This window comes from Fimbriimonadaceae bacterium (genome assembly GCA_019454125.1).
Classification (GTDB): Bacteria; Armatimonadota; Fimbriimonadia; order Fimbriimonadales; family Fimbriimonadaceae; genus JALHNM01.
On record CP075365.1, the window covers coordinates 1140282 to 1254665 of the forward strand.

General features: G+C 62.3%; 110 protein-coding genes, 2 tRNA genes and 1 pseudogene (2 of these 113 running past the window's edge). 62 read left to right on the top strand and 51 right to left on the bottom strand.

All coding sequences use genetic code 11. From position 1 onward, the window contains the following. Positions 1-85, top strand: partial view of an undecaprenyl-diphosphatase UppP gene (uppP, locus tag KF733_05630; protein ID QYK56960.1) — the 3' end only. The gene continues 725 nt to the left of window position 1, outside the view; only the last 85 of its 810 coding nucleotides appear in the window; its start codon lies off the left edge, out of view; it ends in the stop codon at positions 83-85. 16 nt (positions 86-101) lie between these two features. Beyond that, entirely contained in the window at positions 102-659 is a 558-nt protein-coding gene (pth, locus tag KF733_05635) for an aminoacyl-tRNA hydrolase (protein QYK56961.1), read from the top strand. Here the strand turns inward: pth and KF733_05640 are convergent. From KF733_05640 to KF733_05660, 5 genes are all read right to left on the bottom strand, one after another. Then, the gene (locus tag KF733_05640; GenBank protein ID QYK56962.1) at positions 656-1027 is read right to left on the bottom strand and encodes a hypothetical protein; all 372 of its coding nucleotides are present in this window, start codon (positions 1025-1027) and stop codon (positions 656-658) included. The genes pth and KF733_05640 overlap by 4 nt on opposite strands. Positions 1028-1167: 140 nt before the next feature. After that, positions 1168-1632 (bottom strand): winged helix DNA-binding protein, encoded by a 465-nt coding sequence (locus KF733_05645; protein QYK56963.1) that lies wholly within the window; start codon positions 1630-1632, stop codon positions 1168-1170. Positions 1633-1925: 293 nt separating this feature from the next. Next, entirely contained in the window at positions 1926-2147 is a 222-nt protein-coding gene (locus KF733_05650; GenBank protein QYK56964.1) for a hypothetical protein, read from the bottom strand. Positions 2148-2281: 134 nt separating this feature from the next. After that, positions 2282-4711, bottom strand: coding sequence for a S9 family peptidase (locus KF733_05655; GenBank protein QYK56965.1), 2430 nt, complete (start codon positions 4709-4711; stop codon positions 2282-2284). Positions 4712-4739: 28 nt separating this feature from the next. Then, positions 4740-5282, bottom strand: coding sequence for a GNAT family N-acetyltransferase (locus KF733_05660; protein QYK56966.1), 543 nt, complete (start codon positions 5280-5282; stop codon positions 4740-4742). A 60-nt stretch (positions 5283-5342) separates the two neighbouring features. Between KF733_05660 and add the strand changes: the two genes are divergently transcribed. Next, positions 5343-6425: an adenosine deaminase gene (gene add, locus KF733_05665; GenBank protein QYK56967.1), complete on the top strand. Its 1083-nt coding sequence runs from the start codon at positions 5343-5345 to the stop codon at positions 6423-6425. On the opposite strand, the gene KF733_05670 is transcribed toward add, so the two are convergent. The 3 genes from KF733_05670 to KF733_05680 form a co-directional block, all read right to left on the bottom strand. After that, entirely contained in the window at positions 6405-7052 is a 648-nt protein-coding gene (locus KF733_05670; protein ID QYK56968.1) for a hypothetical protein, read from the bottom strand. The two genes, add and KF733_05670, sit on opposite strands and share 21 nt — an antisense overlap. 123 nt (positions 7053-7175) lie before the next feature. After that, the gene (locus KF733_05675; GenBank protein ID QYK56969.1) at positions 7176-8351 is read right to left on the bottom strand and encodes a RimK family alpha-L-glutamate ligase; all 1176 of its coding nucleotides are present in this window, start codon (positions 8349-8351) and stop codon (positions 7176-7178) included. A gap of 21 nt (positions 8352-8372) precedes the next feature. Further along, positions 8373-8801, bottom strand: coding sequence for a RimK/LysX family protein (locus KF733_05680; GenBank protein ID QYK56970.1), 429 nt, complete (start codon positions 8799-8801; stop codon positions 8373-8375). A gap of 296 nt (positions 8802-9097) precedes the next feature. On the opposite strand from KF733_05680, the gene KF733_05685 reads away from it, so the two are divergent. The 6 genes from KF733_05685 (at position 9098) to KF733_05710 (ending at position 13267) form a co-directional block, all read left to right on the top strand. Then, positions 9098-9964: a prepilin-type N-terminal cleavage/methylation domain-containing protein gene (locus KF733_05685; protein QYK56971.1), complete on the top strand. Its 867-nt coding sequence runs from the start codon at positions 9098-9100 to the stop codon at positions 9962-9964. Further along, complete coding sequence (locus KF733_05690) at positions 9961-10164, top strand: hypothetical protein (GenBank protein ID QYK56972.1); 204 nt, start codon at positions 9961-9963, stop codon at positions 10162-10164. Before KF733_05685 ends, KF733_05690 begins: the two co-directional genes overlap by 4 nt. A 199-nt stretch (positions 10165-10363) precedes the next feature. Continuing rightward, complete coding sequence (gene gatB, locus KF733_05695; protein QYK56973.1) at positions 10364-11845, top strand: Asp-tRNA(Asn)/Glu-tRNA(Gln) amidotransferase subunit GatB; 1482 nt, start codon at positions 10364-10366, stop codon at positions 11843-11845. Then, complete coding sequence (locus KF733_05700) at positions 11842-12447, top strand: tetratricopeptide repeat protein (GenBank protein QYK56974.1); 606 nt, start codon at positions 11842-11844, stop codon at positions 12445-12447. The genes gatB and KF733_05700 overlap by 4 nt, the downstream gene beginning before the upstream one ends. A gap of 69 nt (positions 12448-12516) precedes the next feature. Then, on the top strand, positions 12517-13008 hold the full coding sequence (locus tag KF733_05705) for a DivIVA domain-containing protein (GenBank protein ID QYK56975.1): 492 nt from the start codon (positions 12517-12519) through the stop codon (positions 13006-13008). Between the two features lie 13 nt (positions 13009-13021). Continuing rightward, positions 13022-13267 carry a DUF167 domain-containing protein gene (locus tag KF733_05710; protein QYK56976.1) on the top strand — a complete coding sequence of 82 codons (246 nt, stop codon included), beginning with the start codon at positions 13022-13024 and terminating at the stop codon, positions 13265-13267. Here KF733_05710 and KF733_05715 read toward each other — a convergent pair. Both KF733_05715 and KF733_05720 read right to left on the bottom strand, forming a co-directional pair. Beyond that, positions 13232-13444, bottom strand: a complete 213-nt coding sequence (locus tag KF733_05715) for a DUF1289 domain-containing protein (GenBank protein ID QYK56977.1) — start codon at positions 13442-13444, stop codon at positions 13232-13234. The two genes, KF733_05710 and KF733_05715, sit on opposite strands and share 36 nt — an antisense overlap. Before the next feature lie 50 nt (positions 13445-13494). After that, positions 13495-14157, bottom strand: coding sequence for a hypothetical protein (locus KF733_05720; GenBank protein QYK56978.1), 663 nt, complete (start codon positions 14155-14157; stop codon positions 13495-13497). A gap of 164 nt (positions 14158-14321) precedes the next feature. On the opposite strand from KF733_05720, the gene KF733_05725 reads away from it, so the two are divergent. From KF733_05725 to KF733_05735, 3 genes are all read left to right on the top strand, one after another. Beyond that, entirely contained in the window at positions 14322-14843 is a 522-nt protein-coding gene (locus KF733_05725) for a hypothetical protein (protein QYK56979.1), read from the top strand. 196 nt (positions 14844-15039) lie between these two features. Beyond that, entirely contained in the window at positions 15040-15258 is a 219-nt protein-coding gene (locus KF733_05730) for a heavy-metal-associated domain-containing protein (GenBank protein QYK56980.1), read from the top strand. Next, positions 15251-17443, top strand: a complete 2193-nt coding sequence (locus tag KF733_05735; GenBank protein ID QYK56981.1) for a copper-translocating P-type ATPase — start codon at positions 15251-15253, stop codon at positions 17441-17443. The genes KF733_05730 and KF733_05735 overlap by 8 nt, the downstream gene beginning before the upstream one ends. 47 nt (positions 17444-17490) lie before the next feature. Here KF733_05735 and KF733_05740 read toward each other — a convergent pair. Further along, positions 17491-17565: transfer RNA gene (locus KF733_05740), tRNA-Asn, on the bottom strand. A 130-nt stretch (positions 17566-17695) separates the two neighbouring features. Here KF733_05740 and KF733_05745 point away from each other — a divergent pair. After that, complete coding sequence (locus KF733_05745) at positions 17696-19813, top strand: S9 family peptidase (protein QYK56982.1); 2118 nt, start codon at positions 17696-17698, stop codon at positions 19811-19813. A gap of 44 nt (positions 19814-19857) precedes the next feature. Here KF733_05745 and KF733_05750 read toward each other — a convergent pair whose 3' ends face one another. The 6 genes from KF733_05750 to KF733_05775 form a co-directional block, all read right to left on the bottom strand. Then, entirely contained in the window at positions 19858-20202 is a 345-nt protein-coding gene (locus tag KF733_05750; protein ID QYK56983.1) for a TfoX/Sxy family protein, read from the bottom strand. Continuing rightward, positions 20189-20689, bottom strand: coding sequence for a DUF2752 domain-containing protein (locus tag KF733_05755; GenBank protein ID QYK56984.1), 501 nt, complete (start codon positions 20687-20689; stop codon positions 20189-20191). Before KF733_05755 ends, KF733_05750 begins: the two co-directional genes overlap by 14 nt. Beyond that, on the bottom strand, positions 20679-21551 hold the full coding sequence (gene truB, locus KF733_05760; protein QYK56985.1) for a tRNA pseudouridine(55) synthase TruB: 873 nt from the start codon (positions 21549-21551) through the stop codon (positions 20679-20681). Before truB ends, KF733_05755 begins: the two co-directional genes overlap by 11 nt. Beyond that, positions 21512-22516 (bottom strand): bifunctional oligoribonuclease/PAP phosphatase NrnA, encoded by a 1005-nt coding sequence (locus KF733_05765; GenBank protein ID QYK56986.1) that lies wholly within the window; start codon positions 22514-22516, stop codon positions 21512-21514. The genes truB and KF733_05765 overlap by 40 nt, the downstream gene beginning before the upstream one ends. Positions 22517-22543: 27 nt before the next feature. Further along, positions 22544-23362 carry a sulfurtransferase gene (locus KF733_05770; GenBank protein QYK56987.1) on the bottom strand — a complete coding sequence of 273 codons (819 nt, stop codon included), beginning with the start codon at positions 23360-23362 and terminating at the stop codon, positions 22544-22546. Between the two features lie 111 nt (positions 23363-23473). Beyond that, the gene (locus tag KF733_05775) at positions 23474-24763 is read right to left on the bottom strand and encodes a UDP-glucose/GDP-mannose dehydrogenase family protein (GenBank protein QYK56988.1); all 1290 of its coding nucleotides are present in this window, start codon (positions 24761-24763) and stop codon (positions 23474-23476) included. A 445-nt stretch (positions 24764-25208) separates the two neighbouring features. On the opposite strand from KF733_05775, the gene KF733_05780 reads away from it, so the two are divergent. Together KF733_05780 and KF733_05785 are read left to right on the top strand one after the other, a co-directional pair. Further along, entirely contained in the window at positions 25209-25772 is a 564-nt protein-coding gene (locus KF733_05780; protein ID QYK56989.1) for a hypothetical protein, read from the top strand. 95 nt (positions 25773-25867) lie between these two features. Then, positions 25868-26467, top strand: coding sequence for a PEP-CTERM sorting domain-containing protein (locus KF733_05785; GenBank protein QYK56990.1), 600 nt, complete (start codon positions 25868-25870; stop codon positions 26465-26467). A 539-nt stretch (positions 26468-27006) separates the two neighbouring features. Here the strand turns inward: KF733_05785 and KF733_05790 are convergent. Further along, positions 27007-29418 (bottom strand): beta-galactosidase, encoded by a 2412-nt coding sequence (locus KF733_05790; protein QYK56991.1) that lies wholly within the window; start codon positions 29416-29418, stop codon positions 27007-27009. 252 nt (positions 29419-29670) lie between these two features. Here KF733_05790 and rsgA point away from each other — a divergent pair, with 252 nt between their 5' ends. Beyond that, positions 29671-30741, top strand: a complete 1071-nt coding sequence (rsgA, locus tag KF733_05795; GenBank protein QYK56992.1) for a ribosome small subunit-dependent GTPase A — start codon at positions 29671-29673, stop codon at positions 30739-30741. Positions 30742-30923: 182 nt separating this feature from the next. Here rsgA and lpdA read toward each other — a convergent pair whose 3' ends face one another. The 3 genes from lpdA to KF733_05810 form a co-directional block, all read right to left on the bottom strand. Continuing rightward, positions 30924-32489: a dihydrolipoyl dehydrogenase gene (gene lpdA / locus KF733_05800; GenBank protein ID QYK56993.1), complete on the bottom strand. Its 1566-nt coding sequence runs from the start codon at positions 32487-32489 to the stop codon at positions 30924-30926. Positions 32490-32571: 82 nt separating this feature from the next. After that, positions 32572-34686 (bottom strand): hypothetical protein, encoded by a 2115-nt coding sequence (locus KF733_05805; protein ID QYK56994.1) that lies wholly within the window; start codon positions 34684-34686, stop codon positions 32572-32574. After that, positions 34683-35414: an SDR family oxidoreductase gene (locus KF733_05810; protein QYK56995.1), complete on the bottom strand. Its 732-nt coding sequence runs from the start codon at positions 35412-35414 to the stop codon at positions 34683-34685. The genes KF733_05805 and KF733_05810 overlap by 4 nt, the downstream gene beginning before the upstream one ends. Before the next feature lie 153 nt (positions 35415-35567). Between KF733_05810 and KF733_05815 the strand changes: the two genes are divergently transcribed. Then, positions 35568-36650: a class I fructose-bisphosphate aldolase gene (locus KF733_05815; protein QYK56996.1), complete on the top strand. Its 1083-nt coding sequence runs from the start codon at positions 35568-35570 to the stop codon at positions 36648-36650. 62 nt (positions 36651-36712) lie between these two features. Here KF733_05815 and KF733_05820 read toward each other — a convergent pair whose 3' ends face one another. Continuing rightward, the gene (locus KF733_05820) at positions 36713-37183 is read right to left on the bottom strand and encodes a hypothetical protein (GenBank protein QYK56997.1); all 471 of its coding nucleotides are present in this window, start codon (positions 37181-37183) and stop codon (positions 36713-36715) included. Between the two features lie 140 nt (positions 37184-37323). On the opposite strand from KF733_05820, the gene KF733_05825 reads away from it, so the two are divergent. From KF733_05825 to KF733_05865, 9 genes are all read left to right on the top strand, one after another. Continuing rightward, positions 37324-38619 carry a TolC family protein gene (locus KF733_05825; protein ID QYK56998.1) on the top strand — a complete coding sequence of 432 codons (1296 nt, stop codon included), beginning with the start codon at positions 37324-37326 and terminating at the stop codon, positions 38617-38619. After that, positions 38612-40390, top strand: a complete 1779-nt coding sequence (locus KF733_05830; protein QYK56999.1) for an HlyD family efflux transporter periplasmic adaptor subunit — start codon at positions 38612-38614, stop codon at positions 40388-40390. Before KF733_05825 ends, KF733_05830 begins: the two co-directional genes overlap by 8 nt. Continuing rightward, positions 40387-41604, top strand: a complete 1218-nt coding sequence (locus KF733_05835; protein QYK57000.1) for an ABC transporter permease — start codon at positions 40387-40389, stop codon at positions 41602-41604. Before KF733_05830 ends, KF733_05835 begins: the two co-directional genes overlap by 4 nt. After that, entirely contained in the window at positions 41597-42367 is a 771-nt protein-coding gene (locus tag KF733_05840; GenBank protein ID QYK57001.1) for an ABC transporter ATP-binding protein, read from the top strand. The genes KF733_05835 and KF733_05840 overlap by 8 nt, the downstream gene beginning before the upstream one ends. A 164-nt stretch (positions 42368-42531) precedes the next feature. Then, positions 42532-44058, top strand: a complete 1527-nt coding sequence (locus KF733_05845; GenBank protein QYK57002.1) for a globin-coupled sensor protein — start codon at positions 42532-42534, stop codon at positions 44056-44058. A gap of 165 nt (positions 44059-44223) precedes the next feature. Continuing rightward, entirely contained in the window at positions 44224-44895 is a 672-nt protein-coding gene (locus KF733_05850) for a sugar transferase (protein ID QYK57003.1), read from the top strand. A 64-nt stretch (positions 44896-44959) separates the two neighbouring features. Further along, positions 44960-46042, top strand: coding sequence for a hypothetical protein (locus KF733_05855; protein ID QYK57004.1), 1083 nt, complete (start codon positions 44960-44962; stop codon positions 46040-46042). 197 nt (positions 46043-46239) lie between these two features. Beyond that, on the top strand, positions 46240-47160 hold the full coding sequence (locus KF733_05860; GenBank protein QYK57005.1) for an exosortase/archaeosortase family protein: 921 nt from the start codon (positions 46240-46242) through the stop codon (positions 47158-47160). Between the two features lies 1 nt (position 47161). After that, positions 47162-47827 carry a hypothetical protein gene (locus tag KF733_05865; GenBank protein QYK57006.1) on the top strand — a complete coding sequence of 222 codons (666 nt, stop codon included), beginning with the start codon at positions 47162-47164 and terminating at the stop codon, positions 47825-47827. On the opposite strand, the gene KF733_05870 is transcribed toward KF733_05865, so the two are convergent. Beyond that, a complete protein-coding gene (locus KF733_05870; protein ID QYK57007.1) occupies positions 47824-48705 on the bottom strand; it encodes a decaprenyl-phosphate phosphoribosyltransferase in 882 nt (293 codons plus the stop codon). The genes KF733_05865 and KF733_05870 overlap by 4 nt on opposite strands. Before the next feature lie 77 nt (positions 48706-48782). Between KF733_05870 and KF733_05875 the strand changes: the two genes are divergently transcribed. The 7 genes from KF733_05875 (at position 48783) to KF733_05905 (ending at position 57705) form a co-directional block, all read left to right on the top strand. Continuing rightward, complete coding sequence (locus KF733_05875; GenBank protein ID QYK57008.1) at positions 48783-50171, top strand: hypothetical protein; 1389 nt, start codon at positions 48783-48785, stop codon at positions 50169-50171. 15 nt (positions 50172-50186) lie between these two features. Continuing rightward, on the top strand, positions 50187-51332 hold the full coding sequence (locus KF733_05880) for a glycosyltransferase family 4 protein (GenBank protein ID QYK57009.1): 1146 nt from the start codon (positions 50187-50189) through the stop codon (positions 51330-51332). A gap of 107 nt (positions 51333-51439) precedes the next feature. Then, positions 51440-52942, top strand: coding sequence for a hypothetical protein (locus KF733_05885; protein QYK57010.1), 1503 nt, complete (start codon positions 51440-51442; stop codon positions 52940-52942). After that, positions 52939-54060, top strand: a complete 1122-nt coding sequence (locus KF733_05890; protein ID QYK57011.1) for a glycosyltransferase family 4 protein — start codon at positions 52939-52941, stop codon at positions 54058-54060. Before KF733_05885 ends, KF733_05890 begins: the two co-directional genes overlap by 4 nt. Before the next feature lie 44 nt (positions 54061-54104). Then, positions 54105-55904 (top strand): asparagine synthase (glutamine-hydrolyzing), encoded by a 1800-nt coding sequence (gene asnB / locus KF733_05895; GenBank protein QYK57012.1) that lies wholly within the window; start codon positions 54105-54107, stop codon positions 55902-55904. 32 nt (positions 55905-55936) lie between these two features. After that, positions 55937-57088 (top strand): glycosyltransferase, encoded by a 1152-nt coding sequence (locus KF733_05900; GenBank protein ID QYK57013.1) that lies wholly within the window; start codon positions 55937-55939, stop codon positions 57086-57088. An 89-nt stretch (positions 57089-57177) separates the two neighbouring features. Further along, positions 57178-57705, top strand: coding sequence for a WcaF family extracellular polysaccharide biosynthesis acetyltransferase (locus KF733_05905; GenBank protein QYK57014.1), 528 nt, complete (start codon positions 57178-57180; stop codon positions 57703-57705). Here KF733_05905 and KF733_05910 read toward each other — a convergent pair whose 3' ends face one another. Next, on the bottom strand, positions 57706-59841 hold the full coding sequence (locus KF733_05910; protein QYK57015.1) for a right-handed parallel beta-helix repeat-containing protein: 2136 nt from the start codon (positions 59839-59841) through the stop codon (positions 57706-57708). It lies immediately after the preceding gene. Positions 59842-60051: 210 nt separating this feature from the next. On the opposite strand from KF733_05910, the gene KF733_05915 reads away from it, so the two are divergent. Together KF733_05915 and KF733_05920 are read left to right on the top strand one after the other, a co-directional pair. After that, on the top strand, positions 60052-62139 hold the full coding sequence (locus KF733_05915; GenBank protein QYK57016.1) for a polysaccharide biosynthesis tyrosine autokinase: 2088 nt from the start codon (positions 60052-60054) through the stop codon (positions 62137-62139). Between the two features lie 30 nt (positions 62140-62169). After that, the gene (locus tag KF733_05920; GenBank protein QYK57017.1) at positions 62170-63258 is read left to right on the top strand and encodes an HAD-IIIA family hydrolase; all 1089 of its coding nucleotides are present in this window, start codon (positions 62170-62172) and stop codon (positions 63256-63258) included. Here the strand turns inward: KF733_05920 and KF733_05925 are convergent. Next, positions 63233-64291, bottom strand: coding sequence for a mannose-1-phosphate guanylyltransferase (locus KF733_05925; GenBank protein QYK57018.1), 1059 nt, complete (start codon positions 64289-64291; stop codon positions 63233-63235). The genes KF733_05920 and KF733_05925 overlap by 26 nt on opposite strands. A gap of 60 nt (positions 64292-64351) precedes the next feature. Here KF733_05925 and KF733_05930 point away from each other — a divergent pair, with 60 nt between their 5' ends. The 13 genes from KF733_05930 to KF733_05990 all read left to right on the top strand — a co-directional run bounded on the left by KF733_05930 (position 64352) and on the right by KF733_05990 (position 79139). After that, complete coding sequence (locus KF733_05930; protein ID QYK57019.1) at positions 64352-65059, top strand: endonuclease III; 708 nt, start codon at positions 64352-64354, stop codon at positions 65057-65059. Then, complete coding sequence (locus KF733_05935; protein QYK57020.1) at positions 65056-66345, top strand: hypothetical protein; 1290 nt, start codon at positions 65056-65058, stop codon at positions 66343-66345. The genes KF733_05930 and KF733_05935 overlap by 4 nt, the downstream gene beginning before the upstream one ends. Next, complete coding sequence (plsY, locus tag KF733_05940; GenBank protein QYK57021.1) at positions 66345-67049, top strand: glycerol-3-phosphate 1-O-acyltransferase PlsY; 705 nt, start codon at positions 66345-66347, stop codon at positions 67047-67049. The genes KF733_05935 and plsY overlap by 1 nt, the downstream gene beginning before the upstream one ends. Continuing rightward, positions 67049-67858, top strand: coding sequence for a hypothetical protein (locus KF733_05945; protein ID QYK57022.1), 810 nt, complete (start codon positions 67049-67051; stop codon positions 67856-67858). Before plsY ends, KF733_05945 begins: the two co-directional genes overlap by 1 nt. A 20-nt stretch (positions 67859-67878) precedes the next feature. Next, positions 67879-68928, top strand: a complete 1050-nt coding sequence (locus KF733_05950; protein ID QYK57023.1) for an LptF/LptG family permease — start codon at positions 67879-67881, stop codon at positions 68926-68928. Then, entirely contained in the window at positions 68925-71186 is a 2262-nt protein-coding gene (locus KF733_05955; protein QYK57024.1) for an LPS-assembly protein LptD, read from the top strand. The genes KF733_05950 and KF733_05955 overlap by 4 nt, the downstream gene beginning before the upstream one ends. Positions 71187-71207: 21 nt before the next feature. After that, positions 71208-73166 (top strand): hypothetical protein, encoded by a 1959-nt coding sequence (locus KF733_05960; GenBank protein QYK57025.1) that lies wholly within the window; start codon positions 71208-71210, stop codon positions 73164-73166. Between the two features lie 9 nt (positions 73167-73175). Continuing rightward, positions 73176-74123 (top strand): aldo/keto reductase family protein, encoded by a 948-nt coding sequence (locus tag KF733_05965; protein QYK57026.1) that lies wholly within the window; start codon positions 73176-73178, stop codon positions 74121-74123. Beyond that, positions 74111-74638: a hypothetical protein gene (locus KF733_05970; GenBank protein ID QYK57027.1), complete on the top strand. Its 528-nt coding sequence runs from the start codon at positions 74111-74113 to the stop codon at positions 74636-74638. Before KF733_05965 ends, KF733_05970 begins: the two co-directional genes overlap by 13 nt. Beyond that, the gene (locus tag KF733_05975; protein QYK57028.1) at positions 74635-75984 is read left to right on the top strand and encodes an aspartate kinase; all 1350 of its coding nucleotides are present in this window, start codon (positions 74635-74637) and stop codon (positions 75982-75984) included. The genes KF733_05970 and KF733_05975 overlap by 4 nt, the downstream gene beginning before the upstream one ends. Beyond that, entirely contained in the window at positions 75984-76823 is an 840-nt protein-coding gene (gene folP, locus KF733_05980) for a dihydropteroate synthase (protein QYK57029.1), read from the top strand. Before KF733_05975 ends, folP begins: the two co-directional genes overlap by 1 nt. Before the next feature lie 65 nt (positions 76824-76888). Then, a complete protein-coding gene (locus KF733_05985; GenBank protein QYK57030.1) occupies positions 76889-77872 on the top strand; it encodes an NAD-dependent epimerase/dehydratase family protein in 984 nt (327 codons plus the stop codon). Between the two features lie 64 nt (positions 77873-77936). Further along, a complete protein-coding gene (locus KF733_05990; GenBank protein QYK57031.1) occupies positions 77937-79139 on the top strand; it encodes a glycosyltransferase family 4 protein in 1203 nt (400 codons plus the stop codon). Here KF733_05990 and KF733_05995 read toward each other — a convergent pair. Continuing rightward, positions 79105-80484, bottom strand: a complete 1380-nt coding sequence (locus KF733_05995; protein ID QYK57032.1) for an MATE family efflux transporter — start codon at positions 80482-80484, stop codon at positions 79105-79107. The two genes, KF733_05990 and KF733_05995, sit on opposite strands and share 35 nt — an antisense overlap. Positions 80485-80555: 71 nt before the next feature. Between KF733_05995 and thrS the strand changes: the two genes are divergently transcribed. After that, a complete protein-coding gene (thrS, locus tag KF733_06000) occupies positions 80556-82379 on the top strand; it encodes a threonine--tRNA ligase (protein ID QYK57033.1) in 1824 nt (607 codons plus the stop codon). 32 nt (positions 82380-82411) lie between these two features. On the opposite strand, the gene KF733_06005 is transcribed toward thrS, so the two are convergent. Further along, complete coding sequence (locus KF733_06005; GenBank protein ID QYK57034.1) at positions 82412-83833, bottom strand: hypothetical protein; 1422 nt, start codon at positions 83831-83833, stop codon at positions 82412-82414. A 213-nt stretch (positions 83834-84046) separates the two neighbouring features. On the opposite strand from KF733_06005, the gene KF733_06010 reads away from it, so the two are divergent. Beyond that, entirely contained in the window at positions 84047-84370 is a 324-nt protein-coding gene (locus tag KF733_06010; protein ID QYK57035.1) for a prepilin-type N-terminal cleavage/methylation domain-containing protein, read from the top strand. A 2-nt stretch (positions 84371-84372) separates the two neighbouring features. Here KF733_06010 and KF733_06015 read toward each other — a convergent pair whose 3' ends face one another. Both KF733_06015 and KF733_06020 read right to left on the bottom strand, forming a co-directional pair. Continuing rightward, complete coding sequence (locus KF733_06015) at positions 84373-85566, bottom strand: ABC transporter permease (protein ID QYK57036.1); 1194 nt, start codon at positions 85564-85566, stop codon at positions 84373-84375. A gap of 50 nt (positions 85567-85616) precedes the next feature. Continuing rightward, complete coding sequence (locus tag KF733_06020; GenBank protein QYK57037.1) at positions 85617-86966, bottom strand: AAA family ATPase; 1350 nt, start codon at positions 86964-86966, stop codon at positions 85617-85619. 178 nt (positions 86967-87144) lie between these two features. On the opposite strand from KF733_06020, the gene KF733_06025 reads away from it, so the two are divergent. After that, positions 87145-87771, top strand: coding sequence for a hypothetical protein (locus tag KF733_06025; protein QYK57038.1), 627 nt, complete (start codon positions 87145-87147; stop codon positions 87769-87771). 6 nt (positions 87772-87777) lie between these two features. Here the strand turns inward: KF733_06025 and KF733_06030 are convergent. The 21 genes from KF733_06030 to KF733_06130 form a co-directional block, all read right to left on the bottom strand. Further along, positions 87778-87853, bottom strand: a tRNA-Arg gene (locus KF733_06030). Between the two features lie 52 nt (positions 87854-87905). Continuing rightward, entirely contained in the window at positions 87906-89234 is a 1329-nt protein-coding gene (gene nuoF / locus KF733_06035) for an NADH-quinone oxidoreductase subunit NuoF (GenBank protein ID QYK57039.1), read from the bottom strand. Between the two features lie 111 nt (positions 89235-89345). After that, positions 89346-89525, bottom strand: coding sequence for a hypothetical protein (locus KF733_06040; protein QYK57040.1), 180 nt, complete (start codon positions 89523-89525; stop codon positions 89346-89348). A gap of 33 nt (positions 89526-89558) precedes the next feature. Continuing rightward, a complete protein-coding gene (locus KF733_06045; GenBank protein ID QYK57041.1) occupies positions 89559-90533 on the bottom strand; it encodes a prepilin-type N-terminal cleavage/methylation domain-containing protein in 975 nt (324 codons plus the stop codon). 228 nt (positions 90534-90761) lie between these two features. Next, the gene (locus KF733_06050; GenBank protein ID QYK57042.1) at positions 90762-91739 is read right to left on the bottom strand and encodes a prepilin-type N-terminal cleavage/methylation domain-containing protein; all 978 of its coding nucleotides are present in this window, start codon (positions 91737-91739) and stop codon (positions 90762-90764) included. 203 nt (positions 91740-91942) lie between these two features. Further along, on the bottom strand, positions 91943-92920 hold the full coding sequence (locus KF733_06055; protein QYK57043.1) for a prepilin-type N-terminal cleavage/methylation domain-containing protein: 978 nt from the start codon (positions 92918-92920) through the stop codon (positions 91943-91945). Positions 92921-93110: 190 nt separating this feature from the next. After that, positions 93111-94088 carry a prepilin-type N-terminal cleavage/methylation domain-containing protein gene (locus tag KF733_06060; protein ID QYK57044.1) on the bottom strand — a complete coding sequence of 326 codons (978 nt, stop codon included), beginning with the start codon at positions 94086-94088 and terminating at the stop codon, positions 93111-93113. A gap of 121 nt (positions 94089-94209) precedes the next feature. Beyond that, positions 94210-94851, bottom strand: coding sequence for an NAD(P)H-dependent oxidoreductase subunit E (locus KF733_06065; protein ID QYK57045.1), 642 nt, complete (start codon positions 94849-94851; stop codon positions 94210-94212). A 344-nt stretch (positions 94852-95195) separates the two neighbouring features. Continuing rightward, positions 95196-96158, bottom strand: a complete 963-nt coding sequence (locus tag KF733_06070; protein QYK57046.1) for a type II secretion system protein — start codon at positions 96156-96158, stop codon at positions 95196-95198. Positions 96159-96320: 162 nt separating this feature from the next. Continuing rightward, the gene (gene nuoD, locus KF733_06075) at positions 96321-97538 is read right to left on the bottom strand and encodes an NADH dehydrogenase (quinone) subunit D (protein QYK57047.1); all 1218 of its coding nucleotides are present in this window, start codon (positions 97536-97538) and stop codon (positions 96321-96323) included. Between the two features lie 61 nt (positions 97539-97599). Continuing rightward, complete coding sequence (locus KF733_06080) at positions 97600-98583, bottom strand: hypothetical protein (GenBank protein ID QYK57048.1); 984 nt, start codon at positions 98581-98583, stop codon at positions 97600-97602. Beyond that, a complete protein-coding gene (locus KF733_06085) occupies positions 98570-99517 on the bottom strand; it encodes a hypothetical protein (GenBank protein QYK57049.1) in 948 nt (315 codons plus the stop codon). The genes KF733_06080 and KF733_06085 overlap by 14 nt, the downstream gene beginning before the upstream one ends. A 115-nt stretch (positions 99518-99632) precedes the next feature. Beyond that, the gene (locus KF733_06090; protein QYK57050.1) at positions 99633-100178 is read right to left on the bottom strand and encodes a hypothetical protein; all 546 of its coding nucleotides are present in this window, start codon (positions 100176-100178) and stop codon (positions 99633-99635) included. A gap of 83 nt (positions 100179-100261) precedes the next feature. Continuing rightward, positions 100262-100441 (bottom strand): hypothetical protein, encoded by a 180-nt coding sequence (locus tag KF733_06095; protein ID QYK57051.1) that lies wholly within the window; start codon positions 100439-100441, stop codon positions 100262-100264. A gap of 9 nt (positions 100442-100450) precedes the next feature. Next, positions 100451-100891 carry a hypothetical protein gene (locus KF733_06100; protein QYK57052.1) on the bottom strand — a complete coding sequence of 147 codons (441 nt, stop codon included), beginning with the start codon at positions 100889-100891 and terminating at the stop codon, positions 100451-100453. Further along, positions 100881-101183, bottom strand: coding sequence for a hypothetical protein (locus KF733_06105; GenBank protein QYK57053.1), 303 nt, complete (start codon positions 101181-101183; stop codon positions 100881-100883). Before KF733_06105 ends, KF733_06100 begins: the two co-directional genes overlap by 11 nt. 103 nt (positions 101184-101286) lie before the next feature. Continuing rightward, positions 101287-101499 (bottom strand): hypothetical protein, encoded by a 213-nt coding sequence (locus tag KF733_06110; protein ID QYK57054.1) that lies wholly within the window; start codon positions 101497-101499, stop codon positions 101287-101289. Next, entirely contained in the window at positions 101496-102374 is an 879-nt protein-coding gene (locus tag KF733_06115; GenBank protein QYK57055.1) for a prepilin-type N-terminal cleavage/methylation domain-containing protein, read from the bottom strand. The genes KF733_06110 and KF733_06115 overlap by 4 nt, the downstream gene beginning before the upstream one ends. 70 nt (positions 102375-102444) lie before the next feature. Continuing rightward, positions 102445-102870, bottom strand: coding sequence for a hypothetical protein (locus tag KF733_06120; GenBank protein ID QYK57056.1), 426 nt, complete (start codon positions 102868-102870; stop codon positions 102445-102447). A 261-nt stretch (positions 102871-103131) separates the two neighbouring features. Further along, a complete protein-coding gene (locus KF733_06125) occupies positions 103132-103740 on the bottom strand; it encodes an NADH-quinone oxidoreductase subunit C (protein ID QYK57057.1) in 609 nt (202 codons plus the stop codon). Then, positions 103741-104208 carry an NADH-quinone oxidoreductase subunit A gene (locus tag KF733_06130; GenBank protein QYK57058.1) on the bottom strand — a complete coding sequence of 156 codons (468 nt, stop codon included), beginning with the start codon at positions 104206-104208 and terminating at the stop codon, positions 103741-103743. It lies immediately after the preceding gene. A gap of 69 nt (positions 104209-104277) precedes the next feature. Between KF733_06130 and trpD the strand changes: the two genes are divergently transcribed. The 7 genes and pseudogenes from trpD to KF733_06165 all read left to right on the top strand — a co-directional run bounded on the left by trpD (position 104278) and on the right by KF733_06165 (position 109232). Then, the gene (gene trpD, locus KF733_06135; protein QYK57059.1) at positions 104278-105285 is read left to right on the top strand and encodes an anthranilate phosphoribosyltransferase; all 1008 of its coding nucleotides are present in this window, start codon (positions 104278-104280) and stop codon (positions 105283-105285) included. After that, complete coding sequence (trpC, locus tag KF733_06140; GenBank protein ID QYK57060.1) at positions 105282-106064, top strand: indole-3-glycerol phosphate synthase TrpC; 783 nt, start codon at positions 105282-105284, stop codon at positions 106062-106064. The genes trpD and trpC overlap by 4 nt, the downstream gene beginning before the upstream one ends. Then, positions 106061-106663 (top strand): phosphoribosylanthranilate isomerase, encoded by a 603-nt coding sequence (locus tag KF733_06145; GenBank protein ID QYK57061.1) that lies wholly within the window; start codon positions 106061-106063, stop codon positions 106661-106663. The genes trpC and KF733_06145 overlap by 4 nt, the downstream gene beginning before the upstream one ends. Before the next feature lie 112 nt (positions 106664-106775). Beyond that, positions 106776-107418 (top strand): annotated as a pseudogene (locus KF733_06150) (NADH-quinone oxidoreductase subunit B). Further along, positions 107303-107773 carry an NADH-quinone oxidoreductase subunit NuoI gene (gene nuoI, locus KF733_06155; protein QYK57062.1) on the top strand — a complete coding sequence of 157 codons (471 nt, stop codon included), beginning with the start codon at positions 107303-107305 and terminating at the stop codon, positions 107771-107773. The pseudogene KF733_06150 and the gene nuoI overlap by 116 nt, the downstream one beginning before the upstream one ends. A 49-nt stretch (positions 107774-107822) precedes the next feature. Further along, a complete protein-coding gene (locus KF733_06160; protein QYK57063.1) occupies positions 107823-108374 on the top strand; it encodes a hypothetical protein in 552 nt (183 codons plus the stop codon). Positions 108375-108413: 39 nt separating this feature from the next. Further along, a complete protein-coding gene (locus KF733_06165; GenBank protein ID QYK57064.1) occupies positions 108414-109232 on the top strand; it encodes a 6-carboxytetrahydropterin synthase in 819 nt (272 codons plus the stop codon). Positions 109233-109484: 252 nt separating this feature from the next. Here KF733_06165 and KF733_06170 read toward each other — a convergent pair whose 3' ends face one another. After that, positions 109485-109946 carry an HNH endonuclease gene (locus tag KF733_06170; protein QYK57065.1) on the bottom strand — a complete coding sequence of 154 codons (462 nt, stop codon included), beginning with the start codon at positions 109944-109946 and terminating at the stop codon, positions 109485-109487. A 510-nt stretch (positions 109947-110456) separates the two neighbouring features. Between KF733_06170 and murA the strand changes: the two genes are divergently transcribed. The 4 genes in view from murA to KF733_06190 are tightly spaced (at most 41 nt apart) and all read left to right on the top strand, a layout consistent with a single transcriptional unit that may run on beyond the window. Then, the gene (gene murA / locus KF733_06175; GenBank protein QYK57066.1) at positions 110457-111755 is read left to right on the top strand and encodes a UDP-N-acetylglucosamine 1-carboxyvinyltransferase; all 1299 of its coding nucleotides are present in this window, start codon (positions 110457-110459) and stop codon (positions 111753-111755) included. After that, a complete protein-coding gene (locus tag KF733_06180; GenBank protein ID QYK57067.1) occupies positions 111752-112765 on the top strand; it encodes a rod shape-determining protein in 1014 nt (337 codons plus the stop codon). The genes murA and KF733_06180 overlap by 4 nt, the downstream gene beginning before the upstream one ends. Beyond that, complete coding sequence (locus KF733_06185) at positions 112762-113310, top strand: hypothetical protein (GenBank protein QYK57068.1); 549 nt, start codon at positions 112762-112764, stop codon at positions 113308-113310. Before KF733_06180 ends, KF733_06185 begins: the two co-directional genes overlap by 4 nt. Positions 113311-113351: 41 nt before the next feature. Further along, positions 113352-114384, top strand: the 5' portion of a protein-coding gene (locus tag KF733_06190) for a GAF domain-containing protein (GenBank protein QYK57069.1). It continues 446 nt past the right edge of the window; 1033 of the gene's 1479 nt are visible here — the first part of the coding sequence; the start codon lies at positions 113352-113354; its stop codon lies off the right edge, out of view.

Genomic DNA, 114384 nt, shown 5'->3' on the forward strand with positions numbered 1-114384 from the left:
TGTGATTTTCGCTCTCGCAAGCGGGGGCGTGATCGCGACCCATCCGCAGGCGGAAACTGGTGAAGTTCTTCAGCAAACGCACTGAGCCGACCCTGCCGCCGGTGGCACTTATCGTCGGGCTCGGGAACCCGGGTGCGCAGTATGCGGGGACGCGCCACAACATTGGCTTCGAAGTCGTCGAAGAACTGGCACGCCGCAACGGGCTAAAGTGGGGCGCGGCGAAGCACCAATCCCTCCTCGCGGTGGGCACCGTGGCGGGCGTTCCTGTGGCGCTGGCGAAACCCACGACCTTTATGAACCTCAGCGGGAGGGCGGTGACGGCATTAGTCCGCCATTACGGCCTTAAACCTGACCAGATCCTGGTTGTCGCCGACGACCTGGACTTGGAGACGGGCCGCGTCCGAATGAGGGCAAAGGGGAGTCCCGGGGGCCACAACGGCCACAAATCGATCGTGCAGGCCCTCGGCACCCAGGAATACGCCCGCATCAAGATTGGAATCGGCCGGGGGGACGACGAGACGATCGACCACGTCCTGAGCAAGTTTCGGCCCGATGAGCGTGAAACGGTTCGGTCCGCTGTCGAAAAGGCGGCGGACGGATGCGAAGACTTCCTTCGCGAAGGCATCGAACGGGCGATGAACCGGACGAACCCGGCCTAGACGCTTAGGAGCTCGGCGCTCCGCTCGACAAACGTGTGCTGTGGAGTCAGCACATGGAGCGCCCCCGGGTGGTTCGCCCAAACCGGGAGCGGGCAAGACATCGACGCTTGGTAAACCCTTTGGCCGTCGTTGGTCGTGCTCCAACCTGTCCGACAAGGAACGGTCCTCAAAAGGATGTACTGTCCAGGAAGGATGTCGACATCTTCTCCAAAGAAGTGGGCGGCTGGAGAGGACGTGCCGCCCTGTATGGTCGCATCTGCGATCACCGCGTGCGCCCTAAGGTTGACACGCATAGAGCCTTGGTTCTGAAGAAGGACAAACTCCCCCTTGACCTCGCTGCTTCTCTGAACGCCGACGATCCGGATCATGAATGAAACGACCCTGGGCCTAGCCCTTGCCCACCTATAGTGACGCAAGAAGCCTACGTTATGGCGCGCGTTTTACAGATTTTCCACACAAGGTTTCCACGCCCCTAACCGATCCGCGGCGTGGAAACCTTTCCTGGCGATCACTTTCGGCGGGTGCCTTCAAGGTTCGCGATAACGCGTTCCAGGAGACCGACCATCATTCCGATCTCGCTATCGGACAGGCCCTCGACCATAACTTGCTCCGATTCGGTGACAAGCTTGCGGATCTGGCGAACCAGCTTTTGCGACTGGTCGGTAAGGCGAAGAAGTTTGACGCGTCGGTCGCGTTCCGAGACGACTTGTTCAAGAAGGCCTTTTCTAACATGGCCGAACACCGTCTCGCTGAGGGTCGCGGGGGTCACGCCGAGTCGGCGGGCGACCTCGACTTGCGAGGCGTCTGACCCGGCCGCATCGATAGTCGTTAGGAGCTGGAACGTGTTCCAACCCACACCAATTTCGGCGAGGCGGGGCTCGAGCCACGAACTTTGTAGCTCGTAGACAGCTGCGATGCGCGTTCCGATCTGTTCGGAAGGCATTCGGTCAACGTACCTGAGAGGGGCGCTCATGTTCTAATGTCTAAGACGGTTCTTTCCCCGGCTTCCACCGTTTGAAGGACCTTATGGCTCGTACTATGAGCGGTCATCGCGACATTTAGACTCAGTTGGGCGAGCACGACTTCGTCCCGCTTTCCTTTGCCTAAAGCACCAAGGGCGATCTCCACACTCCGCTGTGCGTTTCGCATTCCGATGATGCTCAAGTACCTGATTGTGTCGTTTTGGATCATGGGTGCCTTCTGGCGCGCCATCGCGTACCCTGCACCACTGAACCCTTCTGTATGTCAAGAGGCTTGGCGTCTTCGTCAAGCCTTAATGTCTAGGAGGGAAGCCCGGAGGGCACCCTCGATCCTCGCCGCCGCCCGGGACGTCTCGTGTTGAATCCGAGCCGCCTCGCGAGCCGCGTTCGCCGCATTGATGTCTTGCGCCGGATATCCCGCCTTCAACGTGGCCTGTCGGAGTTGCTCCTCGACCCGCTTAAGACCGGACAGCGACGCCAGCATGGTTATCGTTGTCGATCCCATCATTTGACGCCACCTTCATTCTACAGGACGACTGTTCCGTTTTCGACGTCTAGTCAGATTCTGCGAAAGGACCAGAGTCCGGAAAACCCGTAGATATTAATAGTCTGCTTTGGGCGTGAGACTGCCGATCGCAGCTTCTACCGGTGGCCGACCTCTGGCTTTGCCCCAAAGTTCTGGATCAAGAAGCGCAAATAGAAGGCCAACGTGTCCCGGCGGTTGATGTCGCCGCCCAAGCCATGGTCTCCCGTCGGGTCGATGACCAGTTCGACCAAGGGGCCCCTTCCGTTCTGCAGCAAGGTCCGATAGACCGCGATCGTGTGCTGGAACAACACGTTCGAATCCTCCATCCCGTGAAGAAGCATCAGGCGGTCTTGGAGGTTCATCGCGACTTTTGTCAGCGAGAATTTGTCCAGAAACTCGACTTTTCCGGCCTCCTGGATCCCGATAACGTTCTCGACATAGCCCTGGTTGTAATTTTGCCATTCCGTGGGGCCAGCACCGGCAATACCCACCTGGTAGACGCCCGGTTGCGTGTACAAGACATGTTGGGTTTGCCAGCCGCCGAACGACCAACCGTTCAGGGCCATGCGATTGGGGTCGGCGCCATATTCAGCCTGGAGGTGGCGGGCCGCGTCCACCAGGTCCTCGGTCTGGGGCACGCCGATCTGTCCGCTACTGGCCCGACCAAAGAGGGCGCCGTAGCCGGAAGATCCACGGGGGTCGACGGTGGCGGTGACGTAGCCCATGCTGTACGTCAAGTACATGTTGAAGAGGTAGGCGGTGGAGTTGAAGCTGCCGTCCACCACGCTCGAACCCGTTCCAAGCGGGCCGCCGTAGGTGTAGACCATGCACGGGCGCAGGTCCGTCTTCTTCCAATCCTTCGGCAGGAAGACGAAGCCGCTGACCGTGTGACCATGGCGGTTTTTGAACGAGAACCGCTGCGGCTTTATGCGGTTCACGGCGGCGAATTCCTCCAGATGGTGGGACGTCGTGAGCTTCGTCTCTCGGCCGCCCTTTATCAGGTAGGTCTCCTTCGGAGTCGACCAATTGGCGAAAGCGGCCAGTGCAGCGCTGCAGTCGTTCGAGACCGTCGGGCTGTCATAGTTGCCCTCGCCCTTCGACCATTTGGTGAGGGAGCCGTCGGCAATGGACGCCGTGTAGATCTGAGCCCGGCCCACGTCACCGCCGTTCGAATAGCCCACGAGTTTTTTGCCGTCCCTGCTGATGCAGACGGGGTAGAAGTCGAATTCCCCTTGAACGATCGGCCGGCTTGTCTTCTGCACTGGGTCGATGAGCCAAGGCAAGCGCCAGCCGGTCGTCTCCAAAAGGGCCACGACTCTTTCACCGTCTGGTGTAAAGAACGGAGCCGCCTGGTCGTTGCCCAGCATTTCGCCCGGTTCCGTGACTTTGGCCACCGACTCGACTTTCTTCGTGCCGAGGTCGGCCACGAAGACCTCCCGCTCTCGGCTGGAGCGGTTCAGGGTTGCGAACGTAAACCGCTTACTGTCCGGAGACCAGGGAGTCGTCCTCGTTAAGACATCGCGGACAAAGTCCTCGTCCGCGCTCTTCCACTTCCAGACTTCCCAGGGTTTATTGTCGTCGAAGTCGGGTTTCGTTAAGTCGTAAAGGAAGAGGTATCGCTCTTCCTTAAGCTTCTCGTCGGGCGTGCCGTAATACTGGTTGCTCCGCCGAATCTCTGGGAAGCGTTTGCGATAGCTTATCCATGTGATCTGGTTGTACTCCCCTGTCGATTTGCCGCTAAAGATCATCATCTTCGAGCCGTCCGGCGAAAGCGAGTACCCCCAAAGCGGTAACCCATCGGGCAGTTTAGGGTCAAGTTGCGTCACTCCAGGGCCGTCGAAGCGCATACGGAATAGACCCTGGCCGCGGCGAAAATAGAATCCGGCGTCGTCCGGCATCCACCGAACGTCGGATTCGCCCTCGCGAGTATTGGTCAGTCTAGTGACCTGTCCACCGGGACCTTCGACCTTTATGGTCTCCGAACCCTTCCATCCGGGCCCCGATCGAACCGGATCCCACCGATCGGGCTGCACTTCCAGGAGGAAGAGGTCGCCGCGATAGACGAACAATAGCCGGTCTCCAGAATGCGACCATTCATAGTCGGAGACACCGGGGTACTCGGGCAGCGGCTCTTTGCGGTCCTCGTCCTCTTTCTTTTTCTTGTTCTGCCACTCACGATAGCCTTTTTCATCGAGTTTCAGGCTTTCGTCGCGTTCGCGGTCTTCCCTGGCGAACCGGTCGCCGGCCTTCACCGCTTCGTAATCGAAGGCTTTCAGGAGGTCGAGACTGGTCGCCCGGATGGCCTTGCCTTTCTGGGTGTCGTAAATCCACAGGTCGCTGCCGCGGTCGTCGTAGGCGTTCCAGAGGTAGGCGACGAACCGGTCGTCGTGGCTCCACTGCGCGGCCCTCGCGGTCTTCCCGAAGAAAGAGCGGCGGGGGAACAGGTCGTCGAATTTCAGGTCGGATTCGACAGTCGGGGTCCAGGGCTGGGCGGTGGCGACAAGGTTGAGGCTGATGAGAGCCAAGAGCGTAAGTCCGCTTCGCATGGCGTGTAGCCCTATTATGGGGCCAAGCTCATTCGAACTTGACGTTTCGCAGGTCGAACTCGACCACCGCGACGATCCCGTTCGTGAGCCAAGAAGCGGCCGGGGCGATCTTATCGATCAGGGCGAATACGGCGACGTTGTCGGCGAGCATGTCCGCGCAGAAGCGCTTGATGCCACGCTCGCGGGCGGCGCGCACGAGGTGCAGGGCAAGGCGCGTCCCGACGCCCATCCGCTGGACCGGGTCTCCCACAAGCACGGCGAACTCGGCGACCTGGCCGTCGCTATCCCGCCGGATGAAGCTGCCGGCGGCCAGCGCCTCCCAGCGGTCCCCAGTGCGGCGGAAGGCCACGATGCAAAGGTGGTTCCAGCCGTCCACCGACGTGAGGTAGCGGAGTTCTGCTTCCGTGAACCGGTCGCGGTGACTCATCAATCGGCGGTACATGGTGTCGCGGCTGAAATAGCGGAACCCGTCTTGGAACCAGGGCGCGTCTGTCGGCCGCACCAGGCGGAAGAGCGCCTCCGTCCCGTCCGGCAGCCTGAACCGTTCGCGCCAGTTCCGGCCGTAAACCATGGCGTCATTGTGCGCCGCCGGCGGTCGAGGGCCCGGAGCCGCGCCGCCCTCCGTGGGATCATGAGGAGGATCGTGGAGGAGCAGGCCGCCCCGCTTTCTACCGAGTTCGAGAGCTTTCTCCGCGCGATGCCGAAGGTGGAGCTCCACGTCCACCTGGAGGGCTCGATCCGTCCCGAGACCCTGCTTCAGCTGGCCGAGCGGAACAACATGCCCTTGCCCGCGACCACGGTCGAAGGGCTCCGCGAATGGTACCGGTTCACCGACTTCCCCCACTTCGCCAACATCTATTGGAGCTGTAGCCAATGCATGCAGCACCCCGAAGACCTGGAGTTCGTCGCGCGTGAGTTCCTGGCGGGCCAAGCGGAGCAGAACATCCTCCACACGGAGGCGACCTTCACCGCCCTCACCGTCTTCCGCCGGGGCGGCATTCCGTGGGAAAAGCAGGTCGAAGCCCTGAACCGGGCGCGCGCTTGGGGCGAGGCGGAGCTCGGCGTGACCTGCAACATCATCGTCGACCTCCCGCGTGAGGCGTGCTCAGACGAGGAGGCGATGATGGTCGCCGACTGGGTGGTCGATGCGCATGGAGAAGGGGTCCACGCCTTCGGCCTGGGAGGGTACGAGGTCGGGTTTCCGCCGTCCCTCTTCCGCAAGGCGTTCGACCGGGTGCGCGCGGCGGGTGTCCCGAGCATCCCCCATGCAGGCGAGACCGAGGGGCCGGCCAGCATCCGAGGGGCGATCGATGAACTCGGCGCCTTGCGCATCGGCCACGGCGTGCGGTGCATGGAAGACCCTGCGCTGGTCGAAGAGCTGGTGCAGAGCCAGATGCCGCTCGAGGTGTGCCCGACCAGCAACGTCTGCCTCGGAGTGGTGCCGAGCCTGGCCGAGCACCCGCTCCCAAGAATGATCGCGGCCGGGTTGAACGTCAGCGTCAACTCCGACGACCCGCCCATGTTCGGCACGACCCTCACGGACGAATGGATCGGTGTCGTCCGCGAGTTCGGCTTTGACGCGGGTGCGGTCAGGCGCCTGACGCTCGCCGCCGTCGAGGCCGCCTTGCTGGACGACGCGCGGAAGCAACATTTGCGCGAGTCGGTCGCCGCGTTTTTCGATGCCGAGACGCCGTTACTTCACCGTGAGGGCTAGGCTGAAGGTTTCTTCGGAAAGCTTGGCCGAGCCCGTTGCCCGCACGAGTGCCTTCGCCGCTGGGTCGTAGATCTGGGTGAAGTCGAAGCTCGCTGAGTCTCCGGCGCCGGGCGTCAGCACGGCGCGGACGCTCAAGCGCGGAAGTTTCTTGTCGCCCGCCTCCTCATAGCCCGAAAACTTCCCGGTGCCCTTGAAGGCCACACCGTCGATCGCCCAATCGATCTTGTACTCGTCCCCCTCCGCAAGCTCGGCGGCGGGCAGGTAGGACAGGAGGAGGGAGATGACGAAGAACATCTCTGGCCCGGACATGTTGACGGCGGTCGGCAGACCGTGGCTGTCGAGAATGAAACTTGGCTGTCCCGCTTCAGCGATCTGGCTCATCTCATTCCCGTTGATTTTCATCGACCAGACCGTAGGATTCAGGTTGGCCTGCACGCCCTTGTCAGACTTTGCCCCGTAGCTCAGGTCGAAGACCGACTTGGTGCTGAACTCGTTCTCGCCTTTGGCCTGGATGTCAAGGTCATAGACCAGCTTCTTCTTCGAAGATTGGTCATGGACGAAGTCCACCTTTTGGGCAAAGGCGGGCGCGACTGCGGCGAAAAGGGCGAAAGCGGCAAAGGTTCTCATGCGGTCCACGTTCCTGGGCGAGGCGAATCGCCCGTTGGTTAGGCGACACTCTATCACAGGCCCGAACAACGGGCGCGTTTCATCGGGGCCTGGAGCGGCTTTGCCGCTAGGCCCATTGGGCGGCTACCCCGCCGGGGAGTTCTGCTTTTTCACCCGCCGCTTCTTCCGACGAGGGACCATGTCCTTCATCGCATCTAACCGGCCGAAGCAGAGCAGCCGGTCCCCTGCGATCAGCGCATGGTTCCGCGAGGGGTTGGGGATCGTCGTCCCTTCGTGCTCCAAGGTCAGGACGACCACGTCCTGTTCTCGCAGACCGCTCTCATGGATCGTCTTGCCCTCGTACGTGGAATCTTTCGAGACCACGAGCTCGGCGACGCCGTACCCGCTGGTCACGGTGAGGCGCTCGCGCACATCCAGCTCGGGGAAGAGGACCTGCTGTTCGACGTAGTCGACGATGCAGCCGGCGACGTCGACCCCGGTGGTCCGTTCGATCCCTTGCAGGCCGGGCGAGGAGTTGACTTCGATCACCTGCGGCCCTTCGGCCGACTCCAGCATGTCCACGCCGGCGACACGTAGCCCGAGGATCTGGGCGGCACGGACGGCGGTCTCTCGAAAGGGTGCGTCGAGCTCTACCGGCTCGGCCATGCCCCCCCGGTGGATATTGGCGCGGAACTCCGTGCCTTGGGCGACGCGGCGCATCGCCGCGACCACTTGGTCGCCCACGACCAGGGCGCGCACGTCCTTGCCCTTGCTCTCCGCCACGAACTTCTGCACGATCACGTTCTGCTTGGCGCCCTGCATCGTCTCGATGATCGCCTCCGCCACTTTTTGAGTCTCGGCGAGGATGACGCCGACACCTTGGGTGCCCTCCAAGAGTTTGATGATCACGGGGGCGCCCCCGACCCGCTGGATCGCGGGCAAGATATCGTCCCGGCCGCGGACGAAGGAGGTCGGCGCGATGCCGATGTCGTACCGAGAGAGGATTTGAAGCGAGCGGAGCTTATCCCGGCTGTTCGTGACCGCGTTCGCCGTGTTCGCGACGAAGACGCCCATCTGCATGAACTGGCGGACGACGCTGACCCCGAACTGGGTGACGGACGCCCCGATGCGGGGAATGACGGCGTCCACCATGTGCATCCTCCGTCCCCGGTAGAAGAGGTCGGGCTCGCCCGTCTCCAGGAGGAGGGAGAACTTCAGTGTGTCCAAGACTTGGACTTGGTGCCCACGCCCCCGGGCAGCCTCGCGCAGACGGCGCGTGCTGTAAAGGCGCGGGGCGCGGGAGAGGATGACGACCTTCACAAGAGTCCAGGCTGGGCGTCCCTACGACTTTGGCCGATGAACCAGGTGAACCGAGTGGGCGTCCACCAAAAATTCATCTCCGAGCGCGGTGCGGCCCACGAGCATCCTCACCTTCATATTATCTCTGCTCACGAGGGAAATTTCGACCCTTTTTTCGACGGGGCCTAGGCGGAAAAGGGTCTCCACGAAGTACCGCTCGTGCTTTACGCCGTTGCTCGAGGTCACATGGCTCCTGCGCGAGATGGGCGCTTCGACCGTGACGCGTTTGTGCCGGTGGCGGAGGTCCAGCACGACCTGGAACCGGATGCGCCCCTCGCCGACTTCCTCGATCTGCTCGACGTGGACCGCGCTGCTCCTGGCACCGGTGTCGATCTTGGCGTGCAATCCCTCGATCCCCCATTCCGGAAGGTCGACGAACTCCCTCCACCCGATCACCAGTCGCTCAGCCATGTCCCATTATTCACGGAGCGAAGGATCTATTCGCCGTCACTTTTTCTGGGTTGGTGAACGATCCGGCGGCGAAAGCGTCCCTATCTATCTAAGGGGGACGAGAAAGGTCCGTTCGGGGGCCAAAGGAGATCTCCCTGTACTTAAGGCCACAGGTCTTAGGGTGAAGAGACATCGGCGACCCTCCGGGTCGCCGCCTTTTTTTATAACCCGCCCGGCAGTGGCAGGTGCCCCAGGATTTTTGCCGTCCAGTCCCGCTCTTAACTCGCCCTTAGCATTTGCGTAATAGGCTGGCCTCTATGAAGAGAGCGTTCACCCTGATCGAACTTCTCGTCGTAATTGCCATCATTGCCATCCTTGCAGCGATTCTCTTCCCGGTCTTCGCCCAGGCGAAGACGTCCGCAAAAAAGACGGCGACCACGAGCGGCCTTAAGCAGCAGATGCTGGGCCTCCTGATGTACGCCAACGACAACGAGGATCGAGTGCCGTGGCACTACGGCTATGTCCAGGGCTATCCCGCCCAGGTCTATTACAACGACACGACCTGGATCAATAACACCGAGCCTTACCGCAAGAGCCGGCCCTTGACGTTCGACGCCCTCTTGCCCGAGCCCAAGGAGGACGCGACCACTCCGGACGGCCGCCCGGCTTTCCGCGATAAGTTCTATCCGAGCTTCCGCTACCGCTGGGGCTGGGTCACGAACATGTCCATGAACGCGGACGGCTTCGGGAACAGCGGCCTCGGCACCTGCCAGGGCAGTTCGCGGACCAATTCGCTAAGCGCCAACTCGACCAGGACGCTGACCACGATCAACGATCCCGCCCGCCGCATGGCGCTGACGCCCACCCGCTATTCCGGCTTGAACTACAGCTGGATGTACTTCCAGAGCATCTGGGCGATGAGCCCCTATAAGAACTGGTACGCCAACGACGACTTCTATTGGGAGACCCTCGTCTGGGACGCCCGAAGAGAGTGGGGGAACCGGTTCGTGGCGGCTTACGCCGATGGCCACGTGGGCCACTATGGGCGGGAAAAGTTCCTCGGCACTTGCGTCAGCAAAGGCGCCCAGCCGTGCACTCCGGACTACACCGGCAACCAAGACTTCTGCAACAAGTACTTCGCCAGCGAAGACCTGAAAGAGTTTTGGGGAGTCTTCAACCAGTGAGGAGCCTGCTAGCCCTGCTCGCGCTCGCGACGGCCGTCGGGTGCGGGTCTGACGGTGGCGGCGAGACGAAGGACATGTACCTGGACGCTCCGAGCGGAGGCAATGTCGGCAAGGAGGAGCGGGAGAACGCCCTCGGCGCAGACATCAGCAACATGAACAAGACCGGCGCTGAAGAAACCGGGTCGACCACGACCCGCTGACCTTCGCTTCCCCTTCCCGTCGCCGACGGGAAGGGAGCGCGTCCCCCCAACGCTCGGCCCTTGTAGCGGGGTGTCCGGCGCTTTAGGCTTCGTTTCGAACATTTGGGCGCGGGTTCTGGCGCTCCTGGAACAGTACAAATGCTGTCTCTTCCCGAACGCTGCGTGGCCATCTGCCTCTCAGAGGATGTAAGCTGAAGCCGTGACGCGCTATGTGACCAGCGTCGGGATGGAGGTGCACGCGGAGCTGCTCACGGAGAGCAAGATGTTCTGCCGGTGCGCGGTGGCTTTCGGCGGGGAGCCGAACACCCGGGTCTGCCCGGTGTGCCTGGGCATGCCCGGCACCCTGCCTGTGCCGAACCGAACGGCGATCGAGATGGTGCTGCGAACGGCGCTCGCCTTCAACTGCAAGGTCGCCTACGACAGCGTCTTCCACCGGAAAAACTACTTCTATCCGGACTTGCCGAAGGGTTACCAGGTGAGCCAGTACGGCGAGACGAACCCGCTCGGCTACTGGGGCTACCTCGAGATCCCGGCCGCCGACGGCGGCGAGAAGAGGGTCAAGATCCGGCGCATCCACCTTGAGGAGGATACGGGCAAGCTGCTCCACCTGCCCGGCGGCGGCAGCGGGGTCGACTACAACCGCGCGGGGGTGCCGCTCATGGAGATCGTCACGGACTTCCCGCCGGACATCACCAGCCCGGACGAGGCGCGCGACTATCTCGTCCAGCTCCGCCTCACCCTGCTCTACCTTGGGGTCACCGACGGCCGCATGGAACAGGGGAGCCTGCGCTGTGAGCCGAACATCTCGATCCGACCCGAGGGGAGCGAAGATTACGGCACGAAGACCGAGCTGAAGAACCTCAACTCCTTCCGGAGCGTGCAGCTCGGCGTCGAATACGAGACCAAGCGCCAGGCACAGGTCTACGAGGATGGCGGCCGAGTGCTGCAGGAGACACGCGGCTGGAACGAGGGCACGCTCAGTAGCTACGCGATGCGCACGAAGGAGACGGAGGCGGACTACCGCTATTTCCCATGCCCCGACTTAATCCCGATGCACTTCGACGAGGAGTACATCGAAGGCTTGCGCGCAAGCCTGCCCGAGCTGCCGCTGGCTAAGCAACGGCGATACCAGCGGGAATACGCCCTGAGCGACTACGACGCCGGCGTGCTGGTGGCCGACCAGGCCTGGGCGAAGTTCTTTGAGGAAGCCGTGCGCCAGGGCGGCGAACCTAAAGCGGTCACGAACTGGATGAACGGTGACTTTATGCGGCTGCTCAAAGAGACGGGCCAGTCGGCCCGGTTCGACGGCTCGCTGGACCCGGAAGGGCGCGAGGTGAGCGTCATGACCCCGGCCCACATCGTCGACCTCGCCGACCTCACCGCCCGCGGTGTGGTGAACTCGAAGGTGGCAAAGACGCTGCTGGAGGACTCGTTCCAGAGCGGCGCGATGCCAAGCAAGCTCGTCGAGGAGCGGGGCTTGACCCAGATCAGCGACGACTCTTTCATCCGCGACGCGGTGGCGAAAGTGATCGCGGAGAATCCCGGGCCGGTCGAGAACTTCCGCGGCGGCAAGGAGGGCGTGATCGGCTTCCTTGTCGGCGCCGTGATGAAGGCCACGCAGGGCCGGGCCAACCCGGCCATGGTCCAGCAGGAACTCCGCGACCAGTTGGGGCGGTCGTGAGGCCGCACCTCAGCCCGCACGGGCTTTGGAAGCGGGCAGGCGCCTTGATGGTGCTGCCTTTCGTCGTAGCCTCCTTGGAGGCGGGGGCGCAAGAGCCGCCGCAGCCTGAGGACCGGTCCGAGGCGATCTACCAGCGCGCGGCGGGCCGGATGGAGGAGCTTAACGACGCCTGGTTCCGGGACGGCGAGTTCCCGCGGATCAACCAGTCGCTGCGGTTCTTGGTCGAAGCAGACCCGAGGGACGAGGAGCGTGCGAGCGACCTCATCTGGATGCTCGGCAACGTCGAAGAACGGACGGAAGCGTTCGCCTACGCAATCCGCTTCAAGAACGCGAACCCCGACTACGCCGACGCGGCCTACTATGAGGCGCAGCTTTGGTTCAATGCGAAGGCCTACACCCGAGTCGTGCCCCTTCTGGAGCCTGCGCTCAGGATGACCCCGCCGCCCCACGTGAACGCGCTGCGCTTCCTGGCCCATTCCTATAACCGGCTCGGCTATTACGAGGACGCGGTGCGCGTCTGGGACATGGTGGTCCATCGCAACCCGAACGACGGCGCGGCCAAGAAGAACCGGGCCGACATCCTCAAGAAGTGGCGCGGCTGAGCGACCGTTCGGGCCGCTGCGGCGTCTAACGGTTTAGGGGTCGCATGGACGCTGCCCCGAGGAAACACGATGGCGAAGGAACGCTTTACACCCCTCGACCTTGAGCGGGTGCAGATCCCCACGACTCTGCGTGGCTACCACCGCGAGACGGTCGACCGCTTGGTCGCCGGAGTCGCCGAGCAACTCGAGTCCTTGCTGGTCGAAGTGAAGGAACTGCGGCGGCTGAACGAACTCGCGAGCAAGGAACTCGAGCGGTTCCGCGCCCAAGAGGCCACATTGCGCGAGGCGCTGGTGCTGGCCCAAAAAGCGGCGGACGACACCCGCACGGCCGCAAGGCGCGAGGCCGATTCTGCGGTAGAAGCGGCGCGCCTGGAGGCTTCGGAAATCCGGCAGAAGGCGCTTGAGGCGACGGCCGCGGCCCACTGGGAGCTGCAGAAGCTGGACGACGAGAAGCGCGCGTTCGAGGCGCGGTTCCGGGCCCTGCTCCACGAGCACCTGGAACGGCTCGGCCCCGCAAAGCCTGTCCTTGAGGTCGCCGCCGCCGACGCCTTTGCGAGCTGAGCTCCGAGTCCGGGTGACCCCAAAGGCGAGCCGCACCAGGGTCGAGTGGGACGATCCTGTCCGGGTTTATGTCACCTCGCCGCCATCCGACGGCGAGGCCAACGAGGCGGTAGTTGCGGCCCTCGCGAAGGCCCTCCACGTCCCGAAAACCTCGTTGCAGATCATCCGCGGGCAAACGGGGCGGGATAAGACGCTCGCGGTGGAAGGGATATCGGCGGAGGATCTAGCCGAGCGGGTTCGCGGCCTGCGCGGGGGCTGAGCTTGCCATCCCTGCGAGCCTGCCCCGGGCGAGCTCCACCGCCGCCTTGCGTTCTTCTGGTGTCATCGTTGTCCACGCGCAGATCTCCGCGATCGTCCGTCCACAGCCCTGGCACACTTGCTCGGGATCCAAACGGCAAACCCCCGTACACGGCGAGGGGATGAAGACTTCGCCCATCCTCTTCGCTATGTACGGGGCGGGAGCCCGAAATGCGTCAGCACCTGCGACTACGGCGAGATCGCGGTGGCGAGGGTAAAGAAGATGCGCTTGCTGCGCACGCCGATCTGCGCCCGGACCGTGTCGTTCGGCAAGTAGCGCAGGGCAAAGTTTCCATCGGTCCCATCGTATTCGCCGATCACGCTCAGCCGTGGGGTCAAGAGGAGTTCCGCGCCGCCGATCAGTTTCTCTCTAAAGAGCCCCGAGCCATAGCCGGCGTGGACGCGCACCCCTTGGAACTGGTCTTCAACCGAGGGCGGGGTGATGATCTGGGCAGAGGCGACGGCATAGAAGGTGGCGTCAAGACGGTCGGCCACGTCGATCACGCCGACCCCGATCTCCACGTTTCGGAAGTTCGCAGGGACGATGTTGACCTTGCCGTTGGCAAGGACCTCGCCCTCAGTCTTTCCGGTGAGTTCGTAATAGGCGCCACCGACCTCGATGCCCGGGATCAGGCCATAGTTGGCCACTGCCGAGCGGTCTTGGCCGAGAGTGACGCCGACCATCAGCCTTCCTTGAGGCGTGACATATGCGCTCGGCACGTTGATCAGGCCGCTCGGGCCGTAAACGGTAGTGAACCGGCTCCGCAAGGCGGCCTCGCCTGTCGGAGGCACCGGTTGGGCAAGTCCCGCCGACACCAAGCAGGCGGTGAAAACCTGAGCGAGCAGTTTCATCTTCATCGAAGTAGGAAACGACAAAAGCGGCGAAGTCCGAACAGTTAGACTGGGCCCTGGGATTTACAACTTGCGCACTTGTAGGTCTTCCTATACAATTTTTATGCGTTTTGACTAACCATTAGCTCGGGAACTCACGCGGAGACCCGTATATCGGCATCGACATGAAACGTTTCGCTTTGCTATCCGTGGCGGCGATGAGCTTGTCCGGTTTCTCGCTAGCGCAACAATCGGAAGGAGCAGGCGCTTATACGCCAAAACTCCGAGGGATGCCCGTGCTCGTCATAAGACGGGTCGAGCAGATGGACAACCTAGACCAAGGTGATGCGCTGGGCGCAAACCGCGCTGACTTCTTCGCCGAAGTGACCGTTAACGGCGTGAAGACCAAGACTGAAGTTTTGGCCAAGGACGATGGGTGGCCCAATTGGGAAATCCCCCTTGATTACAAGACCCGCTATTCGCGGATCACGATACGTCTCTTAGACGATGACGGCGGTCTGGAACGTCAAGACGACCACGCCGACATTAACCCTAAGCGGGATAAAAAGGACCTGACCTTTACCTATGACCGGTACACAGGTCGGATCAGCGGCGAAGCCTCTGGGCGACTCAACCAGCCCATCGTCGTCAAAGGTGAAGGCGACGATGACAAAGCCCGCATCACCTTCATGGTCATGAAGGCTTGACGCCGACTTTTCCCCTGCAAGAACGAGCGGCGGCGCCAAACCTCGGTGCCGCCGTTCTTCGTTCAAACCCCTGAGGGGTATCGTTGCGCCCAAGTTCCCTCAGCTTGATTCCGAAGCCGGGATATGATCAGACGGGTAGTGGCGGGAGCGAGGGGAACACGGCCTCAACATCCTGCCTTATACCTTCCAAGGGTATATGCAACGGTTCATTTTGCAGATCAAAGGCATGACCTGCGCGCATTGTGCGAAGGCGGTCGAGAGCGCGCTCATTCGGGCGCGAGGTGTTGACAGTGCCAAAGTCGACTGGGAGTCGCACTTCGCGGAGATTACGGGCGAGGACATCGACCTGACGAGTCTCGCGGGCCTGATCGAGCAAGAGGGCTATACGCTCGCCGGCATCGATTCCTGTGTCTAGCTCCCCCACCCACACGCAAGAGAGAGCCGTCCACTCGACCGAACTGGAGATCGAGGGCATGAGCTGTGCCTCGTGCGTCGCCCGGGTCGAGCGTGCCTTGGCCCGCGTCGAAGGGGTCACCGAGGCGAACGTGAACTTCGCCAGCCACACCGGCACGGTCCACCATTCCCAGCGGGTGGCGCTGGAGAGCTTGGTCGAGGCGGTCGAGGGCGCGGGCTACTCCGCGCGGCCGAGGCGTCCGGAAGGAGACCACGACCATTTGGCCGATGACGGTTCCCGGCGTGCCCTGGCAGATTTGGCTTTTGGGGCTGCCCTGGCCGTCCCCATCGTGCTGGTCTCGATGCTCTGGCACCCGCGTCCCGTTTCGGTGAACTGGATCCTGTTCGCGCTCACGACCCCCGTGGTCTTCTATGCCGGACGGCAGTTCTTCGCGAACGCGGCGAGTGCGCTCCGCCACTTTTCGACCACTATGGACACGCTCATCGCGATCGGCGCGACGGCGGCGTGGCTCTACAGCCTCTTCGGTTTGCTCGCCTATCCCCAGGACGCCCACGCGCAGAGCGAGCACGTGTACTTGGAGGTGGGGGCCGGGATCGTGACCCTCGTGCTCTTGGGTCGGTACCTGGAGGCGCGGTCCAAATCGCGAATGTCAGGAGCGATCCGGAAGCTGATGGAGCTTGCCCCCCGGTCGGCCGTCCGCATTGGGGCTGCCGGCGAAGAAACGTCGGTGCCGATCCGCGAGGTTGCGGTGGGCGACCTTCTCCGGCTCCGCCCGGGCGAGAAAGTCGCCGTGGACGGGACGGTCGAGTCGGGCGAGACCAGCGTCGACGAATCCATGTTGACGGGGGAGCCGATCCCAGTCGCCAAGCATCCGGGCGAGCCGCTCAGCGCGGGCACCGTCAACCAGAATGGCACCGTCACCTACCGTGCAAAGCGCGTCGGTTCAGAGACCACGCTCGCCCAGATCATCCGCATGGTCGAGCGCGCCCAGGGGTCGAAGGCGCCGCTACAGCGCTTGGTCGACCGCGTCTCCGCGGTCTTCGTCCCGATCGTGATCGTCATCGCGCTCGCCGTCTCTGCCGCGACCTTCGCGCTCGGCGGCAGCCCCGACCAGGCGATCCTGCGCGGCGTGGCCGTCCTCGTGATCGCGTGCCCCTGCGCGCTGGGCTTAGCCACGCCGACGGCCCTGATCGTGGGAACAGGTCGCGGGGCCGAGCTCGGGATCCTCGTGAAGGACGCGGAGGCGCTGGAACGCGCCGGGACGTTGCGCACCGTGCTCTTCGACAAGACAGGCACCGTCACCCGTGGGCGGCCCGACCTGACCGACATCCTCACCCTGCATGAATTGAGCGAGGACGAGGCCCTTCGGATCGCCGCGTCGCTCGAGGCGGGATCGGAACACCCGATCGCCGGCGCCGTGATTCGCGCAGCCCGGGCGCGGGGGGTCGCGCCGAGACCGGTCGTCGGCTTCGAGGCCCTTCGGGGCCGGGGCATCCGCGGCAAGGTCGATGGCGAGGAGTGGGCGCTCGTGAGCCCCCAGCAAGCCAGGGACGGCCTTGGGGTCGAGGCCGAAGAAGCCCTGCGCCGCTTGCAGGAGGAAGGGAAGACGGTCTTCGTGCTGCAGGACGCGGCTCGCGTTCGCGCGCTGATCGCGGTGGCGGACGTCATCGACGAGCACAGCCGCGAGGCCATTGCCCAACTTTCGCGGTTGGGTCTGGCGACCAAGATGGTCACCGGGGACAGTGAGGCCACCGCCCGCGCGGTCGCCCGCCAGGCGGGGATCGCCGAAGTCGTCGCCCAGGTCCGGCCAGAAGGAAAGGTGGCGGTGGTGGAAGGTTCGGCGCGCCCAGTCGCCATGGTCGGGGACGGGATCAACGACGCGCCCGCTTTGGCTGCCGCCGACCTCGGCATCGCCATGGGCCACGGCACCGACGTCGCCATGGAGACGGCCGGGATGGTGATCTTGCGGACGGACCTGCGGGCCGTGCCGACCGCGATCCGCCTGTCCCAGGCCACGCTCCGCACGATCCGGTGGAACCTCTTCTGGGCCTTCTCTTACAACGTCGTGATGATCCCGTTGGCCGCGATGGGCTACCTCAGCCCCATGTTCGCCGCGGCCGCGATGGCGGTCTCCAGCGTCTCGGTCGTGCTCAACTCGCTCCGCCTCCGCCGCTTCTCCGGATGATTGGGCGTGCACAGGCACCAAAGGCGGCCCCGAGGGGCTAGGGGGAGTGGCTGCCGCTGTAGGATTCGAACCTACGACCCGCTGATTAACAGTCAGCTGCTCTACCACTGAGCTAAGCGGCAGTGGAATCGGGATAGTACCAGAGCCGGGCCGTGGGCCGGGCCTGTGGACATAGGAAGGGGCAAGAATCGTGCCGATCCCACTATCAGATGGGTCCGGAGCTCAAACCGGCCTTGCGATAGACTTCCCAGAATGAACCCGGTCGTGCTCTTCGGCCTTCTCTTTTTCGCCATGCCAGACCAGATCGAATACCCTCAGACCAAGAAGGGGGACGTTGTCGACACCTACCACGGCGTGAAGGTGCCGGATCCCTACCGATGGCTCGAGCAACCGAACACAGAGCCGGACGTCGCGGCTTGGATCGCGGCCCAGAACGCGGTCTCCTTCGGCTTCCTGGACAAGATCGAGGGGCGGGACAGGCTTTACAACGAGCTGCGTCGCAGGCTCAACTTTGAACGCTTCAGCGTGCCGACCCTGATGGGTGGCAAGGTCTTCTACACCCGGAACGACGGGCTGCAGAACCAAGACGTGCTCTACGTGGCGGACTCGGTCGACGCCCCGGGACGTGTGCTGCTCGACCCCAACACCTTTAGCGAGGACGGCACCGTCGCCCTCAGCGGCCTTGGCCTGAGCGAGGACGGAAAGACCCTCGTTTATGGCAAGTCGTCGGCAGGTTCGGACTGGACGACTTTTTACACGATGGACGTCGCCACCGGCGACGAGAAGAGCGCGCCCGTGCCCTGGACGAAGTTTTCCGAACCGCAGGTCGATAGGGAGGGCAAGGGGTTCTACTACCTGCGTTGGCCGAAGCCGACCGAGAGCGACCAGTTCGTCAGCGCGAACAAGTCGCCGGAGATCCGCTACCACGCCTTCGGCGTGGACCCGGACGAGGACAGGCTGGTCTATTCGCTGCCGGACAAGCCGGACTGGTTCATCGGCCCGTACATGGACGGGACTAGGACGACACTTTGGATCATCATCCACGAGCCGGGGTCGATCAACAACACGGTCAGCTACATCGACTTGACGCAGCCGGACGCCAAGGCCCAGCCGCTCTTCTCGGTGGCAGACGCCGACTACACGCCGATTTACCGCGAAGGCGATTCGGTCTGGGTCATGACGACCAAGGACGCGCCGACCGGCAAGATCGTCAAGGTCTCGCTGAAGGAGCCTTCGGCCGAAGACTGGAAGACGGTCGTTCCGGCAGGAAAGGACACGATCCAAGCGGCGAGCGTGGTGCACCACCGGCTCCTCGTGACGAGGATGCACGACGTCAAGACCGCGGCCGACGTCTTCACGGTGGAGGGCGAGCGCCTGACTGAGATCGAGATGCCTGGCCCGGGCACGGCCAGCGGTTTCAGCGGCCAGCCTGACGACAAAGTCACGTTCTTTAGCTATACCGACTTGAAGACCCCGGCGACGATCTACAAGTACGACGTGGCCGAAGGCAAGGCCGAGGTCTACCGAAAGCCGGACGTGCCGATCGACACGGACCGCTATGAGACCAAGCAGGTCTTCGTGACGGGCAAGGACGGCGCGCGCGTGCCGATGTTCTTGGTCCATCGCAAAGGGATCAAGCTCGACGGGACCAACCCGACCCTGCTCTATGGCTATGGCGGCTTCAACGTTTCGCTACAGCCCTGGTTCAGCAGCGCGCGCACGGTGTGGATGGACATGGGCGGAGTCTGGGCGATGGCGAACATCCGCGGCGGTGGAGAGTACGGCAAGGAGTGGCACGAGGCCGCGATCAAGACCAATCGGCAGCGCGCCTATGACGACTTCATCGCGTGTGCGGAGTGGCTCATCAGCGAGAAGTACACGAAGCCGGCGCGGCTCGCCGTGCAAGGCGGCTCCAACGGGGGCCTCCTCGTCGGCGCGGTCATGACCCAGCGGCCGGAGCTCTTCGGGGTGGCGGTCCCCGAAGTCGGAGTGATGGACATGCTCCGCTTCAACCAGTTCACGATCGGGAAGGCGTGGGAGTCGGACTACGGCTCGCCGGAGAACGAGGAGGAGTTCAAGGCGCTTCTTCGCATCTCGCCCTACCACAACTTGAAGCCGGGCGTGAGATACCCGGCGACGCTGGTGACGACGGCCGATACGGACGACCGCGTCGTCCCGGCCCACTCGTTCAAGTTCGCGGCGCGCCTGCAAGAAGTCCAGGCGAAGGACGGGCCGCCGGTCCTGATCAGGATCGAGACGAGCGCAGGGCACGGCGGAGGCAAGCCCACCACCAAGGTTCTGGAGGAAGTGCGCGACGTCTTCGCCTTTATCCTGCACGAGATGGGGATCAAGATCCCGGCGTCCTTCTAAGGCGACAAGACACCGTGCCTTGGTGCCCTCCGCCAGGCACGGTGTCAAGCCTTCTTCTTCGGCTTCTTCTTGCTTTTGGCGAGGGCGACGGCCGCGTCGATGTATTGGCCCAGCTTCTCCGGGTCGGCCAAGACTTCTGCCGGGACTTCGCGGTAGGGCATAGGCGCGGGCTTCTCTCCCACGATCACCCATTGCGGGGAGTCGTACGCGTCATATAGCGGGGCCGTGTCATCGTTGGACTTGAAATAGAGGTGGTCGTCATCGACCACGGCGAAGAACGTGCCTTGGCAATAGACCCCGACCCCGCCGAACATCTTTCGCGAGGTGATCTCGCGGATCGCCTCCAAGGGTTCGAGCAGGCGGCGGACTTCTTTCTCAGTTACGGCCATGGGGAGAGTTTTCCTGGGCGGCAAGGGGGCTCTTGCCAAATACCTCGTAAATGCTGACCGGCTTCGCGAGGGCGAAGCGGACCGCGCCAAAAAGCACCGTCGCCAGCGTCAGCCCGATGAGCAAGCCATTCGGGAGGGGGGCCTCCTGTCGAAAGCGCCGGCCCGTGAGATAGCCGTTTAGGCTGGCGAAGGCGGAGGCGGTGAACCCCAAATACAGCAAGGGGCCGACGAGGTGCGCCCGAAAGGCGCCCACGACGTCGCCGTGCAAGAGAGCGGTGAAGCTCGTGGTCAGCCCGCACCCGAAGCAAGGGCGGTGGAAGAAGATCATCGAGGGGCAGGGGAGCAAGCCCAGCTGCATGTGCGTGCCGTACCCGTCGGGGTCTGCGTGCAGGACGACCGCCCCGAGAAGGGTCACGACGGTCCACGAAAGAAACCAGGCCAGTTGGCCCGTCAGCTTCTTCTTCGGCCAGCCGGTCTCAAAGAACACCGTTCAACGCCTCTGCAGGAAGGACGCACTCGGGGTGGAGAAGGTTGCCCTCCACCCGGGCGACGCTCACGACGCGGCCCATGGGGTCTGTGAGTGCGGCGAGATCCTCTGGGGGTGCATGGGCGAGCCTGACGAACTGGCCCGTGCGGACTCGCTCGAGCTGGCCCCGGTTGAGTTCGACCAGCGGCATCGGGGGCAGGGCATCGGCGAGCGCGACGAGTCGGTCCGGCGCGATATCTTCAAGCGTCGCCGCCTGCTCGATGCTGAACTTGCCCACCTGCGCGCGCTCGAGCTCCACGACGTGCGCCCCGCAACCCACGGCTTGGCCTAGGTCGAAGGCAAGGGAGCGCACGTAAGTGCCTCCCGAACACACGATGCGGAACTGCACGTCGGCCCCCTTGCTCTCCAGGATCTCGAAGATCTCGACGAAAACGTTGCGCGGCTCTCGTTCGACCTCCTCGCCCTTGCGCGCATAGGCGTAGAGCGGACGCCCCTCCTTCTTCACCGCGCTATAGATCGGCGGCAGTTGCTCGATCGGCCCTCGAAAGCCGGGCAGGTTTTCTTCGATCCGGGCGAGCAAGTCGGCGGGCACGGGCACTTCGCGGGTCACCTCGCCCTCGCTGTCGTAGGTGTTGGTCTCCTGGCCGAAGCGGAACGTGCCTTCGTAGACCTTCGGTTCTAGCGGGAGGTATTGGAGGAACCGCGTCGCCGGGCCGACGGCGAGCACGAGCAGGCCGGTCGCGATCGGGTCGAGGGTTCCGGCATGGCCCACCCGGCGCGTCCCCAGACGACGTCGTACGGTCTGGACGACGTCGTGCGAGGTTATGCCTTCGGGCTTGTCGACGAGGAGGACGCCAAGCATTGCTTCAGCGCGTCAATGATGTCCCGTTCGGCGTCTTCAAGACTGCCGTCATAGGTCAAACCGGCGGCGTTTTTGTGCCCACCCCCGCCGATCTGCCTGGCAACGGCGGCCACGTCGAGGGACCCTTTGCTGCGCAGGCTCCCCTTGACCCGGCCGTGCTTGCCGGGGCGGAGCACCGCTGCGACCTGCACCGTGCGCACGCTCAGCAGCTCGTTCACGATGCCTTCTGTGTGCTCGTCCCTGGCGCCCAGGCTCTGGTAGAGCTCGGCGGGCAGGGCCGCCCAGGCCAGTCGCCCGCCGCAGTCCATCTTCATGCGTTGGATCGCGGCACCCATCAGCCGGACGGCCTGTTCGTCGCGTTGCAGGAAGCATTCGGCCATGACCTGGGGAAGGTCGCCGCCCCGTTCGATCAACCAAGCGGCCTGGGCCAGGGAGTGGGCGCTGGTGTTCGGGAAGCGAAAGCCGCCCGTGTCCGTCACGAGCCCGGTGAGGAGGCACTGGGCGATGCGCCGGTCCACAATCTCAGGCTCGGCGCTGAAGAGGTCTGCGAGGATCGCGGCGGTCGCGGGAGCGGTCGTGTCGACGATGCGGACGTTCCCGGGCGCCTCGTGCGGAATGTGGTGGTCGACCAGGATGAGGCGGGGCAGCGCCTCGAAGGTCGCCCGTAGAGACCCGAGCCGCTCCAGGCTGTCCAGGTCCAGGGCGATTCCCAGGTCGAACCCCGCGTCGGAACTTTCCCGGCCGACCCGCTCGATCCCGGGCAGGAAGCCCAGATAGTTCGGTGGGGCGTCGTGGGTGACGACATCGTTCGCGATTCCCAGACCGTCCAGGACGTGGGAGGTTGCGAGAGCCGAACCGATCGCGTCACCGTCCGGGTTGAGGTGCGTCCCGATCAGCACCCGCTTCGCCGCGAGCACCTCGTACTTGAACTCGGCCCAGCGGGAGGCGGCGTTCTCGGATACCACGGCCCTTAGGGTACCGCTTGCGGCGGGTCAGGCCGCTTCGCCCTTCGACCTGCAGCCGGCGAGTTGAGCCCATTCGGCCAGGCTGCCTTCATAGTTCAAGGCAGTACGGACCCGGAGAAGCCGGTGGAGGACAAACCAGCTGAGGCTCGCCCGTTCGCCATATGTGCAATAGGTGATCACGCAGCTGTGCCGGTCTATGCCCTCGCCGGCATAGATCCCATAGAGTTCTGGCCAGCTCTTAAACGTCCGGTCCTCATTTAGGTTCACGTGCCAGGGGATGTTGACCGCGCCCGGGAGGTGGCCCTGTGCCGAACAGACGGGTAGGGTGCCGAAGGCCGAACCGTCTTCCCCCTGGAACTCCCCGGGGGACCGCGCGTCGAGCAGCACGACCCTTTCGCGGAACCTCAACGCATGGAGCACGTCGCCGACCTGACCGCGATAGAACTGGTCGAAGTCTTGGTCCGGATAGGCCTCCGGCTTTGGAACCGCGGGTTCTGAGGTGGTAGGGCGCCCCTCGGCGATCCACTTCTGCGTTCCCCCGTCCAGCAGGTGGACGTTTTGGTGCCCGACGGAGTAAAGCATCCAGTAGGCCCAGGAGGCGAACCAGAGGTTATGGGCGTCCGAGAGGACGATACGGGTCTCGGGCCCAATGCCGGACTTTGACAGCAGCGCCAAGAAGCGGTGCGAATCCACGATCAGGCCCGACTCCTCCCGCAGGTCGTCGCGCCATTGCCACAGGACCGAGCCCGGGATCAGGGAGGCGTCTCCGAAACCCGGTTCGATTCCGACGTGCACAAACCACACGTCCCCGCCGTCAACCAGCCCTGCCGCAGCTTCGGTGGTCACGAGTGATTCTGGAAAGTGGGGGTGCAAGTCCATAGGGCGCCACTCCCATTATTGGAACCCTAGCAACGGAAGGCTAATACCGATTCCAGGGTAACTGAAGGGTGAAGGCGGCTACTGGCCGACCACGTAGTACTCGAACCCCGCTTTCTCAGCGATTTGGAACGAATAGACCCGGCGGCCGTCGAAGAGGATCCGGCTCTTCATCGCCTGGCCGAGCCGTTCCAGGTCGACCTGGCGGAACTCGTTCCATTCGGTGACGAGCACGAGGGCGTCGGCGTCCTTGGCCACGTCGTAGACGTGGTCGACGTACTCCACCTGGGGCCAGAGTGCCCGCACGTTATCGGTGGCGACGGGGTCAAAGGCCTTCACCCTGGCCCCTTTCGCCAGGAACATCTCGATCATCTCCAGCGACTTAGCGTCCCGGATGTCGTCCGTGTTCGGCTTGAAGGCCAGGCCCAGCAGGGCGATTTGCTTGCCCTCGAAGCCGCCGAGCCGCTTCTCCAGGCGGCGCAGGAAGTGCTGCGTCTGGTCGCGGTTGATCTCCTCGGCCGCCTTCAAGAGCGTGAAATCGTAGCCCAGGTCGGCGCTGATCTTGATGAGGCCGGCGACGTCCTTGGGGAAGCACGAGCCGCCCCAACCGAGCCCCGCTCCCAGGAACTGCGCCCCGATCCGCTGGTCGGCGCCCATGCCTTTGGCGACGTCCGAAACGTTCGCGCCGCACGCCTCGCAGAGCCGGCTGATCGCATTGATGAAGCTGATCTTCGTCGCCAGGAAGCTGTTGCTGGCATACTTGATGAGCTCGGCGCTATTGAGGTCCGTGATGATCGTCGGCTTCTCCAGGGGGGCATAGAGCTCTAACAGACGGGTGGCCGCTTCGCGCTTCTTCGCCCCGATGACGACGCGGTCGGGGTTGCGGGTGTCCCAGACGGCGTTGCCCTCACGCAGGAACTCGGGGTTGCTGACAACGTCGAACAACGCGGGGTCGGCGCCCTGCTCCTTGATGATGTTTTCCACCATGTCGCCGCTGCCGACCGGCACGGTGGACTTGTTCACGACGACCGTGTACTTTTCGATCGCCTTGCCGATCTCCTTTGCCACGGCCTTGACGGCGGTGGTGTCCGGTGTGCCGTCCGGCCCGGGCGGGGTGCCGACCGCGATGAAGACCACGTCGCCGTGCCGCGTGCCCTCCGCGACGCTGTCGGTCATTCGGAAGAAACCGTCCGCCATCGTCCGCTTTAGGATCTCTTCGACCCCAGGCTCATAGATCGGCGGGATGCCTTGGTTCAGCATCTCCAGCTTCCGCGGGTCGTTGTCCACGCAGAGCACGTCGTTGCCCATGTCCGCGAGCACCACGCCCGTCACCAACCCCACGTACCCCGTCCCGACCACCGCGACCTTCATGCCGAGGGGATTCTAGCCGACGCGCTTCACCGGAAACGCCACAAAAAGGGCCTCGGCTCAAGCAGTCCCACGGCTCTTCGAAAAAAACACTCGGGAAGCCGCTCGTGCACACAGGTGGGCTGTTGTCATCTTCTGAATGAAATTCCAGGAGGAAGATCATTCTTGAAAGCATCGGTCTTTACTCGGTGCCGCTTGCCCTGTTCGCCTTGCGTCGATTGCAGGAATCCTTAGCATGTTCGTTCGTGGGGAGACTGAGCGATTGAAAAGATGGTAATAGCGTGAAACCATTGAACTTATCGCGAAATCTTTCGAGATGATCGCGACGACTTGATACCTTGAGGCGTGATTTCCCCCTAGGAAGCCACATTTAGCCCTTAGCCGGAGAAACCTCATCGCGGGGACTGCGCTCGTAACGATTTGGGCCTCGGTAGGAGCCTGGTGGTGGATGCACCGTGAAGAACCCCTTGATAAGGCGGCGGAGAAGATTCTGGGGGCGATTCTTTCCGGAGAGGCTGAAACAGTCCAACAGTATCTCATCGAAGAAGAGCGGTCGACACTTAGTGTTCAAAACGTAGACCGGATCCTCAAAGAAGTCATCCTTCCAAGAGTGCTCGAAGCTGGAGACCGAGAGCCTGTGCAAGTCCGGCAGAACGCGGGCCAAGGGGTCGCCGAGGTCATATTTAGGAGCCCCGCCAGGATCCGCACCCGCCTTTCGGTCGAAACGTTCCGAATTGACGGCAAGCCGCGCTTCTCTTTGACCCAGAGGGTGCGACAAGTCTGGTGGAATGACTACGTCAGAAGAACGGGCGAGCCTTACAGCCAGTACTCGATGGCGACGGGGTATTTGGAGGGCCTTCGCCGGGACGCGTCCACGCTGAGCGCGGTCGGGCTCACGACCTTTTACCGCTTCGAACCCAGGGAGGGCGAGATAGCCGTGGATCCCGTATCAAGCTTGAAGGATCGCGCGACGCAGATTGTGGCCCGTGGCAAGCCGACTTTGACGCGGTAAGCCCGGCAGACCCGCGCGGTTTGGTGGAATCACGTAGAATTGCCTGTCACCAAAGCAGTCTAACAGAAGCCTGATCTGTTACCATATTAGACGTCATGCGAAATTCGCTTGTTATTCTTGCCCTTGCAGGTTTGGGGGGCACCGTTTTTGCGCAGCAAATCAACGACCCGAACCAGATTACGCTTCGCCACGACTTCGAATCCCGCCCGCCGAGCGCGCCGCCGACCGGCCCGTTTGTGCTCGACGAAGTGACCTACTCTGAAGCAAGCACCGGTAGCGGTGGCCCGGGTTGGCGCCTCATCAGCGTGTTTCCCGCCCAGTTCGGTCGCCAGCTGACCGACAATGCCGGGATCTCGAACATCACGCTGAGCTTCAGCACGGCGATGGCCAAGGTCGGCCTGAACGTCGGCATCGGCCCTGATTCCGGCACCTCGACGTATGAGGTCCGCTTCTTCAACGGCAATACGCAAGTCGGCATGGTCAGCGGCAGCGTGAACGGCGTTGGCGGCAACTTCTTCGCGGGCTGGGAGAACGGCGCCGGCATCACTCGCGTGAACATTCTCGAGTCCTCTGGCGAGAACGGCCGCGTCGGTGGTATCGACAACGTCCGCTACGACGTCGTCCCCGAGCCGGCCACGATGGTCGCTCTTGGCGCGGGCCTCGCTGCCCTCGCCGCTCGCCGTCGCAAGGCCTGATCTCCGATCGGGCACTGAGCAGGAGGCGCCTGTCCCTTCGCGGGACGGGCGCCTTCTTTTTGCGGGGCGCTCGGATCGACTAGCTAACCACCAGTTCGTCGTCCAGGCGCGTGCTTCTCGGAGAGCAACGGCCCCGGATCTCCACCTCCAACCCCCTCCTCATTTCCACGGCACGAACCATCCGCAGAAACGAGGAGGGGGCTCCGGAGCGCGGCAGCTTGGGCGACTACGCCTAGCGAACCACCAGGTCGTCGTCCAGGCGCGTGCTTCTCGGAGAGCAACGCCCCCGGATCTCCACCCCCAACCCCCTCCTCATTTCCGCGGCACGAACCATCCGCAGAAACGAGGAGGGGGCTCCGGAGCGCGGTAGCTTGGGCGACTACGCCTAGCGAACCACCAGGTCGTCGTCCAGGCGCGTGCTTCTCGGAGAGCAACGGCCCCGGATCTCCACCCCCAACCCCCTCCTCATTTCCACGGCACAAACCATCCGCAGAAACGAGGAGGGGGCTCCGGAGCGCGGCAGCTTGCGGGCCAGGCGACTACGCCCAGCGCACGACCAGGTTGTCGTTCAGGCAAGCGGGCTTCTTCGACACCACCCGCACGGATGAGCCCGGCCCCGGCTCCACTGAATAGTCCGTCGACTCCGCGATTCCCGGTGCGGCAGCGAAGACGATGACGTCTTCGGGCTGCGTCAGCCGGAACCGGAGCCCGTCGGGCAGCATCTCCATGACCTCGCAGGTGGCCCAGGCGATCTCTGCCTGTCCGGCCTTCACCATGAGCGGCACCATCACCGCTTCTTTCCCGCGGAGGTGCAGCTGGCGCCCCTCAAAGAGCGGCTGGCCGTCTTCGAAGAACCGCACGGGTTTGTCGACGTTGTCCAGGTTCATGATGTGGAGAAAGCGCTCATTGGTGCCTGGCAAGCGGCTGGTCGTTGCGAAGATGCCGTAGTCCCAGTAGTCGTTGGTGAGGCCGGCGCTGAGGCCGAGGCGGTCGAACACCTTCTGCCAGAATGCCACCTCGGTCCGGTACGAACCGGCGAAGAGCACGACCTTGCCTGCACCAAGCGGAATCTCGGCCGCGCACGGGCGTTCGCCGTCCACGATGGTCATCAGCACCTCGCCTCGTTCTAGGACGAGCGGCTGGGCGAAGTGGGGCGGATACTCGGGGTGGCCCGACAGCGGCCCCACCGGTTGTACGGCGAGGTAGTAGTGCGGCCTCCAGCCCTTCATCACCTTTCCTGGTTTCACTCCGAGGGCGTCCGCGAGAGTGGTGCAGGGACGGGCCTCCAAGTCGAACTCTGGCACCTCGCCAAAGAGGAGGAGACGCCCGCCATCGCGTGCGAAGTCGACCAGCTTCTGTTGGAGCGCACCGTCCATATAGGCGGCCGTGCCGACAACCAGCGCCTTTTTCGGGTCCGGCGCGTGCTTCTGCAAGTCGCGAGCGGTGAAGCGGAAGCCGTTGAAAAGCAGGGCCTTCACCACCGTGTCCCAGTGGGTGGCACTTCGATATTCCTCCAAGTTCTTCACTACCGCCTTCATCTTTTCGCTCTTCGGGTAGTGGTTTTCGGTCATGAAGTAATCGGGGATGAATCCGTATTCGACGTCGTCGTGCTCCTCCTCGGTGGCCCCGAGCTTGTCCGCGAACGCCATCATCGCGCCGATGCCTCTTGACATGCGGTCGAAGCCGATCCAAGGGCGCCCCTCCGGGTCGATCGGGGCAGCCGTGCCGTGGCGCTCCCCGGTGATGCCGATGCGGTCGTTGCCGTCGTTCTCCGGGCTGTTTAGCTTCCAATTCCAGCTTCCACAGAAGAGGTAGAAGTTGACGAGCCTCGTGTTCTGGGCAACCGACATCCGCAAGTGGAAGTCCACCGACGAGGGGTCGATCCGCACGTGGTAGGAACCGCCGAAGTCGCCCGAGCCCGCAGAGAACTCAAGGGCGGTGAGCGGCTGGTCCGGGCCGTTCACACAGTCGGTAAGCATATTGATGAGGTAGAGGTCCTGGACGTTTCCGACTCCAAGCTCGCTCAAGTAGTGGTCGGATCCGGCGAAGAAGCGGTCCCATCCCGGATAGCTCTCATAGAGCTGGCTGATGCCGATGGGGTAGGGGAGGGCGCGGCCCGCAGAGGTTCCATGGATGTTGACCGCGAAGAGGGTGTCGCCCATGCCGAACTCCTCGGCGTACGCTTGGAGGTGGCGAAAATACCGGCCGGAGCGGTCGCGCATGAAGCGTCCAAGGTCGACCCGGAATTCTGCGGCAAAAGCTTCGCTTGGCGAGCGCAAGGCAGCCCGCGCGGTGGCAGTGCCGAGGTCGAGCGGATAGCGGGTCCTCAACGCCGCTTCGGAATAGCGCAGGCGGAGCCATTTGACGAAGTCTTCTAACACAAAGTCGGTCAGTTCCGGATGGTTGCCGACCCAGGCGAGCATTCCCACCTCGTTATCGAGCTGCACGCCGATCACGGGGCCGCCCTGGCTCTGGCGCCGTTTCGCCAGGACGGGGATGATCGCGGAATACCAATGGCGCGATTCCGACAGGAAAGCGGGCGCGAGGTAGTCGATCTGGCCACCGAGCGCGGGGTTGCCGTCCCAACCGAGGGGGACGATCTCGGGATGCACCCTCGCCACCCAGTGCGGGATCCCCTCGTTTTTCATCTCCGCCATCACGAAGGGGCCCGGCCTCGCAAGAAAGTACATGTCGTTCTTCGCGACGAGATCGATAAATCCTTCGACGTCGTACTCCGGACGCGCCTGGCCGCTCAGGTCGAAGTGTCCCTGCTGCTGTTCATGCACCAGCCACGGGATGTACGAAGCAACCATGTTTGCGCCGGTCGACTTGAGCTTATCGATGCGGTCTTGCCAGTCGGAACGGTGGAGGCGGTAGTAATGGATCTCGCCTCCGATGAGGAGCTTTGGCTTGCCGTCGATGAGGATCTGCCGGCGCTTGATTTCGACCATGCCGTCCTATGTTACATCGGGGTGCCCGAACCAATGTGTCTGGCAGCCACGCCCCGAACCGCGCCCGTAAGGCTATAATGTCAGGCAACGCCGGGGTGACCTGGCGACCACCAGGAGGTATGCAAATGAAGCGATCTGTCACCACCAACGCATATGGCTCCTCTACCTGCGCCTGAAGCAATTTAGGTCGCCAGTTCTGGAGCCGATCAAGTCCTCGGCACGCTCGTGCCTCGACCCCGGAACTACCAGAACTTGAGAAAGGACATATCCCAGCAGTTGGCGGCAAGGCTCGCCCATCTTGAATCCGACCAAATCGACCTTCTCGTCGCCCGTGCTCGTCAGCTTCGAGCTCGGTCCAAGGGCAAGGGGCCTGATACGCCCGTGTCCATCGACACCTGGGTCGAGCGCGTCCTGCGCAAAGACCAACGCGAGTTTGCCGCCTCGGAGGCCCTTCTCAGTGGCACCGTCGTGGCCGTGACCACCAATACGTGCGCCGTCGAGACCGAGCCTGGCACCACGGCCTTCACCGCCCGGCTCTTGAGTCAATCCGCTGTGGTCGGCGACCGCGTCACGGTAGGCCAGGGCCCGACCGGCGATTGGGGCGTCGTCGAGGTCGCCCCTCGCCGCACCAAGCTGTCCCGCCCCGATGTGCAAGAAGCCGGGCGCGAGCGGGCCATCGTGGCCAACGTCGATATCATCGTCATCGTGGTCTCGGTCGTCTCGCCACCTTTACACCCGCGACTGATCGACCGGTACTTGATCGCCATCCAACAAGGCGGGGCCGAGCCGCTTGTTTGCGTCAACAAGATCGACCTGCTCGAAGACCCCGACGAGTTGCTTGCACTGGAACCCTATATCCGGCTCGGGATTCGGGTAGTGCAATGCTCTGCCCGTGAGGGAGTTGGGTCGAGCGATCTTCGCACGGCTCTTCGAGGCAAGGCGTGCGCGTTCGTCGGCCATAGCGGCGTTGGCAAGTCCTCGCTCGTGAACGCGCTCAAGCCCGAAGCGGCGCTGGCGACCGGCGCGGTGAGCGAGGGCTACGGACGAGGCACGCATACTACGACCGCCTCGTCGCTCCACCACCTGGCCGACGGTACGGTGCTGATCGACACCCCCGGCGTGCGCAGCTTCGGCCTGAGCGATCTTAGCAAGGCCGAGGTGGCGGGCTACTTCCCCGAGTTCGCTGGGCTGAAGTGCCGATTTCGCAACTGCCGTCACCTGAGCGAGCCCGACTGCGCCGTCCTGGCCGCAGTGGAGTCCGGCCAATTCGACCCCGCCCGCTTCGCCTCCTACCGCCGGCTTATGGAGGAGGCGTCCGACTGAGCCCTGCCCGCCGGCTTAGGTTCCCAGGTGTACCGGGAGGTACCTCTTCTCCAAGCCGGTGGGGCGAGATCACGACCGTCCTTCGGTCTTCCTCTCTGATTCAGACTTGGTGACTACCTTTTGTTCTAACCCGTCCTTCTTGAGGCGAGCAATCACATCCCGGTAGGTCAAGGCCTACCAACCTACATCTTATGGATCGCGACCCCGTGCGTGTCTTCGTAGGCTTCCAGGAACGCTTCGGTCATGGTGGGGTGGGCGTGGATGGTGTCGACCATCGCGTCCACGGTCGCTTCGAGCTTGATCGCGGTGACCGCTTGGGCGATGAGGTCGGTCGCGTGGGCGCCGATCACGTGCACGCCGAGCACTTCGCCGTACTTGTGCTCGGCGACGACTTTGACGAACCCTTCTTGCTCGCCGGCGGCCATCGCCTTGCCGAGGGGGCGGAAAGCGAACTTGCCGACCATCACGTCGTAGCCCTGCTCCTTCGCCTCGCCTTCGGTGAGCCCGACGCTCGCCACCTCGGGATTGGTGTAGATGCAGTTCGGGATGGCGCGGCGGTCGGCCCTCCGGCTGGGCCCGCGCACACAGTTCTCGGCTGCCACCTGGCCCTCGTAGCTCGCCGTATGGGCGAGCTGGACCCGTCCGGTGACGTCACCGATCGCGTAGATGTTCGGCACGCTGGTCTGCATGAAGTCGTTCACCTCGATGCCGCCGCGGTGTAGCTTGACGCCGGCCTGTTCGAGTCCCATCTCGTCTGTGAAGGCGCGGCGGCCGACCGCGACCAGCACGACGTCGACCTCGACCTGTTGCTGTTCGCCGGCGGACGTTTTGACGTGGACCTTCCAGCCTTCGCCGGCACGCTCGAGTCTCTCGACGGCGGTGCTCGTCATGAGCTTGATGCCCTGGCGACTAAGCTGCTTGCCGAGCTCGGTGCCGAGATCCTCGTCCATCATCGGCAGCACGCGCGGCATCATTTCGACCACGGTCACCTCGCTTCCCAGGCCATTGAACACAAAACCGAACTCGACGCCGATGACGCCGCCGCCGATGATCAGGATGCGTTTGGGCAAGAACGGCGCGGTGACGGCGTCGTCGCTGGTCCAGATGTTCTGGTCGCGGCCGCCTTCAAGGCCGGGGATGGGCGGGACGATGATCTTGGAGCCCATCGCCAGAATGATGTTCTTCGCCTTGATCGATTGGCTCTTGCCGTCCTTTTCGACCGTCACCGTGTTCGGGCCGGTGAGGCGGGCATAGCCTTCCATCGATTCGACGCCCTTCTTTTTGAACAGCATGCCCACGCCGCCGCGCAGGGTCTTGACGATCTTATCGCGACGGTCCGACATCTTTTTGAAGTCAAAGCCGATGTCGCCCTTGATCTCGACGCCGAAATCGGCAGCGTGCTTGACCGCGTGCAACCTCTCGACGCTCGCGATCATTGCCTTGCTCGGAATACAGCCCCAGTTGAGGCAGGTGCCGCCGTGGAACTCCTTCTCCACGCAGACCACCTTCGCTCCGAGGAGGGCGGCACGGATGGCGGCCACGTAGCCGCCCGGGCCAGCTCCGATCACAACGAGGTCGGTATCAAACTGCTCTTGGGCCATGGGTTCCGTCTGTTCCTTCGTGCCGGGGATGTCGGCGATCTGCCGGATGAGGCTCTCGACGCCGGACTTTGGCAACACGGTGGGGCTTCCGGCAATCGCCTCGGTCATGTTCCCCCGCGCCCCGGCCGTCCCTGCGTCTTGCGGCACTTCGAAAGTGTACCGAGCGCGTTGGGCTGGGAGTAGTTCGGGACGGGAACAAAGCCTGGGGCTCCGGGTCTTGACCCATCGCTTAACCGATAATGATCTCGATGTTTCCGGGTACCTCGAGAGTCTCACCCTTGGAGAGCTCTTTGCCGTTGACAACTATCGAGGACCTTCGCTTCTTCGGGACGTACTTCACTTTGAACGTGCTCTTCTCGCTGCCGAGGGCTTGGAAACTTAGACGCCCTTTGCTAGATTCCCTGCGAGCAAGCGGATACTCCGAAAAGAGCCATCCAAGGTCGTCCAGAAGAGGATGATACGCGAGTTTACAGAATAGGAAGGGCATGCCCGCTCCATAGACTTCTTGTCCGACAGACCCCGCCGGGCGGCCATCGGCATAAAGGTCTTCCAATGGGATCGAAAGATACCGCATGATTTTTCCGTTACGGATCTCCGTCGCGAGCGCTTCCTTCTGAAGTTCATCGGGGAAGAACGAACGTCCGCGCGTCAGGCCATACTTGAAGAACTCGGCTGCTAGGTGGCGTGTGCTATCGCTCAAGGCTTCTGCCGATTCTTGGAGCATTTCTGCGAGCGCCTCGGTTGTTTCCGCGCACTCGTACGCGGCCATGTACGTGGCGTCTGAGAGGCAATGGACTCCCAAGAATGTTTCGTAAGACTTTGCCGCTTTGAGATCGGAGCTCCAAATAACGGTGTTATGGAGGATGTTCGCGAAGAACCCATCCAAGACCTTAAGGAAATGCTGATCTTTGGTGTGGCGCCAGAGTTTCGCGCAAGCTACACAGCCTAAACTGGATAGGTTGGCCTGGTAGAGCAACTGGAATCGATACTGAAGAACCTTGTCTAAAGCCTTCCTGGCCTCCTCCAAATACCGGTCTTCACTGGTGAGTTCGTACGCTTGCACCATGACATAGGCATAGATGCCGCCTACGTCCGTCTGGCCAGGTTCGCCTTCCTTGCGGTTGTGATCGGTAACCTCGAGCGTCTTGAGGTTGTACTTCACGGGCCACTCGTACTTGAATTTGTGGGCCGCAGTTATCCCGAACTCGAGTCCTTGAAGGAACAAGGTTTTAGCCCATTCAACTCCGTCCAGCGCCATCCTTCCAAGGGACGAAAGGGGATGGTAAAGGTACCAAGCATCGACTTCGTCGCGGTCTTTGTCCTTGCCGACGTTCGGCAAGTATCGTCTAACCGTTCTCAGTTCATTATCGAAGAAGAGTCCGACGCCTTCTTGCAGAGCTTCATTGAGCTTGACAGGCTCGCCTCGCCAGCGACCGTAGTCATGAAGGGACCGGATTATGGCCAGCTGACTCATGCTGTCCGGATACTCGCTATCTACGTACGGTCTTAGGAAGAGCTTGCCAAAATCGCGGCGCTTGACCTCTTCTGTATCTTCCAATGCCTTAAGAGTGTTCTGAGCCCTCTTCGGCCACTCCCCCGGGTTGGTCTCGGGCCGGTCTAGACGAGAGTAGACCTGCTCAGATAAAGCTAAGAAGCATCGGAAGACGTCAGCGGGACGATTCGAGGTCTTCTGGCCGAGCTGGACGTGCGTCGAGTACACAGCGTATTGCTTGCTGGGTTGCAACGTTTTGCTTTCGCTAGCAGGCGGGCGATAGCCAAGCTCCGGCCATTCGCCACCAACAGTATCGTCAGGGGAGGAATCTAAACGTTCGAAATACGGCTGTAAGGTCGTGTAGTCCTGAAAGTAGTAGAGGCAGAAGCCATTGGCGTCTAGGAACAGGGCACCCGCGCTAAGCCCCTTTTGGGAAGCGTGTACGACGCCTTTCGAAGATGCGGGCGAACCGTCCGGGCCGATGAGGAAGAGATCGCGGGGCCAATAGGGTAAAGCGATTTCGACTTTAGGGGTGAGCACAGTGTCGACAGTCAGCCCAAGATGCTCGGCCTGATGGATACGAAGTGTCACCTTTTGTTCACCCAGATCAGACTGGATCGTGTAACAAAGAACCTGATCTTGCCAAGATTCGGTCGAGAGGGTATAGTCAACACCCCAAAGGAAAGAGGTGCGGAGAGCAAATCCGCCCTCATTTGAGGGTTGGTAGAGAAGCCAGACACTCTCTTTTCCACACTTGAGAACGAGCGGGGCTGCCAACCCTTCGAATGGCTTTAACCTTTGCGCATCGCGTATATCTTCTCCAAAGGCCAGTAAGTTTGCGGAGAGAGTCATTCTTTCGCTTTACTCGGTTGGCATTGGATACGGATGACGCTACTGCGGCGCGGTTGGGAAAGAGCGAAGATGACGCACGCGGCGATGTCTTCGGTCTTGAGCATCTCATGCTTAGCCTGGAGTTCGGGAAACTCATCTTTCGAGAGAGAGTCCGTTGGCATTTCTGTTCCGACGAGGCCAGGCTCGATAAGCGTGACGCGAATATTGTCCTCCATAAGTTCACGCCGCAAAGAATCGGCGAAGCCATCTATCCCAGATTTGGTCGCAGTATAGATGTCTGTGCCTTTTTCCCGGCCATGGGCGCTCATGGACCCAATGTGGACTATGTCGCCGTAGTCCTTCTGCTTGATGCGCTTTACCGCTTCGCGGGTGCATTGCAGATACCCCAAAAGATTCGACCTCACGACGTAGTCGGCATCCTCATAGTCGGAATCGATGACGGAACCCGCGCCAATAGCGGCGTTGTTTACAAGAATATCAAGCGTTCCTAATTTTTCGTCGACTTCTCGAAAAATGGTTTCTATCCCTTCTTTCTCGGCTTGGTCCGCGACAAAACCTTGGACACCCTCGCCGATCTCTTCCAACGCTTCTTTAAGCTCCTTTTCGTGACGGCCGTAGAGTAGGACTTTGCACCCTGCCTCAGCGAGCATTTTAGCGGTCGTTCTCCCGATGCCTGTCGTCCCGCCAGAGACGAGCGCAGCCTTACCGTTTAAGCTTTCAGTTTCCATGCGACTAACACCCAGAGGATATAACGACAAACGCGCGTTCGCCCGTGGTCCGGTGGCACCGTCCGATTTTCAGCGTGGAGCTGCCGGAGTTCGGCGAAGTCGACCCGCTTCTGCACTCCCACCTGGTCGAAATTCTGGGACCATAATAGAGCCATGCCAGCCACGCTCTCGCGAAGCCTCGACAAGATCGTCGAGATTCTCGGTGGAGACAGCCTCTTAGAGCACCAGTGCCGCACCATCGATAAGTCTCTGTTGCACCTGCCGGGGCCGAACTACGTCGACCGAGTCTGGATGCAGACCGATCGCAACCCCCAGGTCATGCGCAGCCTGCAGCAGTTGTTCGACACCGGTCGTCTGCGTGGAACGGGTTACCTGAGCATCCTCCCGGTCGACCAAGGCATCGAGCACAGCGCCGGCGCGAGCTTTGCAAAGAACCCGGCGTACTTCGATCCGGAGAACATCGTCCGGTTGGCGCTCGAGGGCGGGTGCAACGCGGTCGCCTCGACCCTTGGCGTGCTGGGGGCGTGCAGCCGCAAGTTCGCGCACCGGATCCCGTTCATCGTCAAGCTCAACCATAACGAGCTCTTGACCTACCCGAACAAGTTCGACCAAATCCTCTTCGGCCAGGTCGAACAAGCCTGGGAGATGGGTGCGGTCGCGGTCGGCGCGACGATCTACTTCGGAAGCGAGGAGAGCGGCCGGCAGATTGTGGAGGTTAGCGAGGCGTTCGCACGGGCCCATGAACTCGGAATGGCGACCGTCCTCTGGTGCTACCTGCGGAACAATGCGTTTAAGAAAGACGGCACAGACTTCCACACTGCTGCCGACTTGACGGGGCAGGCCAACCACTTGGGCGTCTCAATCCAGGCTGACATCATCAAGCAGAAGATGCCTGAAACGAACGGCGGCTATAAAGCACTGAATTCGGGCAACTCCAGCTATGGAAAGTTGGACGAACGGATCTATACGGAGCTGACGAGCGACAACCCGATCGATCTGTGCCGGTACCAGGTGGCGAATTGCTACATGGGTCGTTCCGGGCTCATCAATTCGGGCGGGGCCAGTGGCGCGAACGACTTGCGGGACGCCGTCACGACCGCGGTGGTGAACAAGCGGGCGGGCGGCATCGGCCTCATCTCTGGACGAAAAGCCTTCCAGCGTCCGATGCACGAAGGCATCGAAATTTTGAACGCGATCCAAGACGTCTATCTATGCGAAGACGTCACAGTCGCCTGAACGCGAAAAGCAGGCGGGCCTGCGGTTGCTAACCGGCCCGCCTGCCTTCTAATAGCGGCGCTTTACTTGCGGGTGAAGGTGACCGTGCCCTGGCCCGAATCCCCGACGAACTTATCGTTGCCTTCCCACTTGATCGTGCTGGTCTTGTTCGTCTGGGCCTGGGCGAGGAACTGGTCCTCCGTCTGCTTCTTCACCATCGACCAGTTCTGCTTGGCGAACCCGGTCAATCCGCTCTCTGTGGCTTCTGCCGTAGAGACGTCGATGGTGAGCTTGTCGCCTTCCAATTTGTACTTCCCGTCGATCTTCAGGTTGATGGTCGCCCCTTTGCCTATGCCCAGGGCCGATTGCTGGCCGTCACCGGTGACGACCACGTTCATCGTCACTCGGTCCGGTTGGGCAAAGGTCGCGGTGGCCGTTGCGCCCTGCTGCTGCATCTGCGGGGCCGACATGTCCCAAGTCCCAGCGATGGAGGGGCCGGTCTGACAGCCGAGGACGGCGAAAATCGGGAACAAGATAAGGACGCCGGAGCGCATCTTGACATTCTAACCCGTTCCGCCGAGCCGGTCACGCCGCGGCATATGCCCGTATTTGCCGCTCCCCCGAAACTTCAAAGGGGTCTGAAGGGTACTTACTAAAGTGCCGACGTCTGGCGTCGGCTAAGGCTTTATAGTTGATGCGACCCAGAACCTGTGCCGCCCTCGCGCTCGCTTGCCTCGCCCCGCTCGCGGCTGCGCAAGAGGGCCGGTTGGATCTTTCCCAAGCCCTGCGGCTCGCGCGAATCGGAAACGGGAACGTCCGTTCGGCCCGCCTGAGCGTCGAAGCGGCCCGTGCCAACGCCCGCGCCGCGAACGCCGATTACTTTCCGACCGTCACGCCGACGCTGCGGCAGCAGTACGGCCGGCTTGAACAGCGGACCGGCCGCTTCGCTGGAGGCTCGGACCTCCAGTCCCGCGACGCGAGCCTCACCGCTTCCTGGCTGCTGTTGGACAATGGCACCCGGCGGCTGAACGTGCGGCGGAGCGAGACCAGCCGCGACGCCACCTTTTACACGGCGCTGGAGACGTACCGCGGCGTCCTCTTCGATGTCCACACCACCTTCTACAACGCGCTTCGGACGCAGGAGCTCTTGCGAATCCAGCAAGCGGGCGTGGACCGGGCGAAGAAGCTGGTCGAGCGGGCCGAGCTCCGAGAGGAAGTGGGTGCCGGCCCGAGGAAGGACATTTTGCAGGCGCAGGCCGACCTGGCCAATGCCCAAGTCAACGAACTATCCGCGGCAAGCAACGTCACCACGAGTGAGGCGAACTTGAAGGCTGTGATCGGATGGCCGGAAGACGATCTACCTCCGCTGGAAAAGCCGGCGACCAGTGACTTGACCATGCAGGACGTGGCCTTGGGAGCCTTAGAAAGCGAGGCGCTCGCGAACCGCCCTGCCCTCATCGCGTCGCGCAAACGGCTAGAGAACGCTCGGTACAACGTTGACGCGGCCCGGCTGAACGCTGGCGTCACGTTCAGTGCGCGCGCGACGTACGACCGGTCCTTTGCCGAGGACGTGGCCGACCAGTCCCTGCTCGTCCTCCAAGCCAGCCTGCCGCTCTTCGACGCTTCCCGCTCCCGCGAGGAAGTGCGGAGCGCCCGGTTCACGGCCGAAGCCCAGGCCGCCGACCTGCAGCAGCAAGAGCGCGACGTGCTTGCCGACGTGGAGTCCGCCTTCCAGGACTACCGCCTCAACGTGCCTCGCTACGAGGCCGCCCAACTCGCACTTCGGGCCGCCCAACTGAACTATGAAGCCGCATCAGGCGCCTTCGACGAGGGGGCTGCCGACCTGATCGAGGTGCTGACGGCACAGGTCAGTTTGACTACGGCGGAGACAAACGCGATCCAAACGTTGTATGACTTATTAGTCTCCGAGGTTCGGTTGCGACTCGTGACGGGCCGCCCACTGCCCGGAGAACTCGATTCGGATGAATAAACTTCTTGTCGGTGGAGGCGTGGTCCTGCTTGGTGGCATCGCGTGGTATGCCATGGCTAGCGGCACCCGCGGCGGCGCCGATGTCGAATACCGCTATGGCGCGGTGGAACGCGGCGAACTAGTTCGTTCGCGATCGTCGACGGGCGTCCTTGTCCCCCTCACCCAGGTCGACGTCAAGTCGAAAGCGGGCGGTCGAGTGATCGAACTGCGGGTCGAGGAAGGCAGCGTCGTGAAGAACGGCGACGTCATCGCCGTGATCGATCCGGAAGACACCCGCTCCGCCTATGAGCAGGCCGCGGCCGACCTGACCTCGGCCCAGACCCGCGTCTCGCAAGCCCGAGTGACGGCCGAGATGGAGGGGAAGAACGCCTCGATCCGGGTCCGCGACGCCCAGATCGCCCTCGACCTGGCCCGCATCAACCTTGCCAAAGCAGAAGAGCGGAACCGGGCTCAGCCCACCCTGACCGAAGCGGAGGTCAAGACCGCGGAAGCGGCCCTCGCCTCGGCCCAAGAGAACCATCGCCTCATCCGGGAGGTCACCAACCCGCAGGGGAGACGCCAGGCGGAGACGGACTTGGCCCGCGCCCGCGCCGCCCTCGCCACAGCGGAATCCGAGATGGAGCGGCAGCAGCGGCTCCTTGAGCGCGGGTTCGTCGCGCAAAGCGCCGTCGAACAGCAACGGGCGACGCTCGAAGCGGCGCGTAGTTCCGAGAGGGTCGCGCAGCAGCGGATGGACACGCTCCAAGCGGAGCTTGACGCCCAGCTCCGAGCGTCCCAAGCCAGGGTAAACCAAGCTGAAGAAGCCTTGCGCCAGGCACGCGCCAATACCAACCAGGTGACGCTCACCAGCCGCGACCTCGACCAAGCCCGCAAAGCGGTCGAACAGGCGCGGATCGACCTCGAGAAGGCGAGGTCGGACCAGGCGAACGTCCAACTCCGGCGCAGCGACGTCGTGAGCGCCCAGGCGAGCGCGGTTCGAAGCAGGGTGGCGGCCCAGAACGCCCGCGTCCAGCTCGAGAGCACCACTGTCGTCGCCCCCCGCGAGGGCGTCGTCACCCTGAAGTACCTGGAAGAGGGCACGATCATCCCGCCGGGAACCTCGACCTTCGCCCAGGGGACCAGCCTTGTCCAACTCAGCGACGTGACCCAGATGTTCGTGGAGTGCGCCGTCGACGAGTCGGACATTTCCAGCGTCAAGCTTGGCCAGCGCACCCGTGTCATCGTGGAAGCCTATCCTGGGAAGCCGCTGGACGGTCTGGTCCGGAAGATTTACCCCGCGGCGGAGACGACCCAGTCCTTGACCACGGTCAAAGTCCGGGTGGAGATCTTGCCCCAAGCGCTGCGCAGGGCGGAAGCCGAGAACCGCCCGCTTCGGCCGGGCATGAACGCCACCTGCGAATTCTTGGAACTCGACAAGAAGGACGTTCTCATCCTTCCGCAACAGGCGATCCAGCGTGAAGACGGCAAGACTTTTGTCAAGGTCAAGGGTGCCGACCCAATGGCTCCCATACGCCGTGAAGTCCAACTCGGCGAAAGCGGCAACGAAGGCGTCGAAGTGCTCTCCGGACTCAACGAGGGCGATGAAGTCGTTGTCGCCGAGCTGGACCTGAAGGCCATGCGCGAGCGCCAAGAGCGCATGACGCAGGCCGAGCAAGGCGGCGGTCTGGGCTCCCAAGGGAGAGGCGGCCCCTCCCAGTCGCGGTCTACTGCCGGTGGCGGCGGCCGTGGCGGTGGGGCCGGTGGTGCGGGAGGAGGCGCGCGGGGCCGATGACGCTCAGCGACTCGTTCGAAAGCGCTCTGCGGGCGATTTCCGCGAACAAGCTGCGGTCGGCGCTGACGATGCTGGGCGTCGTGATCGGCGTCGGCTCCGTGATCGCGATGATCGGGATCGGCGAGGGGACGAAGCAAAAGTCGCTCGCCGAGCTCGAGATCACGGGCGCCAATCGGATCTCGGTAATGCCGAACCGTGGTCGTGCGAGAGACGTCGGTTCAGCGAGCACCTTGCGCACAGAAGACGTTACAAGGCTGCAGAAAAGTGTGCCTCTGATCAAGTACATAACCGGCGTGGTTTCCAGTCGGTTTAGCGGTCAGACGGTCGTAAAGTTTGGGAGTAGCAACGCGCGGACGAGCGTGACGGGCGCCGAGCCGCAAATCCGTTTCATCGAGAACGCCAATAAGATGCACTCGGGGCAGTGGTACGATGAGATGGATGAGGCCATGGCGAACCGAAAGGCCGTGCTCGGATATACGGTCTACGACAACCTCTTCGCTGGCGATAACGCGATAGGCGCGACCATAAAGGTTAACAACCAGAACTTTGAGGTCGTCGGCGTTGTCGACTATAAGGGAGGCAGTGGTTGGAACAATCCGGACGACCAAGTCTACATCCCCCTGCACACGGCGCAGACGAGGTTGCTGGACTCTAAAGACCGGGTGAACTACATCACCATGCAAATTTCGAGGAGCGACCTTTTGCCGCTCGCCCAGGGCCAGGTGGAAGACACTCTTTACGCCACAAGGCGTAGCGCGACTGGGGAAGAGTTGTTCCGCGTCTTTAACCAGGCTGAGGCTTTGCAGACGATCGAGACCCAGTCAACTTTGCTTTCGCTTTTGCTCGCCGGCATTGCGAGCGTTTCGCTGCTTGTCGGCGGTATTGGAATCATGAACATTATGTTGGTCTCAGTTACTGAAAGGACAAAAGAGATTGGACTGAGAAAAGCCATAGGCGCCCAGAAGAACACGATCCTCACGCAGTTCCTTCTGGAAAGTGTCGTCATGTGCGTGCTCGGCGGCACAATAGGCATAATCCTAGGCGCCGTTGCAGTGCAGTTCGTGGCAAAAGCCCTCCAAGTGCCGCAAGTCATTAACTTAACGGCTGTGGGAATGGCGTTCGCCTTCTCGAGCATCGTCGGCGTGTTCTTTGGGCTTTATCCGGCCATCCGGGCGAGCAACCTTCAACCGATCGAGGCCCTGCGCCATGAGTAACCAGGTCGTTGAGGAGCGCGTTCCTGTGCCGTCGGACGTTGCCGTCATCTCCGTGAGCGGTCTTTCAAAGGACTACGTCATGGGCGAAAACGTGGTGCACGCCCTTCGCTCGGTGGATATCGAGATCAAGGCGGGCGAGTTCGTCGCCATCATGGGCCCTTCCGGCTCGGGCAAGTCCACGTTCATGAACCTCGTCGGTTGCCTGGACAGGCCCACGAGCGGAACTTACTACTTAAACGGCGACGAGGTGAGCAGGATGGGTGATAACCAACTCGCCGAGATTCGAAACCGCTACATCGGCTTCGTCTTCCAAACCTTTAATCTTCTGCCCCGCACAAGCGCCCTGAAAAACGTCGAACTTCCCCTCATGTACGCCGGTGTGAAGAACCGGGTCGAGAGGGCAAAGGAGGCGCTGGCCAAGGTCGGGCTGGGCCAGCGGGCCCACCATAAGCCCAACGAGCTTTCAGGGGGCCAGCAGCAGCGCGTCGCCATCGCGCGGGCCATCGTTAACGACCCCGTCTTGATCCTCGGGGACGAGCCCACCGGGAACCTGGACACCCGAACCGGCGAGGAGATCATGGCGCTCTTCCAGGAGCTCAACCGAGCCGGTAAGACGGTGGTGGTCGTCACGCACGAGGACGACATCGCCCACCACTGCAAGCGTGTCATCCGGTTCCGCGACGGGCGGGTCGAGCGCGACGAGATCATCGAGAAGCCCACCGACGCCCGCGAGGTCCTCGCTACGCTCGGAACGGCTGAATAGCGTAGAAAATTGCCGAAAAACAGGGAGTCCGGCTTTTCATAAAGCCCTGTGTCTCTTGCTTGCGCTTTCCGAAAAGGAAGTGAGGCGTAATGCCAAGAGGGAATGAGAGCGTGCTTTGCCGACATTTTGGAACCGACGACCGGGAGCGATCCGCCCGGCTCATCATGAATCGGATCGATGCTTCCGACCGCCAAGCGATCCGAGACCTTAAGCCAGTTTTTGACCGAATCATCGACTCTGTGGTGGATGAGTTTTACAGCCACCTGCAGCAGTTTCCCGATGCCATTGCCGTGGTTCTTGGCGCCGGGAGCAGCATCGAAAAGCTTAAGAAAACGAACCCGCGCTACTTTGCGGACATGCTCCGTGCAGAGTTCGACGAGTCCTACTTCGAAAGCCGCTACTTTATCGGCAAAGTCCATGCACAGATCGGGCTTGAGCCGAAGTGGTTCTTCGCTGCGATGAGCACCTACTACGACACCATTTTCCCCGCGATCGTTAACGCGTACAAGTTTAATCCGGGCAAGCTGGGCAAGGCTCTCGCGGCGTTGCAGAAGGTCTTCAACGTCGACCAGGCGCTCATCATGGAGGCGTACGTCGAGTTCGGCTTCGTCGCCGAGCTTCGCGACGTCGTCGACAAGAGCCTTGCCGTGAGCGAGCACCTTTCGACGACCAGCCAGCAGCTCCGCTACGCGAGCGAGGAGTCGGGCCGGGCCACCACCGAGCTGGCCCACGTCAGCGAGCAACTCGCCCAGACCGCGACCTCGCAGGCCGAGGCCGGGCAGAACGCGGCCGGCAGCGCCAGTGAGCTCAGCGGATCCAGCCAGAAGATCGCGGACGGCGCCAACCGCCAGGCGGCGGCAATCGAGAAGGCCGCGGCCGCCATCGAAGACGTCCAGGAAAGCATCACGACGATCAACCAGCAGGCCGCGACTTGGGAACAGATCCGCGAGCGGATCGCGGCGATGGAGCGGGTCCGCCAGACCGTCCTGGAAACGGCAGACCGCGTCGGCGAAATGAACAAGTCTTCGGACGAGATCGGACGGATCGTCCAGACGATCGAGGACATCGCCGCCCAGACCAACCTCCTCGCCTTGAACGCCGCCATCGAGGCTGCGCGCGCCGGTGAGGCGGGGCGGGGCTTTGCGGTCGTCGCGGACGAAGTCCGCAAGCTCGCCGAGCACTCCTCGACCGCCACAAAGGAGATCACGAACCTGATCTCTGCCGTGCAGTCCGGCAGCCACCAGGCTTCCGAGTCGATGAAGCGCACGATCGAGGACGTCGAGGGCGCCGCCTCGGTGACCCTAGAGGCGGCGGGTTGCTTGGAGCAGATCCACCAGGTCGCCAACTCGACCTCGAAGCAGAACAGGGTGTTGACGGAGTCGATGTCCGTCGTGGACGACGTCACCCGCTCGAACCTGGAACTCCTGAAGGTGATGCGGAACGAGATCGAGAGCCTCAACGGGGTCATCGAGAGCGTCGCCGCGATCGCCCAGGAGAACTCGGCTTCGACCGAGGAGATGAGCGCCAGCACCCAAGAGATGAGCGCCCAGGTCGAAGAGCTGGTCGCCTCGGTTCAGGAGGTCGACCATCAGGTCAGCGAACTCCGCGACATCGTCGGCCAGGCGCAGAAGGTCATCGCCAAGGCGCGACGGAACCAGGCAAACCTAGAGGTCCCGCGGCTCGCCGCCTAATGGCCGTGCAATTGGAGGCTGGCGATTTCGCTAGGTCGCAAACCGCCAGCCTTAAATTGCCTCAGATCGGCACCGACTATGCTATCATGAATCGTGTCGGGCGCGGCATCGCGGCCGCGAGATTTGCCCCCTTTGCGGGGTTGCCCCAAGGATAGGAAGGACACGATGGCGAACGGCGTAACGGAGACCGTGCCTTTGGCCAATCAGCGGTTGGTCGAGGTTGAACCTCGCGTCATCACCTATCGAAAGCGAAAGCGGATCTTGGACATCTTTGGCTCCGGCACACTCCTCGTCCTGCTCTTTCCTCTCATGCTGGTCGTGGCGATCTTGGTCTACCTGCAGGATCGCGGGCCGGTCTTTTACGTCTCCAAGCGCGTCGGGCGAGGGGGCCGGGTCTTCCCGTTCTACAAGTTTCGGTCCATGTACGTCGACGCGGACAAGCGGCTGGCCGATCTGAAGGCTAAGAACGAGAAGGAAGGGCCCATCTTTAAGATGAAAAAGGACCCCCGGATCACTCCGGTCGGCCGGTTCATCCGGAAGTACAGCTTGGACGAGCTGCCCCAGCTCTTAAACGTGTTCAAGGGCGACATGAGCCTTGTCGGCCCGCGCCCGCCGATCCCCGCAGAGGTCGTCCAGTACAACGACTTTCAGAAGGAACGGCTGTCGGTCCGCCCGGGGCTCACCTGCTATTGGCAGATCATGGGCCGCAGCGATCTTAGCTTCGACGAGTGGATGGAGCTGGACCACCGGTACTTGCGTGAGATGAGCGTTTGGACGGACCTGAAGATCCTCATCAAGACCCCCATCGCGATCCTGAAAGGCGACGGGGCCTACTAGGCTCGCCGGAGTCCCCAGCCTCCGACCTCGGAGCCCGGCACGGGCGTCAGAACTCTACTAGCCGATGCCCGAGCTTCCGCGAAACCCCAGGGGCGAGGTGCGACTCCAACCCGACGCCGTTTACTCTTGGGACAGGGCCGAGCCCTGGACCTTGGGGGAGGACGTCCGGGTCGTCGGCAACGGGGCAAGGATCATCGACGAGCGTGTGGACCGGCCGACGATGGTCTTGGTCGGCGAAGGCAACCGATTGGAAGATTTCATCCTTATCGGCAGCCCGCCCGGCCCCCATCTGACGCCGCTTTCCTCCGGCCTGGGCAAGGTGTTCGATGGGACGGCGAGGCCGCGGCTCCTGGCCAGCGCCTCGCACCACGACGTGAGCCAAGCGAGGATCGTGATCGTCGGGGTCGAGACGGCCTTGAAGGGCCTGACTGTGAGGAGCGCGACGGGCGTCGTCTTCCTGGCCCGGCCCAGTGGCCTCAGCGCACGGGGCAACTCCGTCACGGATTGCCGCTTCGAGGACTACCGCTTCGCGGTGCTCGCCAGCGCCCAGGAGCGGATCGCCTTCTCCCGCGTCCGGGGGCGGGCAAAGGTCTCCACGACCTTTCCGCCCGGGCACCTCATCTATTTTAACGAGAGCCGACTGGGCACCGAGTACCTCCGGTCGCGGGAGATCGAGATTCGCGATTGCCGCGACGACACGGACGATCTCGGCGGGCTCGACCATTGCACGTTCAAGTTCAAGGGGGTTGATGCGTTGCGCCTGACGGATTGCGTGACGCACAACCCGTGCGGGGCGCTGGACGCCTGGGACTCCAGCGGCACCATCCTGCGGCTCTCGATGGACTCGGACGGGGAGGGCCAGCCCAACCCGGTCTTCGGCGCCTTCCGGATCGGGTCCGATATGCCGAGGTACGGAGTCCCCACCGACACGCTCCTGCTGGAGAACTGCTCCTTCGACGTCGGCCGGACGACCGCGCCGGTCTATCGGGTGGAGACCCCCAACGTCCGGTTCAAGGACGTGATGGTGCGCGGCGGGGCCGATGCGGTGGTGTGGGAAGGTTGCTCCGATGCCGGGGTCCGGCGGGCGGAGGAGATTTTTGGCCTCGCGAGCAGGCTGCCGTACCCGAACGCCTCCCAGGGTTCCTGAAGGTCGCTACAGTAAAAGAACCGGTTTCGCCACGCTTAGGCGGGACAAATCCGGGATCGGACGGGCCAAACATGGCACTGTTGCGCTGAAAACCCGGGTGGTTCGGCACGAAAATCGCATAATAGGCGGAAGGAACCCCCTTCGGTACCAGATCGGAACGATCTGCGAAGGGCGCACGTTTCCGAAAAGGAGTACTCATGTCGTTGCCGGAATCGACCGCTCCCGCGTTCGAGGCCCCAATTGCCGACGTAAAGGCCCCCCAGGCTTCTGAGCGTCGGGCTTTCAATTGGCAGGCCCTCCTCACGAACAAGGTCTTTTTGGCCTCGATCCTTGTTCTCGCTGCCGTTGTCTTCTGCTTCGCGCCCTTGATCCCCGAGATCAAGAAGCGGTGGCTGGACATGGACGGCTACTACGCCCACGGCTTGCTGATCCCGCTCTGTGCGGCCTACTTGATTTGGGACAAGTGGGACCGGATCAAGGAGATCCCGGTCAAGGGCGTCCTCTGGATGCTCGTGCCGATGGGGGTCGTCCTCTACATCTCGATGGCCGCAGCCCGCGCCATCATGCCCTCGGCCCTGTCGGTGCTCCTCGTGATCGCCCTCGGGCTCAGCGTGGTCTTCCTGGCCGGCTGGCGATGGCTCTGGGCCACCCTGCCGTCGCTGCTCTTCCTCCTCCTCGGTTTCCCCGTGTTCGACCGGGTGATCGACTCGTCCACGATGCCGCTTCAGATCAAGTCGACCTCGGTCGCCTATTACATCTTGAAGGCCGTGGGATTGAACCCCTTGCGGCTTGACCCCACCGTCATCCACCTGGACAACTTCGACTTGAACGTGGCCGCCGCGTGTAGCGGCCTCAAAACGACGATCGCGGTCTCGGCCGCAGTCATCTTCTTCATGCTGATCGCGAAGCTTCGGTGGTGGGCCAACTTGCTCCTGGCCGCGATCGCCATCCCCTTGAGCCTCATCATCAACGGGGTCCGCATCTCGATGATCGGCATGGTCGGGAACTCGTACGGGCATGACGCCGGCATGCAGTTCCACGACTACAGCGGCTACATCGCCCTTGCCATGTGCTTCCTCATCCTTGGCTGGATCACGAAGAAACTAGGATACAAATAAGATGGTCGATAAGAACTTTTACATCCGGGTAGGCGTCCTCGTGGCGCTCTTCGGCACCTTCGGGGTCGTGAACAACGTCAACGCGTTCAGCACCGCCGGCCGCCCGCCGGAGTCTTGGCTCGAGAACATGGCGCCCGCCACCTTCGGCGACTATGAGCTCGTGCCCGAAGTCCCCGGCAGCAAGGTCTCATACAAGATGGACAAGCTCACCTATGATGAGCTGAACCCCATCGGCATCTGCGCCCAGAAGTGGAAGAAAGGGATCGAATCTTACGACGTAGTCATCATCGCGGGCGACCAGATGGAATCGTTCCACGATCAGCGCTGGTGCTTCGTCGCCCAGGGCTGGACCCTAGACCAGGAGAAGGTCATCAAGTTCCCGACCAAATCGCACGGCGACATCCCGGGCTACTTAGTTCAGATCGAGCGTCCCGGCATCCCTAAAACGTGGGCCCTCTTCACGTTCCAGGGGCCGAACGGCTTCCGCGCGACCACGCCGGAAGCCTCGAAGGACTACTTCATGCACGAGATCACGACCGGAAAGCGCTTCACCGGTTTCTCCTACCGCTTCATCCCGCAGTGGACAGGCGCCACCGCGGAGCAGGTCTTGAAGTTCGCAGGCGACTTTATCGACCGGGCGAACGAGACGAGCAAAGGAATCCTCTAATTCTCGAGGAACGGGAGCCGCGCCCCGCTGAGGGCGGTGAGCGCGGCTGCCACAAAGAGGACGATGCTCCCCCAGATGTGGGGGTCGCCAAACAGGATGTCCGCCGGCTCGCCGCCCTCGTCCTGCTTCAGGACTATCCACAAGTAGCGCGTGACCGCATAAAAGACGAACGGCGCCGTCAGGAGCAGTGCAGGATAGCGGTGGGCAGTCCGGCTCTCGATCGTATAGATGCCGTAGCACAGTGCGGCTGCTGCCGCGAAGAACGTGACAAGCCCGTCCAGGGCCTTCAGCGAGTAATCGGCCAGGCTGGCACGGCTCGCGGCCCGTTGGTCGCCCATCGCGATGAACTCGTTCCGCCGCTTGGCGAAGCCCAGCATAAGCGCCAAGGCCCCCGTGCAGAAGAGCAGCCACGACGAGATCGTAACGGGGATGGCGGCTGCCCCGAGCACGGCCCGGAGCACAAAGCCGGTCGAGATGAAAAAGACGTCGAGCACGGCCACCGACTTGCCCCGCAAGTTGTAGATCAGTTGGATGACGAGGTAGGCCACGATCAGCGCCAGGCTCGTCTTGTTGAGATAGAAGCCCAAGGCGGCGGCGCCGAGGACCAGGACGACCGCGAGGACCGCCGCGACCGAGACCGGAACCTTGCCGGAAGCGATGGGCCGGAGCCGCTTTTTCGGGTGGACACGGTCGCTCTCGACGTCCAGGATGTCGTTCCAAACGTAGACGCCGGAGCTCGCCAGGCACATCGCCACGAAGGCGATCAGCGCCCGGATCAAAGAATCGGGGTCTCCGGCCTTACCTGAGAAGATAAGAGCCCCGAAGATTAGGAGGTTCTTGGACCACTGTTTCGGTCGCAAGAGCTGAAGGTAAGGCATGTGTCCTAAGCCGACCTGTCGGAGCGGAGCGAGTCTACCAGGGAGTGCCGGTATCCTCTGCCAGCAGCCGGGCGCGAATGGGTGACACGCAAGGAAATCCTGGGATCCTGACGCGCTTCGCGTCCGGTGTGGCCGCGAACGCCTATTCGCAGGGCCTCACCCTGATCATCCAGCTTGTGATGATCCCTTTGTTGCTGGGCAACTGGGGCGCCGAGCTCACCGGCGAGTGGTTCATCCTCAGCGCGATCCCCGTCTACCTGGCCATGTCCGACCTGAGCTTCGGGACAACGGCCGGCAGCCAGATGACGATGCTGGCGGCCCGAGGGGACTATATCGGGGCGCTGAAGGTGGTCCAAAGCGCATGGGTCTTGGTCACGGCCGTTTCCGCGGCGTTGTTCTTGGTGTTCCTGGGCCTCACCGCCGCTTTGCCGCTGGCCTCCATCCTGAACCTGCACCTGATGTCAGACCCGGAGGCGAAGGCCATCATGGTCGTCCTCCTCTGCCAGGTCTTCGTCGCCCAGCAGGGCGGCATCATTGAATCGGCTTATAAAGCCTCTGGCCACTACGCCCGCGGCACTTTTTTCCTGAGCACGCTTCGACTGGTGGAGTTCCTCATCGGTGTCGGGTTGCTGCTGATGGGCGCGGATCCCTGGCTCTTCGCCATGGCCGGCTTGGCGGCCCGCGGCGTGATCTACTACCTTCTTTGGATGGACATCCGCCGACTCTGCGACTGGCTCTATCCCGGCTTCACCCACTGCCACCTCGACCTGATGAAGCCGCTCTGGGGGCCGGCCATCAGCTTCAACGCCTTTCCCCTTGGCTACGCTTTGAGCATCCAGGGCTTTGTCATCCTGGTCGGGGTTTCGCTGGGCCCGGCCGCGGCCGCGCTCTTCAACCCGATGCGGACCATGTCCCGGGCGGTGAACCAACTGGCCAACGCGATCGGCCTTACGGCCTGGGTGGAACTCTCCCGCGCCCTTGGCCGGGACGACTACGAGTTCGCCCGTCACCTTCACCGGCGTGTGACCCAGATCGCGATCTGGGTCGTGGGCGGGACCATCCTGCTCCTCGCCTTGTTCGGTGGGGCCATCTTCCAGTTTTGGACCCACGGCCGTCTCGTCTTTGAACCTGACACCTTTGCCTTGCTCCTGGTCGCGTCCCTGATCGGAAGCCTCTGGGGCGTAAGCTATGTCGTTGCGCTTGCCATCAACAGACACCAGAAACTCGCCGTGCTGTTCATCATTTCGGCCGGTCTGGGCTTGGGGGTGGGCGCAGCGCTGATCGGTACGTTAGGACTCAAGGGGGTCGTCTTTGGCATCATAGTGACCGAAACATTGATGCTCGTGGCTACATTTAACACCTCGATGCACATCCTGCAAGACGACTTCAAAGACTTTCTACCGGCGGTCGTGAAGCCGCCGACCGACCTTCTCGCCAAGCTATGGAGAAGGATCCACGCTTCTTAGACAAGACCTCGACTTATGCCGCCAAATCCGATCCGCGCCGTCCTCTCTTCGCCGTCGAAGTTCCACTTCTTCGACTTGGCGAGGGAATTGCTGCGCCGGGGCAGCTTGAGCGCGGTCATAACGGGTTATCCGATCACCAAGCTTCGCGGGGAAGAGATTCCGCTCAACCTCATTAAAAGCTATCCCTACTTCCACCTCATTTACCGAGGAATGATGGCTTTGGGGATCGACTTGGAGTATTACGACAAGGCGGTCTTCGACCAGTTCTCGGCGCGTGCCTTGCCGCAATGCGACGTCTTTATGGCCATGGCCGGATCCGCCTACAGGACCGGGTTAACGGCTAAGAAAAGAGGGATCCGTTTCGTTTTGGACCGGCCCTGCAGCCACATTGAGACCCAGAACGCCCTGCTCCGCGAGGAGGGGGAACGGGAAGGCATCCCATTCAAGGGAATTGACGCGGGTGTGATCCGCCGTGAGCTCAAAGAGTACGACGAAGCGGACCTGATCACGGTGCCGTCCACGTTCGCGCTCAATTCGTTCTTGGAGCGTGGCTTTGACAGAAACCGGCTCAGGTTGATCCCGTACGGCATCGACCTGAGCAAGTTTTTCCCGACCGAACCCCCTGACCCCGAACGGTTCGACGTCATCTTTGTGGGCGGCGTGATGCTGCGCAAAGGCGTGCCGCACCTTCTTAGGGCTTTCGAGAGGGTTAGGCACGACCGAAAGAGCTTGACTCTAATCGGCAATATCAACAAAGAGATGCAGCCTTTGTTGAACGAATATGCCTCAAAGATGTCCGTCGTCGCGACGGGGCACATCAAGCAGTCGGAACTGAAGGACCATATGAGCAAAAGCCATGTCCTCGTGCTTCCGAGCATCGAAGACGGCTACGGCGTCGTCATGAGCCAAGCAATGGCTTGTGGAACTCCCGTCATCGCGACCGACCACACGGGGGCCGCGATGCTCTTCGAGGATGGTAAGGAGGGCTTCATTGTTCCGGTTCGCGACGATGAGGCCTTGACATATCGGTTGCAGACGCTGGCCTCCGACCACGGCCTCCAGCGCCAAATGGCCCAGGCTGCGCAGACTCGAGTCGCCCAGATTGGGGGTTGGACCAAATACGGGGACGACATTGAAGCGATGTTTAGGGAGATAATCTAACCGGGTCGCGCAAGCGGCCCGAGTAAACTAAGGAGCGAATGGCACAGGTAGCCGCAGAGGCTATTCCAACTGTTCACAGAGGAATAGGGCGCGTAACCCCATGGGCTATGGGTGTTTTCGGCTTCTCCTTAGTCCTTTGTGCCTTTCAGATTATCACGGGCACCGACATCCTTTTCGCGCTTATGGTCATGCTCTTCGTATGGCTATCTGGCGCGACCATAGGCGTTCTGGGCGGTGTCTTTAACCTTCTAGGGCTCAGCGTCTTTATTCTCGCAGCCCAGCAGGTGGTCGTGTCCCAGATCGCCAAAGCCTGGTTCTTACAACCAGCCGACGTTCCTCTGAAATGGCCGATCGAAACCATGGGCATGTACTGCCTGGGGATGTTGGGCATTCTGCTGGGAGCCCTAACCTTTAAGGCCTTACGGATCGACCGGGCGCGGCCGCTGTTCCCTCCTATAACAGATGGGCGTACGCTTATCGTCTTGGCCTGGATACTGACGCTGATCGCCTTCGCTCGATTCTTCATCCTTGCCCGGTTCGGCGTCTATGAAGGGGCTTCGGGCGGTGTTTACGTCGGCGGCTTCGTCGGCCCGCTGAGGACCCTTACTTTCCTACCGACCCTCGCCGTGGCCTGCGGGACGGCGGCGGTCATCGTCAGGTCTGAAGGAAAGCGGTGCGTCGGATGGGTCAATGCTATCGCGATCCTTGTACCGATCTTGGCCGGGATCATCACTGCGATTCGCGCGGACACAGCCAGCGCGCTTGTCACATTTGGCTTGACCCTCTTAGCGTTCAGGTTTAAGTTAAAAGTCAAACACTACGTGATCGCCCTCTTGGCCGCATACGCCTTCCAGTTCATCATCTTCCCGTATTCCCTTTATGCTCGCGGCGAGGGTAAGGTCCGCATCGGCACGCTGGACCAGCGCATTGCCAAAGCTTTCTCGACGCTGTTCGACGTTGCCGTCGACCCTATCAAGTACCAATCGGAAACGACCAAGCCAAATCCTAGCGAACCTTGGAGTATTACAAGGTTGCGGTACTACGGTCAACCTCTACCAACTTTGGAAAGGTACAGCCAGATCATCTTTAACGACGAGATCGTCGACGCTACGATCCGCGGCCGGACGACCGGTTGGGAGACCACGGAAGCAGGGTTCGTCATGATCTTGCCGCGTATCCTTAACCCGCGCAAAGAAGCTTTCGGCACTTCGAACTCCATTGCCCATCGGGGAGAGGGCATCGTCGGCAAGACTGACTACTACACCCAGATCACCCTGAGCTTCATGGTCGATGCTTTTGGCAGTTTCCGGTTCCCAGGCGTCTTCTTCTTCTCGTACTTTATCGCGCTTGCTTATTTCACCGTGTATTCGTTGATGTTCAACACCAACCTTTGGAGGAACATTTACGTCGCATCGCTTGCCTTTACGACGACTTGGATTTTCTCTGAAGGTACGATTCAAGCGCAAATCCTTAACGTCGTTCAGAACCCGATCTACTTCATTCTCGTCACGTTACCCTTGGTGTTGATCGCCCGGACGCTTACCAAGCGGCTGCGTGAGGCCCCGTTCGTCTACGAGAAACCCAACCTGGCTCTTAGCAAGGAACAGTGAAGTCCAAGGCGGAGCTGAAGGTGATGCTTGTCGGCAACTATGTGCCGGACAAGCAGTACAGTATGTTGGGCTTTTACGACTGCCTCATTCAGAACCTACCTGGGTTTAATGTGTGCGTCGTTGCGAGCCAGCCCAAGCCGCGCTTTGGCCTTAACCCCGGAAAGACCGCGAAGTGGCGCGGATATGTCGATAAGTTTATTCTCTATCCGCGCGAACAAAGGTCGTTGGCCAAGCGTGTAGATGTCGTGCACATCTGCGACCAAGGGAATGCGATGTACCTCGCCCATGCGGGCGGAAAACCTTCGGTTCTGACTTGCCACGACGTCTTGCCCATCCGTGCGGCAATGGGACAGATAGAAGGGTGGGTCGTCGGCCCGACTGGGCAGAAACTGCAAGCATGGATAAAAAAGTCAATACCATTGGCCACACATATCGCATGTGCCTCAGAGGCCACCCTTGAAGACCTCCTCGGATTGAACATCGTAAGGGACGACCAAGTGTCTGTACTTTTGAACGGTTTTTACCGGCCACTTTTCGACATGACGAGGGAAGCGGCCAAAGCCGATCTTGCCAGGCTTAAGATCCCGGCCGACAAACCCTATATCTTGCATGTCGGCGGGAACTCGCCCTATAAGAACAGGGTCGGCTTTGTCTCGATCGCTCGTGAACTTTCGCGAAGGCCGGGATTCGAAAGCATGCGGTTCCTCATGGCTGGCCATGCGTTCGATGAAGAGCTCCAAGGCCATGTCCACAAGCTGGGCATGGAGACGTGCCTGTTCGAGGTGGTACGGCCGACGGACGAGACCGTCGCGGCCCTTTACGTTTGTGCAGACGCTCTGGTCTTTCCGTCGTTGCAGGAGGGCTTTGGCCTTCCGATCATCGAGGCCCAAGCGTATGGCTGCCCTGTCTTCACCTCGAACAAAGCACCAATGACCGAGGTCGGTGGCGACGCCTGTGTGTACTTCGATCCCCTAGATCCGGTAAGGGCCGCTGAATATATTACGGGCAATTGGTCCGAAAGAGAGACTTTGCGTGAGAAAGGTAGCCAAAATGCAAAGCGGTTCGCTACCGAACGCATGGTTGGGGACTATGTGACTCTGTATGGGTCCCTGGCCTGACTCACTGACTCTAATTCAGGTTACAATCGAGGGCTAAAGATTGCATGTGCGGGATCGCTGGTTATTTTGTCTTTAGGGCTTCCGGTGAGAAACTCGGAACAGAACCCTTGCAGGCAATGTGCAAATGCATGGCCGTGAGAGGTCCGGACGGTGAGGGCATCTGGACGTCGCCTTCTGGTTCCACCGGCTTCGGTCACCGCCGCCTCGCGATCATCGACCTGTCCCAGAATGGCAGCCAGCCGATGTCTTGGCCGGAAGAAGGCTTGACGATCACCTATAACGGCGAGATCTACAACTATCGAGAACTGCGCTCAGACCTTGAATCGCGCGGACATGTGTTCGTTTCAGATAGCGACACCGAGGTTCTGCTCCATCTCTATTCGGTCTACGGCCGGGAGATGTGCGACAAGTTAAGGGGCATGTTTGCCCTGGCTATTTGGGATGAGAAACGCCAGGGATTATTTATCGCCCGGGACCATTTCGGCATAAAGCCTCTGTACATTGCGAGGTTGCAGGACAAGATCGTTTTTTCTTCCCAAGTCAAAGCGCTTCTTGCATCGAACCTCGTGCCGACCGACCCGGAACCCGCAGGCCACGTCGGCTTCTTCCTGTGGGGAAATGTTCGCGGGCCCTTCACGCTTTACAAGCACATAAGGGAACTGCAACCGGGAAAGTCTCTATGGGTCGACCAGTATGGGCCGCGCGAAGAAGTCACCTTTTTCTCATTGCCGTTAGAGATGGGAAGGGCAGAGGGCACGGCTCGCGAGAAAGATCCTGATGCGATGCGCGAATGCCTCCGCGTCGCGCTCCTGGATTCCGTCCGCCACCACTTTGTTTCGGACGTCCCGGTGAGCGTCTTTCTCTCGGCTGGCAGGGACTCTGCGACCCTTCTGGGACTCTCGACGGAGGTCAATCGTCAGCCTCCTACAGCACTGACGCTAGCTTTCCAGGAGTATTCGGGCAAGCCCGAAGACGAGGCGCCGCTCGCTTCGAAAATCGCCGAGCACTATGGGGCGCCGCACATCTTGCGCGAGGTCGTCGGGCGAGACTTTCGGGATGACTTGAGCAACATCTTTGAGGTGATGGACCAGCCGTCCGTGGATGGTGCAAACACCTACTTTGTGAGCAAGGTCTCGAAAGAAAGTGGGATCAAAGTCGCCCTAAGCGGATTGGGCGCCGACGAGCTGTTCGGTGGCTACCCTTCTTTTGAGCAAGTCCCTTACATTGTAAGCAAACTAAGGCGTTGGAAATCCATTCCTGTCCTAGGGGTCTGGTTCAGAATTGTCTCGGGACGTATTATCCCGCACTTCACTTCGCCAAAATATGCGGGTTTGCTGGAGTATGGGACAAGTTTCCCCGGGGCTTATCTCTTAAGACGAGGGCTCTACATGCCCTGGGAGTTGCCGTCACTCCTTGACCCCGATATGGTCCGCATCGGATGGTCTGAGCTCCAGTCTCTAGCCCGGCTAGAGGAAACAATCTCACCTGCCTCTAGCGCTCGGACGCGCATGACGTTGTTAGAGACGACGTGGTACATGAAGAATCGACTTCTGCGGGATAGCGATTGGGCGGGAATGGCGCACTCTATTGAAATTCGAGTTCCGTTCGTTGACGTCAAGCTGTTCCGATCCATGGCCCCGTACTTTGGGACGCCGGCGGTTCCGACCAAGGACGATATGGCCCGGACACCCTGCAATTCGTTGCCGGACGAGGTGCTTAACAGGCCGAAGTCCGGGTTCATGATCCCGGTTCGGGAATGGCTGCAGGGGCAGCAACAAGGCGGAGGAGAGCGGTCGCTCCGTGGCTGGGCCCGTCTGATCTATAACGAGTTCGTCAAACCTTGACAGCGGCGGTCAGCGTGCCAGAATCTGGGTAGATGCGGATTCTTCACGTCATCTGGTCGGTTAACCCAGCGGGCGGCGGGCCCGTTGAGGGAGTGAAACAACGTGAAGCCGTGCTGCGACCCATGGGCCATGTCATCGAGATCGCTTCGCTAGACGGTCCGGATGACGAGTGGGTCAAAGACTGCCCGGTTAAAGTCTATGCGCTCGGGCCCGGTAAGGGAACTTACAGCTATGCGCCTGGCGTGGTCGAGTGGATCCGTGACCACGCGGCCGAATACGACGTCGTTATCGTAAACGGCATTTGGCAGTACCATAGCTTCGCCGCTTGGAAGGCTCTAAGGGGCAAAAGCACTCCATACTATGTGTTCACCCACGGGATGCTCGATCCTTGGTTCAATGCCACTTATCCACTAAAAAAATTGAAGAAGGCACTCTACTGGCCTTGGGCCGAGTACCGAGTCTTACGCGACGCACGGGCGGTCTTCTTCACCTGTGAAGAGGAGAAAGTGTTGGCGCGCGGATCCTTTAAGCCGTACAAAGTGAACGAGATTGTCGTCAACTATGGCACGGCGGGTCCAGACGTCGACCTGAGCGACGCGCGCACGAAGTTCTTAGAGAAATTCCCGGAGCTGGAAGGGAAAAGGATTCTCCTCTACCTTTCTCGGATCCATGAGAAGAAGGGCATCGACCTCTTAATCGAGGCTTTCACAAAGGTCTCGGATAGCGATCCGTTGCTTCAACTTGTCGTTGCCGGGCCAGATAAGACGAACCTTATGCCGAAGCTCAAGGAGCAGGCCAAGCGCTTGGGCGTCGACAATCGTGTCTTCTATCCCGGCATGTTGACCGGCGAGCTGAAATGGGGCGCCTATGCGGCCTGCGAGGCATTTGTCCTGCCTTCGCACCAAGAGAATTTTGGCATCGTGGTGGCGGAAGCTTTGGCTTGTGGCCGTCCGGTGCTGATCTCGGACAAGGTGAACATTTGGCGGGAGATCGAGGCCGACGGGGCGGGACTGGTCGAACCGGACGACGGCCCCGGAACGACCAGGCTCTTGCAGAGATGGCTGGCAATGAGTCCGGCAGAAAAGGAACGGATGGCGGACAACGCGATAGAGTGTTTCCGCGATAAATTTGAGATTACGAAAGCAGCGGAAAGTTTGCTTGAAAAGCTGGAGGCAACTCGTTGAAGGTCGGGAAATTCGACGTTATTGAGGGTGCAGACTTCTACACGGGGCCAAGCTTTAGCCTTGAGAACCGAAAACGAAGACTTGTCTGGATGATCGCCTACCGTCTCTTGTTCCGATGGACCCCAAGGCAGCTCAAAGGGTGGCGCATCACGGTCCTCAGATGGTTCGGCGCCAAGATCGGGGAAGGTTGCAACGTTCGATCCCGTTGCCAAATCTGGGCCCCATGGAACCTTGAACTAGGCGATTACGTGGTGGTCGCCGACGACGTCAACCTCTATTCCATGGCGACAATCAAGCTCGGTAACCGCGCCATTGTCAGCCAAGGTTCACACCTTTGCGCAGGGACGCACGACTATACGACACCGAACTTTCAGTTGGTCGCGAAGCCGATCACAGTCGGCGAGCGGGCTTGGCTGGCGGCGGAGTGCTTTGTTGGGCCGGGGGTCACCATCGGCGATGGCGCCGTCATTGGTGCCCGGTCGGTGGTGGGGAAGGATATGCCCGCTTGGACCGTGTGTGCGGGAAACCCGTGCCGACCGCTAAAGGAGCGCGTCATCACGGGAGAAGGAAACGAGCCCGGAGCCGAAGCTCCGGGCTCAGTCGCGCCGCCGAGCTGATCAGGGGCGACGGGTTCTGCGGTAACCGTGGTCTTCGGACCGCATGAACGTGTCGTTTTGCACGCCGACCCAACTCTGCAGGATCGTTCGATAGCCTCGGCGCGGGAGGTCGTTCCCGGCGACGGCGGTCAGGTCGCCCATGGGTTCGTTGCGGAAGGGGCTGACCATCGTGCCCATATTGTCGGCGACGGTGCAGTTCTTTGGATCTTGGTTGACGCCCCAGATCTCGAGGATGCCCCAAAGCCTCTTCGAGACGTCCGTTCGGCAGCGCAGGAAGACGTTCGCCTTGATTTGGTTGCCCGTCGGGGTCCGATAGTCGGCCGCGGTCAGGATCTTGAAGACGTTGGGGTAGCGGCGCTTCCAGGGCGAGCCCTGCCAGGGAACCCTATTAGCCAGCGTTCGGGGCCAATCGAACCATTCGGCCGGCATCTGGAGGCCGCGGTCGTCGATCCGGATACCACCGACGCAATCGATCATCACGTTGAAGCGGACAATGTTGTAGTGGCCCGCGCCGACTTGGATCGGCTGCTCCATGTCCCGGAAGATGTTCCGCTCCACGATGGTGTTGCTGAGCATGTCGTCCAGGTAGATGCCGTGGTTGATGTGGTAACCCGTGATGCGCTTGCTGATGTTGTAGAGCAGGTTCTCGCGGATCACGTTGCCGCCGTAGGTGAAGTCGCGGGTGCCATAGATGGCGGCCGAGTCCAAGGCGTCGCGGACGCTATCGTAAATCTCGTTCCGCTCGATCCGGTGGTCGTTGCCCTCGAAGTAGATGGCCTGGTGGTCCATGCCATGGATCGTGTTGTTCTTCACCCGGCAGCCCATGCCAAGGATCTCGACCCCAGGGCGATAGAACGGGTTGTTCCGCCCCGTTTCCCAGATGTGGCAGTTGAGGACCTGGTTGCCGCTGCTCTTTAGGAGGGCCCTGTCCCCGCCCGAGAGGGAGACACCGGTCTCACCGACGCCGGTGACCCGGCAGGAGCGGACCGTGACCGCCCGGCCCTGCGTGACCCGGATCCCGTACCCGCCACAGTTCCGGACGGTCAGGCCGTACACCTGGGAGCCCATGGAGTTGCTCAGGCGCACGCCATCCTGACGGCCGTTCTGGATCGTGAACCCTTGGATGGTGACGTAGTCCGCGGACGTCACGCCGAAGACCGGTTGGGTCGCCATCGTGAGCACGGCATCGGTCGGCGCCTCTTGCTGGAGCGGATAGTAGTAAAGGAAGTTGCGGTTGCGGTCGATGTAGTACTCGCCAGGCGTATCGAGCTCGAAGAGCGAGTTGACCAGGACCCAGCGCCCGGGACTTTCCGGGTCCCAGAGAGCCCGGCGGGCAGGGTCGTTCATGTCGCCGCCTTGGAGGACGGCTTGGAGCGTCCGGGTCGAGCCGCTGATCTTGGCCACCCGTTCCTGCCAGATGGAGAAGAGCCGGTGGTTCGGTGCCCACCGCACCCAATAGTCTTGGTCGAAGTCCTGTTCTCCGTTGCCGACATAGGCCGGGGTCCGCGCTTGGTCGATCTCCGTGACGATCGCGGGCTTGCTGTTAGTGCTATCGGGCGCAACCGCCTCTTGGCGGGCCCAACGGCCATTCGGATAGCGGGCCAAGGTCATGGCCTGATCGTTCACCACCAGTTCCGCGGCCGTCGGGGTGGCATCCCAGTTCGAGGCGAAGTGGGACATGAATCCGGTCTCCGTAATTCCGCTCTTGGAGAGGTCTGCGACCCAGACGTTAGCCCGGAGGTCTTCCCGGACTTTGTTCAACTGGGGGCCCACCCCCCGGACCCAGTTGGAGACGGGGAGCCCGCCGTCCAAGATCGCCTTGCCTGGGACTTCGGACCTCCACACCATGCGGCCTTTGTTCGTGCCGCCGTCGAGCGAGGTGAGGCTGAGCCCTGCCGGCATGACGTATCGGCCAGGCGCCACCGTGACGCAGACTCCCTTTGGCGAGAGCTTCCCGACGCCCCTCAGTTGGCGGATGGTTGTCCGGGCCCCGATCAAGGTCGCTTTCGGGCCTACCGTGCCGCCCTTATAGGTCTTGGAAGTTCCGTCCCAGCTGTCGTTCCCGTCAGGGGACACAAAGAGGCGGTCTTGCGAGTAGGCGTGGGTGAATGCTCCGAGCGCCAGGGCGAGAAGCAAGGTAGCGCGAAATTGATGGTTCCGTGCCTTCATGTCCGTGTGGTTCCACTTCCCCCTTTTTGCCGTCTATAGCAGTGGTGCTGGCAACGGCCGAACCCCAAGAACCATGCGGGTGCGGGACGGGTCGTAAGGCTCGGGTATAAAATCGAGGGAGCCCTATAGGGCTTGCTGGGGCCAGGGATTTAGGCCGATACAGTACTAGAGGTAGGAATGAATAAAGAGCAGATGCAGTCGGCGACCTTGACCGACCTATCGATCAAGGAGCTCCTTGCTCTCTTCCGGCGTCGCCGAGGTTTGGTCATCGGCATGGTGGTTCTCGGGCTTGCCGTGGCCGGCCTGGTCTCGCTTCTTATGCCTCCGGCCTATCAGCACATTTCCTTGGTGCTCGTCGACGGCCCGACCCAGGCGAACCCGAACCGGCCCGACGACATTGTTGGAGCGATCGCACAGTCGAACTTTAGGTACGACGTCCTCACCCAGATCGCCATCATGGAGAGCTTTGACCTTCGCTACAAAGCCCTCACCCGGATCAACTACCCCTTGCCCAAAGTTTTGACCCAGGAGGAGTTCGACCGGCTCCCGCAGGTCACCGTCACCCAGGTGCAGACTACGAACAACGTCCTCATCGCGGTCGAGGCCGAGGACAAGGATGTGGCCCGCGCCCTCGGCGAGGCCCTGCCGGTCGTTTACGCGGAGTACGTCGAGGAACAGCAGAAAGACCAGGTGAGCAGAACCGTGACGTTCATCGACGGCCGTCTCGAAGAAGAGCACCTGCGACAGCGAGAAGCCGAGCAGCAGTTCGCCGACTTCCGGTCCCAGAACCAGATCGGCGACAGCAAGACCGAATCGGACGTCCGTGTCGGTCAGTTGGCCGAGGCGCAACGCAAGCTCTCGGAAGCCCAAGCCGGCTACGATGGCGCACAGGCCGCCCTGATTCAGGCCCGAGAGGCGTACAACTCCACTTCGCCCACCGTCGCCAATCCGACAACTTTGACGCGGGTCGAGGCGATCGAAAGGGCGGAGGACACCCTCACCCAGCTTAACAATGCCCGGGACGCCCTCCTCGTCAACAACTATGAGGACAGCGAGCGGATCAAGCGCTTGGACGCTCAGATCTCCGCTCAGCAAGCGAGGCTGAAGGAAGTTCGCGAAAACCGCAAAGTCTCGGCCGACACGAACACCCGGAACCCCCTTCGCGACGAGTTCGAGAGGTCTATGCGGACTTCGCAAGCCGTCGTCGACGCTTCCCGCGCCCAGGTCGAAAGATGGGAGCAAGTCGTCGCCCAACGTGAGGATGCCGTTCGAAACCTCGGCCCGCTGCTCGCCAAGCTTCGTAGCCTGGAAACGAGGATCGGTGAAAGCCAGTTGGTCGTCCAGAGGCTGCTTGAGACTCAGAACGCGATCCGTTTGCGCAGCAACGACCTTCCGAAACCCATCACAAACCTGACCGGTAAAGCCCCGGCGCGATTGATCCGACCGAACATCGTCCTTAACATGGTTCTCGGCCTCCTCGGTGGCATCGTCCTCGGCGTCGCCGCAGCCTTGATCCGCGACACCCAGCTCGATAAGGTCAACACCACGGAGGAAGCGGTCGCGATCGCTGAGAAGGATATTCTCGGCCGCGTGCCGATCCGCTCGTCCTCTCGGGACCCGCTCATTTCGGACCCGCAGAAGGCAAGGGCGTTTGAGGCGTACCGGGTCCTCAGGAACAGCATTGTCCTGATGGGCGGAGACGCCCCAGGCGGCAAAGCCTACGTCGTGACAAGCTCCGTGCCCCGGGAAGGTAAGACGACCGTGGCCGGCAACCTTGCCGTCGCGATGGCGCTGGAAGGAAAGCGGACCGTGCTCATTGACGGCAACGTCCGCAATCCGGGAATCCACAAGCTCTTCAAGACCGCCCGTGAGAAGGGTCTGACCGAGGTCCTCGAAGGCAAGATCACGGCCGACGAGGCGCTGAAGACGACTGAGATCGCCAATCTGGCCGTCATCACGGCGGGCGCGGACGCGGCCAATCCGACAGAGCTCATCGCTTCCGAACAGATGAAACAGCTGGTCGAAAAGCTGAAGGGCCAGGTGGACTACGTGCTGATCGACGCGCCCTCCTCCTTCGGTCTCGCCGACGCCCAGTCCCTGGTCCACGCGGCCAAGGACGTGGTCTTCATCACCCAGCTCGAAGGGCCGTCCAAGACGCAGATGCGCGAATCGGTCGGCATGATCGACTTCGCCGGCGGCAATATCGTGGGTGTCGTGATCAACAAAGACAGGTTGGCCACCTCCCGAGCCCGGGCCGCGATCTAGTCGGTGACGGCCGTGGACCGGGCCGAAACTGTGCTGTCTCGAGCGCTTCGCCTCCACCGCGAAGCGCTCGATGCTTTGCCCCCGGAAGAGGCAGTGGCCCTCGTCGGGGACCGCATCCGGTTGGCCGTGCAGTCCGGTGCCAAAGTCCTCTTCTGCGGGAATGGCGGCTCTGCGGCCGATGCCCAACACCTCGCCGCGGAGTTCGTAGGGCGCCTTCGACAAGACCGTCCCGCCTTGTCTGCCGTCGCCCTCACGGTCGACACGTCGGTGCTCACGGCCGTCAGCAACGACTATGGGTTTGAACACGTTTTCGCACGTCAAGTCGAAGCTATCGGGAATCCGTGCGACGTGCTCGTGTGCCTCAGCACAAGCGGGTCGAGCCCGAACGTCCTCGCGGCCTGCGAAGCGGCGAAGGCAAAGGGGCTTACAACGGTCGCGATGACGGGGGCAGCGCCGAACCCGCTCGCCGAGCAGGCCGACCTGTGCCTTGCGGCCCCGGGCGCCAGTTCCGCTCAAGTCCAAGAAATGCACATTTTTCTTGGCCATATCCTTTGCGAGATCGCCGAAACCCCGTTGCCCAGTTCGCCTTTTCTGGGCAGGCCAGGCTGCCCGGCGGAACCCCTGAAAACGGCCCCTCAGCTAAACCGCAAAGCTCTGTTCCTGGATCGCGATGGCATCATTAATGTGGATAAAGGTTACGTATTCAAACTTGAGCATTTCGAGTTCATGCCTGGCATTCACGAGACCGTCGCAAAGGCAAAGGCTTCGGGTTATGCGGTTGTGGTCGTCACCAATCAGTCCGGCGTGGCGCGGGGGCTCTATCGCGACCAAGATGTACGCGCGCTGAGCCAATGGATGGCCGAACACTTGGATCTTGACGCGGTCTATTACTGCCCCCACTTGGACCATCACCAGTGCCCGGCGCGTAAGCCGGGGGCCGAAATGATAAACACCGCAGTTCAGGAACTTGGACTTATCAAAGAAGGATCTTTCCTCATTGGCGACCGCCAAAGGGATATTGACGCCGCGCATGCCGCGGGGATCGACGGTTACCTATATGAGGGCGGTTCGATCTTAGAGCTCTTCGAAACGATCAACCTGGGTTTGAAAACTTCCTGACCTCTTGTGCCCTGTCCTTCGGACAGACCATGACGATCCCGTTTGTCACGACCACGGCGAGCCCCTCGACGCCCAACAGGCAGACTTCGTGTGTCTCGGACTCGTTGTAGACGACGGAGTCTTTCACCTCGATCAGCCGCTGGCTCCCGAGGCCGACGTTGCCCTGCTCGTCGGCGTCGTAGCTGCGAGAAAGCGAGTCCCAAGCGCCGAGGTCGTCCCAGTCGAAGTCGGCCGCCACGACCCAGACCCGCTCCGCCTTCTCCATGAGGGCGTAGTCGATGGAGATGCTCGGCAGGGACTCAAAGGCCGCGACCGCCGCATCATTCTCACCCTTGCTCAGGTGCCCCGCAATTTTGCGGATTACCGCGGCGATCTCGGGTTGGGCGCGCTCCATTTCCGCCATGAAGGCGGGGACGGTCCAGAAAAACATGCCCGAATTCCACAGGAACCGCTCGCTCGAAACGAACACGATCGCGGTCTTAGCGTCCGGCTTTTCGCGGAAGCTCTCGACCTGGAAGGCGTCGCCGTCGGGTTCGCCCACCTCGATATAGCCATACCCCGTTTCCGCGCGGGTGGGGCGGATGCCAATCGTCACGAGGCCCCCCGTCCGCTCCGCCGTCTCAAGGGCGGTCGTGACTGTCTTGTGGAAGGCGGCCGGGGGCGAGATGCGATGGTCGGCCGTGAGCACCGCCATGGAAATGTCCGCGCCCGCTTCGGGCGATTGGGCGATCAGGTTCGCCACGACCCAGACCAAGCAACCCGTGGTGTTGCGCTTGGCGGGTTCGGCCAGCACGTTGGTGTCGGCAAGAGACGCGCACTCGGCCCGCGAGGCCTCCGCGAGGTGCAGCCCGGTCGCGATGATGGTGTTCTCCACCCCGAAGAGCTCGCTCGCCCGGTCGGCCGCCTCTGCGAGCAGGGACTTCTCCGGCGACGTCAGCCGCAGAAACTGCTTTGGACGGCTTTTGGTCGAGACGGGCCAAAAGCGCTCGCCCGAGCCACCCGCCATGATCACGCCTATACGCTTGAAACTCATCACGCCTACCCTATCTTTACGCCGACCACGCTTACGGGCCGGGAGTGTATCCTTGGAGCGATGCCGAAGACGGCGAACCGGCGTCCAAAGGCCCCTTACCGGGGAAGTGTGATCCCGACCCAAGAACTCTTGGAGACGCTGGAGTCCCTTTACGGGCGCTCGCGCTTCGTGCCCCGCTTCGACCCGCTTGAAGAACTGGTGAGCTGTATCTTGAGCCAGCACACGGCGGACGCGAACAGTTTTCCGACTTTCACCCGCCTCCGGGCCGCCTATCCGGACTGGGCGGAGGTCGAGGCGTTGGGACCGGAAAAGCTGGCCGGGGTCATACGCCAGGCTGGGCTCACGAACCAGAAGGCAAAGAGCATCTGCGGGTGCCTGCGCACGATCCGCGAGCGGTTCGGCGGTTACACCCTGGAGCCGCTAGAGTCCATGTCCGACCTGGCCGCTCGGGACTGGCTGCTGAGCCTGCCCGGCGTCGGGCTCAAGACCGCCTCCATCGTGCTCTGTTTTAGCTTTGGGCGGCACCTGATCCCGGTCGACACCCACGTCCACCGGGTCTCGACGCGGCTCGGCCTCCTGCGTCCCGGGAGGACGGCCGACCAAGCCCACGACGATCTGCTCGCGATCGTGCCGCAGGGGGTCTCCTTTCGGTTCCATATCGCGCTCATCCAGCACGGCCGCATCCTTTGCCAGGCGAAGGCGCCGCTCTGCGGAAAGTGCCCTCTCCAAGACCGGTGTCCTTGGTTCGCGGAGGTGACTCTGGCATGAGCCATTTCCGCGACGAAGAGGCCGCGTCCGCGGTCTTCGCCCGATTCGCCCGACTGGCACCCCGAGATTGGGGCCGCCTCTTCGCACAATGGACGGACTGCGCCCCCGACCCGGACGCTTCCTTGGCAAACTTGGAACGCTATCTCCGGATGGTCGCCGAACCTGTTCGGGTGGTCGACCAATTGTGCGCGTCGAGCGACCTTGGTCGGTTCGCAGGCACCTTGGCAGCCGCGAACGCCGCAATGGCCGCTCGCTTTGCCGCCCGCCCGCAGGACCTGGGCGAGTGTCTCGAGGCGGCCCTCCCGGGGATGCGGTGCCAAGTTGCGGGGGAAGGGGCGCCCGGCCTCGCCACCGTCGTCGGGCATGCCCCCGTGTTGACGGGCGGGCTCGCCACCCGGCCCGATCTCGTCGCGGCCCTGGCGGAGGAGCGTCCCGTCCTGGCGACGGACTGGTTCACGGCCACGGTCAAGTGGATCGTGCGGCCCGAAGGGGAACTTGGCCCTCTCATCGCACCCTGGCTGGACCAGCCGTTAAAGTCGCTCGGTCTGCCGGGCCTGTTTGCCATCGCGAGTTTAGCGGCGAGGGAAGCGGTGCCGAACCGGGGATTGGAGGCTGCGTTCGCGGGGACAAACGCGCCGAGCGAGGAGCTGCGCGAGGCGGTGCTGGAGTGCCTGGGGCCCCTCTTTCCGCTGGCACGGACCGAGGTCGGGCTCGCGGGCGGGGTGGCGCGAGCGTTCCTGGAGACCCCCTTGCCGATGCCCGGGCTCGAATCGCAAGAGGCTGCCCTCTTGGCCGTCACCCGGTCGCGAGCGATCGGTGACGCGCCTGTCGCGCAGTTGCGGTTGCCCGGCTTCCAGGCCACGACGACCGATTGGATGCACCTGAAGCGGCACCACGAATCTGCCGTGCCCGCGCAGCACCGGCACCGCCATGTGAACCTGACCGACATCGACTGGTGCGTGACCCTGCCCTTCCTGCGCTCGCCCCTGCCGGAAGTCGGACCGGCGACGATCGAGCGCCTCAACGTCCTGCTGGAGCACGACCTCCTTTCTCCGCTCGAACACGAGGCGATCGTGGACGCGCGCGCCTTCCTCATCGAGACACGGACCCGGCTCGCCCTATTGGGGCACGAACTCGATATCGTGCCCGAGAACCCGGATAAACTTCGCCGGCTAGCGGCATCCTTTGGGATGAGCGACGGCAATTCGTTCCTGGCCGCATTCGAGGGCCACAACGAACTGGCGCGCGCGGTCTCAGAGTCCGTCTTGGCACGCCTCGGAAGTTGATGGTCTTGATCCTCGCCTATATCGGTGCCTACCTTATCGGCGCCGTGCCTTTCGGATACCTTGTCGCGAGAGCGCGCGGGGTCGACATCACTGCGACGGGCAGCGGAAACATCGGGGCCACCAATGTCGCCCGCGTCCTTGGCCGCGAGCTCGGGATCCTCGTCTTCTTGCTCGACGTGCTGAAGGGCGCACTGCCCCCGATGCTCGCCCCGATTGTGCTGGCGGGGCAGCCGCTGGGCGTTCTTGGGCTGCGGGACCACGCCCTCTTGCTCGGCGCGACCGCGATCGTCGGCCATTCGCTCTCCCCCTTCATCGGGTTCAAGGGGGGCAAGGGAGTGGCGACGGGCTTTGGCTCACTGCTTGGTCTCGCGCCTTTGGTCGGCCTCGGCGGGTTCGGCATGTTCCTGCTGAGCTTCGCCTTCACGCGGATCGTGAGCCTTTCGAGCCTCGTCGGTTCGGGGAGCGTCCTGGTCCTCGCCGTCCTGACCCGCCAGACCCCGCTCTTCCTCGCCGTCTACACCGTCCTCGTCGCCTACGTCTGGTGGAAGCACAAGGCGAACATCGGCCGCTTGCTCAGGGGCGAAGAGCCGAAGCTGGACATGAAGAACGCGGGCAAGTCGGAGTCGTCCGCCGAAACGAACGGAAAGCCGGCGGAAGCCCCGGCCATCGAAGAAACGGAAGGGCTGCCGGTCGAGAAGGGCTGATGTTCGTCGAGAGGCTTTCGTCGGATCCGTTGGCGGCGCTTCTCGCCTGCATCGTTTGGATCCCGATCGCGATCTGGATCGTCTCGCTGGTGGGCTGGCTGGTTCAGGGCGATATCGACGGGTTCAGCGGGATTGTGGGGATCGGCATGGGGCTTGGACTCGGCGTCTTGACGGTCGTGCCGCCCGCCCCTTGGCTCCCCCCTCTGATCTTCTGCGGGGTGGTGGTCACGATCGTCTTCTTCCCGTTCGTCCGAGTCTTTACCCACCGGCACGCCATGGCGTCCATCGCGCTGGAGCAGGTCGACAAGTACATGGAAGCGATCGACAAGCACCCGGACAACGTCTATGCGCGATTTCGTCTCGCAGAGCTACTGGTCGAGCGGGGTATGACGGGGCATGGCATCCGCATCGTCGAAGCCGTCCTCCCCAGCATGCCCCTGAGCCTCTTTCGGCGCGAGCACTCCCTGCTGAACGCGTGGAGGTCCGGCGCGAGCGATCCACGCCTGTTCCGCGCGGAGGGCTGTCCCTCCTGCGGCACAATGAATCCCGCAGGCGAGCTTTATTGCAAAGGGTGCCGCCGGCCCTTCGCGGCGGCTTTGGCCAGGGGCCGGTGGTTGCCGCACGGCAGTGGTCGCAGGCTGATCGCGGTGTGGCTCACGGCCCTCATCGTGATCGTCGGGCTTCCGACGGCGGTGGCCCTCAGCCAAATCTCGCCCCCGCTTTCGGCTTCGCTCGTGCTCGTCCAAGTCGGGCTTGGCGCGTTCATGCTCATCAGGTCGTTCGTAGGGACGGTGGGGAGGGAAGCCTGAAGACGCTCGACCGGTACGTCGTGCGCGAGTTGTCCGTGCCGCTCTTCATCGGGACGATCGTCATCGCGCTGCTTTTCGTGGCGAACGACATGATCGCCCTTTTCAAGACGTTCAATCTGGAGAGCATCCCCCCGCTCGCGATCATACAGCTCTTGCTGTTCAAGCTCCCCCAATGGCTTTCGATGACGCTGCCGGTGGGGGCCGCGCTCGGCGCGTCGCTGGCGATCAGCCGGCTCGCGCGAGAGAGTGAGATCACGGCGATGCGCGCGGCCGGCGTCCGAGTGCTCCGCGTTTTCCTTCCCGTGCTCGTTTGCGGGGCGGTCGTCGCCGCCTGCAATTTCCTGGTGGTGGACAGGCTCGTCCCTCCGGCCGCGAAGGCTTACACGCGCTTGATCAATGAAGTCGGGCTCTTGGGCGCGGCGCCCCAGTTCCGGTCCAACGTGGTGCTTGAGATCGACCGGTTCACTGCCAGCTTTGGGACCGTCTCCCGGAGCGATCAGGGCACGATCCTCCTCACGGAGATCCTCCTTATCGAGCGCCCACGGCAGGGCGAGACCATCCTCTACTGGGCAAAATCCGGCGAGTACAAGGACGGTGTTTGGCGCATTCTCGCCCCGACCATTTACCACCTTAGGGGCACGACCCTGACCGCGGCGGAGACGAAGAAGGAAGTCCCCATTAACGAACCGATCCGCATCGCCGACCTCTTCGCGCCTCCCACTCCGGACCAGGAGACGGTCGCCTCGCTACAGGAGGCGATCCGATCCCGGCGGGCCGCGTTGCAATCCACGACCGCGCTCGAAATCGCGCTCCAACAGAAGTTCGCGGTGCCGTTCTCGTGCCTCGTCTTCAGCCTCACGGGGGCCGTCTTCGCCATGCTCTTTGCGCGTGCGGGACCGTTCATGGGCGTGCTGGTGAGCCTCGGCCTCGTCTGGCTGTACTTCAATTTGTACGTCATCTCCGGGGAGATCTTTGGACGCAACCACTGGGTGAGCCCTATGGTCGCGGCCTGGCTGCCGAACCTGCTGTACCTGTTCGTCGGTCTGATCCTCGTGAGGAGGCTTGAGTGAGGCTTTGGAGGGCGGCGGCCGCCTGCCTTCTCCTGCTCGCGACGGCACCCAGCTTTGGGCAAACGAACATCTTTCCCGGCCTCAGCCGGGCGCTGCGCAGCCTGCCGACGCGCGACGCCAGAGAGCTTCCAGAGCCAAAGCCTCGCGGCGAAGAGACGTTCAAAGTCCGCGGAGCCCGCACGGCGCGGACACGCGGCGACGTTACCGTGCTCGAAGGCGACGTCTGGGCGAGCTACAAAGGCTATGAGCTCCGAGGCGACCGCGTCACCTTTGACCGGGTCTCGGAGATCGGCACGCTCGAGGGCAACGCCAAGCTCGACGGAGACTCTGAAACGGTCACGGGTGAGAGCATCACCGTCGATTTCAAGCAACGCACGTTCGCCTTTACCAATTCAAGGGCGCGGCTGGAGCCGGACGCAGTCCAGAAGCGCACGACCGGGGAGATCTATCTCCGGGGCGACGGCGGCGGCGGACGCCAGCGGGATTTCACCGTCAGGGACGGCAGTTTCACGACCTGCGACTTGGAGCACCCCCACTATGCGCTGGACGCCGAGGGCATCCGCATCCTGCCCGGGCGCAGGGCGGAGCTCCGCGACGTGCGCCTCTCCGTGCTCGGCAAGACCGTCATAGGCATCCCGTACTTGGTGGTGCCGCTGGAGCAGCGCAGCGAACGGTACTTGCCGGAAGTGGGGCAGAGCCCCGACGAAGGCTATTACGTGAAGACGCGGTTCGGCTCCCCCTTGCCGGGAGAGAGCTACCTGGACTACCGTGTCGACCTCATGTCCAAGCTTGGCGCGGGTCTGGGCGTGGACTACAACTACAAGGCTGCCGGGCTGGACGGCGTCCTGACCGCGTACCAGCTCACCGGTTCGCGGAAGAGCACGGTGGTCACGAGCCGCCACTCGCAGAAGATCTGGGACGGCCAGCTTAGCGTGAACGGGGCGTTCCAACGCGAGAACTACCTCACCTCGCCCAATTCTACCTTGTGGAACGTGCTTGCCCAATATGCGACTCCGTTCCTAGGGGGCAACTCGCGACTGGGCTATACGCTCACGCGGAGCGAGTCCACGGGCTTCAAATCCGTCTCCCAGTCCACGAGCATCAACGACGATCGCCGGATCGGGCCGCTCAACCAACACCTCGACCTGACCCTGACCCAGTACGACTCGCAATACTCGGGGGGGAACCTCTCCAAATCGGAACGCATCGACTTGCGCTATACCGCGCTCGCCCCGATGCGCTCGCTGGACGCGGACCTGCTCTACCAGCGTGCGATCCCGGTGAGCAGCAGCCAAGACTTCTTCGCTCCGACCGATACCACGCCCATGCTCACGCTGCGGTCCGACGCCGGGCGGCTCATCGATTCCCGGTGGGGCCGGGTTTGGCCGTTCACCTTTGCGGCGTCTATCGGCGAACTGGTGGATGCCTCGAGTCGCGACCGCGTCACCCGGATCAACTTCGAGACGGGGCTGCGCCGTCGCCTGGCCGTTCCCAGGGGACGTTCCGAGGCGAACCTAGGCGTGCAGTTCCGCCAGGGGCTCTATAGCGACGACACCGCGCAGTACGTGATCGCGGGGGACGGCGACTGGCGCTACGGCTTCGCGCGCGATTCCGGGTTGCGGGTGAGCTATCGGTACCTGCGCCCCTTCGGCTTTACGCCGCTCGCCATCGACTCGACGGGCCGGTCTGACGCCTTCAACTTTTCTCTCGACTACCGGGCATCGAAGGCCGTCCTCTTGAGCGGTCAGACGGGCTACGACCTTCTCTCAGCGGACCGTGGCGTCGTCCCTTGGCAGTTTGTCTACCTGCGGGGGCGCTGGAACACGGGGAACAAGCTGGACGCGGGCGTGCAGCTTTCCTACGACACGTTCCGGCAGGTTTGGTCGAACCTCCGGTTCGACACGAACCTGGACTGGGGCGGGACCCGGTTCGTGATGGCCGCGCGCTATGACGCCCAACGATCGACGTGGGCGGGGCTCTCGGCGCAGATCGACGGGTTGCGGCTCGGCAAGATCGGCGCGAACATCTTGGTCGATTACAACGGCTACACCAGCCGCTTCGAAGCCCAGCACTATCAGCTGACTTACGACCTCCACTGCACGGAAGCCGTCTTGGAGGTCATCGACAATTCGGTGGGATTCCGGTCTGGCCGGACGGTCGCGTTCTTCTTCCGGATCAAGGCGCTGCCGATGCAGGACCTCTTCGGCTTTGGGCGTCGCGGCCAGGTGGTGGGCGGCGGGTTTGGGTTCGGCAACTAAACCCGTCGTATACTGCGGCCCATGACCGAGGCGCTTCCCACGCTGGCGTTCGCCTTGTTGGCGACGATGGCGGGGCGGGGCGTCCTTGCCCGCTTCACGCCGCGCCTGGACCCGGCCGAGCAGTGGGGCGTCGGGGGGCTTCTCGGGCTTGCCGTAGTTGGTCTCCTCACCCTCTTCGTCGGCCTCGTCCCGGGCTCGTTGGGATGGTGGCCGCTCGCGGTGTGGCTCGTGCCGATCTTGGTCTCGGCGCGATATTGGAGCGCGCCCGCCCCCTTGCCGCGCCTCGGCTGGCAGGAGACCGCCTCCTGGCTCGTGGTCGGGGTGACGTGCGCGTTTGCGTTCCTGGCCGTTTTGACCCCGAGCGACGCCCGCGACTGGGACACGCTCGCCTACCACCTCGCCGTGCCCAAGATCTGGTTGCACGAGGGCCAGATCGGGTTCGTCCAGAACATCCACCACTCGAACTTCCCGTTCACGATCGATAACCTTTACGTGCTCGGCCTGCGGTGGGGCGGCGAGCCGGGCGCCAAATCCTTCGCCTGGACCTTCCTGCCTCTGGGGGCCTTGGCCCTCTTCGGTCTTGCCCGCCGCTGGTATGGGGGCGCGGCCGGAGGCTGGGCCGCGTTGGCCTTCGCCGCGGTGCCGGTCGTGGCGTGGGAATCGGGCACGGCTTACATCGATGTGGCGCACGGGCTCTTCGCCGGCTTGGCGGTCTGCTATGCCGCTGGCTCGCTGGTGCGCGGCGACGCTTGGGCATGGCCGCTGGCTGGCCTTTGCCTCGGATTCACGCTCGGATCAAAGCACACCGGGCTGCAGGTCGCGCTCGCGCTCGGCGCGGTCACATTGGGCTGGCTCCTGCGGGGGCCGGACGTGCCGCCTTCGGACGAAGGACCGCAAGCCAGGCGTTTCCGGGGCGCGATCTTGGCGGGGGCCTTGGCCCTCGTCCTTGCCTTTCCTTGGTATGCGAAGTCGGTGGCCTATACGGGCAACCCGGTCTATCCCTTCCTGCCCGGCATCTTCGGCGGCCGCGAGTGGGACAAGTGGCGGGCCGACCTCTACGCGGGCGAACAGGCGACCTTCGGGGTGGGGAAGTCCCCGCTACACGTAGGCCACGCGGTCTTCGGCCTTGCTTATAACCCAGGGCGTTACGTGAACCCAGGGCAGACCGAAGGGCGCGGCTTTCCGACTGGTTCGATTGGTTTTGCGGGCCTTTTCGTGGGCCTGCTCTGGCTGGCGCGGGGGCGCGGCCCGGGTGGACTGGCGCTCCGCGAAGGGTTCATCCTCGCGACGCTCGGCGTCCAGTTCGCGATGTGGTTCTTACTCAGCCAGCAAAGCCGCTATCTGACGATCGTCGCGGTGCCGCTCGCCGTCTTGGCCGGAGGCGCGATCGTGCACGGCAGGTGGAAGCAAATGGCGAAGGGTGCGGTCGCGCTCCAGGCTGCGAGCACCCTCGCGATCCTTTGGTTGTGGCAGGTGCCGACGGACTGGCAGGTCGTGACCCAGGGGCGCCAGGCCGAATACCGGAGACGGGCCGTGCCTTTCGCGACCGCGGCCGAGACGATCAATGCCCTGCCCAAAGGCACCAAGGTCGCGCTCTACGACGAGGTCTTCGGCTACTTCCTTGACGTGGGCTACATCTGGGCGAATCCTGGCCACTCCAGTTGGATTCCCTACGAGGCGATGGAGAGCGGCTCGGACTACGCCCGCATGATGCGGGAGAAGGGGTTCACCCACGCATATTTGAACTTCTCGCCGGGAATCGTCGACCCGAAGCTCACGCGGCGCTGGATGGAGGCGGCGGGGCTCGCCCCCGGCGATCCTTACGGCCCGGTCGAAGCGGACCTCATGCATTCCGACCTCAACCTTTGGTGGCGATACTTGACAGCTGACGCGGTGCGCCGAGGGGAACTGCGGCCAATGCAGGCCTTTGGGTCGAACGACGGTCTCCCCCGCGCACTGCTGTTCGAGTTCGCTAGGTAAAACGGGTTTGTGCATTATCGTCGTCTCGGTCGTTCGGGGGTGCGCGTCAGTGAGGTTGCCCTTGGCGGCTGGCTCACCCAGGGCCGCACTTTAGACTCGTCGGCCACGGCCGCCATCGTCAGACACGCGTTTGAACTGGGGGTCAACTTCTTCGATACGGCCGACGTTTACAACCTCGGCGAGGCGGAGAAAGCGCTCGGGCACGCGGTCAAAGACCTGCGACGACGAAACCTCTTCATCGCGACGAAGTGCTACTTCCCGATGAGCGAAGCCCCGAACGACCGGGGCCTGAGCCGAAAGCACATCGTCGAGTCCTGCAACGATTCGCTCAAGCGGCTCGGGCTGGACTACATAGACCTCTACCAGTTCCACCGCCACGACCCGGAATCGCCGATCGAGGAAGTCGTTCGTGCAGTGGACGACCTTGTGCGCCAGGGGAAGGTGCTCTACTGGGGCGTCAGCATGTGGCCGGCGGGCGCGATCGTCGACGCGTGCCGTGTCGCCGAGTCCTGGCGGTGCACCCTTCCCGTGAGCAACCAGCCGGTTTACAACCTCCTCCAGCGCGAGATCGAGAGCGCGGTGATCTCCGCGAGCGAGCAGGCGGGCGTCGGCCAGGTCGTGTTCTCTCCGCTGGCGCAGGGCATCCTCACGGGCAAATACAGGCCGGGCCAACCGCCGCCCGCCGGCAGCCGCGGAGCGGACGACTCATCGAACCAGTTCATGTCAAGGTTCTTGGAAGACGCGGAGTTGGAGCGCATCCAGGCACTTGGGCCGATCATCGAGGAGGCCGGTTGCACTTGGGCCCAGTTCGCACTCGCCTGGTGCCTGCGCCAACAGAACGTGAGCAGCGTCATCGTCGGCGCGAGCCGCCCCGAGCAACTGGACGACAATGTCGCCGCCTCGGGCCTAGCCATAGACCCCGAACTCTTCAAGCGGGCGGAGGCGTGCGTAGCGTGAGCGCCGATTCGCAGGCTCCCTTCCGCCGAGAGATGACGGCGGAGTTCGACCCGGGCGCCGTCTCCGAGACGGAGTTCGAAAAGCGCCGTGGGGTGAACCGGGTCGAGGTGCGCTCTGGCTTCCTGTCGGTGCATGTGAGCGGCTTCGACGCGGGATCGGACCGGGCCATGGCGGTTCTCACGGCCCTGGCGGAAGCGGGGGTCAGCCTCGACTTCCTCAAGCTGACGAGCGGCGGACTCTCGTTCCTCGCGCCCGACGCGGCCGAGTCCGCGATCCGCCGGGCGCTGGAAGGGATCCAGGCGGAACACAAGGTGCGCCCGGGCCTCTCCGTCGTGCTGGTGCACGCGGTGAACATGCGCGACGAGGAAGGACTGATCGCGCGCATCGTCTCCGAGACCATTGCGACGGGAGCAGAGATCGACCACCTGGGCGACATGCACGACCGCGTGCTGATGGTCGTCTCGGCCGAGGACGCCGAAGCCATCCGGGCCCGGCTCGAACCGGAGGGCGCATGAAAATCGTCGTGATGAAGTTCGGCGGGACGAGCGTCAAGACGCGCGAGGCGCGTTCCGCCGCCGCCCTCCGGGTCCTTTCTGCCCGCGAGCAAGGGTTCCATCCGGTGGTGGTCGTGAGTGCGATCGGCCGACGGGGCGAGCCGTACGCGACCGACACCCTTGTCCAGCTCCTGCGCGATGTGGACGCGACCGTGGAGCCGGAGCCGCGCGAAATGGACCTCCTGATGAGCTGTGGCGAGATCCTTTCGAGCGTCGTCTTCTCGCATACCCTGACCGCCCTCGGCCAGCCTGCGATTTCTCTGCGCGGTGGCCAGGCCGGCATCCGCACCGACGGGGTTTATGGGAACGCGCGCATCCTGGGCGTAAACCCGATCGGCATCCACGAGGCCCTCCGCCGAGGGCTGACCCCGGTGGTGTGCGGCTTCCAAGGCGTCTGGACGCAGGGTGGGCTGCCCGGGGCCGAGCTCACGACGTTGGGCCGGGGCGGGTCGGACACGACGGCGGCGGCGCTTGGCGCGGGGCTCAGAGCCGACCGCGTGGAAATCTTTACGGACGTCGACGGCGTCAAGACGGCCGACCCTGACTTCGTGCCGGAGGCGCCGACCCTGCGGAAGGTCACCTATGACGAGGTGGCGGAGATCGCCCACCTGGGCGCGAAAGTCCTGCACCCAAGGGCAGCGGAGATCGCCATGCGGTTCGCCATCCCGCTCTGGGTGAAGAACACCTTTAGCGAGGACGAAGGGACGGAGATCGTGCCGCGCGAGCGCTTCCCGGGACGCCGGGTGACAGGGGTCACCCACTCCGGCAAGCTGGTCCACGTTCAGACCAGCCTCTCTGACCTGGTGCCCGAACACCGACGGCTCTTCGCGGAAAAGCTGTACGACATCCTCGCCCGGCACATGATAAACCTCTTCATGATCGACCTGAGCCCGGGCAGCATCGGCTTCGCCGTTCCCCGAGAACAGTTCGCCGACTTCAGGAGCGTTTGCGATGGACTTGTCATTCCTTTGGTGGACAAAGAAACTGCAATCTATGTGCTCCAGGTAGGCACGAATCCTAGCCACGGTGTGCAGAGCCAAATGGAACTTTTGCGCGGCTTTGGTCGACAAACGACCGTGCGGATGCACATCGAGGAAGGTTGTACTATGGTCTCACTGGTCGGGCATGATTACATGCAGCAACCGGGGGTCTTCCTTCGGGTCCTCACCACCTTGCAGGGCGAGCAGATTCCCGTGCTTCAAACTTCGGACAGCGACTTCTCGATTAGTTGCCTGATCCCGGAGTCGGAGTTGAGGAAGGCGGTGACAACATTGCACGATTCCTTCGGGCTTAAGGAGGCGCGGTGATGTACCAGTTGCCCCCGGACCGGCCCGCAATCATGGGCATCCTCAACGTGACCCCGGACAGCTTCAGCGACGGGGGCAACTATTTGTCCCCTCGCGACGCCGTCTGCCGCGCAGAAACCATGGTCGAGGAGGGGGCGGAGATCATCGATGTCGGCGGAGAATCGACGCGGCCCGGGGCCGATCCCGTCCCCCTGGACGAAGAATTGCGGCGCGTCGTGCCCGTGGTCGAGGAACTGTCGAGCCGGGGCTATGTCGTTTCGATCGACACCTCCAAGCCCGCGGTGGCGGCCCGTTGCCTGGAAGCCGGCGCGAAGGTCGTCAACGACGTGACAGCCCTCCGGAACGCGGATATGGTGGACGTGTGCCGCGAGTGGGGTTGCCCGGCCATCCTCATGCATATGCAAGGCGAGCCTCGGACCATGCAGGAGTCGCCCTCCTATCAAGATGTGGTCACGGAGGTCGGCGAGTTCTTGGGCAGCCGGGCTCGGGCCGTGATCGAGAGCGGGCTGAAGGAAGAGCAGATCTGGATCGACCCCGGGTTTGGGTTCGGCAAGACTTATGAGCACAACCTCCAACTGATGCGGGGCCTGGACTGGCTCTCTAAGAAGGGCTATCCGCTGGTCGTTGGCCTGAGCCGTAAGCGGTGGATCGGAACGGCGACAGGGCAGGAAGCCCACCACGACCGGTTATGGGGCACGCTGGCCGCCCAAGTCCTGGCCGTGGCGGCCGGGGCACGGGTCGTGCGTTGCCATGATGTTGCGCCAGCGGTCCATGCCCTGCGGCTCGTGAACGAAGTTTTAGCCCCCGTGAAGGATCGCCAGCAGGCCCATTCCGCATAAAGAGCCGTGCCATCCCGTAGGCTTGCGGGCAGGAGCCGAAAACCGGCCATGGTAAGCTAAATCTCATGGCCGGAAAAGTTCTGGTGACTGGGGCAGGCGGTTTTATCGGCGGTCACCTGGTCGACTACCTTCATAAAGAGCACGGCGCAGAGCACGTCGTCGCCGTGGACAAGAAGCCGTTCGACGAGTGGTACCAGGTTCACCCGTACGCCGAGAACAAGATCCTCGACCTCCAAGAGTTGCCGGCTTGCCAAGAGTCGGTCCAGGGCGTCGAAACGGTCTACAACCTCGCGGCCGATATGGGCGGCATGGGCTTCATCGAGAACAACAAGGCCCTCTGCATGATCAGCGTGCTGATCAACACCCACATGCTGATGGCCGCCAAGGACGCTGGCGTCCAGAACTTCTTCTACAGCTCTTCGGCCTGCGTCTATGCCGCGGACAAGCAGACCACCGTCGACAACCCCGGTTTGAAGGAAGAAGACGCCTACCCGGCGATGGCCGAGGACGGCTACGGTTGGGAGAAGCTTTTTAGTGAGCGGATGTGCCGCCACTTCCGCGAGGACTTCGGCCTGCGCACCCGCGTGGCCCGGTTCCACAACGTCTACGGCCCTTGGGGCACCTATGACGGCGGCCGCGAGAAAGCCCCCGCCGCAATGTGCCGCAAGGTCATCCAGGCCAAGCTTTCCGGTGACCACAGCATCGAGATCTGGGGCGACGGGCAACAGACCCGCAGCTTCATGTACATCGACGATTGCACCTACGGCTGCTGGCGGATCATGACCAGCGACATCCTTGAGCCGATCAATCTGGGCAGCGCCGAGATGGTCTCGATCAACCAACTCGTCGACATGGTCGAGGACATCGCCGGGATCAAGCTGGACCGCCGGTACAACCTCGACGCGCCGAAGGGCGTTCGGGGCCGCAGCAGCGACAACACCCTGATCAAGCAACTCATGGGCTGGGAGCCCTCCATCTCGCTCCGCACGGGAATGGAGAAGACCTACGCCTGGATCTATGACCAGATGACTTCTAAAGTCCCGGCATAGGAAACCGATAAATCCATACAATTGGGGGCCTGTCAATAAAGACAGGCCCTTTTGCTGAGAGACCATGCGAATCCTCGTCCACGATTTCTCCGGGCACCCGTTCCAGGTGGAACTGAGCCGATCCCTCGCCCGCCGCGGGCACGAGACCGTCCATGCGTTCTCCAGCTCGTTCCTCACGCCAAAAGGGGCGCTTGCCCGCCGCGAGGACGACCCAGCCATGTTCCAAAGCTTTCCCATCACCCTGCCCGGCGGCTTCGACAAGACGGACATGAGGAAGCGTCGCCAGGCCGACATCGAGCACGGACGAAGGGCCGTGGCCAAGATCGAGGAGATGCGGCCCGACATTGTTCTCTGTGCGAACACCCCTCTCGACGCGCTTGTCCCGATGCAGAAGGCCACCCACCGCGTCGGGGGCAAGTTCGTCTTCTGGGTGCAAGACCTAATCGGCGAAGCGGTGAAGCGTCTGCTCGGCGCGAAGATCCCGGTCGTCGGGGGCCTCGTAGGGGACTACTACATCAACATGGAGAAGACCGCCCTGCGGAAGAGCGACGCGGTCGTCGTGATCTCCGAAGACTTCCGCCCGTTCATCCCGGCCGAGCCATCGCGCGTCCATGTGATTGAGAACTGGGCGCCTTTGGCCGATATGCCCGTCCGCGACCGGAAGAACCCCTGGGGCGCCAAGCACGGCCTTGCGGACACGACGAACGTGCTCTATAGCGGCACGCTCGGCATGAAGCACAACCCCGAACTTCTCATCCAGCTTGCGCTGCGGGCGCAAGAGCAGCCGGACGTGCGGGTGATCGTTGTTTCCGAGGGGGCGAGCGTGGAGTTTCTAAAGAAGCGCATCGGGGAGACCGGACTGAAGAACGTGGTCTTGCTGCCTTTCCAGCCCTTCGAGGACATGCCGGACATGCTGGGGACCGCCGACGTGTTGGTCGCGATCCTGGAGCCGGACGCGGGGGTCTTTTCGGTGCCTTCGAAAGTCTTGACCTACCTCTGCGCCGCCCGCGCGCTCCTGCTGGCGGTGCCGCCCGAGAACCTTGCCGCGAGGATCGTTAAGGAGAACAATGCCGGATTCGTCGTCAGTCCCCTGGACCAAGATGGCTTCGTCGCAGCCTCGCAGGAGCTGCTCTCGGACCGCGCGGGGCGCGAGGCAAAGGGCTTGAACGCCCGTGCCTATGCCGAACGAACGTTCGACATCGAACGGATCACGGACCTGTTCGAGAAGGTGCTCACACCGTTGTCTCCTTCCAGCGCCCGATTCTGAAGAGCCAGATCGCGGCGAGCCCGTGGATCGCCTGCGAGACCGACATCGCGAGCCAGCAGCCCTCCGCGCCCATAGCGAGTCCGAATGGAAGGGCGAAGACGAAGGCCATCGGCACGCGCAGCCCCCACATGGACAGCAGCGTCAACCAGAACGGGCCGCGCGTCTCGCCCGCGCCCTGCATCGCGCCGACCATAACCGCGCCATAGCCAAAGAGCGTCTCCGTCGCCCCGACGTAAATGAGGAAGCTGGCGACCAGCTTCGCGACTTCGGGTTGGTTTGGCAGAATGAGACCCGCCAATTGGTGCGCACCGAAGACGAGGACCAGCGACATGAGGATGCTGATGCCCCCTGCTTGGTGCGCCGCCGCCCAGGCCACGCGTTCTGCCCGGTCTGGCCGGCGCATGCCGAGACTCTGTCCCACCAGCGACGAGGCGGCGAGGGAGACGCCAAAGGCCGGCATGAAGGCGATCGACTCGATGCCGATCGCGGGTCGCATCGCGGCGATGGCGGCGCTGGATTGGGGCACAAGCTTGAGGACGTAGGTGAACGCCATGAGCGAGGTCACCCGAAGCAACGACATAAGCGCGGCCGGCGAGGCGATGTTGAGGATGCGCTTGGCCCAGTCCATGCCTGGCCAGGCGAAGCTCAACCTGGTCTTCAGCGGGGCGCGGCGCGACCACACCAGGTAGACCAAAGCGGCCAGGAACGCACTGATCGTGAGGCCAAGGGCCTCGCCGACCAGTCCGAGCCCCGCGCCGGGGATCGTGAAGCCGTTGACCTGACGGGCGGGGAAGATGAGCAGGATGTTCAGCGCGATGTGCAGCAGGATTTGGCCTCCGCTCACCACCATGGGGCTGCGCGTGTCGCCCGTCCCGCGCAGCGACCCGGCCAAGATCTGGATGACGAAAATGGGCGGCAGCGAGAAGGAGAACACGCCCAGATAGCGCACCATGAGCGCGCGCGCTTCCGTGTCGGTGTCCGGAATCAACATGGACGCGGCAGCGGGCGCGCTTGCGAAGCACACCACAGCCAAGATCAACCCAGCAAAAATGCCTACGCTAAGCACCTTCTGGTTCGCCTCCCGGTACTGTTCGACCTCACCCTCGCCGAAGCGCCGGCTGACGATCGCCGTGGCCGCGACCCCGAGAGCGAAGCTGAGTGAAACGAAGAGGAAGAGGATCGAGGTCGAAGCGCCGATGGCGGTCAGGTTCGCCTGCGGCAGACCCTCAAGGAACACGCTGCCGAGCAACGAATTGACGGTCTGTAGCGCGTTCAGCGTGACGGAAGGCCACGCCAGATCCCAGACGACCCTTGAAAGGTTTTCTTCCTTGGGCACCTTGGACACCCGAAAATTCTAGCGCGGTCGCGCAAACCCTAAGCCGTCGTACCCGGCGCTACTTAGGTGCTTGGTATCCTATGGGTTCACAACTTTTCCGCATTGTCTGCGGGGGGACTTTCATGAGCTACGAACAAAGTCAGCTTTACAAACTTCGACATAGCGCCGCGCACCTCATGGCGCAAGCGGTGACCGAGCTCTATCCGGGGGCCAAGCTCTCTATCGGCCCACCCATCGAAAACGGCTTCTACTACGACATCGAGTTTCCCGCCCCGATCAAAGAAGAGGAGCTTGAGCGGATCGAGGGTCGTATGCGCGAGCTCGCGAAGTTGCGCCAACCCATCGTCAAACGGCTCGCCGCTTCTCGGGACGATGCGCGTCGCATCATCCTGGAAGAAACGACCCTGGGCCAAGGTGAAGAGACCGCCCTCTACAAGCTTCAGCTCCTTGACGCAATCCCAGAAGGTGAAGAAGTCAGCTTCTATGAGCAAAAGGCGACCGGTAAAGATGGACAAAGCCACCTCTTTATCGACCTCTGCCGAGGCCCTCACGTCGAGAACACGGGGGAGATCAAGCACTTCAAGTTGATGAGCATCGCCGGCGCTTACTGGCGTGGCGATGTGCACAACAAAATGCTAACGAGGTTGTACGGAACGGCCTTTGAAACGGCCGAGGATCTTGAGGCATACCTCTATCAACTTGAGGAGGCGAAGAAGCGGGACCATCGCGTCTTGGGCCGGGAACTCGGCCTCTTCATGTTCTCTCCGGTCGTCGGACAGGGGCTCGCGCTGTGGCTTCCTAAAGGGGCGACGCTACGCGAAGTGCTCACCGATTTCTTGAAGGAAGAGCAGTTGAAGAGGGGGTACAAGCCCGTCGTCACGCCGAACTTGGCGTCGATAAAGCTCTATGAAAAGAGCGGGCATATCCAAACTTATCGCGACAAGATGTTCCCGTTCATGGAGGACGAGGAGAAGGAAACATTTGTCCTCAAGCCCATGAACTGCCCGTTCCACATCGAGATCTATGCCTCGGCGCTTCACAGCTATCGAGACTTGCCGATTCGCTACGCTGAATTTGGCACGGTCTATCGGTACGAGCAGAGCGGCGAGCTCGCCGGGATGTTGCGTGTCCGTGGCTTTACGCAGGACGATGCGCACCTCTTCGTACGCCCGGACCAGCTGCTTGAAGAGTTCAAGGGGGTCGTGGACCTTATGCTTGTCGTCCTGGACAAACTTGGGCTTAAAGACTACCGCGTAAGGGTTGGCACTCGCGACACGGAAAGCGACAAGTACGTGGGACACGACGAGAACTGGAAGCTCTCGGAGTCCGCGATCGTCCAAGCTTGCGACGAGTTGGGCCTGGAGTATGAGGTCTCGGTTGGTGACGCCGCTTTCTACGGTCCCAAGCTCGACCTTATCATTAAGGACGCTCTGGGACGAGAATGGCAGATGGGCACAGTCCAGGTGGACTACAACCTCCCCGAAAGGTTTGACCTGGAGTACATCGGTGAGGACAGCAAACCCCACCGTCCGATCATGATCCACCGGGCGCCCTTCGGCTCCCTGGAAAGAATGATCGGCCTGCTTACTGAGCAGTACGCAGGAGCGTTCCCTTACTGGATGGCGCCGGTACAAGTCATGGTGCTTCCGATAGCGGACCGACACAACGAGGCTGCCAATGAAGTCGTCGCAAAACTGCGTGAACAGAAAGTGCGCGCAGAGGCCGACGAGCGCAGAGAAACCTTGGGGAAAAAGATTCGTGAAAACCAGCGGCAGAAGGTGCCTTATATGCTGGTCTTAGGCGATAAGGACATTGAAGCGGGGACGGTCAGCGTCCGTTCGCGAGAGGAAGGGGACTTGGGTGGAATGACGCTCGAAGCCTTCCTGCAAAAAGTAAACGGCTAGCGGCTCAAAGCCGCCAGCCGTTTACAGGGTGGTTAGCGGCCGATGGTCCAGCTAACCTGGTCGGCGTCCACGCACCAGAGCGAGACGCCGGCCGGGCCGGTCTGCCGAACTTGGTAGCGCATGCGGACGAGGCCGCTCGCGCCGATGTAGCGGGTGAACGCCGCGGTGCCGACGACGCTGCGGGTGGCCTTCGTCGTGTTGACGCTGTAGGTGGTGTTATTCACCCAAGCGTTATTGGCGAAGTCGCGGAGCTCAAGGATGAGCTGGAACGAACCCGTGTTGACCATTTTGCCGATCCACTTGCACTCGAAGCTGGACGGGTTGGCGACCGTGGTCGTACCCTCGACCTCGACATTGACCGGCGGGGTCACCTGGTTCGGGACGATGAACTTGCAGACGCGCAGGAAGTTGTTGTCGTCCTGCTGAAGGCTGGCTAGGTTGCCCGAGTCGAGGCGGCCAAGGGCGACGCGGAAGCCGCTCGGCGTGATGGTCTCGAAGCCCGTCGGGCCAGGGACAGTCGTGAGGCCGCGGAAGCGGCGGTTGGCGGACGCGGTGGCGACGGTGGTGAAGGGATCGAAGCCGGTGCCGTTGTCCTTCGTCTTGAGGATCTGGGCGCCGTTGCTGCTGGTGACGTAGATGTCGTCGCCGACGCGGGCGATGCTGTTCACGCCGGTTCCGCCCAGCTGATAGGCAAGGCTCCAGGTGTTGGTGAGCTCGTTGCGGACGATCTTCATCAGGCCCTGGCTACCGGTCGAGGTGCAAAGGTAGACGGTGTTCTTGTCCTTGGCGAACCAGTTGCGGCTGCTCGCACCGTTCGGGGTCTCGAACAGTTCGACCTGGTTCGTGCCGTCCCAGGAGGCGAAGCCGTTGCCGCCGAAGTAAGCGTCAGAGCCGTTGAACCAGAGGATGCCGTCGACCATGTGGACGTTGCGGGAACTCGTAAGGTTCGGAAGGACCTGCGCGGGCGCGGAAGCGAAGGTGCCGTCGAGCAGGCCAGCGTCGCCGCCGGTGACCACATAGCGGTTGCCGTCCGGCGACCAGAGGCCGCGCATGCCGTCTCCGGCAGCGGGAACGAACGTCACGGAGTAGCTGATCGCGTTGGTGGTGAGGTCGTACCGGCCGATGACACGGGGGGTGCCGAGGGTATTGAAGCCCGGGTCGCGCGGGGCGATGTCATAACCCGCGAACACCATGAACTTGTTGTCGTCCGAAAGCTCGAGGCTGCCCTCGCTGGTCTCACCGTAAGTCACGCTGCAGAAGCGGCCGCCGGTGGCGAGATTGACCTCGCTGCCGACCGGTGCGCCGGCCGTGGTGTACTCCTGGAGGAAGGTGCCCTGCGGCTCAGTCGTGTTGACGCCGTCGCCAACGATTCGAACAACGAGGTTGCCCGGCGTAAAACCTGCGAACGCCAAACTGGAAATTGCTGCGCTCAGTGCGAGAAGAGTCTTTTTCATGGAAGTCTCAGCCATCTTCGGCTGGCATCCTTTTAGACCCTTAAGGTTATCCCTGTGTTAACAAACCGCCCTTTCTGGGACTGGCAAACTCGCTAGTAGAACCCTTCTGGGACCAGCGGTCCACTACACTTCTCGCGGTGCGAGCACGTACTAATGCTAGTTACAATGGAGGCAGCTGATGTGGAACTTGAACGTTGAGGATCAGTTCTGGCGATGAAAGCGTCTCGCGGTTTCACCCTAGTAGAAATAATGATAGTCGTGGTGATCATCAGCATCTTGGCTGGGATCGCCGTGCCGCACTGGATCGGTGTCCGGAAGCGCACTTGGACGAATTCGTGCTATGCCAACCAAACGAGGATCGATCAGGCTAAGCAGCTGTGGGTCATGGAAGAAGGCAAGGGGAGCAGTGAGGTGCCGACCTTCGACGACTTGGTTCCCAAGTACTTAAAAAAGCAGCCGGTGTGTCCGACTGGTGGGACTTACGATATTGGGGATAACGCGACCCATTGCACATGTAGCGACCACCCGCATCAGTAGAGCTACTCATTACGCAGGGATACGACAGGATCCTGTCGTGCCGCCTTCATAGCCGGTAAGAGCCCGAAAACCCCGCCAACGCCGACGCCCGTCGCAAACGCAAGCAGAACTGTCTCTGGAGTCACAAGGGGTTTGATCCTTGTGTTAGAGGTTAAAAGCCAGCAAACCACGAGGCTTACGGCCAATCCCAAGGTCACTCCCAAGACGCCGATGAGCACGCTTTCGGTTAAAAACTGCGTGAAGATATCGCCTCGCCGGGCTCCGGTCGCCTTCCTCACCCCGATCTCCTTCTGTCGCTCGTTCACAGCCATAAGCATCACCGTCATGATGCCGACGCCGCCGACGAACAGGGCGATGCTCGTAAGGCCGACGACAAGGGTCGAGAGTATGCCGATGACTTGGTAAATCAGTCCGAGAAGATCTTCCTGTGTAAGAACGCTGAACTGGGATCGGTCAAGTCGCTTTCCTAGAGCTTGATCCAACCGGGACACCAAGGACTTTGGCTCGACGTCTGGGCGCGTCTTCACCATGAAACGGTCGATTTGCGCCGTCGGCGAGACTTTTTTAAGACTGGAAAAGGGGATGTAAGCGACGTTCTCCAAACTTTGGGTAGCAAAGAGGCTCTGTTGCTTCTTAGCGTCTTCCGTGACCCCGATGACCTTGTAGTCGTGCTTATTGATGGAAACGACCTTGCCAATCGCATCTTCGTCTCCGAAGATTTGCTTCTTCGCGATGCCGCCCAAGACAACGACAGGCGCCTCCTTGTCCGAGGCAGAGAACAGACGGCCCGCGTTGAGCTCGACCGGATGCATCTGGAACCACTCCGGCGAAGCCGCGACGATAAAGGGATAGGCTTCTTCTTTGGCGTAACGTAGTCCGCCGCCCGCAAAGGTTAGACTTGCGACTGTCTCAACCCCATTGACGGAACGAATGAGATCAGCGTCCGATTCTTCAAACCAACTTTGACCACCCAAGTTCGGATTAAAGCCGCCTGAAAGCTGAACCCTGCCCGGCAGGACGATGACAATATTCACGCCAAGGTCTTCGACTTGAGAGCCGACATCCTTTTGCACGCCAAGGCCGATGCTTACGAGCAAAATGATGGCGATGGCACCTACCATAACGCCGAGCGCACTCAAGAATGTCCTTTGCCAGCTCTCCCTGAGACTGTCGAGAGCCGCCTTTACGTTTGCCACCAGAGTCTTCAACGCGGCCGGTGGCCTTTCGTCTCCCTTGTCATAGTCCCCTAGTCGCTTTCGGAGATCCCGGCCATGCGCTCGAACTCCCAGACCCGATCGTTCACCACAAGGTCGGTGGGCTTAATTGGCCGGGCCAGGGCGAGCCCGTCCAGGGACCGGCACCGGGAGAGCGCCACATAGACCTGCCCGTGGGCAAAGGCGGGGCGGTCGAGATCGACGACCACCCGATCAAAGGTGAGGCCCTGAGCCTTGTGGATAGTGACGGCCCAAGCCAGTCGAAGCGGGAATTGTACATATTCGCCCACGATTTCTTTACCAATTCGGCTAGAAGCGCCGTCCCAGGCATAGCGGACTTTTTCCCACTTCTCGCGAGTCACCGTTAATCGTTCGTTACCGTTGACGGTCACTTCGATCTCGTCGTCGCCGAGAGCGGTGACTTGGCCGATCGTGCCGTTCACCCATTGCCTCCCATTTTTTACGAACATGACCTGGGCGCCAAGGCGCAACCCGAGGCGAGGATCGGCGGGGAACTCTCGCACGAAGTCGCCCTCCGTCGAACCCGCATAGAACCGGGTCGGCCCCGCAAGCTGGCTGAGCCGGCGCTGGTTGATGGAATCGGCCCGTCCGTTCGTGGCCGTGAGGGTGACGGTGTCGCGGTCTTCTAATGTGACGCCAACCCGCTGGTTGAAGAGGTTGAGCTCGGAGCAGTCGCCGCGGCGAAGCCGGTTAAGGGCGAAGATGAAGTCGGGATCGGCCTGGCGATGGACCTCCGTGAGATGGACCACGTCCAGGCCTGCTTCCACGACGACCCGGGCGTCGAAGAAGAAGGCGGAGGCGTACCGGTCCCCGATCATCTCGGCATCGGCACCGCCCGTGACCACAGGCTCCAACTGCCAGAGGTCGCCAAAGCCCACGACGCGGACGCCACCGAAGGGCAAGTCGCTGTCGCGGTTCTGGCGCAGCGAGAAGTCGATAGCGTCAAAGACGTCCGCCCGCACCATCGACGTCTCGTCGATCACCACCACCTCGAGCCGCTCGATCAGCCGCCGCTTCGCGCCGCCCTTTCGAAAGGTCGGGACGAGATCGGGGCTGTTGGTGAGGGGGCCTAGGGGAAAGTTGAAGAAGCTGTGGATCGTCTGGCCGCCGACTTGGATCGCGGCGAGGCCGGTCGGGGCCAAGACCACGCATTTCTGCTCCGTCGCTTCGATGAACCGCCGCAGCACGGTGGATTTTCCGGTGCCCGCCTTGCCCGTGACCAACGTCAGGCAGCCCAGGGCCGCGCCGAACTCCACCACCTTGAGGGCTTCGTTCTGTTCCGCGGTGAGTTCGACCCGGCTGGCTAAAGGAGCGGCAGTGGGAACGGTGGGTTGCATCTGCCAAGGGTTGGGCTGGGGCATCTCCGCCTAGGTTACACCCTGGTCCATCTACCAATGAACCACCGGCAGAGATGCGGAAGAAAGATTCTCGGGTGGCACGATGCGGGCACTTCTTTTAGCTTCACTCCTTGGCTTTTCGGCCGCGGTCGCTACGGCACAGGCTCCTCCGAACCATGGCCGGCGCGAGACGAGGGTGCCGATGCGGATCCTCGCGGTGGGAGATTCGATCACGGCGGGCGCGGGTTCTCCGGGCGGTTATCGAACGATCCTGCAGCAGCGGCTGGGCCGGGCCGACCGTCCCTTCGATTTTCTTGGCGACGTGAACGAAAATTCGGCCGGGATGGCGTACCCCCAGCATGAGGGACATGGCGGCTGGACGATTTCCGACCTGGCCGATGGCAACCCGTCGGACCTCGGTGCGGGCAACGTCGTGACATGGATGCGCAGATACCAGCCGACCCACGTGCTGGTGATGGCGGGCACCAACGACAATCCTTTCATGGACCGCCAGACCTTGACCGGCCTTTACGAGAGACTGCTTGACCGGATCTTTTCCGTGAACCGGAACGTGAAAGTGGCCCTGGCCTGCATCCCGAAGTCCCGCCAATCGGTCACGAAACGGCAAGCCTATGAGCGCATGGCTTGGGAAGTCGTGCGGACCGTCGTCGTGCGACGCCGGGTGCAGGGCTATCAGATCAGTTTCGCAAACTGCTATTCGCCGATCGACCCGAACCGCCACTTGGCGGACAATTACCACCCGAACCGGGACGGTTACGTGCGCATCGCGCTGGCGTTCGAAGCGGCATTGAGGGCGCTGGACCGCTAGAAGGTTTGGCCCGGACGAAGGGACTCGAACCCCCGACTTCCTCCTCCGGAGGGAGGCGCTCTATCCACTGAGCTACGTCCGGGCTTAGAAGGGCATAGTACCCCGCCATTGGGCGGGGCTCCTTGTCCCGAGGGTCAGACACTGACGGGGCGGGCCCATCGGGGCGAAAGAGCCCGCGCGGGGGCCGTGTCGACCATCGAGCGGCCGTTCTTGATGTAGTACTCGAACTCCTCGGGGAAGACCTTCAGCGCGGCCGCAACGGGCCAGGCGGCGGCATCGCCAAGGCCACAGAACGACCTCCCGTCGATCTGCTTCGTGATGTCCATCAACAGGTCCATATCGCCCGGTTGGCCATGGCCGCGGACGATCCGCTCAAGGATCTGCAGCATCCACTTCGTCCCCTCCCGGCAGGGCGTGCACTTGCCGCAGGACTCCTCCGCATAGAAGCGGGCGGTGCGCCAAGTGAACTCGACGATGTCGGTGTGCTCGTTGAGGAACATGCACCCGCCGGAACCGACCATCGAGCCGACCTCCCACATCTCCTCGTAGGCGATCGGCGCGGTCAGGGTCTTCTCAGCGTTCAGGATCGGGACGCTGCTGCCGCCCGGGACGCATGCCTTGAGGGCCCCGCCCTTCATGCCGCCCGCCAGTTCGAGCAGTTCACCGAGGGTCGTGCCGAATTCAACCTCGTAGTTTCCGGGCCTGTTCACGTGGCCGCTCACCGAGAAGATCTTTGTTCCGCGCGAGTTCTTCGTGCCGGCTCCCAGCGTGGCGTACCATTCGCCGCCCCGATCGATGATGAACGGCGCACAGGCGTAGGTCTCGACGTTGTTAATGATCGTCGGTCGGTCCCAAAGGCCGGCGACAGTGGGCAGGGGAGCGTGGGGGAACTTGAGCCGGGGCATGCCGCGCTCACCCATCAGGCTGCTCATAAGGGCGCTCTCCTCGCCGCATTCATAGCTCCCGGCGCCCAGGTGGATGTCCAGCTCGAAGTCCCAGCCGCTGCCGAGAATGTTCTTCCCCAGCAGCCCGGCGGCATAGGCTTCGTCCAGCGCCTTGCGAAGGGCCTTGGCCGCGTCGACGAACTCGGCGCGGATGTAGATGTAGCCGTGGTCGCCCTGGGTGGCCCAGCCCGCGATCGTCATCCCTTCGATCACGAGGAAGGGGGTCTGCTCCATGAGCTGTTTGTCCTTAAAGGTGCCGGGCTCGCCCTCGTCCGCGTTGCAGACGATGTAGTGGGGCGCGGTCTTTACCTTTTCGATGCCGTTCCACTTGATCCAGGTGGGGAAGCCGGCGCCGCCCCTCCCGCGCAGGCCGCTGGCCTTCATCTCATCGATGACGGCCTGCCGTTCCATGCCGACCGCCTTTTCGAGGGCCTTGTAGCCGCCCTTTGCCCGGTAGCCGTCGAGGGTCCGGTAGGCGGGGTCGTGAGCGTGTTCCAGCAGCAGCTTCTTTTCAGCCATGGACTTTGTCCATTCTACATCGTGGAGGCTGGAATGGTCGGCGCGGTAAAGAGAAGACCGGCCCGAGAACTAGGTTCCGGGCCGGTCTGCATTTCCGATTATCGGTCGATGTTAGTCGATGGTGGCTTTCGGCATGTTTGCCGCGCCGGCCGCCTTGCCTTCGCCCGCGCCTTCCGTCGCGGTCTTAACATCCCCACCAACCGGCGCGGGCTCTTCCGAGGCGCAGCCGACGACGAAGAATGCGGCAAGGGCTAAGCCCAGGATGACGAGCACGTGATGCTTCTTGAGCATAGTCGCTTTTTACCTCGTGTTCCCCGGTATGGACTAGCCACCACCGAAGTCGCACTGCTGGGCAGAGTAGTTGAACTCACTGTCCGGGCGGTAGAAGCCAGGATAGTAGACGTTGGTACCCGGAGCCTTGGTACCACCAGGCTCGACGCAGTCGGTCATCCAGTACGGGCTGCCAGCGGGGCCGGCTGGGTCGAAGGAGCTCCAGGCGCTGGTGTTGACGTTCTCAGCGTACTGGGGCCACTTCGGCGCGTTCATCTGGATGAAGCGCGCGCTGGTGTCCGAGCTGATGAAGGCCATGCCGCGGCCATAGACCCAGACCGTGAAGTTTGCGGCGTCGGTCTGGAGGAACCAGACGTAGCCGTAACCCGCGCCGTATTGGCAGTTAGCCGAACCCGGGTTCGCGCCAGAACGGAACTGGCAGGCCGTACCCGTCGTTCCACAGCAGAGCTGCGGCATCGAGATCATGAAGCCCTTCTCGTTCTCCTTATAAGCCTCGGTGAAGAGGGGGAGCTTGGAAGGCTGGTTGACGGCGGTGGCGGACCAGGCATGCAGCATGCCGTTGAAGGCCGCGTTCATGAAGGCCGGGCCGGGGCCGCCCGCTTTCTGAACACCACCGAGGTCGCGGTTCGGAAGGCCCGCGCCCTGCCAGATGCCGTAGTTCTTCATATACGGCTGCATCGAGTTGTAGACCGTGGCCATTTCCTCGGACTTGCGCGGCTCGACGTCGCGAAGGCCAGTGGTGGTCCAACCGCTCGGGACGCTGGTGAAGGCATTGGCGCGCCAGCCGTTCAGGTTGGTCGCATAGCCCATGGCCAGCGGGAACGTGTCATCCGAGTCGGTGATGTAGATGTTGGCGGCCGTGCCCAGCTGCTTGAACTGGGACAGGGTCTGCGTCTTCTTCGCGGCTTCCTTCGCCTGGGCGAAGACCGGGAAGAGGATGGCCGCCAGGATCGCGATGATTGCGATTACGACGAGCAGTTCAATGAGAGTGAACGCATTACGTTTCACGATGAGTGACCTCCGGCAGGTGGGTCTTCGGCTGTGCGCTCTGGACCTAATTGCCTAATCCGTTATGATGGCTGGATCGGTTAGAGATGTTCGCGCAAAAGTGCCCGAATATCGAAAATCCCAGTAATTACACCTGCATGCGCCCCTCCGCCCTTGATGGGACTAGCGCAAAGTGCCTAGTAAGGTTGCTGGGCGGAAATCCGCCCAGCAACTGGTCAGAGGGACGGACTAGCCGCCGCCGAAGTCGCACTCGCGAGACGTGTAGTTGAACTCGCTGTCCGGGCGGTAGAAGCCCGCATAGTACATGTTGGTCGGCGGGTTCTTGGCGACGCCGGGAGCGCCGCAGTCGGTCATCCAGTACGGGCTGCCAGCGGGGCCGGCTGGGTCGAAGGAGCTCCAGGCGCTGTTGTTGACGTTCTCAGCGTACTGGGGCCACTTCGGCGCGTTCATCTGGATGAAGCGCGCGCTGGTGTCCGAGCTGATGAAGGCCATGCCGCGGCCATAGACCCAGACCGTGAAGTTTGCGGCCTCGGTCTGGAGGAACCAGACGTAGCCGTAACCCGCGCCGTAGTACTGGCAGTTCGCGGGGCCGGGGTTCCCGCCCGCGTTGAACTGGCAGGCCGTGCCCGTGCCCGAGCAGCAGAGCTGCGGCAAGGAGATCATGAAGCCCTTCTCGTTCTCCTTGTAAGCCTCGGTGAAGAGGGGGAGCTTGGAAGGCTGGGCGACGGCGGTGGCGGACCAGGCGTGAAGAAGGCCGTTGAAGGCCGCGTTCATGAAGGCCGGCTGGGGGCCGCCCGCGACGGGGACGCCCTGGAGGTCGCGGTTCGGGAGGCCCGCGCCCTGCCAGATGCCGTAGTTCTTCATATACGGCTGCATCGAGTTGTAGACGGTGGCCCGCTCTTCTGAAAGGCGGGGCTCGACGTTGCGGAGCCCGCTGGACGTCCAGCCGGCCGGGACGCTGGTGAAGGTGCCCAGGCGCCAGCCGCCGGTGGCCTGGTTAAAGCCGATGCCGAGCGGGAAGACGTCGTCCGAGTCGGTGATGTAGATGTTGGCGGCGGTGCCCAGCTGCTTGAACTGGGACAGGGTCTGCGTCTTCTTCGCGGCTTCCTTCGCCTGGGCGAAGACCGGGAAGAGGATGGCCGCCAGGATCGCGATGATTGCGATTACGACGAGCAGTTCAATGAGAGTGAACGCGTTACGTTTCACGATATTTAACCTCCAGATCGAAAGCCTAACGAGATAAGGACTTCCGACCTGTTTGGCCATGATAATCCAGGTTCAACCGAAAGTTCGCAATTAGTGCCGCTATTGTCCAACATCAAGTATATTTACGAGAGCGAATCCACTAAAATGAGAACCCCGCGCCGAGATGACGGCGCGGGGTTCCCGTGCGACGGTTTCAGGAAGGACTAGCCTCCGCCGAAGTCGCACTGCTGGGCAGTGTAGTTGAACTCACTGTCCGGGCGGTAGAACCCGGGGTACCAAGTGGCGGAACCCTTGGTGCCGCCCGGCGCGACGCAGTCGCTCATCCAGTACGGGCTGCCAGGAGGGCCTGCCGGGTCGAAGGAGCTCCAGGCGCTGGTGTTGACGTTCTCAGCGTACTGGGGCCACTTGGGCGCGTTCATCTGGATGAAGCGCGCGCTGGTGTCCGAGCTGATGAAGGCCATGCCGCGGCCGTAGACCCAAACGGTCTGGGCCTCGGCGCTCGTCTGGAGGAACCAGACGTAGCCGATGTTCACGCCGGGATAGTAGGAGCAGGAGCCGCTCCCCTGGGGCGGGCCGCTCGCGTTGAACTGGCAGGCGACGCCCTGGTTGGTGCAGCAAAGCTGCGGCAGGGAGATCATGAAGCCCTTCTGGTTCTCCTTATAAGCCTCGGTGAAGAGGGGGAGCTTCGAAGGCTGGGCGACGGCGGTGGCGGACCAACCGTGGAGGATCCCGTTAAAGGCCGCGTTCATGAACGCCGCCTGAGGGCCGCCCGCGACCTGGACGCCCTGGAGGTCGCGGTTCGGAAGGCCCGCGCCCTGCCAGATGCCGTAGTTCTTCATGTACGGCTGCATCGAGTTGTAGACCGTGGCCATTTCCTCGGACTTGCGCGGCTCCACGTTGCGGAGGCCGCTCGAAGTCCAGCCGCTCGGGACGCTGGTGAAAGCGTTCGACCGCCAAGTGTTCAGGTTGGTGGCGAAGCCCATGGCCAGCGGGAAGACGTCGTCCGAGTCGGTGATGTAGATGTTGGCGGCCGTGCCCAGCTGTTTGAACTGGGACAGGGTCTGCGTCTTCTTCGCTGCTTCCTTCGCCTGGGCGAAGACCGGGAAGAGGATGGCCGCCAGGATCGCGATGATTGCGATTACAACGAGTAGTTCAATGAGGGTGAAAGCATTTCGTTTCAAGGGGAATAACCTCCAGATCAGAATACTCGAGAGAGCTCCGACCTTGGCTCTATCATAGTCCACCGGAGACACGAGCGTTTCAAAGAAAGCAGGCTTTTCTCGAGGTGTCCAGTATTTGTTCCTGTAAATAAACGCATTGCCCCGCGCCAAGATGGCGCGGGGCAAATTGAGGGCCTGTAAAAGGGCTGGTCTAGCCGCCGCCGAAGTCGCACTCCTGAGACGAGTAACTGAACTCGCTGTCAGGTCGGAAGAAGCCGGGGTACCAGGTGCCGTTGCCCTTTGTGCCGCCTGGTGCGACACAGTCGCTCACCCAATAGGGGGCGCCGTCAGGACCATCCGGATCAAAGCTGCTCCACGGGCTGTTGTTGACGTTCTCGGCGTATTGGGGCCACTTCGGCGCGTTCAACTGGAGGAAGCGCGCGCTGGTGTCCGAACTGATGAAGGCCATACCGCGGCCGTAGACCCACACGGTTTGGTTGGCCGGGTCGGTCTGCTGGAACCAGACATAGCCGATGTCCACGCCAGGATAGTAGGCGCAACTTCCGCCAGCCTGCGGGGGACCGCTCGGACTGAACTGGCACGACGTCCCGGGGTTGCTGCAGCAGAGCTGCGGCAGGGAGATCATGAAACCCTTCTGGTTCTCCTTATACGCTTGCACGAAGAGCGGCAGCTTCGATGGCTGCGCGACCGAAGTCGCCGACCACCCGTGCAAGATCCCGTTGTAGGCGGCGTTCATGATCGCGGGCTGGGGGCCACCGGCCACCTGCACGCCCTGAAGGTCGCGGACCGGGAGGCCAGAGCCTTGCCAGATGCCGTAGTTCCTCATATAGGGCTGCAGAGAGTTGTAGACCACCGCGGCCTCTTCGCTGCGGCGAGGCTCTTGGTGCCGCAACCCGGAGCTCGTCCAACCCACCGGAACCCCGGTGAAGGCGTCCACCCGCCAGGCGTTTGTGAGCTGGTTGTAGCCCATGGCCAGCGGGAAGACGTCGTCCGAGTCGGTGATGTAGATGTTGGCGGCGGTGCCCAGCTGTTTGAACTGGGACAGGGTCTGCGTCTTCTTCGCGGCCTCCTTCGCCTGTGCGAAGACCGGGAAGAGGATGGCCGCCAGGATCGCGATGATTGCGATTACGACTAGAAGTTCAATGAGGGTAAATGCACTGCGTCTCATAGCGAAACTCCTTTAAGAGCTACGTGCAAATGCGCCGCGGCCCGGAAAGGATGCAGGGAGTAGACGCAATAAAAGAACTATTTCGTTGAAAGACCCAGTGTTTTTATGAGGAGCTCTTAGGTCAAATGTCGGATGCGCGGAGCTGTGCTTGCACAATCGAGTCAGCGAGTTGCACGACCGTGGAATCCGGGTTTGCCCTCAGGCTCTCGACCAACTGCTCGGCCCAAGCGCGCATCTTCGCCTCGCCGTCCGCGTCTTGCATGGTCGCCCCGGGATCCAAGTACGCGTCGCCGACTTGGACGACCGGCGCGCGATCGCAGGCGTCCAGGCATTCGACCTCATGGAGGGTGATCGCGCCGTCCGGCGTCGTGCCGCCCATCGGGACGCCTAGGATCTCTTCGAGCATGTCCGCCAAGCGGTAGGCGCCGCACATGTGGCAGCTCAGGCACGTGCAGACCTCGATCATGTGCAGGCCCGGTCTGTGGGCCGTGTTGTACATGGAATAGAAGGTCGCGACCCCTTCGATCTCGGCATAGCTGCGCTCGAGCCGCACCGCGACTTCGGCGATGGCTTCCGGCGGCAAGTGGCCGCCGTATTCCCGCTGGCTGATCCAGAGCGCGGGCAGGATGCAGCTCTTGAGGTCCGGATAGTGCCCCTTCAAACCTTCCAACTCCCGAACGGCCTTCTCGCTCCATTTCAGGGTCAGGTCTTCTGGTCGGGGCGCCTTGGGGCGGGTAGCGCCGATCTGGATGAGCTCGCTCACTGAGAGGAATTGTGGCACGGGCGGTTTGGGGTCGTTCGGGTTTGACGGCAAGCCCCTTGAAAACGGCTCCCGACTCAAGCTAATCCGAACAACCCCAAACCAACCCGACCACCCCCAAACGACCCTGACAACAGCCGTCCCCATGCCACAATAGCGGATCATGCCCAGGAAGTCCGGCCCGAAGCTTATCCGCCGCAAGAAGCTCATCTTCAGTGCGAAGCGGGTCAAACGCAAATATCGCGCCCTGAAGCGCGGCCAGACGCCAGATCTGCGCAAGCACTGACGATCCACGGTCTACGGTCCACCGTCTCCGATTGAACCGTAACCGAGTGTCTTAGCTCAAGCTATCCGCCCCCGAAATCGCACTCCAGCGAAGAGAACGCGAACTCGTTGTCGGGCCGAAAATAGCCGGCGTAGAACGGGGCGTTGTTGGACTTGGGCTGTCCCGGCGCTTTGCAGTCCGTCATCCAGTAAGGCGTCCCTGCGGGGAGAGTAGGGTATGGATCGTCCGAGCTCCAAGGAGACGTGTTCGCATTTTCCGCGTACTTGGGCCACAACGGGGCTCGGTGGCGAATGGCGTGGACCGACGTGTCCACGGCCACAGTCAGCATCGCCTTCCGTTGGACGTACACCGTGAAGTTCTCTTCGCTCGTCTGCATGAACCAGACATAGCCATAACCGGTCGTGTAGCTACAAAGACGAGCTTCTCCAGGCATTCCTTGTGGGTTGAATTGGCATGTATTGCCGATGCCTGAACAACAGAGTTGCGGGTAGGAGAGCATGAATCCTAGCTGGTTTTCCCGGTATGCCTGGGTGAAGAGGGGGAGGCGCGACGGTTGTGCGACGCCGCCCTCGGGGAATGCGTGCAACTGGCCGTTCATACTGACGTTCACGGGGACCGGATCCAGGTCGGCCCGTTTCGACTTAGCGACCTTCAAGTCTCGGGTCGGGACGCTCCGGTTGGTATAGAGCGACGTGTCCTTCACGTAGGGGCGCAGGGCGTTCAGCACAAAGGAGGCTTCCTCGGACTTGCGCGGCTCGACATCCCTGTTGCCAACCGAAGTCCAGCCGCTTGGGACCGACGTGTAAGTTCCCAGGCGCCAGCTTCGCGCCGCGCTGTTGAACGTAATCGCGAGCGGCAAAATGCCGTCGTAATCGTCGACGTAAATGCGGCAGGCCGTCCCGACCTGCTTGAGGTTGCTGACCGATTGCGTCTGGTTCGCCGATTCTTTCGCGCTCGCGAAGACCGGCAAGAGGGTCGCACTCAGGATGGCCACGATAGCCACCACGACCAGCAGCTCCACCAAAGTGAAGGCGCCGTTTCAAATATGGAATCTATGCATATGATGTCCTGGAACGTTAAAGCTCCAAGATCAGTATGGTCCGCGAAGTCGGCGCCTTCAAGTCATGCGATTTACTGACAAGCCGCGACCGCCCGCCGCATCACGAGTCACGACCCCTTGAATCCGCTATCGGTCGATCTCGCCGAGTACGATGTCGATCGAACCGATGATCGCGATGACGTCTGCGATCAACCGCCCCTTCGCCAGCACTTCAAGAGACTTGAGGTTCATGAAGGACGAAGGGCGCTCGTGCCACCGATAGGGCCGGTTGGTGCCGTCGCTGACGATGTAGAAGCCAAGCTCGCCCTTAGAGCCTTCGATCCCCGCGTAGGCTTCGCCGACCGGTGGGTAAAAGCCCTCGGTCCACAGCTTGAAGTGGTGGATGACGGCCTCCATGGAACTGTCCAGTTCGGCCCGGGCAGGCGGCACGACCTTCCGGTCGCTGGAGCTCCAGGGCCCTTCCGGAAGCCCGTCGATGGCTTGGCGGATGATCTTGGCCGACTCCTTCATCTCCGCGATGCGGACGAGGAAGCGGTCGTAGACGTCGCCCGTCTCGCCGACGGCGATCGCAAAGTCGAACTCCTGGTAACCGCTGTAGGGGTTGCTCTTGCGCAAGTCCCACTCGACCCCGCTGGCGCGGGCGATCGGCCCGCTGCAGCCAAGCTCCAGCGCCTCTTTGCCGGTCAAGACTCCGACCTGTTGGGTCCGCTCGATCCAGATCGGATTCTCCACGAGCAGGCTTTCGACGACGCCGAGCTCGTTCGGGAACTCGAGGAGGAACTTGCGCAGCTTCACCTCGAAGCCTTCGGGCATGTCGCCGCGCAGGCCACCGGGAACGATCCAAGAAGGCATCATGCGCACGCCGCTGAACATCTCGAACATATCGAGGATGTACTCGCGTTGCTGCATGATGTAGAAGAAGGGAGTCATCGCGCCGAGGTCCAGCGCGTGGGTGCCGAGCCAAACGCAGTGGCTGGCGATGCGGCTCAACTCCGCGAGAATGACGCGCAGGTATTGGCCGCGCCGGGGAACTTCGATTCCCAGCAGTTTCTCGATCGCGAGCGCGTGGGCTAGGTTGTTGCCGTTCGCGTTCAGGTAGTCGATACGGTCGGTCATGACCGTGCACTTGAGGTAGGTCTGGCTCTCCGCCTCCTTCTCCATCCCCGTGTGCAGGTAGCCGATCACGCACTTGGCTTGGACGATCGTCTCCCCTTCGAGCTCGCAGATGACACGCAGGACGCCGTGGGTGCTGGGGTGCTGCGGCCCCATGTTGACGACAGTCGTGTTCTCGCCGATCTTCTCGAAGATCGTCTCAGTCGTCGGCATGAAGGGAGAGGCGCCCATATCGTTACTCTACGAGGGTACCCGCCGTCCCTTCTCAGGAGGGGACGGCGGGCAACCTAGACTATCCTCCGCCGAAGTCGCATTCGAGCGAAGAGTACGTGAACTCGTTGTCGGGTCTGTAGAAGCCAGCGTAGAACGGCATGGTCGCTTTCTGCTTCCCGGGGGCGACGCAGTTGGTCATCCAATACGGAGAGGCCCGCCTTCCAACCAGCTCTATGCTGCTCCACGGATACTCGTTCACGTTTTCACGGTACTGGGGCCAGACTGGGATCTCGCCAACTTTCAGTTCGACGCTTCCGTCTACGGAGACGAACGCCATCTTCCTACCGCGGTAGACCCAAACTGTAAAGTTTTCTCCACCAACCTGGAAGTACCAAACGTCGCCACTACCGGCATTGGTTCCACAGCTTGTCTGTCCCGCCTGAGGATAACCTGTAGGATTAAAGCGGCACGGGCTGCCGCTGTAATCACAACAAAGGACGGGAAGAGCAATCGAGAAGCCCAAAGAATTCTCCCAGTAGTTTTGAGTTGCGAACGTCAGCCGCTCGGGTTTTGCGATGGCGTCTACCGGATAGGCGTGCAACAGACCGTTGTAGTTAACGTTGACAAGGGAAGGCTTTCTATCTTGGAACGGGGCTTGATCCAAATCATGAATTGCCACGTGGTGTTCAGCAAGGATATGGGGATCGTTATGATAGGGAATGAGCGCGTTCCAGGCGAAAGACTTCTCCTCCGAGAGTCTTGGATTTACGTGCCTATTGGCCGAAGTGGTCCATCCCGCTGGAATCGCGGCGAAGGAACCGACGCGCCAACGGTCGGTCAGCGTGTTCTTTACCACCCCAAGTGGAAGCACGCGGTCATTGTCGTTCGCATAGAGCATCGCGGAATTGGCCAATCTTTGAAGACGGGACACTCGCTGGGTCGGTTGCTCCCCTGCTCTTAGTACAGGTACCACGGTGGCCCCAACAACGATCAAGGTTAATGCGCAAACTGCGAAATCTTTGCTTGTGAAGTTTAGCATCGCCACTTTCTTAGCCTCCTCCAAAGTCGCACTCTAGCGAGCTATAGGTTCCCTCATTATCTGGCCGGAAAAATCCGGCGTAGAAGATGGAGATGCCGCGGGCCTTAGGCAAATAGGGCTCCCCACAGTCTGTCATCCAGAAGGGGGTTCCCGGGATCCCTGTGGGATCGAACGAGCTCCAAGGAGAATCCTGGACATTCTCAGCGTATTGGGGCCAGGTGGGCAACTCGATGGTGCGGACTCGCAGGGATCCGTCTGACTGAAGAAAAGCCAAGGAACGGTCGACGACCCAAACTGTGAAGTTCTCGGGTCTTGCGGATGGAACCCAATAGTAACCGAAGTTACCTTGTGCGACAGTCGGTTTTCCGGGAAGGGCTCGAGGGTGGAAGCGGCAAAGCGGAGCGTTGATAGCAGCGCAATAAAGGTTTGGCACCGAGATTCCTAACGCTCTCGTGTTCTGCCGATATGCCTGATGGTAGAGCGGGACGATTTTCTCGTCGTACATCTGCGGCACGGGCCAGGCGTGAAGCAGTCCGTTGTAGTTCAAGTTGATCAACGGGGAAGCCACTGAAGTCAGGTTCTCGACGATTGGCAAGCCTGGTGTTCCAAGAGAACTCCATTCGTTAAGGTAGGGCCGTATCGAGTTGTACACGACGCTCGACTCTTCGACTTTCCTGGGGAATTGGTTCCGCCCGCCAGCGGCCACGGAACCAGACGGCACCGCCGTGAACTGGTTGTAGCGCCAGCGTTTCTGGACGGTGTCATAGCTCATCGCTAAAGGCAACACTTCGTCGTTGTCCGTTGCGTATTGGAGCGTCGCGGCGGCGACCGCGCGGAAGCCGTCGTAGTTCTGCGTAGGACGGAGCCATTTGCCCGCGACAGGGGCGAGAACAGCGACGACGGCAACGGCGAAAGCTGCGCCGAAAAACACTTCGGCGTAGCTCAGACGCGGGCTCATGCGGCCGCACCCGGCTGATATGTTTTATGAGTCATGAGAGAGATCCTCAAGGCGCACTTCTGAATGCGCCCCTCCACGGGACGCGCCAGTAACCGGCAAAAGTTCGCACGTCAGCTTACTGGAAGTCGCTGCCCGTCACCGGCTGGCGGACGGGGCTGTTCCGCGTGAGAAGGAGCTTTAGCGCGGTCGCTTTGCCAGAGACGAAGACGGTCGCCGATTCGCGGTCTGCGAGGCCGAACTCCAGGGTCGAGGAAGGTGCACCGGGAAGCTGGACCTTGTGCTTGCCCGGCTCGGTCTCAAGCGGTTTGCCCAGCCCGACGTCTTTCCCGTCAAGTGTCGCCCGCAAGGCAGTCGAAGGCACGGCGATCACGGTCACCAGGGCCTTGCCGCTCGGCGCGTCCCGCACCTCCGGGATGGCTTCGGCCGTCTCGCCCGTGAAGGCGATCGAAAGGGCGCCCCCCGGGGCGACCTCGACGGTCGTCGGGAAGTCGCCCGACCGGGTACTCACAATGACTTCTTTGGGAGAGCCTGCGAGGACGAAAGGTGTCGCTGTCGCTGGCGCGGCGGTCGTCGGCTGCTTCCGGCCGTCGATCGACCAGACCGCCTCTTCGTTCGAGACGTTCACCAGCCGGAGGGCGGCGGGCTTTGGCCGCGCGGGCATGACCGCATCTTCCGGCGCAGGCTGACAGGCGCCAGCCACCCAAATAAGGGTGGCCAGCGCAACGCCTTGGGAGGCAAGTCGCCTCACTGTGGCGTTTCGGTCGTGGCGGAGGTGCCGCTGCCCTCGCCGGGGGCACCGGGCGGAACCTTCGCCCCGGCTTGGGCCTCCTCACCCGGGGGTTGCGCGGTCCCGTCACCGGAATCGCCGCACCCAGAAAGGAGGCCGAGGCCGACAAGGGATGCCAGTATCGCGAGTTTCTTCATCCCTGCTATTTACTGACCGGAGTCATAGTCCGGGCGGAAGAGCCAGGCGTGGCAACCGTCCCACCAATAGAACCCGGGGTAGCCGCTCTTGTCGTAGCCCGTGTACGGGTCGACTCGCCAGTCCGTGTTGTTGGGGGAGAGCGTCATGCCGAGGTTCGTGAACCTCGCGTGGCCATCCACGAAGGCGAAGTTCGCGCCCTTGCCATACACCCAGACAGGGCCGGAAAGGACGAACATCGCGCTTTGTTCGCCGTTGCGCGCGGAGGAGCAGCCGGTTTGGTACGGGATGTACTGGCAGGCGGTGTTCCGTTGCGGGCAGCGGAGCGCGGGGTTCGTCAGCATTCCGCCATCAATGTTGGCCTTGCCCTGGCCGACCCAAACGAGCGGGAGGCGGCCCGGACTGGCCACGCTCGTCGCAGAGTAGCTGGCGAGGAGGCCGTTATAGGTCATGTTCGTCTTGCCCTTCTTCTTTGGGGCCGGGAAGTGCGTTCGAGACGCCGTACTTGACGGTCGGCAGGCCGGGGCCAGCGAAGATCTCGACGCTCTTCGTGTAAGGCATGATGGCGTTGCCCCAGGCGACGGGCGAAGACTGCGAGCGGTAAATGTAGTGCTCGTCCCCGCCCTCACCGACCGGCCAGTCGTGGGGCAGGTATTGCCAGAAGTTCCATTGCCAGAAGCCGTGCTCCGGCACGCCAAAGCCAAGCGAGAAGCGGGCCAGATGCCCTAGCCCGACACTACTCACCGCCCCGGATAGTCGTGTTTCAAGGTGGATTTTTACGCGGAATTCTTGCGATAACTTTGTAACATTGCCGGTGGGTCACGCAAAATTACGTGCCCTTTCCGGGTTACTGGTCTTCCGTGGCCACAGTCGGCGCTGGGCCGCTGGCGGGTTGGCTCGGGGAGACGGAGGTCTCGGGCTTCTCCCCGCCCACTCCATGGGCCGACTGACCTTCCGGGGCGGGCGTGTTCTGGCTTGAAAGCTCCTCGGCGCCACTATCGCCACAGCCGCAAACCGCGAAAAGGAGCACGAGCGCGAAAAGGGTCGGGCGCACCGTCATTCGCCCCTCTTCCGGAACGGGCTGTGGGCGTAGGAATAGCAGCATCCCTGGTTGCAGTCCTTGGTGTAGACCCAGTAGTAGCGCGGCTGCCCCGTCTTCGGGTCGATCTGCGCGTTTGGGCTCCAAGGGTCGCCGTTGCGCACCCATTTGACGTGCCCGTCGGCGTGGCCGAAGTTCATCCCGTTCGAGAACATACGCTGGTCAGAGATGTCCCAAAGTCCGCCGAAGACTCCGTAAACGTCGACGCAGTCCGCGCCATCGCGCTGGAAGACGTAGGGGAAGGGTTGCACGCCCCGACCGGAGAGCCAACGCCCGCCTTTTAGCCGAATAAGCGGGTAGGCGAACGACCAGCCCGGCACGTGCGCCTTGCCGATACCCGGCCACACGACCATGACGTCCGCAGGGCTGTCCATGTTTGTCGCAGGCCAGGTGCTCAAGTAGCTGTTCATCTGGTACTGCATGCTGAAACCGGTGGGGTTCGGGAAGTCGGGCCCAGGGTTGCCCGGGTTGGGAGTCCACGGGTTGGTCGCCGTGGGCCCGCGATAAATGTTCCAGTTCTTCGCGTATATCTGCACGGAGTTCGCCCACTGCGCCCGCATGAGGTCGTTCGTGGGGGGGCCGTAGTCAATCCGGTCCGCCGGGGTCACGAAGAGGCTCGTTCCCCTATTGCCGGGGTGCGCGTTGGGATAGAAGTCGTCGTTGTCCGGCAGGTACATCTGGAAGGCCAGGGTCATCTGCTTGACGTTGCTGACGTCGGTCGTCTTCTTGGCCGCTTCCTTCGCCGAGGCGAAGACCGGGAAGAGGATGGCGGCGAGGATCGCGATTATCGCGATTACGACGAGCAGTTCAATTAGGGTAAAGGCATGATTTCGCAAGGCTATCCCCGCTGGTGGAAAAAAACCACCTGCTTTTAGCTTACCCGACTTACTTGACCCACCTCGGACATCATTTGGCCGGATTTGCTGGGCAATCCTCGTTGGAGCAACCACAGTTCTCTGAAACGTTGAATGTTTCTCCGAACTCGGGATCGGTATCGTAGCAAAGGACTTGAACCTGCCGGTACCAGCAACAATGCCTGAGTGCGCCGTTACCGATACCCGCACAGTTAGATCCGTAAATTACGTCAGCTGGTTCACAAGCTCCAATCCAAAGATACTCCTTGTTGAGCCAGTCGAGGCACGGTTCGAATGTTTGAGGACATGCGGTTCCGGTCGGAGTGGAACAAACCGGATTGCTTAAGGCCGATCGTGCGGCAGAAACTCGCAGTGCTTCGGCGCGTTCCGCGGAATCTTTGGCAACCATCACAGCAAAAGTTGGTGTGCCAAAAACCAATCCGAGGGCCGAGGTCAGGATTAAATCAAATGCGTTCATTCGCACGGAAATATGTTATAATTACTTGCGAAGTAACACTTGGGCTGAATGAGCCTAAAGGCCCGGCTAGAGGTGCATCAGAATTGAAAGACTAAACATGCCTCCCAACTTGCGTGACACCCCATAGGGGTCGCATGGATCGAACGTGACGAACTCAATGGTGCCGTCGATCCTGAGGACGAACGTATCTTGCCGATGCCCGTCGCCCCCCCAATAGCTGGGTCTAGAACCCTAAAGAAGCTGAGCGGATGAACGGGAGTCTCAGCGGCCGCTGACGCGCTCAGTGCCGGTCGTGCCTTCAAAGCTCTCGCCCGCGTGGGGCATGGCGATGTCTTCGACGGCCGGCCCCCGCGTGCCGTGGGCGAAGACCACGTCCTCACCGCCAAGGGGAACCTCTTTGCGCAATGGGAACCCGACCCAGTCGTCGGGCAAGAGGAACCGCTCGCCCTTGGGCAACTCGTTGCCATCGAAGACGACCCCAAAGAGGTCGGCGACTTCCTTTTCCGGGTACTCCGCGCCGAGGAAAACGTCCTTGAGCGTCGGCACCTTCTCCCCGTCGTCCACGCCGATCTTCACAAAGATCCGGGACATGTGCTTCAGCGACATCAGGTTGTAAACGACCTCGAACCGCTGGGGCAAGTCGCGCGGCTGGCTCCACGCCGAGTAATCCACGCCAAGGCATTCGCTGAAGTAGCTGTAGTCGAGGTCAGGGTCTTCTTTGAGGAAGCGAATCGCCTCCACGACTCTTTCCCGGGCGACGAGCAGGAAGGTCTCGCCCCGGTCTTCCTTGACCCCAAGGAACGCTTCGCCCAGCGCCTCACGAAGCTTCACGGTCTCCAGCCGCTCGTCGCCGAGCATGGGTACGGGCATCTAAGCTTGGCCCCCGGTGATGGCTGGGCGGACGCCGGGCTCCGGCTCGGGGAGCCGGGGCAGGCTGGAAGACTGCAGCTTTTCGGGCGCCAGGCTGTCCGCCTCGTCCCAGTCCAGCGCGCCGATCCGGATGACGTAAGCGTCGCCGATGATCCAGAGCAGCATATAGATGCCCACGATCGCGCCGGTGAAAAGTTTGAACTCAAGCGAGCCGTTCTTGAAGACGGTCAGCCAACTCCAAAGGAAGACGACCTCGATGTCGAACAGCACGAACAGGATCGCGACAAGATAGAACTTGATCGGGATTCGCTCGTTCGCCCGCCCCGCGGGAGTGACGCCGCACTCATAGGGGCTGGACTTATAAGGCGTGTTCTTCTTCGGGCCAAGGAGCCAACTGAGGCTGACCATGGCGGCGCAAATGATGGCTGCGACGGCCATCAGGATCAGCAGAGGCGTGTAATCGCCCATCGTCTAACCTCTACGGTACCCGGTTCGATCCATTCCTCACAGCCGGGGGGCCTGCTAGAATCGTGCGGCATGGCGTTGACCCACGTGCTGCACCGATACCTCTCCCGCGAGAGCCTGGGCCAAGCGGAAGCGGCCGCCCTCATGCGGACGTTGGTCCAGGAGGCCCTGGCCCCGGAGCAAGTCGCCGCGCTCCTGGCCCTGTTGCAGGCGAAGGGGGCCACCGGCGAGGAACTCGCCGGGATGGCCTCGGTCCTGCGCGAGGCCGCGCTCAATCTTTCGGTCGAGGAGCCCGCCTTGGTCGATACGTGCGGCACGGGCGGCGGTCGTCCGAGCTTCAACCTTTCCACGGGATCGGCGATCGTGGCGGCCGCGGCCGGGGCGAAGGTGGCCAAGCATGGGAACCGGAGCGTCACTTCCAAGTGCGGGAGCGCCGACGTCCTGGAGGCCCTCGGTGTTTCGCTCTCCGCCGACTCCGAGCGCCTTCCCCACATCCTGCGCTCCACCGGCATCGTCTTCCTCTTCGCGCCGAACCACCATCCCGCCATGGCGCGGCTCGGGCCCGTGCGCCGTGCTCTCGGCGTCCGGACCGTCTTCAATCAACTCGGCCCGCTCGCCAACCCGGCCGGCGCGCAGCGTCAGCTGATCGGCGTCTGCGACGCCTCGATGCTGCAGCCGATGGCTGAGGCGCTTGCCCTCTTGGGCTCGGAGCACGCTTATGTCGTGCGAGGCCAGGACGACCTTGATGAGGTGTCGCCTTGCGCCCCGACGGACTTTTTCGAGGTCCGGCACGGGGAGATCGCCAGTGGAACGTTCGAACCTTCCGACTTTGGTCTGGAAAACCTAGACGTTTCCGCCCTTGAGCCGGGGGAATCCGCCGCTGAGAACGCCGCCATCATTCGCGATGCGTTGGGAGGAGGCGCTCCGCGGTCAACTGCTCTCGTGCCGAACGCGGCCCTGGCGCTGGTGCTCGCGGGGGCCGCGCCCGACCCCCGGTCTGGTGCGGAACTGGCGTGGGAGACGCTGAGGTCAGGAAAGGCCTTGAAGAAGCTCGAGGATTTGGTGGCGGCTTCGGGATGAACGTGCTCGACCGCATCTGGGAGGCGAAGCGCGAGGCTCTGCCGAAGCGCATGGCCGACGTCCCGCTTCAAGCGCTCAGGGAGCAAGCAGAGGCGGCTGGACCGACCCGAGGGTTTCTGCGAAGTATCCAGGATTCTTTGCACGAAGTTGCCCTTATCGCTGAAGTGAAGAAGGCAAGCCCGGTGAAGGGCCCGACCCGTGCCGGGCTCGACCCCGTGGCGGTGGCGACGCGTTACGAAGAGGTCGGCGTCGACTGCCTCAGCGTCCTCACCGACCAACCGTTCTTCCAGGGGTCGAACCAGGACCTGGCCGATTGCCGCAACGCGACCACCCGGCCCGTCTTGCGAAAGGACTTTACGATTGACGCGTACGATATCTATGAGGCACGGGCGATTGGCGCCGATGCGGTCCTGCTTATCGTTAACGGTTTGGAGAAAGCGCAGCTCATTGACCTAAGGGTCTTAGCCGAATCGCTAGGGATGGATGTTTTGGTAGAGGCACATTCCCTGCAAGAAGCGGAGCTTGCCCTGGAAACCGGCGCGAGACTTATCGGGGTGAACAACCGAGATCTGACCACGTTTGAAACCTCCATTGATGTGGCTTGCCAGGTGGTCCCGCAGATCGCCGCCCACGCGACGGTCGTGAGCGAAAGCGCGCTCCGAAGCCGAGAGGACATCGACAAAGTGAAGGAAGCCGGGGCAAGAGCCGTCCTTATCGGCACGGCCTTCTGCGCCGCGCCTGAGCCCGGGGCCAGGGTGCTCGAGGTCATGGGCTGGTGACCTGGGTCAAGATCTGCGGGCTGACGCGCGAAGAGGACGTCGAGGCGGTCGTCGAGGCGGGAGCCGATGCGGTCGGCTTTATCAGACACAAATCGAGCCCGCGATTTATCGCGTTAGAAGACGCAAAGCGCCTCGCGGTCAGAGCCGGGGAGTTGCAGAAACTGCTGGTCTATCGCGCGATGCGAGAAGACGAAACCCTCGACGAGAAGAGTTGGGGGCAGGCTGAGGAATTCGAGGCCAAAGGTCTTCAACCAGATCGCAAAGTGTTGGTTCTTCGGCCGGAACCAGAAGCTCAAGTCAGCGTCCTTCTAGACAAGATTGACCAGCCGACCGTGCGCGCTGTGCTTTTGGACGCCTATGACCCCTTTGCTGGAGGTGGTACGGGCCGCCGGGTCGACCCTGGGTTCGCGGCCGAGTTCGTCGCCGCCTGCCCCGTTCCAGTGATCCTTGCGGGCGGCCTCAGGCCGGACAACGTCGCCGAAGCCATCCGAGCGGTGCGCCCGTGGGGCATCGACGTCAGCAGCGGGGTCGAGGAGCGTGCCGGGATCAAAGACCGCGCCAAGATCCGCGACTTTATGGCCGCCGCCCGCTCGGTCTAGAGCGTCGAAACGGCTCAGGCTCCGGAATCAAAGTGCTGGAAAGTCGTAGAATAGGCTAATGCCAAAGCGGATCGAGACCCTGGTGATGCACGACAGCGCGACGCCAGTCGTCATGGGGGTCGAGAAGGCGGGTTCCGTCGCCGTGACGAACCTGGACTTCTTAACCAGCACCCTGAACCAGGCGCGTGCCAACGCCCTTTGGCCGTTGACGTTCGGACTGGCTTGCTGCGCCATCGAGATGATGTCGACTGTCGCCAGCCGTTTCGACTTGGCCCGGTTCGGCAGCGAAGCGTTCCGCGCGACCCCTCGGCAGGCCGACGTGATGATCATCGCTGGCCGGTTAAGCAAGAAGATGGCTCCGGTCTTGCGCCAGATTTACGATCAAATGCCCGAGCCGAAGTGGGTCATTAGCATGGGCGCCTGCGCCAGCAGCGGCGGTGTCTATAACAACTATGCGATCGTCCAGGGCGCCGACCAGGTCGTGCCCGTCGATGTCTACGTCCCCGGTTGCCCGCCCTCGCCGGACGCTTTGATGTACGCGATCATCAAGCTGCAGAACAAGATCAAGCGTTCGAGCATAAAGAACAACAAGAGCCTCTCGGTGATCGAGCTGAAGCCGAGGACCCTGGAGGCCACGCGATGAGCTTCGAGGTCTTTCGCGACGTTGCAAGGCCGATCGTCGAAGGCTTCGGCATCACGGGCCGGCGGCTCGCCGAGGACAAGGTCACGATCGAATATCCCGAGAAGCGGCGTGAGCAGTTCCGGCGGACGCGCTGGCGGCACGTCCTCACCCGGTACGAAAACGGCCTTGAAAAGTGCATCGGCTGCTCCCTCTGCGCGGGGGCCTGCCCGGCCCGTTGCATCTATGTCCAGGCGGCGGAGAACACAGACGAGGAACGCTACTCGCCCGGCGAACGGTACGCCGTCCGGTACGAGATCAACATGCTCCGTTGCATCTTCTGCGGCTACTGCCAGGAAGCCTGCCCGACGGGCGCCATCGTGCTTCGGAAGGACTTCGAGCTCGCCAACTATGAACGGGAAGATTTCGTGTACACGAAAGAGATGCTCTTGGAACCGATTCCCCGCGAAGAGATAGGCCGTACGGGCTAAAAGAAGCCTGACCGGGGTCGGGGAAGTCCCGACAATAGTCGGGAAAGAGATGCGCCACCTCGTTTGGGCCATGGCCCTTTGCTGGATCCTGGTCGGTTGCCAGCCGCGGATGCTGGTCGGGCCGCAGGATTCGGTCGGGGGCTATCGCGCAGAGCACCCGGTCAGTGTCGCCCTGATCAATCGCACCGACGCCGAGCTCGTGGTCTATCCGTACGTCTGGGCCAGCCACGAGTCCTTTCGGACTGAGATGCCGGTCCGGCTCGTTCCTCCCAGTGCCGCTTCCGGTGGGGGAGGGCGGGCCAGTCAGAAGGCGCCCCTCTTCCAGACCCTCTCGATGCCGGAGCACGAGATCGGCGCCTATAGCATCGAGGTGATGTCGGACGAACTCGACGTGCGCCTCGCCGTTATCGATCTCTCCCGGGAAGAGATGGAGCAGGCCCAGGATTCGAACAACTTGAGGGTCGTCTTCCGCAAAGACCACATCGACCTTTCGTTGGCCGGATCCACGCGTCGGCTCGAGTGGCTCCGCAAGCCGCCGTCAATGCGCGTCCGCATCGTCGACGACGGGCCCAGCGCGGAAACCTCCCTTGACGGCAACTAGCTTCCGCCTCGCGTAGAATGACGCGGAGGGCAAGGGCAGTTGTCGACAGTCACGCTATCGCGGAGAGTCACCTTTAGCAGCGGCCACCGCTATTGGCTCAGCGCCCTTTCTGAGGAAGAGAATCGTGCGCGGTTCGGAGCATGGGCCAGCCCGTACAACCATGGTCACAACTACGTGCTTTGGGTGAGCGCCGCTGGCCCGGTCGACCCAGTTAACGGCATGGTCGTTAACATCAAATGGATCGACGACGTTCTCCAAGACCGGGTGGTGCAAGTTTTCAACGGGAAGTCGATTAACGACGAGGTGCCCGGTATGGCAGGGCGCACGCCGACCGTTGAGAACCTTTTGCTCTTTTTCCGGGACACTCTCCGGGACCTGCCCGGTGGCATACCGTTGGCGGCGCTAAAGCTCGAAGAATCTGAGACTTTTTATGGCGAATGGAGACTCCAAGACGATATGATCAGCATCACCCGCACTTACGAGTTCGCGGCATCGCACCGCCTCCACGTCGAGTCCCTCTCGCACGAAGAGAACATACGGCTTTTCGGCAAGTGTAACAACCCGAACGGCCACGGGCACAACTATGTGTTAGAGGTCACGGTGACCGGCGAGCCCGACCCGCTCACCGGGATGATTGTGGACCTTGCCACTTTGGACGAGGTCGTGGAGCGAGAGATCGTCGGTCGTTACGACCATAAGAACCTTGATCAAGACGTCCCAGAGTTCGCGGGCCGAAACACGACGAGCGAAGTCGTCGCGCAGATGATCTTTGACCGGTTAAAGGATAAGCTTCATTCTCGCTTGGTCAAGGTATCACTTTTTGAGACTGCCCGGAACCGGTTTGAGGTTGTTGCTTAGCTTACGTCAGAACCAGTCATACTGGACAGCCTAAGGCTCCCCGGTCACTCCATTTACTAAGATGCCTCATTGCCAGAGCTGTTACGCATCTTCAGTTCCGATAGCATAGAGGAACATTGGCGTCGCGCTAAGAGTTTTTACCGGCCGGTTGGCCTAAGGAGGACAAAAGTTATGATTAGCATGGACCTCCTAACATCAGCTTCACAAAACAAGCATGCCGAATAAGGGACTCTTGGCAGCAATCTTGAAGCGTCAATTGACAGTCGTCGAAAACTCTTTGAAGACCGGCAGGTAGAACGCCCACTCGCTTCGCTGGATCGCCTTGAGGTACTTCGGCAGCGAGAGGTAGGGGACGTAGTGGGGCTGCTTGGGCTTAGTGCGCAGCTTCATGTTCGCCTGCGCCGGGGTCTTATCGCCTTTCTTCAGGTTGCACTTGCGGCAGCAGGCGACGAGGTTGTCCCAGGTGTGCGGGCCACCGCACCAGCGCGGCACGACGTGGTCGATCGTCAGGTCGCGCTTCGAGCCGCAATATTGGCACGTGTAACTGTCCCGGGCGAGCACGCTGTGCCGCGAAAGGCGCAATTGGGGGATGGGGCGCCGCACCTGGTACTTCATTTTCACCACCGACGGCGCTGCCAATTCGCCCGTGCTCGTGCGGATCGCGCGTTGCGAATCCTCCAAGACATCGGCTTTCCCGAGAAGGACGAGCGTCATGGCACGACGCAAATTGCACACGTTTAACGGTTCGTAGTTCGCATTAAGCAGCAGTACGTCAGGCGTTGACACGGCGGCACCCCCTTTCTCGTAAGATTCGGCGAGGACTCGGGCCCTGAAAGAAAAAAGGGCCCGCAGGCGTCAGCATGCGGGCCCCTTCGGGCAAGTCGACACGAGCTCGTCCTATCGTATCGTCCCACATTGGGGGCCATACGCCGGACATACGGTCAAACCTGCTGCTCCTCACCGCTCTTCTATTGTGAACGATCCGGGATCACCCAGTGATGCTCACTTAACGAAAGTTTAACAATCTGCGCCAGGTTTTCAGGCAGATCCTAGACTCACAGGTATGGAAAACAGCAGGAATGCGGGGTTGCCCACTGAGACCGCCCCGACGATTGCCAAAGGTCGTTAGAACAATCATCCCGGGAACTTTATCGCCCCGAGTCGTTTCGACGATGTCCGCGGGACGGTAGAATGCCGGGCGATCCCAAGGATGGGGCAATTTTGATGGAAACACTGGTTGTACGGGGCGGCGTGCCGCTTCATGGTGAGGTCTCGGTGCCCGGCAGCAAGAATGCGGCACTAGCCATTCTTTCTTCGGTGGTCTTGGCCAGCGGGCCGGTCGTCTTGCACAACGTGCCCGAAGTCACGGACGTGGCGATCAAAGTCAACCTCTTGCGGCAGTTCGGGGTCCAGGTCGATTGGCGCGAGGGCTCGCTCTTCATCGATGCGACTTCCATGAAGTTTTGGGCCGCAGACGAGGAATCCGTGCGGCCGATTCGAACCGGCTTCTACCTGCTTGGCCCGCTCTTGGCGCGGATCGGCCGCGCCGACCTGCCCATGCCGGGCGGGTGCAAGATCGGGGCCCGGCCCGTCGATTTCCACCTGAAGGGCCTCGCCGCGATGGGCGCCAAGATCAAGATGGACGGCGGCCGCTACATCGCGAGGGCCGACCGCCTCACCGGGTGCGAGATCTATCTGGATTCGCCCAGCGCCGGCGCGACCCAGCACCTCATGGCCACGGCGACCTTGATCGAGGGCACCACGACCATCCAGAACGCGGCGATGGAACCGGAGATCGTGGCCGTGGCCCAGTTCCTGAACCGGATCGGGGCACGCATCGAAGGGGCGGGCACGAACAAGGTCACGGTCACGGGGGTCAGCCGCCTCGAGGGTGGAGAGTTCCGCGTGCCGGAAGACCGGCTCCAAGCCGGGACGTACCTGCTCGCCGGCGCGATCACCCGTGGCGACGTCACCGTCACCGGGATCCTCCCAGAACCCCAGACTGCGCTCGTCACGAAGTTGCGCGAATCGGGTGTGACGGTCGAGGAAGACACCGACCGCATCCGCGTCGTCTCGAACGCGCGACCGCACGGCATCAGCATCAAGACGATGCCATACCCCGGCTTTCCGACAGACATGCAGCAGCCGTTTTCCGCCTTGCTCGCGCTTGCCGTGGGCCAGAGCGTGGTCGAAGAGACGCTCTACGAGAGCCGCATCGGCCACGTCCCTGAGCTAAACCGCATGGGTGCGGACATGCGTGTGCAAGGGCGCTCGACCATCATCAATGGGGTCGAGCGCATCGTCGGCGCGCCGGTGGAGGCAAGCGACCTGCGGGCGGGGGCCGCCCTGGCCCTGGCGGGCTTGGCGGCGGAAGGGGAGACCCACATCCGCAACGTCCATTTCATCGACCGCGGGTACGAGGATTTCGAGCAGAGGCTGCGGTCTCTTGGGGCTGACGTCCAGCGGGTCGGGGCCGAGCCCGATGGCTCAAGCTCCGAGGCGCGTAGACTCACTGAGATTTGAGACTCGTCGCCCAACTTGGGATCGATCTCGGCACGGCCAACATCCTCGTCTACCGAAGGGGACGAGGCATCGTGCTGAACGAACCGACCGTCGTGGCGGTCAACACCGAAAGCAAGAAGGTGTTGGCCGTCGGCAACGCCGCCCGCGACATGATCGGGCGCACCCCCGGCTATATCCAGGCGATCCGGCCGCTGAAGGACGGGGTCATCGCGGATTACACCGTGACCCACAAGATGCTGGAATTCATCCGGCTGAAAGTTTGCGGGCGCAGCCAGTTCTTCAAGCCCCAAGCCATGATCTGCGTGCCGAGCGGCGTCACGAACGTCGAACAGCGCGCGGTCATCAAGGCCGCCCATGCGGCGGGCTACGGCAAGGCGTGGCCCATCGAAGAGCCCATGGCGGCCGCGATCGGTTGCGGGCTGCCCATCGATTCGGCCTCCGGCAACATGGTCGTCGATATCGGTGGCGGCACGACGGACGTGGCCGTGATCTCACTGGGGGGCATCGTGACCTCGGCCTCGCTCCGGGTCGGCGGGAACAAGATGGACGAGGCGATTGTCCGGCACGTGCGCAACGTCTATAACCTCGCGATCGGCGACCAGACCGCAGAGGAGATTAAGATCCGGGTCGGTTCGGCCTATCCGCTCGAGACCGAACTCAAGATGGAGATCAGGGGCCGTGACCTCGTCGCGGGCCTCCCCAAGACGGTGGAGATCACGTCCGAAGAAGTGCGCGACGCCTTGGCCGAACCCGTGCGGCAGATCGCGGAGAAAGTCTGCAGCGTGCTCGAATCGACTCCGCCCGAGCTGGCGAGCGACATTATTCAGCGGGGCATCGTCTTGACCGGCGGCGGGGCGCTCCTACGAGGGCTCGACCGGCTCCTGATCGGCGTGACCGAGATCAATGTCGCAGTGGCCGAGAACGCGCTGCACTCGGTCGCGATCGGGACAGGCCGCGCGCTCGAGAACCTTGCGGAGATCGAGAGGGCGGGCGCTGTGAGGCGGTATTGAACCGGGTCCGTGCCGTTTCGCTCCTTGCCATGGCTCTTGTCCTGGCGAACCCCGCCGCCCGGGGGCAGGAGAAAGAGATTGCGCCGCGCCCCACGGCGAGCGTAGGCGCAGCCCCGGTGACGCGCGGCGAGGCCCACGTCGTGCTCTCCCGCTTCGACCGCGCCGCAAGCAAGGTCCTCGGCTTAGAAGCGCCGCCGATGGTCAAGGTAGCCGAGCCGGACAAACCGATCACGCGCGGCGAAATCATTAAGTTATTGCGTGAGAAGTTAGACAGATTCCGCCCAAAGTTTGTGGTCACGCCTCGACCTTCGCCGATTGACCGCAAAGCCCTGGAGAGCCGTAACAAGCCGAATGTCCGGCAGGATCTTGAGCCGTTGCTCCGGTCCGGGTTTGTGGCGCCGGTAGGGCCCGTGGTCGTCGGCCCGGCCGAAACGCTTACGGTGGACGAGTTCGCGGACCTCGTGGGCTTCTTCTTCTCGCGGCTCGCGGACCTCACCCACAAGCCGTCTGCGCAATTTTCGCCAGAGATCATGAAGGGCGGCTAAGTTGTGGTTCGGGGGCGACCCCGACCGACAATTCCAGTGGCATGTTCCAGGCGCCGACGTGGTCCGAGACCGAGCTCTTCGACCTCTTTGACCTCAGCATCCTCGACGAAGAAGGGGTGGAAGCCTGGCTCGGCTCCACATTAAACCGATGTGCCGCGTGGTTTCGGGCCTCTGGGGCCTCCGTTTTCCTTGCGGACGAGTTCGGCTCCTACCGGCTCCGGGCAAAAGCCGGCGCCCAAAGCCAGGTTCCCAGCGGTGCGATGATCCGGCCCGGCGAAGGGATCGCGGGTGCCGTCCTGGCGGACGGCAAGCCGAAGATCGTGGGCGACCCCGGCCGCGACCCGCAGCTCAGCGGTTCGCACGTGTCCCGAAAGTCGGGGATCGCCAGCTCCATGGTGGTGCCCTTGGTCTCGACAGCCGCCGAGCGACTCGGTGTGCTGAACCTCTCGCGAGGCCCGGGCGAGACGCCCTTCCTGCCGGCTGACCTAGAACAAGCCGCGACCCTCGGGCGCCACGTCGCCATGGCCGTTGCAAACGCCCGGTTGATCGACCTCACGCGGCAGGCCCTCGCCGAGCAGCGCAAGAAGGCGGAGCAGCTTCAAGCCGTCCTGGCAAGCGTGGCTGGCCAGGTGACGGTCTTTGACGCCAGGGCCAGGCTCCATGACACCTCCGGCATCCATCCCGTCGCGCTGCAGCTTGCCCGTCGGCTGGCCGAGCAAGTGGCCGCATATCCGGCGCCGTTACAAGACCATGCCTTCGACCGCGAGGCCGACCGAGTCTGGGCCGTCCATGCCGTCCCTCTGAGCGATGGGGGCGGGGTCCTCACCGTGCAGGACGTGACCGAGTTCCACCGGGCCCGTTCGGAGAGCGACCGCCTCCGGAGACTCGCCGAGATCGGGCAAATGACGGCCGCGGTCGCCCACGAGATCCGCAACCCTCTCACTGGGATCGGGGCTGCGGCCCAGATCGTCTGCACGGACCCCGACGCCGCGCCGACCTGTGGCCAGATCATCGTCGAGGAGGTCGGCAAACTCGAAGCCTTGTGCTCTGAGTTCCTTGAGCTGGCAAGGCCCA

What these genes read in the sequence shown, in the direction of transcription:
- truB (QYK56985.1), bottom strand. Translation starts at nt 21,551, where the DNA reads ATGCTTGGCGTCCTCCTCGTCGACAAGCCCGAAGGCATAACCTCGCAC.
- KF733_06125 (QYK57057.1), bottom strand. Translation starts at nt 103,740, where the DNA reads ATGCCCGTACCCATGCTCGGCGACGAGCGGCTGGAGACCGTGAAGCTT.
- KF733_05870 (QYK57007.1), bottom strand. Translation starts at nt 48,705, where the DNA reads ATGCCTTACCTTCAGCTCTTGCGACCGAAACAGTGGTCCAAGAACCTC.
- KF733_05790 (QYK56991.1), bottom strand. Translation starts at nt 29,418, where the DNA reads ATGGTCGAAATCAAGCGCCGGCAGATCCTCATCGACGGCAAGCCAAAG.
- nuoD (QYK57047.1), bottom strand. Translation starts at nt 97,538, where the DNA reads ATGGGCGCCTCTCCCTTCATGCCGACGACTGAGACGATCTTCGAGAAG.
- KF733_05785 (QYK56990.1), top strand. Translation starts at nt 25,868, where the DNA reads ATGCGAAATTCGCTTGTTATTCTTGCCCTTGCAGGTTTGGGGGGCACC.
- KF733_06090 (QYK57050.1), bottom strand. Translation starts at nt 100,178, where the DNA reads ATGCCCGCGCGGCCAAAGCCCGCCGCCCTCCGGCTGGTGAACGTCTCG.
- KF733_05975 (QYK57028.1), top strand. Translation starts at nt 74,635, where the DNA reads ATGAAAATCGTCGTGATGAAGTTCGGCGGGACGAGCGTCAAGACGCGC.
- KF733_05660 (QYK56966.1), bottom strand. Translation starts at nt 5,282, where the DNA reads ATGGTTTACGGCCGGAACTGGCGCGAACGGTTCAGGCTGCCGGACGGG.
- KF733_06085 (QYK57049.1), bottom strand. Translation starts at nt 99,517, where the DNA reads ATGAGCCCGCGTCTGAGCTACGCCGAAGTGTTTTTCGGCGCAGCTTTC.
- KF733_06025 (QYK57038.1), top strand. Translation starts at nt 87,145, where the DNA reads ATGCGGATCCTCGCGGTGGGAGATTCGATCACGGCGGGCGCGGGTTCT.
- KF733_05655 (QYK56965.1), bottom strand. Translation starts at nt 4,711, where the DNA reads ATGCGAAGCGGACTTACGCTCTTGGCTCTCATCAGCCTCAACCTTGTC.
- KF733_05945 (QYK57022.1), top strand. Translation starts at nt 67,049, where the DNA reads ATGTTCGTCGAGAGGCTTTCGTCGGATCCGTTGGCGGCGCTTCTCGCC.
- KF733_05650 (QYK56964.1), bottom strand. Translation starts at nt 2,147, where the DNA reads ATGATGGGATCGACAACGATAACCATGCTGGCGTCGCTGTCCGGTCTT.
- KF733_05985 (QYK57030.1), top strand. Translation starts at nt 76,889, where the DNA reads ATGGCCGGAAAAGTTCTGGTGACTGGGGCAGGCGGTTTTATCGGCGGT.
- KF733_05925 (QYK57018.1), bottom strand. Translation starts at nt 64,291, where the DNA reads ATGAGTTTCAAGCGTATAGGCGTGATCATGGCGGGTGGCTCGGGCGAG.
- KF733_05730 (QYK56980.1), top strand. Translation starts at nt 15,040, where the DNA reads ATGCAACGGTTCATTTTGCAGATCAAAGGCATGACCTGCGCGCATTGT.
- KF733_05640 (QYK56962.1), bottom strand. Translation starts at nt 1,027, where the DNA reads ATGATCCGGATCGTCGGCGTTCAGAGAAGCAGCGAGGTCAAGGGGGAG.
- KF733_05865 (QYK57006.1), top strand. Translation starts at nt 47,162, where the DNA reads ATGGTCGATAAGAACTTTTACATCCGGGTAGGCGTCCTCGTGGCGCTC.
- KF733_06060 (QYK57044.1), bottom strand. Translation starts at nt 94,088, where the DNA reads ATGAGACGCAGTGCATTTACCCTCATTGAACTTCTAGTCGTAATCGCA.
- plsY (QYK57021.1), top strand. Translation starts at nt 66,345, where the DNA reads ATGGTCTTGATCCTCGCCTATATCGGTGCCTACCTTATCGGCGCCGTG.
- KF733_05885 (QYK57010.1), top strand. Translation starts at nt 51,440, where the DNA reads ATGGGTGTTTTCGGCTTCTCCTTAGTCCTTTGTGCCTTTCAGATTATC.
- nuoF (QYK57039.1), bottom strand. Translation starts at nt 89,234, where the DNA reads ATGGCTGAAAAGAAGCTGCTGCTGGAACACGCTCACGACCCCGCCTAC.
- add (QYK56967.1), top strand. Translation starts at nt 5,343, where the DNA reads ATGAGGAGGATCGTGGAGGAGCAGGCCGCCCCGCTTTCTACCGAGTTC.
- KF733_05805 (QYK56994.1), bottom strand. Translation starts at nt 34,686, where the DNA reads ATGACTCTCTCCGCAAACTTACTGGCCTTTGGAGAAGATATACGCGAT.
- KF733_05775 (QYK56988.1), bottom strand. Translation starts at nt 24,763, where the DNA reads ATGAAGGTCGCGGTGGTCGGGACGGGGTACGTGGGGTTGGTGACGGGC.
- KF733_05685 (QYK56971.1), top strand. Translation starts at nt 9,098, where the DNA reads ATGAAGAGAGCGTTCACCCTGATCGAACTTCTCGTCGTAATTGCCATC.
- KF733_05750 (QYK56983.1), bottom strand. Translation starts at nt 20,202, where the DNA reads ATGGCCGTAACTGAGAAAGAAGTCCGCCGCCTGCTCGAACCCTTGGAG.
- KF733_05830 (QYK56999.1), top strand. Translation starts at nt 38,612, where the DNA reads ATGAATAAACTTCTTGTCGGTGGAGGCGTGGTCCTGCTTGGTGGCATC.
- thrS (QYK57033.1), top strand. Translation starts at nt 80,556, where the DNA reads ATGGGTTCACAACTTTTCCGCATTGTCTGCGGGGGGACTTTCATGAGC.
- KF733_05845 (QYK57002.1), top strand. Translation starts at nt 42,532, where the DNA reads ATGAATCGGATCGATGCTTCCGACCGCCAAGCGATCCGAGACCTTAAG.
- KF733_06005 (QYK57034.1), bottom strand. Translation starts at nt 83,833, where the DNA reads ATGAAAAAGACTCTTCTCGCACTGAGCGCAGCAATTTCCAGTTTGGCG.
- KF733_06020 (QYK57037.1), bottom strand. Translation starts at nt 86,966, where the DNA reads ATGCCCCAGCCCAACCCTTGGCAGATGCAACCCACCGTTCCCACTGCC.
- trpD (QYK57059.1), top strand. Translation starts at nt 104,278, where the DNA reads ATGGCGTTGACCCACGTGCTGCACCGATACCTCTCCCGCGAGAGCCTG.
- KF733_05840 (QYK57001.1), top strand. Translation starts at nt 41,597, where the DNA reads ATGAGTAACCAGGTCGTTGAGGAGCGCGTTCCTGTGCCGTCGGACGTT.
- KF733_06170 (QYK57065.1), bottom strand. Translation starts at nt 109,946, where the DNA reads ATGACGCTCGTCCTTCTCGGGAAAGCCGATGTCTTGGAGGATTCGCAA.
- nuoI (QYK57062.1), top strand. Translation starts at nt 107,303, where the DNA reads ATGAGCTTCGAGGTCTTTCGCGACGTTGCAAGGCCGATCGTCGAAGGC.
- KF733_05935 (QYK57020.1), top strand. Translation starts at nt 65,056, where the DNA reads ATGAGCCATTTCCGCGACGAAGAGGCCGCGTCCGCGGTCTTCGCCCGA.
- murA (QYK57066.1), top strand. Translation starts at nt 110,457, where the DNA reads ATGGAAACACTGGTTGTACGGGGCGGCGTGCCGCTTCATGGTGAGGTC.
- KF733_05930 (QYK57019.1), top strand. Translation starts at nt 64,352, where the DNA reads ATGCCGAAGACGGCGAACCGGCGTCCAAAGGCCCCTTACCGGGGAAGT.
- trpC (QYK57060.1), top strand. Translation starts at nt 105,282, where the DNA reads ATGAACGTGCTCGACCGCATCTGGGAGGCGAAGCGCGAGGCTCTGCCG.
- KF733_05780 (QYK56989.1), top strand. Translation starts at nt 25,209, where the DNA reads ATGCACCGTGAAGAACCCCTTGATAAGGCGGCGGAGAAGATTCTGGGG.
- KF733_05725 (QYK56979.1), top strand. Translation starts at nt 14,322, where the DNA reads ATGAAACGTTTCGCTTTGCTATCCGTGGCGGCGATGAGCTTGTCCGGT.
- KF733_06110 (QYK57054.1), bottom strand. Translation starts at nt 101,499, where the DNA reads ATGACGGTGCGCCCGACCCTTTTCGCGCTCGTGCTCCTTTTCGCGGTT.
- KF733_05720 (QYK56978.1), bottom strand. Translation starts at nt 14,157, where the DNA reads ATGAAACTGCTCGCTCAGGTTTTCACCGCCTGCTTGGTGTCGGCGGGA.
- KF733_05855 (QYK57004.1), top strand. Translation starts at nt 44,960, where the DNA reads ATGCCCGAGCTTCCGCGAAACCCCAGGGGCGAGGTGCGACTCCAACCC.
- KF733_05670 (QYK56968.1), bottom strand. Translation starts at nt 7,052, where the DNA reads ATGAGAACCTTTGCCGCTTTCGCCCTTTTCGCCGCAGTCGCGCCCGCC.
- KF733_05860 (QYK57005.1), top strand. Translation starts at nt 46,240, where the DNA reads ATGTCGTTGCCGGAATCGACCGCTCCCGCGTTCGAGGCCCCAATTGCC.
- KF733_05915 (QYK57016.1), top strand. Translation starts at nt 60,052, where the DNA reads ATGAATAAAGAGCAGATGCAGTCGGCGACCTTGACCGACCTATCGATC.
- KF733_05745 (QYK56982.1), top strand. Translation starts at nt 17,696, where the DNA reads ATGAACCCGGTCGTGCTCTTCGGCCTTCTCTTTTTCGCCATGCCAGAC.
- KF733_06130 (QYK57058.1), bottom strand. Translation starts at nt 104,208, where the DNA reads ATGGGCGATTACACGCCTCTGCTGATCCTGATGGCCGTCGCAGCCATC.
- KF733_05900 (QYK57013.1), top strand. Translation starts at nt 55,937, where the DNA reads ATGCGGATTCTTCACGTCATCTGGTCGGTTAACCCAGCGGGCGGCGGG.
- KF733_05880 (QYK57009.1), top strand. Translation starts at nt 50,187, where the DNA reads ATGCCGCCAAATCCGATCCGCGCCGTCCTCTCTTCGCCGTCGAAGTTC.
- KF733_05875 (QYK57008.1), top strand. Translation starts at nt 48,783, where the DNA reads ATGGGTGACACGCAAGGAAATCCTGGGATCCTGACGCGCTTCGCGTCC.
- folP (QYK57029.1), top strand. Translation starts at nt 75,984, where the DNA reads ATGTACCAGTTGCCCCCGGACCGGCCCGCAATCATGGGCATCCTCAAC.
- KF733_05825 (QYK56998.1), top strand. Translation starts at nt 37,324, where the DNA reads ATGCGACCCAGAACCTGTGCCGCCCTCGCGCTCGCTTGCCTCGCCCCG.
- KF733_05850 (QYK57003.1), top strand. Translation starts at nt 44,224, where the DNA reads ATGGCGAACGGCGTAACGGAGACCGTGCCTTTGGCCAATCAGCGGTTG.
- KF733_05705 (QYK56975.1), top strand. Translation starts at nt 12,517, where the DNA reads ATGGCGAAGGAACGCTTTACACCCCTCGACCTTGAGCGGGTGCAGATC.
- KF733_06100 (QYK57052.1), bottom strand. Translation starts at nt 100,891, where the DNA reads ATGACCTATAACGGCCTCCTCGCCAGCTACTCTGCGACGAGCGTGGCC.
- KF733_06010 (QYK57035.1), top strand. Translation starts at nt 84,047, where the DNA reads ATGAAAGCGTCTCGCGGTTTCACCCTAGTAGAAATAATGATAGTCGTG.
- KF733_05905 (QYK57014.1), top strand. Translation starts at nt 57,178, where the DNA reads ATGATCGCCTACCGTCTCTTGTTCCGATGGACCCCAAGGCAGCTCAAA.
- KF733_05990 (QYK57031.1), top strand. Translation starts at nt 77,937, where the DNA reads ATGCGAATCCTCGTCCACGATTTCTCCGGGCACCCGTTCCAGGTGGAA.
- KF733_05960 (QYK57025.1), top strand. Translation starts at nt 71,208, where the DNA reads ATGACCGAGGCGCTTCCCACGCTGGCGTTCGCCTTGTTGGCGACGATG.
- KF733_05715 (QYK56977.1), bottom strand. Translation starts at nt 13,444, where the DNA reads ATGGGCGAAGTCTTCATCCCCTCGCCGTGTACGGGGGTTTGCCGTTTG.
- KF733_05680 (QYK56970.1), bottom strand. Translation starts at nt 8,801, where the DNA reads ATGGCTGAGCGACTGGTGATCGGGTGGAGGGAGTTCGTCGACCTTCCG.
- KF733_05820 (QYK56997.1), bottom strand. Translation starts at nt 37,183, where the DNA reads ATGCGCTCCGGCGTCCTTATCTTGTTCCCGATTTTCGCCGTCCTCGGC.
- KF733_06095 (QYK57051.1), bottom strand. Translation starts at nt 100,441, where the DNA reads ATGAAGAAACTCGCGATACTGGCATCCCTTGTCGGCCTCGGCCTCCTT.
- KF733_05810 (QYK56995.1), bottom strand. Translation starts at nt 35,414, where the DNA reads ATGGAAACTGAAAGCTTAAACGGTAAGGCTGCGCTCGTCTCTGGCGGG.
- KF733_06120 (QYK57056.1), bottom strand. Translation starts at nt 102,870, where the DNA reads ATGAACGCATTTGATTTAATCCTGACCTCGGCCCTCGGATTGGTTTTT.
- asnB (QYK57012.1), top strand. Translation starts at nt 54,105, where the DNA reads ATGTGCGGGATCGCTGGTTATTTTGTCTTTAGGGCTTCCGGTGAGAAA.
- KF733_06160 (QYK57063.1), top strand. Translation starts at nt 107,823, where the DNA reads ATGCGCCACCTCGTTTGGGCCATGGCCCTTTGCTGGATCCTGGTCGGT.
- KF733_05835 (QYK57000.1), top strand. Translation starts at nt 40,387, where the DNA reads ATGACGCTCAGCGACTCGTTCGAAAGCGCTCTGCGGGCGATTTCCGCG.
- KF733_05815 (QYK56996.1), top strand. Translation starts at nt 35,568, where the DNA reads ATGCCAGCCACGCTCTCGCGAAGCCTCGACAAGATCGTCGAGATTCTC.
- KF733_06040 (QYK57040.1), bottom strand. Translation starts at nt 89,525, where the DNA reads ATGCTCAAGAAGCATCACGTGCTCGTCATCCTGGGCTTAGCCCTTGCC.
- KF733_05645 (QYK56963.1), bottom strand. Translation starts at nt 1,632, where the DNA reads ATGAGCGCCCCTCTCAGGTACGTTGACCGAATGCCTTCCGAACAGATC.